Origin of the sequence: Blastomonas sp. AAP25, assembly GCF_001295965.1 — a bacterium.
Lineage (GTDB): Bacteria > Pseudomonadota > Alphaproteobacteria > Sphingomonadales > Sphingomonadaceae > Blastomonas > Blastomonas fulva.
Genome location: NZ_LJHP01000001.1, coordinates 167,648 through 282,990 on the forward strand (window position 1 = coordinate 167,648; position 115,343 = coordinate 282,990).

A 115,343-nucleotide genomic window follows, 5' to 3' on the forward strand; every position below is an offset into this window, starting at 1 on the left:
GGCAGGATCTGCCGGGCCAGATTGTTCAGTCTGTGTCGGATGAGCCGCCATCGGTTCCTGCCAAGTTTGCCAGTGCGTCGCGCACCAGTCTTTGGCCGATTGGGCGCTGCATTGCCAGCGCCATCTCGTCGATCATGTGCGCCAGCCGGCAGATGGCCGGATAGGATCGCTCGACCCTGAGCGCGGCATAAGCGGCCAGCGCATCGGGCAGCGCAAGCCCTGCCCGCGCCAGCAGTTTCTGCAGCAGCAGCGCGGTCATTTCCTCGTCGGGTGGCGGAATTTCGACCAGCAGCGATGCGCCCAGCCGCGACAGCAGGTCGGGCAGCCGGATGCCCCACTGCGCGGGCGGGAGGGACGCGGCGAACAGCACCGGCGCGCCCTGGGTCTGCGCACGGTTCCAGGCGTGGAACAGCGTCTCGTCGCTTTCGCCATCGGCATTGTCGATGAAGCAGCCGCCCGATCCTGTGACGAACGCGCGGCCGATGGTGGTCTTGCCCGATCCGGGCGGGCCGATCAGCACCGCCGCACCAAAGGGTAGCCGCGTCCAGTCGAACAGCCGGTCGATCGCCGCACGATTCGATTCGGTGACCAGAAAATCGCTGTCGCCATCCGGTCCGGCTGCCGCAAAGGGCAGTACGAACTGGCCCGTCATCGCGTGTTATCCCCCGCCGCCGGGGGCCGCAGCCGGTGCCTGGGCGCGCGAGATGCGCAGCACGCCCGCGCCCTGCTGCACCCGCCAGCCACGGGCTTCGAGCGCGCCGCGCAAGGCGTCGATATCGATGTTGGCGTTGACCTGCATCACTGAGGTGCCGCCCAGCGCCAGGCTGGCGGTATTGGCCGATTGCACGCCGGGGATACCACGCACCAGCCGCTCACCCGCCTGCACTGCAGCGACATCGGGGGTGTCGAACTGGATCGAGATGATCTGCGGCCCGCTGGTCAGTCCACCGGCTTCGAGCGGCACATCCTCGGCCAGGCTTTCGTCGAGCAGTTCCTCGACGATCTCGACCGGCTTTTCGATGATCAGCGACGAATCAGGGCGCAGTTCGCCCGAGCGCACTGCGCCGGCATAGATCCGGTCGAGCCGCTGGATCGCCTCGTCGAGCATCGCATTGAGGCCGTCGCTGTTGCGCGCGCGCAGCGTGAACGATCCCAGCAACCGGCTGTCGGGGCCAAAGCGCGCGGCAAACCGTCCGGTGATCGGTCCGCCGGGATATTGCCGCTCGATATGCGCGACCGGCACCACGACGTCCGCCGCGCCGAACTGGTCGAGTATCAGCCGCCACCAGGTACGGCTGCGGCGACCCGACTGCGCGGCGTTGACCAGCAGCGAATCCGCGCCCGATCCATGCGGACGGATATAATCGACAATGCTCTCGGAGGTGCGATAGCGCGCCCAGGCCGCCTGCCATGGCGTGCGGTTCTCGAACGTCTGCGCCGATCCGCCCGAGACGTAGATCGGAATTACCAGCATCGGTGCCGAGCGCAGCACCGATCCGCTGACGCCGAGCAGTTCCCCTGCGCGCGCGCGATCGAACAGCACGCCCAGTGTCGCGATATAGCGGCGCGGGCCGATCTGCTCATATTCCACCACGATGGCCGAGACGATTCCGTCGAGCACCGAGTCGCTGAGCTTGGGCGCCGCGCCAGAGCGGTTGGTCTGCATCCACAATTTCTGCCAGCCCTTGCGCTGCGCCTCGCGCCACGCGTTCGAGCGAGCCTCTTGCGCATTCTTGCCCGATGCGTCGACCTTTACGCCGCTGACCTCGAAATCGCCGCCGCTGGCAACCGGCGGAATGCCGCGGTCTCCCTCGATCTGGGCGTACACGATTCCCGCCAGCACCAGCAGCAGCGGGAGCAGGATTGCGGCGATCCACGCGCGCGATAGTCTCGGCGCTGGGCGGCTCAGGGTCAGGCTGTTGGTCAAGATATCCTTAGCTTCAATCAACCGTATAAAATGATGATCCCCGGCGCATTGATCGCTGGCGGTGGTTTGGCGGCCCCTTTTGGCGACAATGGCGTGGAAATCCAAGCGAGAAGTCGCTAACCGCTCAGCCCATGACTGACAAGACCGGCGCGACGCCACCTCACGACTCCTACAGCTATGCCCAGGCCGGGGTTTCGATCGCGGCGGGCAACGCCCTGGTCAAGGCGATCGGCCCGCTCGCCAAGGCGACGGCCCGCCCCGGCGCCAATGCCGAACTTGGCGGATTTGGCGGGTTCTTCGACCTCAAGGCTGCAGGGTTTCGCGATCCGCTGCTGGTTGCGGCCAACGATGGCGTGGGCACCAAGGTCAAGCTCGCCATCGACCACGACCGGCATGATGCGATCGGCATCGATCTGGTGGCGATGTGCGTCAACGATCTGATCGTCCAGGGCGCTGAACCCTTGTTCTTTCTCGATTATTTCGCAACCGGCAAGCTCGACACGGGGATTGCCGAACGCGTCGTCGCCGGGATCGCCGATGGCTGCAAGCTGGCGGGCTGCGCGCTGATCGGCGGCGAGACCGCGGAAATGCCCGGCATGTATGCTCCGGGCGATTACGATCTGGCGGGCTTCTGCGTCGGCGCAGTCGAGCGCGACGAGGTGCTCACCGGTGACAAGGTGAAGCCCGGCGACGTGCTGCTCGGCCTTGCCTCGTCGGGCGTCCATTCCAACGGCTATTCGCTGGTGCGTCGTCTGGCGGCGGACAAGGGCTGGAAGATGAACCGCCCTGCCCTGTTCGATCAGGATGTGCTGCTCATCGACGCGCTGATCGCGCCGACACGAATTTACGTCTCCTCGCTGCTGCCCGTGGTCAAATCGGGCCGCATTGCCGCGATGGCGCACATCACCGGCGGCGGACTGCTCGAAAACATTCCGCGCGTGCTGCCCGATGGCGCGCATGCGCATGTCGATGCCGATGCATGGGTTCAGCCGCGGCTGATGGCGTTCCTGCAGGCGCAGGGGCATATCGAACCCGAGGAAATGGCGCGCACTTTTAACTGCGGAATCGGCATGGTGCTGGTGGTTGACGAGAGCGACGTGGCCTCGGTCACCGCGGACCTCGAGGCAGCGGGCGAAACCGTCCACCGCATCGGCCGGATCGACGCTGGCGACAAGGGCTGCACGGTCAGCGGTTCGGTCGAGACCTGGAGCGCCAAGGCGGCGTGGAGCGCCACCCATGCGGGGTGATTCTGCCCCTCTCCCCTCCCGCAAGCGGGAGGGGCAGCGCGGCTCGCCGCGCGGGGTGGGCCTGAAATTTGCGCAAGACAGGCCCACCCCGGCCTCGCCTGCGGCTCGTCCACCCCTCCCGCTTGCGGGAGGGGAGAAGTGACGAAGGCCCGCGTCGCCATCCTGATCTCGGGCAGCGGCACCAACATGGCCGCTTTGCTCTATGCCTCGCGCGCGGCCTCGTGCCCCTATGAGGTGGTGTTGGTCGCATCGAACAATCCTGAAGCGGGCGGCCTGAAGCTCGCCGCGGCAGAAGGCGTGCCGACCTTTGCGCTGTCGCACAAGGGCATGGACCGCGAGAGCCACGACGCCGCGATGGACAATGCGATCCGCGCATCGGGCGCCGATCACGTCGCCCTCGCCGGCTATATGCGCATTCTCACGCCCGGCTTCGTGCGCGGGTGGGAGGGGCGGATGCTCAACATCCATCCTTCTCTGCTGCCCAAGTACAAGGGCCTGCACACCCACCAGCGCGCGCTCGATGCGGGCGATGTGCAAGCTGGGTGCAGCGTGCATCTGGTGACCGCAGAGCTCGACGATGGCCCTGTGCTGGGCCAGTGCGCAGTCGCGATCCAGCCCGGCGACACTGCAGACACGCTGGCGGCGCGGGTGCTGATCGCCGAGCACCAGCTTTATGCCCGCACGCTGAGCGATTATGTCAGCCGCGAGGCCGATCCCGACTGGATCGTCGCCAAGGTCGGGGAACTGGCGCTCGCATTGCCCGAGACCGACACCCGCCCTTCGCACGGCGCACCCGGCTGGCGCGTCGGCGGCGACAAGACCGGCAAGTATTTCGCCTATGTCTCGGTCCACCATCATGGCGAGGAAGCGATCGCGCTGTTGGTCAAGACCAGCGGTGCCGACGAACAGGCAGCACTCGTCGATCAGGATCCGGAGCTGTACTATCTGCCCAAATTCTACGCGCCCTCGGGCTGGATCGCGATCCGCCTCGACACCGGCCGCACCGACTGGGAGCACATCGCCGACTGGCTCGCCCGCAGCTGGCGCAGCGTCGCGCCGAAACGGCTGACGAAGATGATGGATATCGCGGCGGAGTTTTGAGAGGCGGGCCATGCGAACTCGCAGGAGACCCGGTTAGGCGGCAGGCGTTGCGCGTGCCCCGGCCCACAAACGCCCAAGCATCAGATCCAACTCCGGCGGATCGAACGGATCGAGCCCCGAACCCGGATAGAAGGTCATCTCGCCGAACCGCGGTTCGCCTGCGATCTCGTAGAAATCCACGCGGACAAAGTCGAAGCCCTGCCCCAGCGTTTCGGCGGCCTCGATCATCCGGTCCAGCGAGACGGGCGCGGCAGGGTCCGCATCGGCGGTGGGAGACGATATCCGTTGCCAGTCGCGGGTCAACACAAGCCAGCGGTGCCGGGTTTCGCGCTCCAGATGCACCTGGACGCAGGCGACCTTGCCGCCGAAGACGTAGAGCTTGTAATCGACCGGAAGCTGGCCGTCGCTGCCGATGAATGGCTCGACCAGCAAGCCGCGCGGGATCCGGCTATACAGCCATTCATCGAGCGACCGCCCGTATGATTGACGCATCCACCGCGCACTGCGGCGCCGGATCGCAGCCCAGTCGTCGTCGGCGGACCGCACGAAGGCGCGCTGGTTGCAGCCGTGGCGGGACTTGACCACGACCGGGCGCGGCCATGGCGGATTGGCGGGCAGCGTTGTGCCGTGCCACAATGTCGGGGTGATCCAGTGCGCGCCGATCCGGTCGGCGACGAACTGCTTTACGGCAACCTTGTCGGAAAACGCCGCAAGCCGTGGGTCTCGGTCAAACAGCTTGCGGTGCTGGACAAACTCGGTAAACGTCGCGGGCCGGTCAATCCGTGGCAGCCGGTGATGCCGCCACAGATAGGTCAGCGCGATCCTGAGCCGTGCGTTCAGCAGCACGGCTCAGCCTCCGCGACGTTCCTTCGCCGATCAGCCGACGATTTCTTCGGGCTTGAAGAAATACGCGATCTCGATCGCTGCGTTCTCGTCGCTGTCCGAACCGTGCACGGTGTTGGCTTCGATGCTCTCGGCCAGTTCCTTGCGGATGGTGCCGGGTTCTGCGTTGGCGGGGTTGGTGGCGCCCATGATGTCGCGGTTGCGCTGCATGGCGTCTTCGCCTTCCAGAACCTGCACGACGACGGGGCCGGAGATCATGAAGTCGACCAGTTCACCGAAGAAGGGGCGCTCGCGGTGTACGGCGTAGAAGCCTTCGGCCTGTTCGCGGGTCATGTGGATGCGCTTGGAGGCGACGACGCGCAGGCCTGCTTCTTCCAGCATCTTGGTGACCGCGCCGGTCAGGTTGCGACGGGTGGCGTCGGGCTTGATGATCGAAAAGGTCCGGGTGACGGCCATGATGAAGTGCTCCTGAAGTTTGACGATGGGCACGCGCACGCATGGCGCGATTCGACGCCGCCCCTAGACGGACCGATTGTGCGCTGCAAGAAAAACCCGCTTTTCCGCCCTGCTCGCGAGGATCTGCGGGGGTGTCAGCCCTCTCCGGCGATCAGCGTGATCGACGATCCGCTTTCGGCAGGCGCCACCTGAAGGCTGAACGAGCCGCCATCCTTGGTGCCCGAAATGGCACGCATGTCCTGCGTGGTGATCTCGCTTTCGATCTTGAAGCCCTTGGCCTCGACCGCCTTGCGATACCAGGCGACCACGGTGTCGCGGTCGGCGCTGCTTTCCATCACCACCATGCCGCCCGACTTGCCATCCGCGTTGGAGGTCATGGTCGAGACGACCTTGGCGCCGGGGTAGACCGCAAGCCCCAGCGGCAGCTTGGCGTCGGCCCCGCCGCTGTCGATGTTGACCGTCGCCGATCCGTCGGCGCTGGTGATCTTGATCTCGGACGCATCGCCATCGCCTTCGCGGGTGACCTTGACCTCATTGCCCTCGGCATCGCTGTAGACCGTCTTTTCGCCGCCACAGGCGGTGAGCGCCAGCGTTGCCGTCGCCATCATCAGGAAGTTGCGCATCATGCTGGTGTCCTTTGTCAGTCGGATTGATCCTGACGCCTGCCGGGCGTCTGTTCAACCCATTTGCCGCCGTCCTGCTTCCAATAATGCCTCTCGAGCCCGCCAAGTGTGCCCAGCGTCACCCACGCCTTGCGCGCATCGGCGATCGTTGCATCGTTGAACAGCAGGAATGTGCGCGCAAAGGCCAGCGCTTCGTCGCGCCACTGGCCATCGGCCAGCACGACGAAACCCGCGCCATTGGCGGCTTCGACCCGATCGGCGAGCAACAGCGGCTGGACCTGCGGATTGGGGGCATCAAGATCGCCATGCGCCAGAAAGCTCTCGGGCGTGTGCGTCCACAGCGCCTGGCTGAGCGAGGCGCGGTGACCTGCATCGGCCGACACGATCAGCATCCGCTCCCCCAGCGCCAGCGTCCGCGTCGCCAGCACTGGCACCACCCGCTCGGCGGGATCGCGGGTGAGGTGATAGAAATCGACCTGCATCTGATGCCCCCCTAAGCTTGTTCCGTCATTCCCGCGAACGCGGGAATCCCGCCTTTGCTCAACGTCTGCGCAGAAGCATCACCCCTGCTTACGCGGCGATGACGAGCGATCCTTCCAAACCAGCAGACATAGGCCAGCTAAGACTCAACCTTCAAAGTTATCCGCAATCCACTGATTCAAAAGGCGAACGCCATAGCCGGTTGCACCCTTGTCCCACACCGGGCCGGGCTTGTCGGCCCAGACCATGCCTGCGATATCCAGATGCGCCCATTTGACGCCGGGCTTGATGAACCGCTGCAGGAACTGCGCCGCGGTGATTGATCCGCCGCCGCGCGGGCCGACATTCTTGATGTCGGCGATCGGGCTGTCGATCAGCTTGTCATAGGCCTTGCTCAGCGGGAAGCGCCACAGCGGATCGCCCGCCGCCTTGCCCGCCGCGGTCAGCCTGTCAGCCAGGCCGTCGTCGTTGCTGAACAACCCGCCATGCTGGTCGCCCAGCGAGATGATGATCGCGCCGGTCAGCGTCGCCAGATCGACGATGTATTCCGGATCATACTGCTCCTGCGCCCAGTGCAGCGCGTCGCACAGCACCAGACGGCCCTCTGCATCGGTGTTGATCACCTCGATGGTCTGGCCGGACATGCTGGTAACCACGTCGCCGGGGCGCTGCGCGTTGCCATCGGGCATGTTCTCGACCAAGCCGCAGATGCCGATGACGTGCGCCTTGGCCTTGCGGCCTGCCAGCGCCTTCATCGTGCCAGCGACCGCGCCTGCGCCGCCCATATCCCACTTCATGTCTTCCATGCCGGCAGCAGGCTTGATCGATATGCCGCCGGTATCGAAAGTCACGCCCTTGCCGACCAGAACGACGGGCTTGGACTGCGCATCGCCGGTGCCATTCCAGCGCATCGCGATCATCCGGGGCGGCCGCACCGAACCCTGCGACACGCCGAGCAGCGCGCCCATGCCGAGCTTTTCCATCTCGTCCTGGCCCAGCACGGTGATCTCGACGCCCAGCGCCTCGAGCGGCTTGCAGCGTTCGACGAAGCTTTCGGGATAGATGATGTTGGCAGGCTCGGTGACCAGTTCGCGGGTCAGCGCGACACCTGCGGCAATCGCTGCGTGGTCGGTCCAGCCGGCCTGCAGCCCCTTGGGACCACCGATCACGGCGATCTCGCCCAGCGTCACCTTCGACTTGGCAGGAAGCTTGGTGCGGTACTGGTCGTGCGACCAGCTTCGCAGGTCCGCGCCGAACAGGAACTGTGCGGCAGCATCGCGGTTGGTGGCGATTGCGCCATGGGTCATGTCCACCGCCAGCGATTCGACGCCCGAACGCTGGTATTTGGCGACCAGCTGGCCGCCGGCTCGCTCCATGTCGGCGCGCGCGCCGGCGCCAGTGCCCACAAGCGCGACCCGCAGCGTCTTGCCGCCCTGGCTGACGAACACGTCGAACACTTCGCCCGCGCCTGCCTCGAACCGTGCCGCCCTTGCGCCATCGCGCACCACCTGGCCAGCATCGAGCGGCAGGTTCAGACTGGCAAGCTCATCCTTGGCAACCGGAAAGGCAACCACGGCATAACTATCGGCAGACGCGTCAAAAACTATCTTCATCAAGGGATCCCCGAGCGGCAGGCGGCGCTGCCTGGTTAATCGATTATGCACCATATCGCCTCTATGCCATGGCTTTGAGGCGGCAGATGGCTGCGCCCGACATATCGGTTCTGCAGCCAGACTTGCAAGCGATAGGACAGGTTCATCGTGTTTGCCAGCATTTGCCGCAGCGTTACACGGGCTGTCGAAAGCGGTTTGCAGTTGCGTCATCGCAGTGCGATAGGGCCGATTCTGGCGAGAGGCCGGTCGACGATTCTTGACCGCGAGCCCCACCGGATAGAGCGATGGATGGACGGCTTGCAGGTTAAACGGGCATATCTTCTGCTGGGATCAGCTTTGCTGACAGCCAATGCGGTGCCTGCCATGGCAGCGGATCAGCAGGTGTGCACGCGCACCAGCTATCTGCTGGGCGAGAACCTGACCTTCAACCGCAAGGACATCGTGCAATTTGCCGATGCGCAGGATGATGCCCCCGGCGTCAGCGGCGCGCAGCCCGAGGCCGAGCAGGTGATCGAGTTCACCGCCGACCGGCTGGATTATGACAGCAACGCCGACGTCGTCACCGCGACCGGCAACGTCCTGCTGGTCCGCGCCGACCAGTCACTGGTCGCCGACAGCGTCACCTGGGATCGCAAGTCGGGCGAGGTCCGCGCCAACGGCGAGGTCCAGATCACCGACCCGGAAGGCAACAAGCTCTACGGCGATTCCATCGAGCTTACCGAGACCATCCGCGACGGCGTGATCGAGAACATCCTGGTGGTGCTCGAAGCCGGTGGCCGGATGGTCGCCACCCGCGGCGTGCGCGACGATGGCGTCATCACGCTTGAGAATGCCGCCTATTCCGCCTGTCTGGTCGAAACCCCCACCGGCAAGCCCAAGAACCCGAGCTGGCAGCTGCGCGCGATCAAGGTCGTCTACAACCCCGTCGACAAGCGCGTGCGCTATCAGGGCGCGCGCCTGGAGCTGTTCGGGCTGCCGGTGATCCCGATGCCCGGCCTCAGCCACCCGGTTGGCGAAGGCAGCGGCGGCGGCCTGCTGGTTCCCGACATCCGCTTCAGCCAGGCCAATGGCGTGCAGTTGAGCGTGCCCTACTACTTCAACCTTGCGCCCAATCGCGATCTTACGGTGACCGGATCGGTCTTCACCGAGGCGCTGCCGATGGCCAACGCGACCTATCGCGCGCTGACCGATCGCGGCGCGTATCAGATCACCGGCTATGCGACCGCAGGATCGCGCATCCCGGTGGGTGCAGGCGGAATCGCAGCGGACAGCCAAGATGACTTCCGCGGCTATTTCGACGCGACGGGGCGGTTCCAGCTTAGCGAGGCGTGGAGCGTCAGCGGGTCGATCCGGGCAGTCACCGACCGCACGTTCCTGCGGCGTTATGATGTCAGCCGCGACGACCGGCTGCGCTCGACCGTCGAGGCCGAGCGGATCGGCCCCAACAGCTATTTCTCGCTCGCCGGCTGGGCGACGCAGACGCTGCGAGTCAACGACCCGCAGGGCCAGGTGCCCATCGCGCTGCCGGTGGTCGACTGGCGGCTGCGCTTGCCCGAGCAGGTTGCCGGCGGCAAGGTCGAGTTCCAGATCAACACGCTCGCCATCACCCGCACCGCCGGGCAGGACACACAGCGCGCCTTCGCTCAGGCGCGCTGGGACATGCGCCGGCTGACCGGGCTTGGACAGGAATTCACGCTGACCGCGCTGGCGCGCGGCGACGTCTATAACAGCAGCGACAACGCGCTGACCAACACGCTGATCTATCGCGGCGAATCCGGGCTGCAGGCGCGCGCCAGCGGATCGGTGGCGGCTGACATGCGCTGGCCTTTCGTCGGCGAGGCGTTTGGCGGCACCCAGGTGCTCAGCCCGCGTGTCCAGGTCGTCGCGACGCCAACGACCGGAAACCTCGAGCTCCCCAACGAGGATTCGCGCGCCGTCGAACTCGAAGACAGCAACCTGTTCGCGCTCAACCGCCTGCCCGGCTATGACCGGTTGGAAGAGGGCGTGCGGGTCGTCTATGGCGTCGAGTGGTCGCTGCAGCGCCCCGGCATGCAGCTGAACGCCGTGGTCGGGCAAAGCTATCGCTTCGATGACGAGCGCGATTTCCTCCCCGAAGGCACCGGGCTGGGCAACCGCACCTCCGATGTCGTCGGACGGTTCGACCTCAAGCTGCGCAACTTCATCCGCTACACCCACCGTTTCCGGCTGGACAAGGACAATCTGGCTGTGCGCCGCAACGAGGTCGACATCACCGTGGGTGGTCGGCAGACCTATGCCCAGATCGGCTATCTGCGCCTCAACCGCGACATCGGCCCCGAGGTCGAGGATCTTGCCGACCGCGAGGAACTGCGCGTGGCAGGCCGCGTCCGCTTGGCGCGCTACTGGTCGGTGTTCGGCGCGGCGGTGGTCGATCTCAGCAATGCCGAGGAAGACCCCCGGTTGCAGTCCGACGGATTCGAACCGATCCGTACGCGGCTGGGCGTCGCGTATGAGGATGACTGCCTGGAACTGGGCGTCACCTGGCGGCGCGACTACATCCCGGTGGGCGATGCGCAGCGCGGCGATACCTTTCTGCTGCGGGTTGCCTTGCGCAACCTTGGCTTTTAAGCCCAAAGGCGATATTCACCGCCCCGCTCATCCACGGTTAACGGAAAGATGGGCACAGGGTCGCTTTTCTCCATTCAGGAAGATATGAGCTTGCACGCATTGAACACCATCGCGATCCGTACCCGTCAGCTGGCGAAAAAGACGCTGTTGCTGTCGCTGATTGCGGGGATCTCCTTGCCCGCAATCGCCCAGACCGTCAGAGACGACGCGGCCCCGCCCGAGACCACGCTCGACGTGCCCGAAGGTCTGACGATCTTCGGCAAGCAGGACCCCAATGTCCGCCGCGCCACCGCCATCGTCAACAGCGAGATCATCACCGGGACCGATATCGACCAGCGTGTCGCGCTGATCCTGGCGGCCAATGATGCCCCCGTTTCCGAAGAGGAGCGCGCGCGGCTGCGGCTGCAGGTGCTGCGCAACCTGATCGACGAGACGCTGCAGATTCAGGAAGCTGCGGCCAACGACATCACCGTGGAAGAGGCGCAGGTCGAGCGCACTTATGCGCAGGTCGCTTCGCAGAACTTCCGCCGCGACACCACCGCTCTGGACAAGTATCTCGACAGCATCGGCTCGTCGTCGCGCTCGCTCAAGCGGCAGATCCGCGGCGAGCTTGCCTGGCAGCGGCTGCTGGGGCGCAACGTCACGCCGTTCATCAACGTGTCCGAAGAGGAAGTCAAAGAGGTCATCGAACGGCTCAAGGCGTCCAAGGGCACCGAAGAATTCCGCATCGGTGAAATCTATCTGTCGGCCAATTCGCAGAACCGTGCCGAAGTCGCCCAGAATGCCACGCGCATCGTCGAGCAGCTCCAGCAGGGCGGATCGTTCGTCGCCTATGCCCGCCAGTTCTCCGAAGCCTCGACCGCTGCGGTCGGTGGCGATCTGGGCTGGCTGCAGCTTGGCCAGCTTCCCCCGGCGCTCGCCGTGGTCGCGCGCGACATGCAGGTCGGTCAGCTCGCCGGACCGATCGAGATCCCCGGCGGCTTTTCGCTGATGTATCTTATCGACAAGCGCCAGATCCTCACCGCCAACCCGCGCGATGCGCTGCTGGGGCTCAAGCAGCTTTCGATCGCCTTTGCGCCCGGCACCACCGAGGGTGAAGCGACGCGGCGTGCATCCGAATTCGCCTCTGCAACGCGTGCGATCAAGGGCTGCGGCTCTGCCGACGAGATCGCCGCGAAGCTTGGCGCGACGGTGACCAACAACGATCAGGTTCCGGTGCGTGATCTGCCCGCGCCGCTGCAGGACACGCTGATCGCGCTGTCGATCGGCGAGGCGACCCAGCCTTTCGGATCGGTCAAGGATGGCGTGCGCGTGCTGGTGCTGTGCGGCCGTGACGATCCGCAGACCGAGGGCGGCCCCAGCGCCGAACAGCTGATGGCCAATATGGAAGAAGAAAAGGTCAACCGCCGCGCGCAGATCTATCTGCGCGATCTTCGCCGGGACGCGGTGATCGAGTACAATTGATGCTGCCTGCGGACCTTGTCCGGGCGTGAGCGGGTTGCTGGCCATATCCGCCGGTGACCCCGCCGGCATCGGCCCCGAGATCATCGGGAAAAGCTGGCAGGCGCGCGACGAACACGGGCTGGCCCCGTTCTTCGCGATCGGCGATCCGCGCGCGTTTGCAGGCGTGTGGAGCGGCCCGATCGCGGTGATCGACACGCCATCGGATGCGCCCGCGCACTTCGCCACCGCGCTGCCCGTGCTGCCGGTGATCGACAGCGGCGTTGTGGTCCCCGGCCAGCCCGATCTCGATGGTGCGCGCTGCGCATTGCAGGCGCTTGAGATGGGCGTGGGGCTGGCGCGCGCCGGCACCGCCTGTGCCATCGTCACCGGGCCGATATCCAAGATCCAGTTGCAGAAGGTCGGCTTCAACTTTCCCGGCCAGACCGAGTTCATCGCCGAAGCCTGCGGCGTGGCGCGGCAGAATGTCGCGATGCTGCTTGCAGGCCCGTCGCTGCGGGTGGTGCCCATCACCGTGCATATCGGCATCGCGCAGGTGCCTGGCGCATTGTCCATCGACCTGATCGTCAACCGCGCGCGCGCCGCCGCCAAGGGCATGGCGCGCAATTTCGGCATCGAAAGCCCACGCCTGGCGATATCGGGGCTCAACCCGCATGCAGGCGAGCAGGGCAGCATGGGAAGCGAAGAGGCCGAGATCATCATTCCCGCCATCGACCAGCTGCGCGCCGAAGGGTTCAATGTCGCAGGTCCGCTGCCCGCCGACACGATGTTCCACGCCGCCGCCCGCGCCCGCTATGATGTCGCCTTGTGCCAGTATCACGACCAGGCGCTGATCCCGGTCAAGGCACTTCACTTCGACGATGCGGTCAACATGACGCTCGGCCTGCCGATCGTGCGAACCTCGCCCGACCATGGCACCGCCTTCGACATCGCCGGCAAGGACCGCGCCAGCCCCAGCTCGATGATCGCCGCGATCCGCATGGCGAGCGCCGCCTGGCAGCACCGCAAGACATACGAAGGCTGATGCGCAATCCCGTGACGGCCCTGCCCCCCTTGCGCGACGTGATCGCGCGCCATGGCCTTGCCGCCAGCAAGGCGCTGGGCCAGAATTTCCTGCTCGACGAGCAATTGCTCGACCGGATAGCCGCAGTTCCGGGCGATCTCGATGGCCACGATGTGCTCGAAATCGGCCCCGGTCCCGGTGGCCTGACCCGCGCGCTGCTGCGCGCCGGCGCCAGGGTCACCGCGATCGAACGCGATCGCCGCTGCCTTCCCGCGCTTGCCGAACTGGCAGACGGTTTCCCCGGCCAGTTGACGGTGATCGAGGGCGACGCGCTCGAACTGCCGCTGGGCCAGGTGATGCCCGGGCCCTGCCATATCGTCTCCAACCTGCCCTACAATGTCGGCACCGCGCTGTTTGTCGGCTGGCTGGGGGGCAAGGCCTGGCCGCCTCAATGGCTCTCTCTGACGCTGATGTTCCAGCGCGAAGTTGCCGACCGCATCGTCGCTGCCACCAACGACGATGCCTATGGCCGCCTCGCCATCCTCAGCCAGTGGCGCTGCCATGCGCGGCTGGCGATGAAGGTCCACCGCAGCGCCTTCACCCCGCCGCCCAAGGTTATGTCGGCGATCGTCCACCTCACCCCCGCGCCGATGCCCGAGGGCGTCGCACCGTCGCGGCTCGAAGCGCTTACCGCAGCGGCGTTCGGCCAGCGCCGCAAGATGCTGCGCCAGAGCCTGAAGGGTCTGCCCGGCGCACTTGCGGCACTCGAAAGCGAGGGCATCGACGCCTCGCGCAGGGCCGAGACCTTGAGCGTGGAGGATTTCGTCCGCGTGGCCAGGGCGATGGACGCGGTTTAGGACGCTTAGGCTGCACGACGCCCATCGCCGCAAATCGCTGCAACCCCCTTCCCTTTCCGTGCAGGTAAGCTAGCATTCCCTCCAAACCCGCGCAGCCCGGCATCAGACCTGGGCGCGGCGGAACGGATGAGGAGCTTTGAGATGTACGATCTGATCATTCGCGGCGGCACTATCTATGATGGCCTGGGCGGCGCGCCTTTTGTCGGCGATATCGCGATCAGCGGCGATACCATTGCCGCAGTGGGATCGGTCAGCGGCCCCGCGCGCGAGGAAATCGACGCAAGCGGCCACATCGTAACCCCAGGCTTTGTCGATATCCACACCCATTATGACGGCCAGGCGACTTGGGATGACGTCATGGCGCCTTCGTCCTGGCACGGCGTCACCACCGTGGTCATGGGCAATTGCGGCGTCGGCTTTGCGCCCGCTGCGCCCGACAAACACCAGTGGCTGATCGGCCTGATGGAAGGCGTCGAGGACATTCCGGGCACAGCGCTTGCCGAAGGCATGACCTGGGATTGGGAAAGCTTCCCCGAATATCTCGATTCGCTCGAGAAGCTCCCGCGCACCATCGATATCGGCACCCATGTGCCGCATGGCGCGGTGCGCGCCTATGTGATGGGCGAGCGTGGCGCGCGCAACGAAGAGCCGACCGACGCCGATGTCGCCGCAATGTCGCGGATCGTCGAGGACGGTCTGCGCGCGGGGGCACTCGGCTTTTCGTCTTCGCGTACCGTCTTGCACAAGTCGATCGACGGCGAGCTGGTCCCCGGTACCACGGCGACTGCAAAGGAACTGATCGGCATCGGTCGCGCAATGGGCAATGTCGGCTATGGCGTGTTCGAGATGGCGTCCGACCTGGTACCCGAATGGAACGAGTTCGACTGGATGACCGCTTTGTCCAAGGAGACCGGGCTGCCGGTGACCTTCGCCATGCTGCAATCGCCGATGAAGCAGATGACATGGACCGAGCAAATGGCGGCGTGCGAGCAAGCCAACCGCACTGGCGGGAATGTCGTGGCGCAGATTTCGCTGCGCGGCACCGGGGTGGTGATGAACTGGCGCGGCACGGTGCACCCGTTCGTCCAGCGCCCCAGCTGGCGCGCGATCGCAGAACTTCCCTGGGATCAGCAGCTCGCAAAGCTCAAGGATCCCGCGTTCAAGGCGCAGTTGCTCGCCGAAGACAATCTGCCCCCGCCCTCGCTCGATATCGCGGCGCTGTTCATGCTGGTGACCGCAGGCTTTGCGCTGCAGTTCGCCATGCACGATGATTTCACCTACGAGCCAACCCGTGATGACAGCATCGCGCTGCAGGCGGACGCTGCAGGCAAGGACGCAGCGGAATTTGCCTATGATACGCTGATGGCGGATGACGGCAACGGCTTCATCTATCTGCCCATCCTCAACTACCAGGATGGCAATCTCGATTTCATCAAGGGCCTGCTCGAGCGCGACGACACCGTCGTGTCGTTGTCCGATGGCGGCGCGCATTGCGGCACCATCTGCGATGCGGCTGCCCCCACCTTCCTGCTGAGCTACTGGGCGCGCGACCGCAAGGCTGGGACGATCCCGGTGGAGCTGGCGGTCAAGCGCCAGTGCCATGACACGGCACGGCTCTATGGCCTCAACGATCGCGGAGTGCTGCGGCCCGGCTATCTCGCCGACCTCAACATCATCGATTTCGCGGCGCTGCGCCTCAGCCGCCCGTGGCTGGCGTTCGATCTGCCGGCTGGCGGCAAGCGCCTGTTGCAAAAGGCGGACGGCTATGTCGCGACGATCAAGTCGGGCGAGGTCACCTTCCGCAATGGCGAGGTCACTCAGGCACGCCCGGGCGGGCTGATCCGTGGCCCGCAGAATGTCGAGCAGCGGGTAGCAGCGGAGTAACCCGCCCAGGGCACGGCGATCAGAACGGCTTCACCGTGCCCAGGAAGCAGATTCCGGCAATGGTGATCCAGTAGACATAGGCCATCATGCGGCCATAGCCGATCTCGCGCGCCAGCGCGGCCTCCTGCGCGGGATCGGGGCCCAGCGCCAGCGCCCGGAAACGGGTGGTCCAGCGCCGCATGATCCAGCGCAGCCCCAGCCCGATGCACAAGGTAAAACCGTAGAGCGTCAGCTTGGCTGCGTACCAGCGCATCCCCTCGCTCGCCTCGAAAGGACCATTTCCCAGCAGCGAGGATATACCGGTGATGAAGATTGCAGGGATCAGCAGATAGCGGATCGCCTCGTCGGCCTTGGTGAGCCTGATACCTGTGTCGGTTTCGCGCGCGAAGAACGCCCCCCAGCACAGCCCCAGCCAGCCCGCGACGAACAGCCACATCGCGGTGAGATAGCCGCCGCCAAAGGGCTGCAGGCCATAAATATTCCCCATGTGCAGACCCAGCGGCAACAGCAGGATGATCCCCGTGCGCGCCAGGATGTCGATGCGATAGGCGGTTTCCATGTGCCTCCTGCGCTCGTCGAGCGACAGGGCGGGGTTGGTGACATTGTAGCTCGACTGAAAGACGCCCCATTCGCCCCCCAGCCAGTACACCATGGCCAGGATATGCACCCAGCGCAGCACGAGAACTTCTTCTATCACCCTATCCCCCCGATTTTTTTGATTTGCCTCCAGCCCGGCATCAGGGCCGGGTCAGTGCCTCGACCACATCCATGATCGGCGGATCGGGATGCTCCATCGCTTCGACCTCCTGCTGAAAGCCGCGCATGATCCGCGCGATATAGGCGCGCGTCGCCTCGCCGCGTTCGTGCCCGGTGGCGCGGTCGGGGGCATACGCCTCCACATCCTCGCGTCTGAGACTGCCGCCGGCCTCGAGCAGCCGCTCGACCGTATCCAGCCGCTCGCGCGTCGCGGACAGTTCGGCGGCGAGCGCCAGCGTCAGCGAATAGAGCCGGTCGACCGCGGGCTCGTCGAAAAATGCGGGGCGGCGGCCCTTGGCGCGCGCGCCTGAGCGCTCGATCCAGTCCAGTCCCTCGGTCATGCCGCCATCTCCTGCGCCCGAGCAGGCTTACACGCGCCATAGGCGTTCCAGATCGCCGCGCGGCCATAATCCTCCGACGCGCCATCGGGCGACGGCGGGAAGATCGACGGATCGACCACCGCGCGCACGCCGACGGAAAACTGCTCCGCCCGATCAAAGCCCGCCTCTTCCATCGCCTGCTCCATGTTCACGCCATGCATCGCCGACCAGAATGGCTCATTGTTGTTGAAGGCGTCCCAGTCGCGCATGAACTGTTCGAACAGCGGCATATCCGGGCCATATTGCGGCTGCTCGACATGCAGCATCAGCCCGCCGGGCTTGAGCACGCGGTACGCCTCGCGAAGGATACGCGGCAACGATGCGGCGGAAAGCTCGTGCAGGAACATCGTGGTCTGCACCCAGTCGAAATGATCGTCGGCAAAGCGCGACAGGTCCTCGCCATTGGCCTGAACGAAGCGGATGTTGCGCACTCCCAGCCCCGCCGCGCGCGCTGCGCCATAGCGCAGGCTGGGCGCGGCGGTGTCGATCGCGGTGACATCCGCATCGGGATAGCCCTGCGCGATCGGCACCGCATTGTGGCCAATGGTGCACCCAATATCGAGGATCCGCCGGGGCGACCAGCCGGGCCTGTTGGCCTTGGCCCAGGCGACCACCGCCTGCCCGCCGCCATCGTTGAGAGCGCCCAGCGCGCCGCCGGTGGTGGCGAACAGCCCGACGTCATAGTTCGCCCCGACCGTGACATCCCCGGGCCGTTCCTCGCCATGATAGCCGCCGGGCTGGCAGTGGATGTCGACGCAGGTCTGATATTCGGGCTGGACGATTCCGGAATCGAGCTCGAGCTGGCCCGAATGCTCGTTGTACTGGCGCGCCTGCGCGTCGAGCGCGTCGAGCTGGCGCAGCACCGCCTGGCGGCCGTTCATCTGCCGCATCTCCATCGAATTGCGCTTGAGCGCCGACCATGTGCGGTGAAACGGATCGCGGTTCATCCCCTCGCGGATCTCGTCGCGGTGCTGCGGATCGCGACCATGCTCCGCGCGAAAGGCGGGCAGCACGCGGGCATCATAGGCCAGCTGGTTGCCCCGCCCCAGCGTGCCGGACACATAGCGGTTGAAGTGGGTCAGGAAATTGAACCGGGCAGCCTCGTCGTGGCTGGTGCGCGGCATCATCGGGTGGCGCATCAGCGCGGTATAGGCAGGTGGAAGATCGCTGGTCATCGTGTCGGGCCTTTCCATCGGGCCGGAAGCGGCAGCGCACTCCGGACTTCGGGCTCACCAATATCGTCACGCCCCTTCCCTGCGCCGGGTGCCGGAGGAAGCGATCTGACACGATAGTTGTACGGACAACTTTGCGATCGGGATTTGATCCCGGTCAAAATTCGGCCAAGAAAATGAAGCGCTGAAACGCCTAGGCGGTGCGTCCGCTCCAGTCGCGTACTGCGGCATCCAGCACGGTCATCGGCATCGGCCCGGATGCCAGCACCAGATCATGAAAGCCGCGCACGTCAAAGGCTGTGCCTTGCGCCTTGCGGGCGGTTTCGCGCGCGGCAACGATGGCATTGGCGCCAACCTTGAAGCTGCACGCCTGGCCGGGATAGACCGCGTAGCGGGTGACCTCGCGGTCGGTCGCCTCGGGCTGCTCGCCTGCATTCTCGACCATCCATGCGACCGCCTGGGCCTTGGTCCAGCGGTGGTGGTGCAGCCCGGTATCGACAACGATCCGCGCCGCGCGGAACAGGTTGGACTGCAGATAGCCGATCCGCCCGAAGGGATCGTTCTCATACACTCCCAGTTCGTCGGCGACCTGCTGCGCATAGAGCGCCCAGCCCTCGGTATAGGCCGAAAAGCGCACGATGCGGCGGAACAGCGGCAGCGCGGGCGCATGCGCTAGCGCGCTCGCCTGATAGTGATGCCCCGGAATGCCCTCGTGATGGGTCAATGTCGGCAACCGCCAGGTGACATGCTCGCCGGGGTTCTTGAGGTTGAGCGAATAGACCCCGGGCTGGCCAGGCGCGCCTTCGGAGTAGAACGCACCCGGAGCGCCCGCCTCGATCGCCGGGGGAATGCGACGCACGACGATCGGATTGATCGTCTGGCTGTTGAACGCGCCTGGCAGCAGCGCCTTGATCGTGTCGAGTTGCTGCGTGGCGAGCGCAACCAGCGCGTCGCGCCCGGCATCATCGGCGCTGACCCGGAAGCGCGCGTCGGTATTGAGCGCGGCGATCCGCGCGATCACGCTGCCCTGTGTCAGCCCCTGCTTGCGCAACAGCCCGTCGATCTCGGCGGTGATCGCGCGGCATTGCTCCAGACCGATGCGGTGCAGTTCGCCGGGCGATATATCCACCGTGGTATTCGCTCGCACCGCTGCGGCATAATAGGCCTCGCCGTCAGGCAGCTTCCACACGCCCGCGCGATCGTCCGCCTGCGGTGCCAGCGCCTCGAGCGCGGCGATCTGGCGGCTGAGCGCGGGCTGGATCTCGTCGCGAAAGACGGCGAAGGCGCGTGCGCTCACATCGCCAAGCTGCTGCGCGCGGATCCGCTTGAGCGCAGGCGCGATCAGCGCGGAATCGCCCGGCGCGCCATCACGCAATCCCTTGATCTGCGCGATGGTGCGCACGAGAACAAAATCGGGCGGGATGACGCCGATCCCGGCATCATGGCGGATGCGCTCGCTTTCCTGATCGATCGCATGCGCAAAGGCCGACAGCCGGCTGAGCCACGCGTCCACATCACCTGCGGTCTCAATGGGGTGACGGCTGCCGATGAAGTCCGGCAACCAGTAATAGGCGCCGTTCATCTGGCTGACGACATAGGGGCTGGGCCGCAGATTGCCGTCGACATAGCCATAGCGACCAAGAAGATCAGCCAGCGTCTCATAGACATAGCGCGCGACGGCATGGTCGAGCCTGGCGCGGGGCGACAGCGCGCTCACATTGATGCTGTCCAGATTGGCAAGCGCCACCTTGATCGCCGCACGATCGGTTGCCCGCGCCGCCATCGAGCGATCGTCGAGCCGGCCGCGCAGCGCCGCATTGGCTCCGACATCGAAATTGCTGCCGGTCGCCTCCTCGGGCGATCGCCGCAGAAAGGCCTCGCTGTGTCTCTGCAACAGCGCGGCAAGCGCGCTATCCGCGCTCAGGCCCTGCGCCAACAGGGCTTCGGGCACGATGCCCGCAAGACCGCTCGCCGCGGCCATTCCCATGAAGCCCCGGCGATCGATCATTGTCCTGCTCCAAAATGCTGTTCGGTCCTGTCCTGGAATAAGCCAAGGGGACGGCCGCGACCAGAGCCGTCCCCTCGGGCGATGTCAGAACTTGTAGCCCAGGCTCGCGCCGAAGACGCGGAACGAAGGCTCGACCTGTACGCCGCTGTAGAACGCCTTTTCATAGGCATTGGCATAGAAATCCGCCTTGAACAGGTTCTCGACGAAGATCACCGCGCGGATGTTTTCGTCCTCGATGCCGAGGCGCAGGTTGACGTTGTGATAGCTGGGGCTTTCGAACGGTTCGCCCGCGACGTTCTGGTAGAGATAATAGAAGGGGTTGGAGATCATCGACGAGCGGAAATTCCATTCCGCGCGCGCAAAGGCCTCGAACCGCTCGCCGATCGGCACGGTATACTGGGTCTGCGCACCCAGCGTCCACTGGGGCGCGTTGGTGAGGTCCTCGCCCGAAATGTCGATGATCACGCCGTCGATCAGCGCATTGGGATAATCGACATATTTGGTCTTGTTGTATCCGACATTGCCGCTGAGATTCCAGTTGTCGGTCAGCCGCGCGTCGAAGCTTGCTTCGATACCATAGCTTTCCGCCGAGGCCGCGTTGGCGATGCCGCTCACCCCGCGCAGCAGCCCCGTGCCTGGATCGATGAACTGGAAGCGGATGGTCTGCTGCACGTCCTTCCAGTCCATGTAGAAGGCGGTGATGTCGACCCGCAGCCGGTTGTCGAACAGATTGAACTTCGAGCCGAATTCATAGTTCCACAGCGTTTCGGGCGTGAACTCGTTGGTCAGCGCCGCGCTGTTGGTGGTTTGCGTGCCGCCCGACTTGAACCCGCGCGAGGCGGTGGCGAAGAACATGAGGTCGGTGTTGGGCTTGTAGGTCAGCGTGAACTTGGGCGACAGGTCCTCGAAATCGGCAGCGCGGTCGTTGTTGCCGGTGACGATCGTGTTCGACCGGGTCTGCGAGACGTTGGTGACCTTTTCCCACGAATAGCGCAGGCCCGCAGTGGCGGAGAACTGTTCGGAGAAGTTGACCGTGCCCTGCGCGAAGATCGCGAAATAGCGGCTGGAGCTATTGCCGTCGGCGCCTGTCACCTCGAGCCCGCTGCAATTGCCCGCCCGAGCAGCAGGACACAGCGGGCTGGCCGCGCCGTGGAAGGTGGACTGGTCGCTGACCCCGGTGTCCTTGCCGAGCGACGTGCCGATGCTCCAGTCGAACACCTGCGTCCCCGTCGATTGCAGTCGCAGTTCGCCGCTGGTCGACTTGCGGGTGAGCACCAGGTCTTCATAGAAGAAGTCGCGGCTGCCGCCATCGACATCGCCGAAGTTGAACGAGTCGGCGACAAGATGCCCACCGACCGCCGTCAGCTCTGCAATGCCGAAATCCCACACGGCGCGCGTGCTGAAATATTCGAACTTGGTGCCGACGCTTTGCGGGCGGTTGAAGTTCACGCGGCTGTTGTTCTGCGGGAAGAAGCCGACGCCATCGGGATCGCCGATCAGCCCGGCGGTCCTGCCATAATAGACCGAAGCCCAGGTGCGGGTGACGAAGCCGGTCGGCACGCCGTTGCGCATGCCCACCTCTTCATCCGAATAATTGTACATGAAATCCCAGGTGAGATCGTCGATCGGAGTGAAGCGCAGCTGGACGCGGCCCGTATAATATTCGCTGTCGTTGCCGCCGCCGATCCGGTTGATGTTGCGGATATTGCCGTCGGACTTCTCGAACTGGCCCGATGCGCGCAACGCGAGGACACCGGGGATGATCGGCACGTTGATCACGCCCTGCGCACGCTTGGTGTCGAAGCTGCTGTACCCGACCTCGAACTCGCCCTCGAACCTGTCGACGGGCTTCTTGGTGATGACGTTGATCGCGCCGCCCACCGCGTTGCGCCCGAAATAGGTGCCCTGCGGCCCGCGCAGGATTTCGATCCGCTCCAGATCGACGATCTGCGGGTTGCTGGTGCCCGCCGCGACGTTGAACTCGTCGACATAGAAGGCGTAGCTCGACTGGCGCACATCGGCAAAGGGGTTGAGCTGGTTCGAGATGCCGCGGATCGCGAGATCCTTGCGGTCGCGCGAACCGTTGGACTGGAAGCTGACATTGGGCGTCATCGCGAAATAGTCTTCGACGCTCTGGATGTTCTGGTTCTTGATCGTCTCGGCGCTGAGCGCGGTGATCGCGATCGGCACATCCTGCAGGCTCTGCTCGCGGCGCTGCGCGGTGACGACGATGTCGTTGGCGCCCACCGATTCCTCGGCCTCCTGGGCATAAGCGGGCATGGCCGAAAGACCTGCGATCAACGCCGTTGCGGCAGCGCTGATGGTGAAACGGCGAGCGCCGCGCGTGCGATAGATGCTGTATGTCATGTCAAAAACCCCCTCTTCGCCGGCGGTGATATCCGCCGGTTCCAATGATCCAATCCTCTCCGAAGTCGCAGCTTTAAGGTGTCAGTCCGTCCAGCACTGGGCGTCGAGCGGGTCTTTGCCCGCTTCGAGCGTGTGCCGCACCAGAACGATCGAGGCGATCTTGCCGCCCTTGAGCTCTGCATGGCCTGCCGCGAGCGAGCAGCCCGTCTTGCCATCGCGCCGCGAGCGGATGACGTGATAGGTGTACACGCGGTCCTTGGCCTCGAAGACATCCTTGAACGGCACGACGATCTCGACATCGCCGCCGCCCGACTGGATCTTCTGGAAATGGGTCGCCCACTGGTCCACGCCGTTGATGACGGTGCGACCTTCGAGCACCAGAGTGGCTTCAGGCGTGAAGAACTTGGAGAAATTTTCGGGCGTATAGGCACCGGGCGTCTTGAACGCCTCGTTCCACCAGATGAACATTTTCGAGACGATATCGGTCGCGGGCTTGTCCTGCGCCACGGCGGGCGTCGCCATGCCAAAGGCGGCGACGATGGAGGCGACGAGCAGCGTTTTCTTCACATGAGGCTCCCTGTAATTTTGTTGCTTGATCGGCGACCGATTGACCGTGCCGTTACGTGAAGTGTCCGTCAGTTGAAGCGTTGTTTCAACAACATTGTAAATCCGCTTTCGTTGCGCTGGATGCAAACTAGACGCGATATCGTTGGACTGGCCGAGCCAAACTGCCTCCCACGGAGAAACAGCTGCGTCTTTCAGCGCACTGACAATCTGTTTTTATTCAGTACGTTGTTCGACAGGCCAGTCGGCTTCCCGAGCTTGCCCAGGCCGCCTCAACGCTGGCGATCATCGCGAATCACCTTGCCGCCCTTCATCACGAACCCGATGGTGCGCAGCGCGGCGATATCGGCGGTGGGGTCGGCATCAAGCGCGACGATGTCGGCATAATAGCCGGGCTTGAGAACACCGACCTCGTTGTCGACGCCCAGCATCCTTGCAGGCTCGATCGTGGCTGCACGCAGCGCCTGTGCGGGTGTCATACCGGCATCGACATAGATCTCCGCCTCGCGCACCGTCGCCGTCGTGCCTTCATTGGGCTCCCAGGGATATTGGTCCGTCCCCAGCGCGATGCTGACGCCTGCGGCAATCGCATCGCGCAGCGACTGGATATGCGCCTTGCCGACCGAATCCACTCGGTCGAGATACCAGGGCGGCGACCCGATCTTGCGGTAAAATTCCCTTGCGCCGCTCTGCGACACGACGATCGTCGGGATGAACCACACCCCCTTCTGCTTCATCTTCCTGAGCACCGGCGGGGTCAGGAAATAGCCGTGCTCGAACGCGTCGATCCCTGCATCGATCGCGACCTCGGACGCGATCGGCGAGCCGGTATGGCCGGTGACCTTGACCCCGTTGCGATGCGCGACCTCGATCGCGGTGGTCAGCTCGGCATCGGTGAAGGGGGATGCCCCGATATCGCCATGCGTGTCGGAAATGCCCCCCGATATGCCCAGCTTGATCCAGGTGGCCCCGGCCCTCACCTGCTCGCGGACCGCGCGCGAAAACTCGGCCGGGCCGTTGACCTCGGTCTTGCCATGCCCGCCGGTGGCGACGATCGAAGATCCTGCGGTGTGGATGCGCGGGCCATCGAACATGCCAGCGTCGATCGCGCGCTTGAGCGTGAAATCGACCCCCGCGTCCGATCCGGTCAGGCGGATGGTGGTGACCCCCGAGTGCAGCGACTTCTGCGCGTTGTCGAGCGAGCGCAGCACCATCGAATCGGGGGTTTCGTTGTAGATCCGCGATGCCCCCGGAAGGTTGAGCGCGAGGTGGACATGCATGTTCATCAGCCCGGGGATCAGCCAGCGGCCTTCCATCGGGATCACCCTGGCGCCGGATGGCACGCTGGTCGATGCACGCGGCCCGATCGCCTGGATGCGCTCATCCTCGATCACCACCACCGCATCGCGGATCGGCGCCTTGCCGGCGAGATCGACGACCGTGCCGCCGACCAGCGCAATCGTCTCCGCAGAGGCAGGCGAGGCAAGCGTGGCACACAAGGCGGTGAAGGCGAGCAGAGGATATTTCATGGGGCGTCCCTTGTGTGACCGGTTCAGCGCGCGATGGTTTCAGGCGCGGTGTCGTTGCGATAGATCACCCCGCCCTTCATCACGAAGTCGAGCGTGCGCAGCGCCGAGATGTCCTTGGTGGGATCGGCTGCGACCGCGACGATATCTGCATATTGGCCCGCAGTGATGCGCCCGACCGATTTGTCGACACCCAGCATCGCCGCCGGACGGATGGTTGCGGCCTGCAGCGCCTGCAGATGCGTCATGCCTGCCTTGTGGTAGAGCTCGGCCTCGGCCACCGTGGCGGTGGTGCCGCCATTGGGCTCGAACGGGAACTGATCGGTCCCCAGCGCGACATTGACCCCCATGCGGATCGCCTTTTGCAGCACCGCCCAATGGTCCTTGCCGGTCGATGCGACCCGTTCCAGATACCATTCGGGCGAACCGATCTTGCGATAGAACTGATAGGCACCGGGCTGGCTGACCACGATGGTCGGGACCAGCCATGTCCCCTGTTTCTTCATCTCGGTGAGAACCTGATCGTTGAGGTGATAGCCATGCTCGAAGCAGTTCACGCCGAACTTGAGCGCCTGCATCGCCGCCTCGGACGAACCGTTGTGCGCGGTGACCTTGACGCCGTTGCGATGCGCGACCTCGATGATCGTCGAGAGCTCTGAATCGGTCATCGGCGCGGCGGAGATATCGCCATGGGTGTCCGATATGCCGCCCGAAATCGCGATCTTGATCCAGCTGGCGCCGGCCTTGATCTGCAGCCTCGCCGCCTTGCTCAGCTCGGCGGGGCCGTCGGCCTCGAGCGAGCCATGACCGCCCGTGGGCACGATCAGTTCGCCTGCCGATTCGATCCTCGGCCCGATCGCCTGACCCTTGCCGATGGCGCGCTTGAGCATGAAGTCGAGCCCGCGGTCCTCGGCCGTCAGGCGCACCGTGGTCACTCCGGCGAGCAAAGTGCGGTGCGCATTCGCCGCCATCCGCAGGATCTGTTCGCCATCCTTCTCGTTCATCAGCTCGGCACCCTCGGCACCGGGTAGCTTCAGCCCGAAATGGACGTGCATGTTCATCAGACCCGGCACCAGCCACTTGCCGTCCATCCGCACGACCTTGGCGGACGGCGGCACGGCGATGCTCGCGGACGGGCCGACGCGCACGATCTTCTCGCCCTCGATCAGCACCACCGCATCGCGGATCGATGCACCGCTGTCGATGTCGACCACCGCGCCGCCGACCAGCGCGGTCATCACGGGCGCATCGGCCCGCGGCTGGGCTGCAACCGGAGTGGCGGCCAGCCCCAGACTTGCGGCAAAGGCAGCCAAGACATGCGGTCGATTCATTTTCGGGACCCTCCATAGGTGTGTGGCGCCAAGCCTGAGGCAATGGCTGTGGAAAACAATGCGCTAGACCGCGCAAATTCATTGCGCCAGACGCAACGTAACGACGATAAGGCTACGCCAAAGACAACGACATGCCTTGCAAATGCCCGGATTACCGCGCTTTTGGCTCTTTCACGGGGTTTTGCACCCTCCCGCCTCTCCGGCTTGCATTATTGCGCTGGTGCGACACGATCAGCAACAAGCGAAAAGCAACTCGGGGACCCGCCATGCACAGTCCGTCTTTCCAACTCTCGCGCCGGACGCTGATCAGCGCGATGGCCGCCAGCACGCTGACGCCGCTGCCCGCTATGGCGCAGGGTTCGTCCGCGTCCCAGGCGTTGCGCGCGTTGCTCGAACGCAGCGAGGCCGCCGATGCCGCGCTCAACCCGCTGCGCGCCGCGCGCACGGGCAAGAGCGCAGGCGCGTTGTTCGTCGATCCGCTGGGCGATAATTACGCCAAGGCGTTGCGCGCCAACAAAGTGGTTGCGCTGGCCGATCTCAAGGCGATCGATCGCACCGGCCTGCCCGCAGCCGATCGCATCGCATATGACGTGTTCGACTATCAGACCCGGCAGACGCTGACCCTGTTCGACAGCGGCCTGTTCGAGGTCCAGCGCATGGCGCCGCTCAACCCCTCGTTCGGGCTGCACATCGAGTTCCCCGATTTCCTCTCGAGCGGGGCCGCGCCCTTTGCGACACCTGCGGATTACGACGCGGCGCTGGTGAGGATCGATGGCTTTGTCGGGTACATGGACAGCACGATCGCCCGGCTGAAGCAGGGCCGCGCCCAGGGCTATCTGCAGCCCAAGGTGATCGTCGCCAACGTGCTGGCGCAGGTCGATGCGATGCTGAAGCTGCCGGTGGAGCAGAGCCCGTTCTGGACGGGCATCACCCGCATGCCCGACAGCATTGCAGCCGACGAGCGCAAGCGGATCAATGCGGCGTTCCGCGCGGCGGTGGAAGGCAAGGTCTACCCCGCCTATCGCGGCTGGGCGACCTATCTGCGCGACACCTATCTGCCCGATGCGCCCGAAGCGCCGGGGCTGTGGGCGATGAAGGGCGGCGATGCGCTTTATGCCTGGGATCTGGCGCGGCATACCACGACCACGCGCTCGGCCGACGACATCCACCAGCTCGGCCTTTCCGAAGTCGCGCGCATCCGTGCGGAGATGGAGGCGGTGCGCGCCAAGGTCGGCTTCGACGGCGACCTCAAGGCATTCTTCGAGCATGTCCGCACCGACCCGCGCTATTATTGCAAGACGCCGGAAGAGCTGCTCGGCCGGTTCAAGGCGATCGAGGAGCGGATCTGGCCGGCGATCCCGCGGCTGTTCCACGCAAGGCCCAAGGCGCCGTTCGAGGTCCGCCCGCTGCCCGCACTGGGCGACCAGCGCGGCACCGGCTATTACCGCGTCGGCCCGCCCGATGGCGTGTCGCCGGGGATCCTGTTCTTCAACATGTCGATGCTGGGCACCCGGCCGATCCCGACGCTCGAGACGCTGACGTTGCACGAGGGCATTCCGGGCCACCATTTCCAGCTGACGCTCGCGGCCGAGAATGCCGACCTGCCGCCGCTGCTGCGCCACGGCCAGGCGACCGCCTATACCGAAGGCTGGGGGCTGTATGCCGAATCGCTGGGGTCGGAGCTCGGCATGTTCACCGATCCGATGCAGTTGTTCGGACATCTCGACATGGAAATGCTGCGCGCGGTGCGGCTGGTGGTCGATACCGGCATCCATGCCAAGCGCTGGGGTCGGCAGCAGGCGATCGATTATATGCTCGCCAACACCTCGATGGCACCGCGCGACGTGGTGGTCGAGATCGACCGCTATATCGCCTATCCCGGCCAGGCTTGTTCGTACAAGATCGGCGAGCTGAAATTCCGCGAACTGCGCACCGCCGCCGCCAAGGCGCTTGGCCCGCGCTTCGATATCCGCGATTATCACCATCAGGTTCTCTCCACCGGCGCGCTGCCGATGGACGTGCTCGGCGCGAAGATCCGCAGCTGGATCACCGCGGGCGGCGGAAAGGCCTGAGCATGGCGCCTGCTTCCCCGGCGGTTTCACGCCGCCATCGCTGGCTGCTGCTGATTCCGTTCCTCTGGCAGATCGGCGGCATTCCGCTGGTCAACGACATCGCCTGGCGACCGTTTTCGCTGCCCTTCCCGATGGTGTGGCAAATGGCGGGGATCGTGATCACGTCGCTGGTCATCGCTTTCATCTTCTCGATCGACAGCAAGCACCCCGAGTTCGAGGGCCCGGATGATGACACCCCGGCCACGGGAGAAGCCGCATGATCCTCGCGCTGACCCTGGCGGTGGTGCTGGGCACGATGGCGGGAGCGCTGCTCTCGGCGCGGCGGCATGCCAAGGCCAAGACGCTGGCCGACTGGGCGGTGGGCGGTCGCCGCTTTGGCGTGCTGGTGTTCTGGTTCCTGAACGCGGGCGAGATCTACACGACCTTTGCGGTGCTGGGCATATCGGGCTTCGCCTGGGCGCATGGCGCGCCGGCCTATCTGGCGCTGACTTCGGTCTCGCTGTCCGCGACCATCGGCTATTGGCTGATGCCCAACATCTGGAACGCTGGCCGCAGGTTTGCCCTGGTGACCCAGGCGGATTTCTTTGCCAGCCATTACAACGCAACCTGGCTCGGCGTGGTCGTCGGCATCGCCGGGATCGCCGCGCTGGTGGTCTATGTCCAGATCCAGATCGTCGCGCTCAGCCTGATCGTGCGCCTCACTTTGGGGCCAGAGGTCTCGACCATCGCAGCAGCGTTGATCGCCGCGGTGGTGATGCTGGCCTTCGTCTATTTCGCAGGCCTGAGATCCGCTGCGTTTGCCGCCGGGGTCAAGGACGTGCTGATGGTGGTGATCGTGATTTGCCTGTGCATTACCGTTGCCTCCAAGGTCGGTGCCACCTCGATGCTCGATGTCTACCGCCTGGCGCAGGATCAGTATCCCGGGATCGGCCGATTGCCCGGATTGCAGCCCGAGGCCGGTCTCTCGACCATCTGGCTGATGACCGCCGCGCTCAATGTTGCGCTGGGCAACTGGATCTTGCCGCACCTGTTTCAATTGTGTTTTTCCGCCGGGACAGAGGCAACCATCCGGCGCAACGCGATCTGGCAACCGCTGTATTCCCTGTCCTATTTCTTCATCATCCTGCTGGGGCTGGCCGCGCTGCTTGCAGGCACCCAGCCCGAGGGCGGCGATACCAATGCGGTGCTGCTGCAGTTCGTGTCGGACCGGTACCCGCCCTGGGCGATCGGCATCTTTGCGGGCACCGCGTGCCTGCTCGCGCTGGTTCCGGGATCGGTGCTGCTGCTCACCGCGGGATCGATCTTCAGCCGCAACATCCTGCTGCCGATGATGCCAAGCCTGTCCGACCGCGCCTCGCTGCTCGCCTCGCGGCTGTCGATGATCGTGTTTGCCGCGATCGCGGTGTGGCTCACTTTGGGGGGGTCGCGATCGCTGGTCGAGATCGGACTATCGGCGTATGCCGCGATCGGCATGCTCGCGCCGGGCGTGTATTTCGCCTTCCTCTGGCCGCGCGCGCATGCCTGGGGTGTGCTGGCGGGGATCGTGGTGGGCTATGCCGCGCTGCTGTTGCCGCAGGCACAGACGCTGTGGAGTGCGCTGCTGCCCGAATGGGACCATGGGCTGGTGGCGATGGCCATCAACGCTGTGGTGACCGCAGCCGTCTGCCTCGCCTGGCCGCGACGCGCAGCGCTTGCAGCGCAGCCTGCCTGAGCCGAAATCTTGGCATCAGCTCCAGCTCTTCAGCCGCGTCTCCAGCACCCCCATCAGCCGCGCGGGCGCGCCCTCGAGCTGGCGGCCCAGCCGGTGGATCAGGCTCACCGTGCTGTGCTCGATCGCATCGTCGAGCAACGGCCGCGCAACCAGACTGCCTTCGTCGAGCTCGGCCAGCGCGGAAATTCGCGGCAGCACGGTCAGCGCGCGCCCGGCCTTGGCGATCTCGCGCATCATCTGGATCGATGTGGTGACCAACCGCGGCTCAAGCCACACCTGCGCGCGCTTTTCGGCGTGGTTCAAGGTGCTGCGGATGCGGAACCCCTGCGGCGGCAGGCACAGATCGAAGCGGCCGAGATCGGCGATGGTCAGCGCCTCCATCGCAGCCGCAGGATGATTGGGCGCGCACAGCACCATCAGCGGTTGTTCCACCGTGCTGCGCGTGCGGATCTTGGGTTCGCTCGTCGTGTGCAGAATCATGCCGATATGCGCCTCGTCGTCGAGCACCATGCGGATGATCTCGGAGCTGGCACAGCTGGTGACGGTGATCGATATCCCCGGATTGCGCCGCTGGAAGCTCTCGATCAGCGCGGTGAACGAGGGTCCGAAGAACCCCTCGCCGATCGCCAGATCAATCCGTCCGGACTTGACCTCGCGCAGTTCCTGGATGCGGTTGAGCAGCGCCTCCCGGTCGGCCATCTGGTTCTTGTGATAATCGAACGCCAGTTGCCCCGCCTCGGTCAGCCGGATCGAGCGACGGCCACGCTCGATCAGCGCGATACCCATCTCGCTTTCCAGCTGCGCGATCTGGCGGCTGATCGATGAGGTCGCGACCCCGATCTTGTCGCTCGCCAGACGCATCGAGCCGAGGTTTGCGGCCTCGTAAAAATAGTGCAGCGCATTGTCCCACATTCTCGCAGTTCCTTGGCAACCGTTGCAAATCTGGAACTCAAAATGCCATTCGTTGCGATAAACGCAACCATTTTCGTCTTTTGATGTCCTTGCTGCCAAGGCAGCTTGGCCTATCGGGGTGCTATGCTGTATGTCCGGAACAGGGGAGCCGAATTGATGAACAAAAGATCGCGCGCCAGTTGGCAGGGATATATCCCGGCGATCACCACACCGTTCGATGTGGATCGCAATCTCGATCTCTCCGCGTTGGGCACGCTGCTCGAATGGCTCCACAGTGAAGGGATGCACGGGCTCCTCATCGCCGGGACGACCGGCGAATGGCCCAGCATGTCGCCCGAGGAATGCAAGACGCTGTTCTCGGCGGCAGGCAACCAGCTCGGCGGCAAGCTGCCGCTGCTCGCCGGGTGCACCGCGTTCACCGCCGAGCGGGTGCTGGACCTCGCCGATCACGCCGCAGATAGCGGCTTTGACGGCATCGTGGTGACACCACCGCCGTATTACCGGCCGCTTCCCGACGAGATCTTCGGCTTCTATCGCGACATTTCGGCACGGAGCCGGCTGCCGATCTGCGTGTACAACTGGCCCCCGGGCACCGGCATCGACATGCCGCTCGACCTGCTCAAGCGCATCGCCGGGCTCGACAATGTCGTCGCGATCAAGCAATCCACCAGCGATCTGCGCAAGTTCCTCGACACCTTTTTCGCGCTCAAGGACGAATTGCGCATCTTCGGCCATGCGATGGACGAGCATGGTCTGGCGCTGCTCGAATCGCGCGGCGGCGACGGCACGATGGGCGCCGGCGGCGTGCTGGGGCGGATCCATGCCGATTTCTACAATCATCTTTGGGCAGGCGATATTGCCGCTGCGCGCGAATGCGGCCGCAAGGACCGGCTGATCCTCGATGCGTGGTACACGCCCGAACTGGTGGGACGGTTCGGGTCCGGGCCTGCCATCCTCAAGGCTGCGCTCAACGTCCAGGGCCTCCCCGGCGGCTATGTCCGCCCGCCGCTGCAGGACGTATCCGCGCAGGATGTCGAACGAATCCGGGAGACATTGGCCACGCTCGGGCGCATCTAGGATCGATGGAGCGGGCGGACGTAGCAATCATCGGAGGCGGGCTGGTCGGCTGTGCGACGGCCTGGCAGCTCGCGCGCAAGGGCGCCTCGGTGGTGCTGGTCGAGGCCGGTGACATCAATGCGGGCGCCTCGGGCCAGAACGCCGGGTCGCTGCATTTCCAGATTGAGCGCCGCTTTCTCGAAAACGGCGACGCCCTTGCCGAGCAGGGCGCGCAGATCGTCGCGCTCAGCCGCCACGCGGTCATCGACTGGCGGACGATCGAGCAGGAGCTTGGTGCCGATCTGCATGTCGCGATGCACGGCGGGCTGATGGTCGCCGAAACCGCCGGACAGGTCGCGCTGCTCGAGACCAAGGCCGCGCGCGAAAGCCGTGAGGGTTTGGCGGTGCGCACGCTGGATGGCGACGAGGCGCGCGCGATCGCCCCCTATCTCTCGCCCGGCATTCTGGCGGCGAACTTCTCGGCCGATGAGGGGCATGCCGATCCGCGTGCGATCACGCCCGCGCTCGCCGAAGCGATCAAGCGCGAAGGGGCCACGGTTCGCACGGGTACCCGCGTCCAGACGATCGCGCGCGAGGGCGGAAGGTTCGTCATCCGAGGCGACGGGCTTGCCCTTTCCGCCGACCAGCTGCTGGTGGCGGCAGGCGCGTGGAGCGCGGATATCTGCGCGCTGATCAACATTCACATGCCGATCTATCCGGTGGCGCTGCTGATGAACGCTACCGAGCGCGTTCCACCGATGGTGCCGCATCTGGTGCAGCATGTCGGGCGGCGGCTGTCGCTCAAGCAGACGCACGCGGGCAATCTGCTGATCGGTGGCGGCTGGCCCTCGCGGCTCGCGCAGACCAGCAACGGCGGGTTCGACCTTTCGGCCAAGGCACAGATGATCCCGGAGTCGCTGACCGGCAATCTGCTGGCGGCGCGCGACGTGGTGCCCGGCGTCACCCGGCTCAACCTGATCCGCAGCTGGACCGGGGTCACCGCGATCACATCCGACCAGCTGCCGATCGTCGGCCCGGTGCCGCGCATGCCCGGGTTGTGGGTCGCGGCAGGGGGATCGGCGTTCACGCTCGGTCTCACCTTTGCGCGGCTGATGGCCGATGCGATGATGGGGGGAGACGCAGACGAGCTGTCGCTGCTTTCTCCGGCAAGGTTCGAGCATTTGAACGGATTCATGGGATGAGCGCCGAACGGATCACGCAGGATGTCGAGCGCGGCGAGCCGATCGCGATCCTGGTCGACGGCCAGCCGGTCGCGTGCTTTGCCGGCGAGACGGTGGCGACCGCAATGCTCGCGGGCGGGCTCGATGCCTTCCGCACCGACCAGCGTGGCCGCCCGCGCGGGCTGCTGTGCAACATGGGCAGCTGCTACGAATGCCTGGTGACCGATCTCGCCACCGGTCGCCGGGTGCGCGCCTGCCTTGCGCCTGCAGCAGACGGCATGGAGGTCTCCACCCGTGGCTGACCGGATCGAATGCGATGTCGCGATAATCGGCGGAGGACCTGCGGGCCAGGCCGCTGCGCTGGCGCTCGCCGGACGCGGCCTTTCGCTTGTCGTTATCGACGAACAACCCCGGCCGGGCGGGCAGATCCTGCGCCAGCCCCCTGCCCGCTTTGCAGTGCGCGGCTGGCTTCAAGAACGCAGCTACCGGCCGCTCAAGCAGCTGCTCGAACGGTTCCAGGCGCTGGATGGCGTCCAGTGGCTGGGCGGGCATTCGGTGATCGGGCTGCAGAGCGGATCGATCATCGCCCTCGGCCCCGATGGCGCCACAACCATCGCCGCACGGCACATCCTGATCGCAGCGGGATGCCACGACCTGGCCGTGCCGCTTCCCGGCTGGACGCTGCCCGGGGTCTATGCGGCGGGCGGCATCCAGGCGTTCATCAAGGGGCAGCAATTGCTGGTGGGCAAGCGCGTCCTGCTCGCCGGAACGCATCCGCTGCAATTGATCATCGCCGCGCAGATTGTCGCTGCAGGAGGATCGGTCGCAGCCGTGCTGTTCGCGCAACCGCGCAGCGCGATGATCGCAGCTCTCGCCCGCCATCCGGCAGCAGCCCTGCGCCGCGCCCCCGATCTGCTGGCGACCGCAGGCGCGGTGAAGACGCTGGCGCGGGCGGGAACGCCGGTCCGCTACGGAACCTCGCTCGAGGCGCTGACCGGCACCGATCGCGTCTCGGGGGCGCAGACCAGCGGCGGGGCGATCGACTGCGACGCGGTCGGGCTGTGCTATGGCTTCGTGCCGCAATCTGCGTTGCCGCGCATGGCGGGCGCGCAGATGGCAGCAGCGGGTCCAGCGGGCGGCTGGGCGTGCAAGCACGACGATTTCATGCGCACATCGGTGCCGGGCCTTTTTGCGGCGGGCGAGACCACCGGCGTTGCGGGCGCCGCAGCCGCAGCTGCCGGAGGTGCGCTGGCCGGGATCGGCATCGCGCTCGATCTGGGGCTGATCTCGCGTGACGCTGCCGAAACCGCTGCACGCCAGCCGCGACGTGAACTCGCCCAGCACCGCGCCTTCGCCGCGCTGCTCGATGATGTTGCCGATCCCAGCGCCTATCTTCCCGCATCGTCGGCCGACACGATCATCTGCCGCTGCGAGGATGTCGATCAGGCTTCAATCGCCGCCCAGCTGGCTCGCTGCCAATCCGCCAACGCGATCAAGCTTGCCACCCGCTGCGGCATGGGCGTGTGCCAGGGGCGCAATTGCGAGCCCAGCCTGCTCAGGATGATCGCCGCTGCCGGGGGGCCCGCGCAGGCGGGCTTTACCGCACGCTTTCCGGCGCGCCCGGTAGCGATCGCCGACCTGTTGCCGCCGCAATGACCGGCGTTCGCGATCATTGCGTTGCTGGCAACGACTTTTCCGTATTCATTGCGTTGCAGGCTCGCACCTTGCGCCGCAATATGGGCCCTCGCAACATGGGGACACGCGCATGACACCAGCACCCGAAAAGCCTGTATTCCTCTCGGTTGACCACATCTCGTGGACCGTCCCGGATCTGGAGGCGGCGCTGGCCTTCTACCGCGACGTCATCGGCGCGGAGGAGCTGTTCCGGATGGGCCCGCTTGATGCCGCCGATATGCCGGTCGATGACCAGGGCGTCGACTGGATGGCGAGCCATGTCGGGGTGCCCGGCGCGCGGATGACGCTGGTGATGATGAAGCTCACCGACAACATGAACTTCCAACTGGTCCAATACGACAAGCCCGACGATCGCCGCACCGACCTGCCGCGCAACTGCGACCGCGGCGGCCATCATCTCGGGCTCAAGGTCGATGATGTCGACAAGGCGCTCGCCTATCTCACCGCTTATGGCTGCACTCCGCTCGAGACCATCCACATCGATGCCGGGCCGCTGGCGGGCAAGAAGAATGTCTATGTGCTCGATCCGTTCGGGCACCATCTCGAGATCGTCGACTGACACCCGCACCTAAGGAACAGCGCATGACCAACACCAAGATCAACCCCGCCGGAATGTACGACGCTGTCGGCTATGGCTTTTCGCACGCGGCGATCCATTCAGGAGGCCGCACGGTGCACCTTGCCGGACAGGTCGCCTGGGACAAGGATTGCAACGTGGTCGGCGGCGATGATCTTGCCGCGCAGACGCGTCAGGCGCTCGCAAACCTCAAGCAGGTGCTTGCCGAGGTCGGCGCGACGCCTGCGCATATCGTCCGCCTGCGCACCTATATCGTCGGGCATAGCCCCGACAAGCTGGGCCCGGTTCTGGGCGAAGTGGGCGCATTTTATGACGGCGCCATCCCCGCACCCAACACCGTCATCGGCGTTCAGGCCCTCGCCCTGCCGGACTTTCTGATCGAGATCGAGGCAACCGCGGTCATCGACTGATCGCGGTTGCCCGGAGTCAGCGCAGACCCTTGATCTCGTCGTCGAGCCCGGTCATTTCCCAGCGGATCAGCGAGATCGGGATCGATCCTGCCGCGCGGAAGCGGTCGTGGAACGACTTGATGTCGAACGCCTCGCCTTCCTGCATCGCGACATCGGCGAGCAGCTTTTCGAGCTCGACCTTGCCCATATAGTAGCCAATGCCATAGCCCGGCTGGCGCAGGTACAATTCGATATCGAACTGCGCCACGGCATCGCCGGGCTTCATCCATTTGGGCGTGCGCGCGATCAGCGATTCATTGGCCTGCTGCCAGGTCCATTCATTGGCCTGCATCCGGATTTCGGGAATGATCCGCGCCGCGCGCTTGGCGCCCAGGATATAATCGATCTCGCGCGTCTTGGGCCTGTCCTCGAGCATCCCGGCCTGCAGGATCATCTCTTCCATGTAGAAAGCCCAGCCTTCGTTGCGCAGCCCGTTGACGAAGAACAGCCGCGGCTTGCCGCGAACAGGCCGCGTGTCGCGCGCGGCCTGCAGCGAATCGAACATATGCCCGGGAAGATTGTGCGCGCGCAGCGGCAGACCGTCGCGGAACTCGGCCTGGAAGAAGAAATGGAGGTTGAGCGGCGGGTCGAACAGCCCCGGCTTGGATGGATCCCGATCGAACGGGAACTGATAGGGCCCCTCTTCGGGATCATGCTCGACATAATCGGGGATGGTGACCCAGTCGCCGTCGCGCAGCAGCTTGAGCAGATGCTCGTCCTCGGCCTTGCGCTTGGCATCGAACGCGGCGCGCGTGGTGACGGGATCGGGCATCGGAATCGCCCGGTTGCGGTGCTCCTCGATCTTGAGGAAGGTGAGCTGCCGCTGATATTCGCGCTCGCCGATGGTCTCGACCTGCTCGGGCGTGTACGGCAGCAGCAGCACGTTCTTGAGATACCAGGCATAGTTGTCCTTGCCCACGCCACCATGCGCGGGAAGCCCGGCCTCGATCGATTCGAGCCACGCCTTGAAGTCTGCGGCGGCGGCCTGGGCGCGTTTTGCGGGCTCGACCAGTTCGGGCTGCAGCTTGGCAGCAGACGTAGCCAGCTCGCCGAAGACGTTCATCTCGACCCGCTTCTGCACGATCGCCAACCGCGCGAGATCGCCGCGCGCGTCGGTAAGGCTGGCGCGTGCCTGGCGCAGCGCACCGGGCACCGCATCGAGCTTGGCCGCCAGCACCTTGGCCTTGTCGGCAGCGAGCGGAAGCTGGGGAATACCGAAAGCACCGTGCATCTTGGGCCCGAAGCCCAGATTGGTGACGCTGTAGAAGCCAGGGTCGCGCTTCCACGGCTGCATCACGCGGTGCTGGAATTCCAGGCCCCGCATCTCGGCGAGGACCACCATGTAATCGACGCGTTCGCTGACCGGCCAGCGGCTGTCGTCGATCGCCTTCAACCGCGCCTGAAAGCTGCGCAGCCCTTCATATTGCCGCGCCATTGCAGCGGGCGAGTAATCGGGCAGGCCATCGACCATCTCGGGTGCGACAAAGGCGCGGAACTCGTCGTACAGCGCCACCAGATCGGCATGGCTGGCGGACGCAGGCGCAGCTTGCGCCACGGCCGGAAGAGACCCCGCCGTCGCAACCATCGGGAGAGCCAGCAAGGCCGCCATCACACGCATCTTGAGTTTCATCATCTTTCTCCCTGTCGTGACGGCCTGATCGATCTTATCCGTTATAGCGCGTTGAAGAAACGGCTGAGCCGCTCCATCGCCTCGGTCACCCGCGCTTCGGATTCCGATCCGAAGCACACCCGCAAATGGCCCTCCCCGGCAGGACCGTAAAAGCTCCCCGCCTCGACGACGACATGCGCCTCTTTCAGGATCGCCATGGCAATGTCCTGCGAGCTGCGCCCGGTGCCGCTGATGTCGGGAAAGGCATAGATCGTGGCTTCGGGCGCGGCGCAGGTGACACCCGGCATCTGGTTGAGCGCCTGGACGACGATGTCGCGCTTGCGCCGATCGGCCTCGACCATCGCCAGCATCGCATCCTGCGGCCCTTCGACCGCGGCGCGTGCGCCCTCCTGCACGAACACGTTGACGTGGGTCACGTCGGTCATCGCAATGGTGAGGATCGCGGGCATGAGCTTTGCATCGGCGGTGACATAGCCGACGCGCCAGCCATCCATCGAATAGGCCTTGGTGAAAGCAAAGCAGGTGATCGTCCGCTCGCGCATCCCGGGCAGGCTGGCGATGCTGATGTGCTGCGCCTGATCGTAGGTGATGTATTCATAGACCTCGTCCGACAGCACCAGAAGGTCGTGCTCGATCGCCAGATCGGCCACGTTCTGCAGCTCGTCGCGGGTATAGACCCTGCCCGTGGGATTGGCGGGGTTGATCAGCACGATCATCCGCGTGCGATCGGTGATCTTCTCGGCGATCTTCTCCTTCGAGATCGCAAAGTTGTTCGCCTTGTCGAGCCCGGCGATCACCACCTTGCCGCCGGCGAGCTCGGTCTTGCCGATGTGCTGCGGGTAATACGGATCGAGCAGGATCACCTCGTCGCCCGAATCGATCGCCGCCATGAACGCCGCGAACGAGGCGTGGGTGAGGCCATTGGTGACCAGCACCTCGTCAACGCCGTAATCCAGCTTGTTGAAATCGCGCAGTTTCTTGACCAGCGCCTGGCGGAACGACAGCGTCCCGCGGAAATCGCCATAATGCACGATGCCCGCATCGAGCGCAGCCTTGGTCGCCTGCTTGATGTGATCGGGGGTATCGGCGTGCGGCCGTCCGAACTCCAGATGGATCAGGTCCACCCCCTGCGCATCGAGCTTCGAGGCCTCGTCGTACATGCCGAAGCTCTTCTTGGATCCCGACATCAGGCGTTGTGCTGGCCACTTCATATTCTGTTCTCCGGTGATTCCCATACACGTGAATAATTGTGTGATATACGATATTTCAAGCTTAAAATTTTAGGCTTGAAGCAATTTGCTGCCCGACATAGGATCATGCCCATCGAGTCTGGACTGGAAAGGGTAGCGCGATGAAGATCGGATGCGTCGGCGGAGGGCCTGCTGGGCTGTATTTCGCGATATCGATGAAGCTGCACAATCCCGATCATGTCATCGATGTGTACGAGCGCAACCGTCCGCATGACACCTTTGGCTGGGGCGTCGTCTTTTCCGACCAGACGGTCGAAAATTTGATGGCAAACGACCCGGTCAGCGGCGCGACCATCCGCGACGAGTTCACCCATTGGGACGACATCGACGTCCACATCCATGGCGAGTGTATCCGCTCCAGCGGCCATGGCTTTATCGGCATCGGCCGCAAACGCCTGCTCGCGATCCTCCAGCAGCGCGCGCGCGATCTGGGCATCGGCCTGCACTTCGAGCACGAGGCGAGCACCGACCCTGCAGACTGGGCCGAGTTCGACCTCGTCATTGCCGCCGACGGGGCCAACAGCCGCATCCGCACCGCGCATGTCGAGCACTTCGACGTCGACATCCAGGTCAAGAAGAACAAGTTCTTCTGGTTCGGCACCGCCAAGCAGTTCGACGCCTTCACCTTCGCTTTCGAGCAGACCGAAGCGGGCTGGGTCTGGGCGCATGCCTATCGCTTCGACGACCAGCTTTCGACCTTTATCGTCGAGATGGCGCCCGAGACCTGGACCGGTCTTGGCCTCGACACGATGGATCAGCCCGAGGCGATCGCGCTGTGCGAAAAGCTGTTCGCCAAGCACCTGGACGGCAACGCGCTGATGTCCAACGCCACCCATCTGCCCGGACCGCAGGCGTGGCTCAACTTCCGCCGGATCATCACCGGCCAGTGGTCGTACGACAAGTTCGTGCTGCTGGGCGATGCGGCGCACACCGCGCATTTCTCGATCGGATCGGGTACCAAGCTGGCGCTCGAGGACGCGATCAAGCTTGCCGAAGTGCTCAACCGCCCCGGACTGTCGCGCGCCGATGCGCTGGCGGAATATCAGGCCGAACGCAGCATCGAGGTGCTCAAGCTGCAGAACAGTGCGCGCAACTCGACCGAATGGTTCGAGACGCTCGACCGCTATCTGCCGTTCGCGCCGATCCAGTTCACCTATTCGCTGCTCACCCGCTCGCAGCGGGTCAGCCACGAAAATCTGCGGCTGCGCGATCAGGCCTGGCTGGAGGGCGTCGAGCGCTGGTTCCAGACGCAGGCGCCGGGCGGCCGCGACACCGGCGCGCCGCCGATGTTCGCGCCGTTCCGCTTGCGCGAACTCGAGCTTGCCAACCGCATCGTGGTCTCGCCCATGGCGATGTACAGCGCCACCGACGGCACGCCGGGCGACTTCCATTTCGTGCATTATGGCACCCGTGCGCAGGGCGGCGCGGGGCTGGTCTATACCGAGATGACCTGCGTCTCGCCTGAGGGCCGCATCACGCCGGGCTGCCCCGGAATGTACACACCCGAGCATGTCGCCGGTTGGAAGCGGATCACCGACTTCGTCCACCACAACAGCAAGGCAAAGATGTGCCTGCAACTGGGCCATTCGGGCGCCAAGGGATCGACCAAGCTCGGCTGGGAGGGAATGGACGAGCCGCTCGACAGCGGCAACTGGCCGCTGATCGCCGCATCCGACGTTCCCTGGAGCGATGCCAACCAGACCCCTCGCCCGATGACGCGTGCCGACATGGACATGGTGCACGACCAGTTCGTCGCCGCCACCCGGATGGCGATCGACGCCGGGTTCGACATGGTCGAAATGCACGCCGCGCACGGCTATCTGCTCTCCAGCTTCATCACCCCGATGCAGAATCATCGCACCGACGACTATGGCGGCAGCCTCGAGAACCGGCTGCGCTTCCCGCTCGAGGTCTTCACCGCGATGCGCGCGGCATGGCCCTCGCACAAACCGATGTCGGTTCGCATCTCGGCAACCGACTGGATGGGCGACCAGGGCGTCACCCCCGAGGAAGCGGTGCGCATCGCGCAGGCGTTCCACGAGGCAGGCGCGGACCTGATCGACGTGTCGGCAGGCCAGACCTGGGCCGACTGCCAGCCGGTCTATGGCCGCATGTTCCAGACCCCGTTTGCCGACCAGGTGCGCAACGAGGCGCGCGTCTCGACCATGGCGGTGGGTAATATCTACGAGACCGACCACGTTAATTCGATCCTCGCGGCGGGCCGTGCAGACCTTGTCGCCTTGGGCCGTCCGCACATGATCGATCCGATGTGGACCTTGCGCGCGGCGGCGCAGCATGGCTATCGCGGTGTCGCCGTTCCGCCAGCTTATCTGAGCGGCATGGGGCAGCTCGCACGCAACATGCAGCGCGCGGCGGAGCAGGAAGCGGCACTGAGAGGCTGATATGCGGCTGGAGGGACTTCACGCGGTCGTCACCGGGGGCGGCTCGGGCATCGGCGCCGCCATCGCGCAGGCGCTGGCGCGCGAAGGTGCGCAGCTGACGCTGATCGGGCGGCGGCGCGAGGCGCTGGACGCCATTGCCGCCACCCTGCCCGGCGCCTGTATCGCGCAGGCCGACGTCACCGACCGGGCTGCGGTCGATGCGGCCTTCGCATCCGCCCGCGCCGCGCATGGCCCTATCGCCATCCTCGTCAACAACGCCGGCATCGCGCCCAGCGCACCTTTCGCCAAGGTCACGGCTGAAGCCTGGCGCCAGACGATGGCGGTCAATCTCGACGCCTTGTTCCACTGCTGTCAGGCGGCGCTCCCCGACCTGCTCGCAGCTCCATCGGGCCGGATTGTCACCGTCGCATCGACCGCCGGGGTCAAGGGCTATGGCTACACCGCGCCCTATGTCGCCTCCAAGCATGGCGCGATCGGCCTGATGCGCGCGCTTGCCACCGAATTTGCGCACACCGGCCTCACCGCCAACGCGGTGTGCCCGGGCTTTACCGATACCGACATCGTCGGCGATGCCATCGCCAACATCCAGGCCAAAACCGGCCGCACCGCGGATGAGGCGCGCGCACAGCTCACCCGGTTCAATCCGCAGGGCCGGTTGATCGACCCGGCCGAGGTCGCAGAGGCGGCATTGTGGCTGTGCCTGCCCGCCAGCCGATCGGTCACGGGCCAGGCAATCATGGTCGCCGGTGGAGAAGTGATGTGACAGGCGCGAGCGCAATCCGCGAAAAGCATGACGGCGAGATGGTCGATCGCAGCAATGTCCGGCTGTGGCTGCGGCTGCTGACCTGCACCACAGTGATCGAAAAGCGGCTCAAGCGACGCTTTGCCGACCAGTACGGCATCACCCTGCCCCGTTTTGACGTGATGGCGGCGCTCGATCGCAACCCCGCCGGGATGACGATGGGACAGCTGTCGCAGGAGCTTCTGGTCTCGAACGGCAATGTCACCGGCGTCGTCCAGACGCTGGCGCGCGACAACTACATCAGCATCGCCCCCTCGCCCACCGATGGCCGCGCCTCGATCGTGCGGCTGACCCAGCTGGGCCGCGAATGCTTTTCAGGGATCGCCGAGGCGCATCACGAATGGATCGACATGATGCTTGAGGGGCTGACCCGCGACCAGCGCGCCGCGCTGTACGATCTGCTCGGCGCACTCAAGATCTCGCTGGCCGACGACAAAGGAAAGGAACAGCCATGAACCCCGAGAGCTTTTCGCCTGAGCATTTCAGCTGGCATTTCGCCGATGGCGTCGGGACGGTCACGCTGAACCGCCCCGACCGCAAGAATCCGCTGACCTTTGAAAGCTACGCCGAGCTGCGCGATACCTTCCGCGCGCTGGTCTATGCCACCGACGTCAAGGCGATCATCGTCACCGGCGCGGGCGGCAATTTCTCCTCGGGCGGCGATGTCCATGAGATCATCGGCCCGCTGACCAAGATGGCAATGCCCGAGCTGCTCGCGTTTACCCGGATGACCGGCGATCTGGTCAAGGCGATGCGCGCCTGCCCGCAGCCGATCGTCGCCGCGATCGACGGCATCTGCGTCGGTGCAGGCGCGATCATGGCGATGGCATCGGACCTGCGGCTGGCGACCCCTGCCACCAAGACCGCGTTCCTGTTCACCCGCGTCGGGCTGGCCGGGTGCGACATGGGTGCATGCGCGATCCTGCCGCGGATCATCGGCCAGGGCCGCGCATCCGACCTGCTCTACACCGGGCGGATGATGAGCGCCGAGGAAGGCGAACGCTGGGGTTTTCACAACCGCCTGGTTGCAGCCGAAGACCTGATCGGCGAGGCGACAAAGCTGGCGCGCTCGATCGCCGCCGGCCCGACCTTCGCGCACGGCATCACCAAGACCCAGCTTGGCATCGAGTGGGCGGTGTCGGTCGAAACCGCAATCGAGATGGAAGCGCAGGCCCAGGCGATCTGCATGGCGACCAACGATTTCCGCCGCGCCTTCGAGGCCTTTGCCGACAAGCGCACTCCAGAGTTCAAAGGTGATTGATGGCAGACCGCAGCTTTCTTGACTGGCCGTTCCTTGATGACAGCCATCGCAGCCTGGGCATGGAGCTCGATGCCTGGTGTGCGGCGAACCTTTCCGACGATCACCCGCACGATATCGACGCGGCGTGCCGCGATCTGGTGGCGGCGCTGGGTGCGGCAGGTTGGCTGCGCTATTGCGTCCCGGCTGCTTATGGCGGGGTGCACGAGCAGCTCGACATCCGCTCGCTGGCGCTGATCCGCGAGACGCTGGCGCGTTATTCGGGTCTGGCCGATTTCGCCTTCGCGATGCAGGGCTTGGGTTCGGGGACGATCAGCCTGCTCGGCACCGAAGACCAGAAGCGGCGCTATCTTCCCGACGTCGCTGCCGGTCGCAAGATTGCAGCCTTCGCGCTGACCGAGCCCGAATCCGGATCGGACGTCGCCTCGATGCAAACGACCGCGCGGCGTACCGCCAGCGGCTATGTGATCGACGGTGCCAAGACGTATATCTCCAACGGCGGCATCGCGGACTATTACGTGCTGTTCGCTCGCACCGGCGAGGCACCGGGTGCCAAGGGCGTATCGGCGTTCATCGTCGATGCGGATACCGCAGGACTTGCGGTGACCGAAAGGATCGAGGTCATCGCCCCGCACCCGCTCGCAACGCTGACCTTCACCAACATGGCGCTGCCCGAAACCGCGCTGCTGGGCGAATCGGGCCGGGGCTTTGCCGCTGCGATGGCAACGCTCGATATCTTCCGCACGACCGTGGGCGCAGCGGCGCTGGGCTTTGCCCGCCGCGCGCTCGAAGAGGCGACCGCGCGGGTCAAGGTGCGCAAGCTTGGCGCAGGGACTCTCGCCGACAATGCGATCACTCAGTCCAAGCTCGCCGAGATGGTGCTCGATGTCGATACATCGGCGCTATTGATCTATCGCGCAGGCTGGCTGCGCGACGTGATGGGGCAGCGCAACACGCGTGAGGCGGCGCTCGCCAAGCTGCACGCCACCGACAGCGCGCAGCAGGTGATCGACAAGGCGGTGCAGATGTTCGGCGGCATGGGCGTTACTGTCGGCGCGCCGGTCGAGGCGCTGTACCGAGAGGTTCGCGCGCTCAGGATCTATGAAGGCGCCTCCGAAGTGCAGAAGGTCGTCATCGCCCGCCAGCATCTCGCGCAAAGCGCGAACTGATGTTCCGCACCACCCTGCCGTTGCGCTTTGCGCACTGCGACCCTGCGGGCATTGCCTATTATCCGCGCTATTTCGAGCTGTGCGATGCCGCGATCGAGGACTGGACCGCAGCGGTTCTGGGCATCACCCGGCGCGAGATGCACGTCGACCGCGGGCTCGGCCTGCCGACAGTCACGCTGACGGCAGACTTCGCGGTCCCCAGCCGCCTGGGCGACATGCTCGATTTCACCGTCACCGTCACCCGTGTGGGACGCAGTTCGGTCGACCTCAATGTCGATATCGATTGCGCATGCGAGCGCCGCTTTTCGGTGCGCTACACCCAGGTGCTGACCGACCTGGCCGAGGGCACATCGCGCCCGTGGCCGCCTGAATTGCACGAACGCTTGATCGAGGAAAGCGCATGACCGCTCATCAGACCCTGTTGCCCCCCGGCTGGCCCAGGCCGCGCGGCTATGCGAACGGCGTGGCTGCCACCGGGCGGCTGGTGTTCACCGCCGGCGTGGTCGCCTTCGATGCCGACGAGCGCATCGTCGGGGACGATCTGGCCAGCCAGTTCCGTCAGGTGCTGGTCAACACCCTTGCGGTTCTCGCCGAGGCAGGGGCCGGTCCCGCGCACATCGTGCGGATGACCTGGTATGTCACCAGCCGCGACGAATATATCGCCAGCCTTCCCGCCATCGGCGCGGCCTATCGCGAGCTGATCGGCAGGAACTTTCCGGCGATGGCGGTGGTTCAGGTTGCCGGCCTGGTCGAGGCTGACGCCAGGGTCGAGATTGAAACCACCGCGGTCGTTCCCCCCGCCAGCGCGTAATCCTAAGGACAGTGTATCATGCAGAGTTTTGATTGGGCCGACCCGTTCCTGCTCGACGCGCAGCTCGACGAGGACGAGAGGATGATCCGCGATTCGGCGCAGGCCTATGCCCAGGACCGCCTCGCGCCGCGCGCGATCGATGCCTTTGCCCAGGAAACCACGGACCCTGAAATCTTCCGCGAAATGGGCGCGCTCGGCCTGCTTGGCCCGACCATTCCCGAGGTCTATGGCGGGGTCGGCGCATCCTATGTCGCGTACGGTCTTGTCGCGCGCGAGGTCGAGCGAGTCGATTCGGGCTATCGTTCGATGATGAGCGTGCAGTCGAGCCTGGTGATGTACCCGATCTATGCGTTCGGCTCGGAAGAGCAGAAGATGCGCTATCTCCCCCGGCTGGCGAGCGGCGAATATATCGGCTGCTTCGGCCTGACCGAGCCCGATGCGGGCTCCGACCCCGGCGGAATGCGCACCCGCGCTACCAAGATCGATGGCGGCTATCGCATCAGCGGCGCCAAGACCTGGATTTCCAATGCGCCGCTGGCCGATGTCTTCGTCGTGTGGGCCAAGTCGGACGCGCACAATGGCGCGATCCGCGGTTTCGTGCTCGAAAAGGGGATGGACGGCCTGTCCGCTCCCAAGATCGAGGGCAAGCTCAGCCTGCGCACCTCGATCACCGGGATGATCCTGATGGATGAGGTCGAGGTGCCTGATTCCGCGCTGCTGCCCCATGTCGAGGGTCTCAAGGGACCGTTCTCGTGCCTCAATCGCGCACGCTACGGCATCAGCTGGGGCGCGATCGGCGCGGCAGAATTCTGCTTCCACACCGCGCGGCAATATGGTCTCGACCGGCACCAGTTCGGGCGCCCGCTGGCGGCCACCCAGCTGTTCCAGAACAAGCTCGCCAACATGGAAACCGATATCGCGCTCGCGCTGCAGGCATCCTTGCGCGTGGGCCGGTTGATGGATTCAGACCAGTTCGCGCCCGAGATGATCTCGATCGTCAAACGCAACAATGTCGACAAGGCGCTGGGAATTGCGCGGATGGCGCGCGACATGCTGGGCGGCAATGGCATCAGCGGCGAATATCAGGTGATGCGCCACGCGATGAACCTGGAGACGGTAAACACCTATGAGGGCACGTACGACGTCCACGCGCTGATCCTAGGCCGCGCGATCACGGGCATTCCTGCCTTCTGATTGCGCGGGCCGGCGCGGCTATTTGACCAGCAGGATACGGCTGTTGGCGGGATAGGCCCATTCCAGCCCGCGTTCGGTCACCACGCCATTATCCTCGAGCGGGATCTTGATCTTTCGCGTCCCCCATTCGGGCACCGGGGTGTAGAGGAACAGCTCGATCGACAGGAAATTGCTGGGCTGAAGCGTATAGGTCATGCGCAGCGGGTTGAAGTCCGCCATCGATGGCCCCGAACCATGCCCGAGATCGCCGACCGAATGGCTGCCGATGACGACATCGGACACCTTGGGATCGGCAACAGGGTCATCATAGCGGCCGAGTGCCAGCCCCGGCGTCTGCGCAACCCGGCTGTTCACCGCGGCGAGCGCATCGCCCGCGGTGATCCCCGGCTTGATCACATCGAGGATCATCCGCCGGATCTCGAGCGCCTTGTCAAACGCGCGCTGCACTCCGGGTGGCGGCGCGTTCTCGCCCGCCTTCAGCACATAGGCCATGCGCTTCATGTCGGTATAGGCGGTCAGGAAGTTCACCCCCCAATCCATCGTGATGAGGTCGCCACGCTGGATCACATGATCGCCCGACACCGGGCCGCGCGGACCGGGGCCCAGAATGTAGATACTGGGAATACCGAAGCTGTTGCCCAGCCCTTCGTTGTGCAGCTGCTCCATCATCCACCAGGCGACATCGCCGGTGGTCGTCTTGCCCGGGGTGATGACCTCGCTCGACAGCGCGCGCTCGGCAATCGTGCGCGAATATTCGCCCGCGCGGGCAAAAGCCGCGATCTCGGTAGCGCTGTGGCGCGAGCGGAAATCGGAGACGAGCTTTTCGGCGGACACCAGTCGCGCCGACAGAGCGGGGCCCAGCGTCTCGCGCAGCCTTTCGTGCAGCGAATGACTCAGGCCATCGGCGGTACCGATCTCGCTGGCGATGTTGATGCCGATGCGCCTCGGGTTTCGCTGCGCAACATAGGCCTTGAGTTCGGCAGGCGATTTCCTGACATCGTACAGCGGGCACTGATCGAAAGCGGCGCCGCCAACCCCCATCGCCGCGCGTTCGATGCGCCCCTCGCCGGGGTCGGTGAAGACATAATAGCCTATATCGCCGACATAGCCGCCGCCCAGAAGCGCGGCGTTGGGGTCGTCATGCCCCTCGCGCGAGGCGACGATCCACATATCGATACCGTTCTCGCGCATCGCTTGCGGCAGGATCAGGTCGAGCTTGTCCTTGCGAATCTGGCACATCTGCTCCCAGCGCTGCCGCGCTTCCTGCGCAATGACGGGGGTGGTGCTTGCAAGAACCAAAGATGCCACCGCCAGCATCCGCAACCCGATACGATCCTTCATCCTGAACCACTCCCTTTTTCGCGCATCGCCCTGCCCTGCAGGTTGCGCAGCAGACAATCGCGCAATACATCCAACTTCACACGATTTTTGTCAATTTCATTGCGTGGAGCATGACTGCGGCGGGCCGAGAAGACCGGCACATTCCCCGCCGTCACGGCATTCTCCTACCGGCTTGCATCTGCTCCAGCCCAACCGAACCGCTTGACTGGGTGGCCCGGGACGGTAGCGGGCTCGCACACAATCAATCGCAGCATCCATCCATTTTCAATCGTTCGAAAGCGATAACTCAGTGCAAATACATATGTATTCGGCTAATTCGGCTGCCATGAACGGTGCACAGCGATGGAACCGCTTGATCAGTTGGGGCTTTTGAGAAACACATGAACGCAAGGTCGAAGACAGCATCGACACAGAAGGAAGGGGAGAACGTGGAAGATCGCGGTGACTATGACCCGAGCAGTCCGACATTCCGCCTGGAAAACTCGCCATTTTACCTGATGGCGCATGCCGATTTCAAATATCACGAAGACATGGACAAGGTGCTGCACAAGCACGGTGTTTCCAAACCGATCTATCGTGTGATGACGGTGCTGCGTGAACATCAGCCGGCGAGTATTGGAACGATTGCCGAGGCGGCGCTGACCAAGCGCTCCACGATCAGCCGGATCATCGACCGGATGATCGAGCAGGGGCTGGTCTCGACCGAATCCAATCCGGAAGACAACCGCATCACAGAGGTAACGCTGACCCCTTCGGGACAGCAGACGCTGCGCAAGCTGACGCCGATCGTCGGACGCCAGTTCTCGCGCGCGATGGTCGGGATCAGCAACCGCGATATCTCGCACCTGCTGCGCACGCTGAAGAAGATCAGCGACAACCTCAGCAAGCTGCCGATCGAATAGCCTCAGCGCTCAGCGCGGCGGCTGTTCGACCACCAGCCTGCCGTCCGCGAGCACATAGCGCACATCGCGCAGATTGCCGAGCGAGGCCAGCGGGTTGGCGCCGAGCACCAGGATGTCGGCGATCTTCCCGGACTCGATCGTCCCGAGCTTGTCGCCCATCCGCATGATCTGCGCGCCGACCCGGGTAGCCGATGCCAGCACATCGGCGTTGCTCATCCCGGCCTGGCTCAGATAATCGAGCTCGCGAAAATACGCGTCGGGATATCGGGTCTCATTCTCGAACGGGATGTCGGTGCCCACGCCGATCGGCACTCCGGCGCGGTAGGCCTGCGCCACCTTGCCCAGATGCTCCTGCTGGTCGATCACGAAGCGGCGCGAATGCGTGTGATAGAACCCGCCGGTGGGTATGCCTGCGGTCGGATAGCCCCCGGTCAGCAGGTTGTCGAAGGCACCGATCGTCGGCACGAACGCGGTGCCGTGCTTCTTCATCAGCGCAACCGCCTGATCGCTCATCGCCAGCGGATGTTCGAGCGTGTCGACCCCGGCCTCGATCGCCCAGTCGGTATACTGGCCATAGCTGTCGATTGCCACGGGGACACCCAGCGAATGGGCCTCCTCGATCGCGGCCACGATCTCCTCCCGGTCGGCAGGCGCGCCCAGCTTGACCCAATCGGCCAGCCCGCGAACCTGGCGGCGGACTGCGGTGCGCCACTCCCAGGGGCCGTTGAACCCCTTGCTCGGACCACCCATTGCGGGCTTCTGCCGTCCCGTCGCGGTCGAGGTCACTTCGTCGCCATGCCCTCCGGTGGTGGCGATGATGCTGCCGCTCCACAGCACCCGCGGCCCGCGGATGATGCCGCGATCGACTGCCTCCTTGATGCGCAGCGCGACATCGTCGACAGTCCCGACATCGCGCGCGGCGGTGATCCCGGCTCCGATCAGCTGCTCGGCCAGCGCCACGCCGCGAATCGCCGCGCCCGCAGGGCTGTCCGAATATTTGCCGAAATCGTGGCAGCGCTGCTGGGTGAAGTGGATGTGCAGGTCGATCAGGCCGGGCATGATGAAAAGCCCGGTCGCATCGATGATCCGCGCGGCCCCCACAGGCACCGAGACCGATCCGGCCGGGCCGGCAGCGATGATCCGGTCGCCTTGCGTCACCACCACCGCGTTGGGGACTGGCGCACCGCCACGCCCGTCGATCAGCGTGCCGCCGGTCATCACGACGATCGGCTCGTTGCTGCGATCCACCGGCGGGATCGGCAGGCGCCGCGCGTCATCGGTGGTCTCGGGGATCGGCGCATGCGCGGCAAGGCCGGGCGCAGGCACCACCGCCACCGACAGCATCAGGCCGAGCGCGACGCTCCGTGCCCTGCGCACGAGCCGCACCGGACGACGACGGGAAATTCTGGCCATGGCAACCTCCGAGGGAAATGTGAAAATACACATGAATTAAAGCGCGATTGGCTTGACGATACAAGCTGGATTTGCTTCCTTGCGTCATTCAGGCCGTCAGGCAGATGCTGGCGGCAGCGGGAGCCGAGGTGGAACTGGCACGACCACAGCCAAGTCTGGAAGCGGCACTGAACCAGGCGATGGGACTGGCGCGGTCGGGGCAGCTCGACCAGGCGGAAGCTGTTCTCGACCGTATCCTCACCGCGGCGCCGCGCCAGCCGGACGCGCTTCAGCTCAAGGGTATGGTGGCGCGCCAGCGCGGCGACCAGCAGGCCGCAGCCGATTGTTTTCGTCGCTCGCTTGCGGTCCAGCCAAATCAGCCGCACGTTCTCAACAATCTGGGCAACAGCCTGACCGCGCTGGGTGAGCACCCGGAAGCGGTGCGCGCCTATCAGCAGGCGATCTCGCTCAAGCCCGATTACGCCGATGCCCGGATCAACCTGGCACTGGCGCAGATAGCCTCGGATAATCCGCGTCAGGCGGTCACAACCCTCGAACCACTGGTGCGCGCGCTACCGGTGAACGCCCGCGCATGGGCGGTGCTGGGTCAGGCCTACAGCGCGCTTGATGATTACACTCACGCGATAAAGGCCTATCGCACCGCCTTGCAGCAGCACCCTGACCATGCGCCATGGCTGCACAATCTGGCAGTGGCTCTGCGGCTGGCGGGGCGCGCGCAAGAGGCGCTGCCGCTGCTGCAGACCTGCGCAGACAGGTCCCCGGGCGAAGCACGGATCCACTACAATCTGGGGCATTGCCTGCAGGATCTGGGGCGGATTGACGAGGCAGCCGCCGCCTATCGCCGCGCGCTTGCCCTCACGCCCACCGACGCAGCGGTCCATGACTCGCTCAGCCGCCTGCTGTGGCAGCAGGGCGATACGCTCGGCCACCTCTCCAGCTATCGCGAGGCGCTGGCGGCTGCTCCGGATGACCCCGCGCTGCTCGCCGGCCTTGCCAACCGGCTGACCTTGTCGGGTCGCCACGACGAGGCCGCTGCCTTGCTCGCGGGGCCTGCGGCGCGCGGCATCGGCGGGGCGGACCTGCATTATCGGCATGGCCAGGCGTGCTGGTCTGCAGGGAATGCCGACCAGGCGTTTGCGGCCTTCGACGCGGCGTTGGCGATCGATCCCGGCCATGCGCCCAGCCTGCGCGAATCCGCGCGATGCCTGATCATCGCCGACCGGCTGGCACTCGCGGCCGACCGGCTGGCGCGGCGCCTCGATGATGATCCGTTCGACCAGCAGGCGCTTGCGCTGCAGGGGCTTTCCTGGCGGCTGACTGGTGACCCAAGGGCCGCATGGCTGATCGATCCCGCGCTGATCGGCGCGATACGGCTCATCCCCCCATCGGGCGATGGCGCCGCATTCAACCGCGATCTCGACCGGGCGCTGGACGCGCTGCACACCAGCCGCCAGCATCCGCTCGAACAGACCCTGCGCGGCGGCACCCAGACCACCGACGATCTGTTCAGCCGCGATCTACCCGAACTGCTGGCGGTACGCGCGATGATCGAGGCCGCGATCGCTCGCCATGTCGCCGCGCTGCCCGACGACCCTTCGCACCCGTTCCTGGCGCGCAAGTCTGAAGCATTCAGGTTTTCCGGGTCATGGTCGGTCCGGCTGGCGAGCGGCGGCCATCACACCAACCATATCCACCCGGAAGGCTGGATCAGCGCGGTCTATTATGTCGCGGTGCCCGATGCTGTCGGCGATGGGCAAAGCGGCTGGCTGAAGTTCGGCGAGACCGGGCTGCAGCTGGGCGCGCGCGAGCAGATGCTGCACAGCATCCGCCCCGAGCCGGGGCTGCTGGTGCTGTTTCCATCCTATTTCTACCACGGAACCGTTCCGTTTGCCGATACCGCCCACCGCACCACCATCGCCTTCGATGTCGTTCCGGTGCGCTGAAGCACGCTACGAATAATACTTGCATATGCAAGTTTATAAGTTACCATCCAAGTCCGGGAACAAGGGGATCAGCATGTCACACGCCATTCTTGAGCAGCTCGCAACCGCCGTCGCTTCGGGCACCATCCGCACCGTCGACCTCACACAGACGCTGTCGCCGGATACGCCCACTTTGGTGCTTCCCCCCGAGTTCGGTCAGTGCGCCGCGTTCAGCCAGGAAGAGATCTCGCGCTATGACGAGCGCGGCGTCGCCTGGTACTGGAACAACTTTACCGTCAGCGAGCATACCGGCACGCATTTCGATGCGCCGGTGCACTGGATTACGGGCAAGGACCGCGCCAACAACGCGGTCGATACCGTGCCGCCCGCCGATTTCATCGCGCCTGCCGTGGTGATCGACATATCGCAGCAGTGCGCCGCCGACCCCGATTACCTGCTCACCGTCGCCGATATCGCGGCGTGGGAGACCGAGCATGGCCGCATTCCTCCGCGCAGCTGGATCATGCTGCGCACCGACTGGTCCAAGCGCGATGTCGATGCCTATACCAACCGCCGCGAAGATGGCGCGCACACGCCGGGGCCGTCGGCAGAAGCGGTGAAATTCCTGGTCGATGAGCGCGATGCGCATGGCCTAGGGGTCGAAACCATCGGTACCGATGCCGGCCAGGCGCATCTGCTCGAGCCTGCCTACCCTGCGCACACCTTGTTTCATGCCGCAGGACGCTATGGCCTGCAGTGCCTAGAGAACCTCGACCAGCTGCCGCCGACCGGCGCGGTGATCTTCTCCGCACCGCTCAAGATCAAGGGCGGCTCGGGCAGTCCGCTGCGCGTCCTCGCGCTCGTGGGCGAGTGACGCTGCATGGCCGAACGCTCGTTCAAGGCTGAAGTCGAACGACTCAAGATCGGCGATGGCGAAGTCTTCGAGGGCGAAGGCATCCTGGCGGTTACCAAGGCGTTGCTGCAATCGGGCGTCGCCTATGTCGGCGGCTATCAGGGCTCGCCGATCAGCCATCTGATGGATGTGTTCGCCGATGCGAGCGAGCTGATGGCGGGGCTCGGCGTGCATTTCGAAAGCTCGGCAAGCGAGGCGACAGCGGCCGCGATGCTGGCGGCTTCGGTCAACTATCCGTTGCGCGGCGCGGTCGCATGGAAATCGGTTGTGGGCACCAATGTCGCCTCCGATGCCCTCTCCAACGTCGCCTCGGGCGGGGTCACCGGCGGCGCGCTGATCATCGTGGGCGAGGATTATGGCGAGGGCTCCTCGATCATGCAGGAGCGAACGCATGCCTTCGCGATGAAGTCGCAAATGTGGCTGATCGATCCGCGACCCAGCCTGCCGGTGCTGGTCGACATGGTCGAACAGGGATTTGCGTTGTCCGAAGCCTCGAACACGCCCGTCATGCTCGAGCTGAGGGTGCGCGCGTGCCACATGACCGGCAGCTTTGTCGCGCGCGACAACCGGCGTCCGCCGCTTACGGTGGCGCAAGCAGCGCAGTCGCCCAACCGCGACACCAGCCGGATCGTGCTGCCCCCCGCCAATTTCCTGCACGAGGTCGAGAAGATCGAAAAGCGTTGGCCGGCAGGGATAAAGTATGTCCAGGACCACCGGCTCAACGAGCATTTCGGGACCGAGCAGGACGATATCGGCATCATCGTGCAGGGCGGGCTGTTCAACTCGCTCAACCGCGCGCTAGAGCTGATCGGGCTGTCTGACGCCTATGGCAACGCCAAGCTGCCGGTTTACGTGCTCAACGTCACCTATCCGCTGATCCCCGACGAGGTGCAGGCATTTTGCGCCGGCAAGCGCGCGGTGCTGATCGTCGAGGAAGGCCAGCCCGAATTCATCGAGCATGAGCTCAACACGCTGGTCCGCCGCGCGAACCTCGACACGCGGATCGCGGGCAAAGACATGCTGCCGCGCTCGGGCGAGTACACCGCCGATGTGATCAGACAGGGCGTCGCGAAGTTCCTGCGCGCGCATGCGCCGGAGCGGGCCCCGGTGGAGGTTGCCGCCGAGGCCCCCGCCCTGCCCCCGACCGCGGTTCCGCAACGCCCCGCAGGCTTTTGCACCGGCTGTCCCGAACGCCCGATCTTCTCCGCGATGAAGCTGGTGCAGAAGGATATCGGCGAACTGCACGTCTCGGCCGATATCGGCTGCCACCTGTTCTCGATCCTTCCGCCGTTCCACATCGGCAACACGACGATGGGCTATGGCCTTGGCACCGCAGGCGCTTCGGCGTTCAAGCCCGAGGGCAAGCGCGCGGTAGCGATCATGGGCGATGGCGGATTCTGGCACAATGGCCTGACATCGGGCATCGGCAATGCGGTGTTCAACCAGGACGACAACCTGACGATCATCGTCGACAACGGTTACTCCGCTGCGACCGGCGGGCAGGACATCCTCTCGTCCAAGGCCAAGACCCCGCAGCGCAGCACCAACAACCCGATCGAGAAGGCGGTGCGGGGCGTCGGCATCACCTGGGCGAAGACCCGGACGCGGACCTATGACGTCGCCGGCATGCGCGATGCGATCCGCGATGCGCTGACGTCCCCCGAAAAAGGCCCCAAGGTGCTGGTCGCGCAGTCCGAATGCCAGCTCAACCGCCAGCGCCGGATCAAGCCGCAGATCGCCAAGGCGATCAAGTCGGGCCAGCGCGTGGTGCGCGAACGCTTCGGCGTCGATCCCGACACCTGCACCGGCGATCATAGCTGCATCCGCCTGTCGGGCTGCCCCTCGCTCACCATCCGCGCCAACCCCGATCCGCTGCGCCAGGACCCGGTCGCGCATGTCGAGAACAGTTGCGTCGGCTGCGGGGTGTGCGGTGAGGTCAGCCATGCCGCGGTGCTCTGCCCGTCCTTCTACAAGGCCGAGGTGATCTCCAACCCCAACCGTGCCGATCGGATCCGCCAGCGCCTGCGTGGCTGGGTGATAGGTGCGCTGCAGCGCCGCTCGGCGCGCCAGATCGCTGCAAGGGCCTTTTGATGAGCACCTCCGGACGCATCTCGATCGCCATTCTCGGCCTTGGCGGCCAGGGCGGCGGCGTGCTCGCCGACTGGATCGTCCAGCTCGGCGCCAACAACGGATATGTGACGCAGGGCACCTCGGTCCCCGGCGTCGCGCAGCGCACGGGTGCCACGGTCTATTATGTCGAGATGATCCCCAGAGGCGGCCCGGCAACACCGCTGCTGGCGCTGATGCCGGTGCCGGGCGATGTCGACATCGTGGTCGCGTCCGAGCTGATGGAGGCCGGGCGCGCGATCCTGCGCGGGTTCGTCACCGATTCCACGGTGCTGATCGGATCGACCCACCGCGTCTACGCGATCGACGAGAAGTCCGCGATGGGCGATGGCCGGGCAAGTGGCGAGAAGATCATCCAGGCGGCGCAAACACGCGCGGGGCGCTATATTGGATTCAACATGGACGACGCTGCCGAGCGCGCGGGCAGCGTGATCAGTTCGGTGATGTTCGGCGCCTTGTGCGCCAGCAGCGCCCTGCCCTTTGCTCGCGACGCGTTCGAAGCCGCGATCGTCTCGGGCGGCAAGGCGGTGGATGCCAATCTGCGCGGTTTTGCTGCAGGCTTTGCTTCAGCATTGTGCAACCCAGAAGCCGAGATCGAGGCGCAGCATATCCCCGCTGCGTCGAGCGATGCGGGCCGCGAACTGCAGTCCCGCATCCATTCCCGGCTGCCGCATGAAGCGCATTATTTCGCAATTGAGGGTGTTCGCCGTCTGATGGACTATCAGGATACGGCGTATGCGGACCTCTATCTCACCAGGCTGGAAAGCCTGGCCGGCAACGCGGATCTGATCGCGGAGGCAGCCCGCCATCTTGCCCTGTGGATGTCGTACGAGGATACGATCCGCGTTGCCGACCTCAAGATCCGCGACACCCGTTTCGAGCGGGTGCGCGCGGACGTGAAGGCTGCGGACGATCAGATCGTCCAGCTGACCGAATACATGCACCCGCGCCTCGAAGAGGTCTGCGAGACGCTGCCCGCCGGGCTGGGCCGCGGCATCCTGGCGCGCCCCAGGCTGTCAGCGCTGCTCGGGCGGTTCTTCACCAAGGGGCGGCATGTCGAGACGACCAGCCTGCGCTGGTTCCTGACTTTGTCCATCCTTGCTTCCGGACGGCGCTGGCGGCGCAGCACGCTGCGCTACCAGACCGAACAGGCGCGTATCGACGCGTGGCTCGACCTCGTCCGGAGCGCCGAACCCGATGCCGCGCTCGAGCTGGTCAAATGCCAGCGGCTGATCAAGGGCTATGGCGACACCTTCGAGCGCGGGCTGCACAATTTCACCCAGATCGTCGAACGCCATCGCGCAGGCCGCCTCACCGCGTCCGGGATCGCCCGGCTGCGCGAGGCGGCACTGGCCGATGAAAAGGGCGATGCGCTGCAGGCCGCGCTCGCCGGCTGACGATCAGTGCGGCGATTGCTGCTGCGCAATCCAGCCGTCGACCTTCTGCTCGAGCAAAGTCATCGGCAGCTGCCCCTGCGCCAGGATCAGATCGTGAAAGGCGCGGATATCGAACCGATCGCCCAGCGCCTGCTCGGCGCGGCGGCGCAGTTCGACGATCTTGAGTTCACCCACCTTGTACGCCACTGCCCCTGCTGGCGCGCCGATATAGCGCGCAAGTTCGGTGTCGATGTTGATGTCGGCAAGCGCGGTGTTTTCCTCGAAGCACTTGCGCGCGCGGGCGTAGTCCCAGCCCATCACATGGATGCCGGTATCCACCACCATCCGGCATGCGCGCCACATCTCGGTCGAGAGGCTCCCGAAGCTCTCGTACGCATCGCGATACACCCCCATTTCGTGCCCCATCCGCTCGGCATACAGCGCCCAGCCCTCGCGAAAGGCCAGGAGGTCGCGCGCTCGGCGGAACGAAGGAAGGTCCGGATTCTCGCTGTTGAGCGCACCGTGCGTATGATGCCCCGGCGCGGCTTCGTGCAGGCTGAGCGCGGGCACTTCGTAAAGCGGGCGCTGGTCGAGATGCGAGGTGTTGACGACGAAGGTCCCGGCAAAGCCCTTGGCGAAGTCCCCGCCCCCGCCGCCGCGCGCGGTGGTATAACCCTCTTCCAGATCGCGCGGGACCGGGACGATGGTGAAGGGCTGGCGCGGCAGCACCGAGAAATAGCGCGGCAGCACGCCGTCGATCCGCTTGGAGGCCGCAGCGTATTTCTCGATCAGCCCCTCGCGGCTGGTGGCATAGAATTGCGGATCGGTGCGCAGGAAGTGCAGCCACTCGGCAAAGCTGCCCGCAAAGCCGGTCGATGCGATCACCGTGTCCATCTCGCCGCGAATGCGCTGCACTTCAGACAGGCCAAGCGCGTGGATCTGCTCGGCGGAAAGATCGGTGGTGGTGTAATAGCGCAGAAGAAAGTCGTAATAGGCCCTGCCCCCGGGCACCGCAGCAACGCCCAGATCGGCGCGCGCCTTCGAGCGATAGGTGCGGTCGATATAATCGAGCATCGCGCGCTGGGCGGGGCGGATCTCGCGCTCGATCACACTGTGTGCCTGTGCCATCGCATCGGGGTACGCCTTGAGCGGCACGAGCATCGGGTCTTCGGCCACCGGCACCGCAATCTGGTTGCGCAGCACCGCTGCCGCGACGTCGACCACCACCGCAGGATGCGTCCAGCCGGTCGCGACGCCGCGCTCGAGATTGGCGCGCTGCTGGTCGAAATAGCCGGAAATTCCGCGCATCCGCTCCACCCAGGCCACCGCCTCGGCCTCGGTGCGCAGATCGAGCGAACGCGCCAGCGAATAGGGCGTGTTGTAGAAGCCCTCGTGCGCGACAAAGGCAAAGCGCGGCTCATCGAAATCGATACCCTCGATCCGCCAGCCGATCAGCTCGCGCAGATAATCGCGGTTGAGCCGGTCTTCGCCGGTCAGTGCCGTGCGATCGAGCGCATCAAGCGCTGCGGCGATCTGCACAAGTCCTGCGCGGCGCGATGCCATCGCGGCCGGGGTCTCATCGGGCCAGCCGGTGCGCGAGCGCGACGGATCGGACCGGCCCGCCTCCATCGGATACTCGGCCGAGAAACGCTCATAGTCGGCGACGAGATCGAGAAAGGTCGGCGGCGTGGCGGCTGCGAGCAGCAATGCTGCGCCGGCCAGTGCCAGCGATCGCACCGGGCGGCCGAGATAGCCTGCAAATTGTCCTGTCATCACGCGACGCCTTTCGTTGAAGATACGGCCGGGGCGATGCTCACCCGCTGGCGGATTGAACTGCCGCGATTTTCGGCTAAACCGCGCTGATGGACGCCTTCATGTCGGGAAACCCCGGCGATTCCGCATTCCGGGTGAAAAGATACCCGTTCTATCTGCTCAACCGGCTGGTGAGCCGGTACAACAGCATCATCGACCAGCGGCTGCGCGCGATCGGCCTCGATATCCCGAGCTGGCGCGTGCTGATGATCTTGGGCGAGCGCTCGCCGCGCGGCGCGCGCGAGATTGCCGAAGCTGCAGTGATCAACCTCTCGACGATGACCCGCATCATCCAGCGCATGTCCGCCGCCGGGCTTGTGACAACCGCGGCCAGCCAGGACGATGCCCGCGTCACGCTGGTGGCGCTGGCGCCATTGGGCGAAAGCCAGCTCGCTCAGGCGCGCCAGGCGACCGCGCCGGTCTATGCCCATCTGATCGAAGGGCTCGACCCGCAGGACTTCGAAAAGCTGATCGTGCTGCTGGACAGTCTTCACGACAACCTCGAACCGCTTGCGCCCAAGGCCGGGTAGGACCGCACCGCTCAATTGGTCAGATACGCCAGCGACATCAGGAACCGCGGCAGCAGCGAGGCTCCGGCGTGGAACCGCACGGGCACGGGCGCGCGTGGCTGCACCGACAGCGCGTCGCGGTCCCCCGTCGCCAGCATCGTCGCCACTTCCGACCCGATCACGGTGTTGGTCGCAATCCCGCGTCCGTTGCAGGCCTGGATGGCGATGGCGTTGTCACCCAGATCGTAGATCTCGGGCAGGAACGAGGTGTTCACCCAGGCAAGGCCATGCCACAGGAAATCGATCTGCGGCTCGGGCATCACTTTGAAATGCTGCTTCAGCCGCCGCCGCGCCTCGCGGTAACAGGCCCGATCGCCATTGACCATGAACGACATCGGAAAAGCCGAGATCAGATGGCCCAGGCCATCAAGCCGCGCGGTGAACAGATAGGGCAACTTGTCGGTGAACGCCCCGCCCCGGGGCAGGATCGCCTGACGCTGGGCGGGATCGAGCGGCATCGACGCGAACTGGAAGACGTTCAGCGGCAGCGAGGTGCGCTGCATAGCCGGATGAAGCGCAGCGTTGCCGCCATTGGCAGCGAGCACCAGCCGCTGCGCCCGCACGGTCCCGATCGGGGTGCGGCACAGCCAGTAGCCGTCCTTGCGTTCGAGCCGCGTGACCGGGCTGTTGCCGAACAGCCGCGCACCGCTGCGCTGAGCCGCCCGCGCAAGGCCGCGCACGAACGCCAGCGGGTTGAGCCCGCCGCCCTCTTCGAAGCGCAGCGCTCCACAATAACGATCGGCGCCGAAGAGGGCACGCGCCTGCACGCCCTCGACAAAGCTGACCTTGTGTCCGCGCGTCTGCCACTGCCGCGCGTAGTCGCGCTGCTGAGCGGCCAGCGCATCGGTGTGCGAGGGCGTGTAAAAGCCATCCTGCCGCGCATCGCACTCTATTTCGTGGCGGCGGATGAGGTCGAACACGTGCTGGCCCGATCCGCCGATCATCCGCGTCAGCCGCTCGCCTGCCGCTTCCCCCAGCACCGCCTGGATGCTGTCGGGGGTATGGCGGATGTAATCGGGCGCAACGATGCCGCCGCTCTGCCCGGTTGCGCCATCGCCGAACTGTCCGGCCTCGACCAGCGCGACATCGACGCGCTTTTCCGCAAGGTGCAGCGCGGTGGTGACACCGGCAATGCCGCCGCCGATCACCAGCACGTCGACTTCATGCGCGCCCGAAAGGCTCTCGACCTTGGGTGCCGGCCCTGCATTGACCGCCCACACAGGACTGGTCAGGCCGGGCTGACGATCGCGGCGCGATATCGCTTGGTGCTGCATTACCGGTGCGCCAGCAATTCGGCAGGGGTGGCGGTGGACGCGCGGAGGAGAGGGAATCCTCCCGCAATATCCACCGAAGAAGACAAGGTCATGTTGGCGACTATCCTGTTCGCCCGAACGCGGGCGGTGAAAACTTGATGGGATCAGATGGTGGCAGGCTCGCCCTGCGCTTGTCGTCCCGTCCGCCGCGCAACCGCGACGAAAAGCATGACGACGCACAAGGCGACAGGTGTGTTCATGATCATCGGCAGCGACATCTCGTTGTTGCCGACAATCGAGACGGCGATGAAGATCGCTGTCCCCTCCTGCCGCATCAGATGTTCGATGCCGATCGCCACATTCTCGCGACGAGTGAAGCCCGCGAAGCGCACGATGGTCATTACCACCGCCACCATCACCACGTTGAGCGCGACGGTAATCCAGAACAGCGCGCCCAGATTCTGCCGCAGCACCGGCACTTGATCGTACAGGATCACGCCGAACGAACTGAACAGCACGATGGTGGCGATGTTCTTGAGATAGCGTTTGAACCAGATCGCGAAGTCGGGCTTCCACGCGCGCACCGCAAAGCCGATGGCTGCCGGCAGCACGGTGATCGAGAAGATGTCCCAGAAGAACGAGGCCAGCGGCACGTTGACGTCCGCCTCAAGCCCCATGAAGTGCAGCAGCGCGAAGTGCGCGTAGAACGGCACGACGAAGATGTAGATCATGCTGAGGATCAGCGTCATCGACATCGACAGTGCAAGGTCACCCTTGGCCATGTCGGTGAACAGGTTGGAGAGCATGCCGCCCGGCGTGGTCGCCAGCAGCACAAAGCCCACCGCCAGCGCTGCGGTAGGCGCTACGGTCAGCGCCAGCGTGATGCCGATCGCGGGCGGCACGATCAGCATCGAGCACACCCCGAAAATCAGCGCGCGCCGGTTGCGGAACACCTGGCGGAAATCTTCCGCGGTCAGCGACAGCCCCATAGAGGCCATGATCGCGATCAGCGATCCCGGCAGCAGCCAGTTGCCCAGCAACCCCATCAGATCAGCATAGGTCATGCGGTCAGGTCCTCAGGCGGTTTCGAGCGACAGCGTGCAGGCGCCGTTGCGCCGGATGGTGCGGCAATCGGCCTGCGCCTTGGCCAGATCTTCATCCAGAATGCGCGCGCAGACATTGGCCTGGATCCAGCCGAACGGCATCAGCAGGCGCCCTCCGCTGCCATAGAACAGGCCGATGTCGTAGAAGTCACCGGGCGGCAGCCCCTTGGTGCTGCCCGCTGCCAGATAGGCGAGCACGATGTCGCCGCTGTCCGGATAGGATGTCGCATTCTCGGCAGGGATCGCCGGCTGAGCCATGCCTTCAGGCAGCGTGCTGGCAGGCATCGGTACCGAAATCTCGGGCCCCGTCCATATCGCGTGGATCGCGTCGAAACCTGCCTTGCGTTCGGCAAGGTCCCACAGAAATGCTGCGGAGACGGGCGCAGCATCGTCGAGCAGACGACAGCGTGCGGAGAGCCCGGATTGCGGCTCGACCAGTTTGATGATGCGCATTTCGTCCCCTATTGTCCTGCCACCGTTGCCAGATATTCTTCCTTCTGGAGCGCGATGGGAACGTTGCCATTGAGCCAGAGATAGTCGTGGAAGCGGCGCAGATCGAAAGCCTTGCCTTCGCGCACGCGCGCTTCGGCAAGAAACTCCGCGGTCTGGATCTTGCCGATCTGATAGCTGATCGCCTGTCCCGGCGAGGCGGCGAAGAACACCGCCTCTTCGTGCGCGGTCTCGCGGTCCATCGGCACCATCGCCTGAAGATAGTCGGCCGCCTGATCGATGGTGAAGGCGCCCGTCGCAAGCTTGACGTCAACCTCGACGCGCAGCGCGCGCAGCCGGGCGAAATTGTAGATCACCTCGCGCGACTTTGGCGCATCGGCCCACAGCCCGGCTTGCAGCATCATCTCTTCGGCATAGAAGCCCGTGCCTTCATTGGCGCCGCTGTCGTAATAATGGCGGCGCAGCGGATTGGGGTGCTTCCAGCTCAAAGTCAGCTGGAAGAAGTGCCCCGGAACGCCTTCATGCACGATGATCGGCCGCGGATCGCGCGTGATCGAAAGGTTGAAATAGCCTAGGTTCGGCGAAGGCTCGGGCAGGTACACGGTGGCGTTCTGTCCGACGCGGGTCCGGTCGGTGAGATCGAAGGTGCGGCCCAGCCAGCCGATCGGCGCGAGATAGGCGGGGAACGGCAGGGCGTTGTAATGCCCCGCCCACTCCGGCACCGTCAGCAAATTCTTGTCGCGCAGGAACGTGCGCACATCGCGCTCGTCCGATGCCAGCCGCGATGTCACGGCATCGATCGAAGCCCCGATCGGCAGATCGGCAACGCCCGTATTGCGGTTGCGCTCGAGCTCTTCGAACAGCACCGAGCGCGTCCATTCCTGCCGCCCCATCAGCGCAAGCTGATCGGCGGTGTACGGGTAGAGCGCAACCTGGCTGAGGAAATACTGATAGCTCTCGGCGCCGACCGCGGTCTCAGCCGGCAACGCGCCGCGGCGGCCTTCGAGATAGCGGCCGAACACGGCAAACGCTTTGACCGACCGTTCGACTGCAGCGTTCATCCGCTTGCGCTGCGCTGCATCGGCATGCGGTTCGAGCCCGCGCGCCATCTGGCGCAGGCTGTCGGGCACGATGGCGATCTGGCCGAGCGCGGCATCGACAAAGGGTCCGCGCATGTCGTCGAGATTGGCCTGGCCTGCCGCGAGCACGGCCGGAGTATTTTCCAACAGACGGATGACCTGCTCGACCCGCGCGCTCTCGACTGGCGGTGGCGGCAGCAGCACCTCGAACACCGGGGTCAACGCCTGTGCGACATAGAAATGCGGCTGGCGACGCCATGCCGCGACGTGATCGAGCTCCCAGTTCACCCGGGCAAGCGCCGAGCCCATCAGGCGATAATCGACCTTTTCGCTGACCGTCTGCGGCGTGCCGGCCAGGCTCTTCCACCTCGCCTCGAACGCGGCGAGCGTCTTGCGCTGTTCGGCCACCGCAGCAGCCGACCAGTCGGGTGTCCATTTGGCGGGCCGAACGATGCGCGGGATGTCGTCGCTGGTCGCAGGCTGGGTTGCCGCGCGCCAGGTCCAGAAATCGGCCCCCAACTGCTGCACCTCGGCCTGGGCATGGGCACACGGCGCCGCTGCCAGCGTTGCTGCGCCCACCATCGCGAGAATGGCCCTCCTCAACATCCTATTTCCTGTTCTTGACGTTGCGGTCAAAGAACTCGGCCATCTTCTTGAAGGCAAAGCGCGCCTGGCGCAGATTGTCGCTGGCCCAGGCATGGTTGCCGCCCGGAAGGGTCACCAGTTCGAACATCTGCTCGCGGTCGATCATGCCTTCGGCAAGCGCAATCGTGTCCGAATAGAGCACCACCGGATCGCGCGTGCCATGGATGATCATCAGCGGATCCTCGATTCCCTTGGCCTGGTACAAGGCGGACTGCGCCTCGTACCGCGCGGGCATGTCGGGGCCTTCGTGCGGGCCCATGATCCACATCTGCGCAGGGTAAGCATGCCACACATTGGTCGCAGGCGCACCAGCGATGCCCGCGGCATAGACGCCGGGCTTCTTGGACAGCGACATGATCGTCATCAGCCCGCCATAGCTCGAACCCCACAGCCCGACGCGCCTGGGATCGGCATAGCCCTTCTCGACCAGAAAGCGCACGCCGCTCTCCAGATCGTTGATGTCGGTCTCACCATAGCTGTGAAGCTGGGTCTGGTTGTGATCGCGGCCCTGCCCCCAGGACCCGCGCACGTTGACGTTGAGGACGATATAGCCCTGCGCGACGAAATACTGGTCCAGCCCCCACGTCGGATGCGCACGCCTGCCGCCCCACTGGTTGCGCACCGCATCAGAATAGACCGAGCCGACAATCACCGGATATTTCCTGGCCGGGTCGTAATTGGCCGGAAGGCTCAGCCGCGCGACGAGGTTCATTCCATCGACATGGCTGGGGAACTCGACATAGCCGATATTGGCCCATGTCTGCTTGTAGAAGCCCGGCTGCGGCGACTTGGTGACCTGCGCCACCTTGGCGGGCTTTGCCGTGTCGATCAGATACAGCTCGGCCGGTGTCGCGTCGTTGCTGTACCAGTCGGCGATATGGCGGAAATCGGGCGAATAGACCGGCTCGTGCGTTCCCGCCGCCTGTCCGCTGACCTGCTGCACCGCGCCGCCTGCCACTGGCACGCGATAGATCTGGCGGTCTGAGAGATAGGATTTGTTGGCGATGAAATAGATCTGGCCGCGCGCCTGATCGACGTCGAACTCGGCGATTTCCCATTCGCCGCTTGTGATCTGGCGGGGCTTCTCGCCCGCTGCGCGCTGGTGATAGAGGTGCAGCCAGCCATCCCGATCGGTGAGGATGATCAGGCCGTCATCGCCCGGCGCCCACGCCACCTGCCAGTCGGGGCGCAGATGCTTGGGCTCGCGCAGCTGGTAGAACGTCTCGCGCGCACCCGAGGCGACGTCATAGACGTAGATCGTGTGCTCCTTGGCCTGCATGTCCGATCCGCTGACGAACATCCGCTTGCCGTCGCTGGACAGGCCGAAGCCCCAGATATGGTGCTTGGGGTCGGGCCGCTCGAACATCTGCGTCTTGCCCGATGCCAGGTCGACGAGGCCGACGCTGGCCTTGCTGGTTTCCTCGCCCGGAAAGGCGCGGATCACGCGGTTGTTCTGCAACCCGCCCTTGGCGTAATAATAGATATCGCGCTCGGGCATCGCGCTGTCGTCGGACTGCTGAAAGGCGATCGCCTTGCCGTCCGCCGACCAGTGATAGTCGTCGATATAGATCTTGGGATCGTCGTTGCCGGCGACGCGCGTTGCAGCCTTGTCGGCGGTGGCCGCGACATCACGCACCCACAGCACGCCGCCCAGCGTCACGCGGTTGCGGCTGTCGGCGGTGTTGCCCGCGATGAACGCCAGGCGGCGGCCATCGGGAGAGACGATCAGCTTGCGGATCGCCTGCTTGTCGGTTTCAACCTTGGTGATCGCGCCATCGGCGGAAACGATATGCAGCGCCCCACCCATGGTGAAAGCAACGCGGCCATTGCCCAGCGCAACCGCCTGCGCGATGCCCTTCTGTTCGGCCTCGGGCTTGCTGTCACGGCCCAGAAACGTCAGCCGGACCTTCTTTCCGGTCCTGGGCGAATAGGACCAGACATCGCGGAAGCTCGCACCTTCGTCGTTCCACAGAAACAGCACAGTGCTGCCGTCGCGCGACCAGCTATAGCCTTCGGGCGAGGTGCCGATCAGGCTCTTGGGCTGGTAGAGCTCGTCGATCGAGAGCGATGTTCCGGCGACATCCGCGCCGCCATGGATCGGAGCGTGCGGCCAGGGCCGGTCCTGTGCCATCACCAGCGACGACACGCACAGTGCGGCCACGGCAGTGGCCAACCGAAACACACCTGATCCTGTCATGAAACCAACCCCAGCCTGGCTTGTCATTCTCTGCGACCCGCTGGCCGCGGCAGCACGATGCCGCCGCGACCAGCGCGTTACCACTTAAAAGTTGGCCCTGAAGCCCATCGTGAAGCGGCGTCCGATCGCATCGAAGGTTTCCCGCTCGAACAGATAGAACGGGGGATCGCGATCCAGCAGATTGTCGACAGCCCCGAAGAAGCTGAAGCCTTCAGTCACGTCGAGATTGAAGCTGAGATCGACATAATGCACGTCGCCGGTTTCCGGACGCGCCAGCCGCGGCAGAGCCACGCCCGAGGCGATGGCACCTGCAATGCGGCCATCGGTGGTCGACTGCAGGAAGCGATGCCGCAGCGAGATCTGCAGATTGTCCAGCGCCCAGGTCAGACGCTGGGTGAAGCGCCAGGTCGGGTTGGCGGTGGTGCAGTTGCCGCCGCCGATATAGCCAGCGCAGTTGACGGGGTTAACCGCCGGGCTGCCCTGGGTGATCGCATCGATGAGATAGCTGCCTGCGAGGAAATAGTTCAGGCTGCTGTTCTCGGTGAGATTGTAGCGGTAGTCGAGACGGAAATCGACACCCGAGGTTTCCAGCTTGGCGATGTTGGCATTAAGCAGCGGCACATCAATCAGCTGGCCGTCGGGCGTGCGGTTGCGCAGCGGCTGGCAGAAGATGTTGGTCAGCGACAGGTTGGCGTTGCACGCGGTGATCACCGCCTGCAGGCCGCCGCCGAACGAGCCGATCGCCTGATCGATCTTGATGTTGTAATAGTCGATCGTCAGCTGAAGGTTGGGGATGAACGAGGGGCGGATGACAGCACCGACCGACCAGGTGTCCGACGTTTCTTCCTGCAGATTGGGATTGCCGCCGGTGACAGCACGGATCTGCTGGTTTTCCTGCTGGAACACGTTGATCACGCTTGCCGGGACACCCAGAGCGCTGACGCAGAAGTCGCGCTCTGCCGTGGTACGGCCCGCATCGGCGTTGCAGAAGTCGAGAGCCTGCGGCGCGGTGTTGGTGGCACCCGAGAACAGCTCGACCACGTTCGGCGCACGCACAGCACGCTGGTACAGGCCGCGGAACTTCAGCCCCTCGAACGGCGAGTATTCACCGCCGATCTTGTAGGAATAGACCTTGCCTGCGGTCGAGTAATCCGAGTAGCGCGCGCCGCCTTCGAAGGCGAGCAGCTCAAAGCCCGGAGTGTCTGCGAGGATCGGCACGTAGATTTCGCCGTAGACCTCGGCGACATCGAACGAACCACCGGTCGGGCTGAGGCCGGCCGAGCGCGACAGCGCCTTGCCCTGCACGTACAGCTGATCGGGATCGAACTGCGAGCTTTCCTTGCGATACTCGGCGCCGACCGAGATGCCGACATCCCCTGCGGGCAGCGAGAACAGGCTGCCGGTGATGCTGCCGCCGATCTGCTTCTGCTTGACCGTGGTGATGTTGGTGAGGTCGGTCGAGATGTAGTCGATCATCTGCTGAGTCAGCGACCCGAAGCCGAACGGATTGATGGTAACGCAGCGCGGATCGGCCACCGCGCAATCGAACGGATTGGCGGGGTTGGTGAGGAAGGAGTTGGCGAAGTTGTCGATCAGCACGCCGCCACCCTGGACGTCGGTGATCTTGTTCTCACCCTGGTTGTAGAACACTTCCCACTTCAGCTGATCGGTGAGGTTGCCCTTGAGACCCAGCACGAAGCGATAGAAATCGCGTGTCTGGTCGCTGGTGCGGTTGCCGGCATCGAGCAGACGACGGTTGATGTTGACCGGCACCAGATTGTTGCCGTCGCCATCGAGGTTAACCCGCAGGAATTCACGCAGCGAGGGATCGAGATAGGGATTGCGCAGATCGAGCTGGAAGCCGGGGATGAAGCCCGAGCTGCTCATCGGCACCGCGCCCAGAGTCGAGTTGATCTTGCTCTGGACGTAGGAGCCTTCCCAGAACGCGGTGACCGCGTCGGTCACATCGTAATGGCCAAGCACCGACGCCTGCCAGCGCTGCATCGGCATCTGCAGGTTGGTGAACGGGCGATCGTTGAAACCGTCCGACCCGCGATAGGCGCGCCAGCCCTCAGGCGCGAAGAAGATGCCTGCAGTACCGATCGCGGTACCGGCGCGGTCGCGCAGCCCGACGAGCTGCGGCGAGAAGATCGTGCCCTGCGGGGTCACGCCGTTGCCGGCCGGAACCAGCGTGGGCTGACCGTTGACGATGGCGTCGGCAAGAAACACAGTGGCATGGTCGCGCTTGGCGCCAGTGACCTGAGCGCGATCGAAATAGCTGCCATGAAAAACGATGTTGCCGCGACCGTCCGCGAAGTTTCCGCCGGCGGTGAACTCGAGGTTGTAGCGCGCCGCATCGCCTTCATCGGAAATGCCGTAGAAGCCGCCGACTTCAAAGCCTTCGAAATCGTCCTTCATCACGAAGTTGACGACACCGGCCATGGCGTCCGAACCGTACACCGCAGATGCGCCGCCGGTCACGACTTCGATCCGCGACACCAGCGACGGCGGGATCATGTTGAGGTCGACCACGCCGTCCTGCGAGGCGCCGACGACGCGGCGGCCGTTCTGCAGCACCAGCGTGCGCACGGCGCCCAGACCGCGAAGGTTGACCGTGGCTGACAGGTTGCCCGAGTTGGACTGCGCACCCGCACCGGCGACCGCCTGTGGCAGGGCGTTGAGCAGCTGCTCGGTTTCAACCGTGACGGAGAGCTTGATTTCCTCTTCGCCGATGACGTTCACCGGGCTGTTCGATTCGACATCGGGACGCGGGATACGCGAGCCTGTCACCACGATCGAGCCACCGGCTTCGTCATCTGCCTGGTCCTGCGCGAACGCAGTTCCGGTCACAACCATCGAAAGAAGAAGCGCAGATCCGCACTTCAACGCTGCACGCTGCATTCCAACCCGCCTCATAACCATCTTTGTCACTCCCTGAAATTAACGCCCACCTGCGAAGGTCGGGTAGCCGACATTGATTGCCGATCATTCCCGTGAACAGTTGCGTGATTTTGAGCATATTGTCCGGGCGCCGTCAATCATATGTCTCAAAAAATAATCGAAAACGTCACACCTGCCCTCTCCAACCCTTGCGCTCCGAGCACGCACGAGCCGGTCAATCAGCTCGGAGGTCAATCTATATCATTGGTTATCATGAGTTTTTCGGAGTTCGCGACCCATACTGGCACCGTGCAGGCTGGCACTTGACCGTCTTAAGCGACTGCGAGACAAAAGAGGCCAGCGCGGCTGGCAAACCGGACGACTGCACTCTTGACCCGGCGCCCGTCGAGGAACAGTATACTCAAAATCATGCTTTTTTTGTTTCAAATTCAGATGTGTGAATGAGTCGCAGGCGGTCGAAAGCAGGGCTGCCGCATATCGTCAAGGAGAAGAGCATTATGCGTATGGCATCCCTCGCAACGATTGCGGTCCTGCTCGCCGCCCAGCCCGGCATCGCCCGGGCCGCAGACGCCTCCGGCGCCCCCCAAGCCGCCGCTTCCATCGCCGCTTCCGCCGCCACGCCTGCCATCGCCCCGCCCGCCGGTCCGCCCCAGGGTGCGGCCGGCTATGATGCCTTCGTGACTCTGTTCGATCAGTTCAACAGCTGGAAGACGCCCAAGGCAGTCGATGGCATTGTCGATTACAGCCCGGCCACGGTCGCCAGGCGCCGCTCGGAGCTGGCAAGCTTCCAGGCCAGGCTGCCCGATTTTGCGGTCGCAAAGTGGGACCGCCACCAGCAGGTCGATTATCTTGCGGTGCGCGCGCAGATGGATTTGCAGGATTTCACGCTCAACATCACCAAGCCCTGGGCGCGCGATCCGGGGATGTACATCGACGATCTGCAGCGGCTGGCCTATGTCGATCTGCCGCTTGATACCACGGCGCGCCCGCCGTTCCAGGCGCGGCTGAAGAGCATCCCCGCCTATCTCGCGCAGGCACGGATCAACCTGGATTCGGTCGCGGCGGACTATGCAGACCTTGCCATCCACAGCCTGTCCAATGGCGATGGCGTGGGTCATGGCATGCCCTATCGTTCGGTCGAGCCCGCTGGGCTTATGGGCTGGTTTGCAGATCTGCGCGCGCGCGCGGCAACGCAGCAGCCCGATCTGCTCCCCGATATCGACGCCGCGCAGGCTGCGATCGCGGGGTTCCGCGACTGGCTGGTGACCTCGCGTCCAGGGATGACCACCGCTGCCGGGGTGGGCAAGCCCGCCTATGACTGGTTCCTGCACCACGTCCGCCTGATGCCTTACACTTCGGACGAGATCGTCACGCTGGCCGAACGCGAGCTCGAGCGCCACTGGGCGAACTATGCGACCGAACGGCACCGCAACCGCAACCTGCCCGAGCTCGAACTGCCCAAGTCTGCCGAAGAATATGAAGCACAGCTTGCCGGCACCGACGCCAAGATCCGCAAATGGCTGAAGGATGAGGAAATCATCACGATCCCCGATTACATCCCGGCGAGCTATCAGGAGGTCGGCTTCAACGCCCCATGGGTGGTGCGCCCCAACGGCCCGATGTTCTGGGAGCAGGTCCAGTTTCGCGATGTCTCACCCGATCATCTGCACGCGACGTTCCCCGGCCACCGCTTCGACGGCATGACCGGCAGGCGCGTCACGCACCCGATCCGCCGCCACATCAACGACAGTGGCCGCACCGAAGGATGGGGCTTCTATCTCGAGGAAAGCGCGGTGCAACTGGGGCTGTTCGATGACCGCCCGCGCACCCGCGAGCTGATCTACATCTTCGGCCTGTTCCGCGCCGCACGCACCATCGGCGACGTCAAGATGCAGCGCAACGAGATGACGGTGGGCCAGGCGATGGAATTCTGGAAGGAATGGACGCCCTATCTCGACGACAACGTCGCGCGGGTCGATGCGGGCATCTATATCCGACGTCCTCCCGGTTATGGCATGACCTATACCATCGGCTCGATACAGCTGCAGAAGATGCTGGTCGATCGCCGCCGCCAGCTGGGCGAGAAGTTCTCGATCAAGGACTTCCACGACTATCTGATGAACACGGGCCGCCTGCCCGTCTCGCTGCTGCATTACGACCTGACCGGAAATGACGAGGAGGTCCGCAGGCTGTGGACACATGTGCCGCTGGCCAAGGCGATGCAAACAACAGGCGGATAGACGTTTTGGGATGATTTTGCGGCATCGGGGGAACCTTGTCCGGGGGCGTTGGTAAAGCAAGGATACCAGCCCCAACATGAGGATCGATCACGGACATGGCCCCCCCTATGTCGACCGCCAGCGTCAATGGCACCGACCACCCGCTGCCGGGTGATCCCCGCCGCACCCTACTCGACTGGCTACGCGAGGACCTGGGCCTGACCGGCACAAAGAAGGGCTGCGACCATGGCCAGTGCGGCGCGTGCACGGTGATCGTCGACGGGCGCCGGATCAATTCCTGCCTCTCGCTTGCACAGCTCCACGAAGGCGACACCATCGAGACGATCGAGTCGATCGGCAGCGCCGATGCGCTTTCCACGCTGCAAAAGGCGTTCGTGACGCATGACGGGTTTCAGTGCGGCTATTGTACTCCCGGGCAGATCTGCTCCGCCAAGGCGCTGATGCAGGAACTGGCCGATGGCTGGGCGAGCGCGGTGACCGACGATGTCGCCACAGTCCCGGACATCAGCCGCGAAGAATTGCGCGAGCGCATGAGCGGCAATCTGTGCCGCTGCGGTGCCTATTCCAACATCATCGCCGCGCTTGAAGAGGTCATCGCCGATCAATCCAAGACCCCGGCAGGTGCAGCATGAGGAGCTTTACGCTGGACCATGCGGGCAGCCCCGAGGAGGCACGCGAAGCGCTGGGCGAAGGCGCCACTGCGATCGCGGGCGGCACCAACCTGATCGATCTGATGAAGCTGCAGATCCAGACGCCCGAGCGGCTGGTCTCGATCCGCCGCACAGGAATGGATACCATCTCCAGCGATGGCGACGGCATCAGCATCGGCGCGCTTGTTACCAATGCAGATTGCGCCGCCGACAGCCGGGTCCGCAAGGATTGGCCGCTGCTTGCCAAGGCGATCCTTGCGGGCGCGAGCCCGCAGCTGCGCAACCGCGCGACCACCGGCGGCAATCTGTGCCAGCGCACCCGCTGCGGCTATTTCTACGACACCAGTCAGGCGTGCAACAAGCGCGAGCCGGGCTCTGGCTGCGCCGCGCGCGAGGGCTTCAACCGCATCCATGCGGTGCTGGGCACCAGCGACGTGTGCATCGCCACCTATCCCGGCGATATGGCCGTTGCTATGCTGGCCCTGGACGCGGTTGTGCTCACCGAAGGCCCCGATGGCGCCCGTGAAATCCCAATCGCGGACTTCCACCGCATGCCGGGCGAGGATCCCTCGCGCGACAATGTGCTCCAGCACGGCGAACTGATCACCGCGGTGCGCCTGCCCGCCCCCACCGGCGGGGGGCAGCTTTATCGCAAGGTGCGCGACCGCGCCTCTTACGCCTTTGCTCTGGTATCGGTCGCGGCCGATGTGACGATGGAAGACGGCCGCATTGCACACTGCGCACTCGCTTTCGGCAGCCTGGGTACGGTCCCGTGGCGCGATCCTGCGGTCGAGCAGATGCTGGTGGGGCAAACCCCATCGCGTGCACTGTTCGATGAGGCTGCCAGGCTCCTGCTGAAGGATGCGCGCGGTTTTGGCGCAAACGATTTCAAGATTCCCCTCGCCGCGCGCGCGCTTGCCGCAACCCTTCACGAAGCAACAGGGGGCTGATCCGATGCGCCTTTTCAAGACCGACATGTACAACACCCCCGACATTCGCAACCTGCTCGACCACACCCGCCAGGGCGTGATTGGCAAGCCGCTTGATCGCCCCGAAGGTCCGCTCAAGGTCAGAGGAAGCGCGACCTATTCGGCCGAGTGGAAATTTGACAACTGCGCCGAAGGCGTACTGGTGCTTTCGACGATTGCGCAGGGGACCGTCGAGACCATCCACAAGCAGCCTGTACTCGATATGCCCGGCGTGCTCGCGGTGATGGCCGATGAAGCGATGACCCGCCGCTCGACTCAGGGCACTGCAGGCGAAGCGCCGGTGCAGGACGTGCATACGGTCGAATATTTCGCGCAGCCGATTGCGCTGGTGGTCGCGGAAAATTTCGAACAGGCGCGCGATGCCGCGCTGGCGCTCAAGGTCGATTATGCGATCAGCGACGAGCCGATTGCCCTTGATCCCGAAAGCCCCGATGCGGAGGTGGAAGACCCCGCGAACAGCGAGCCGGTCAGGGGTGGCGATCTCGATCAGGCGATGCGCGATGCCGCCTTTGCGGTCGATGTCGAATATGACACGCCCGGCCACGCCAGCGCCGCGATGGAGCCGCATGCCACCATCGCACAATGGGACGACGACCATCTGGTGCTGCACGGCAGCTATCAGATGCTGTCGTACAACGTCAAAGAGATCGCCGATTGCCTGTCGATGTCGCCCAAAAAGGTGCGGATCATCGCCCCTTATGTCGGCGGCGGTTTCGGATCGAAGCTGGGAATCACGCACGAGGCTGTCGCAGCGGCGATCGCTGCCAAGGAACTGCAACGCCCCGTTCGAGTGGTTATGACCCGCCAGCATGTCTTCCAGACGGTGATGCGGCGTTCGGAAACCAGGCAGCGCGTGCGTCTGGCAGCAGATGCCACCGGCAAGCTGATCGGCCTTGGCCATGAGGCGCTGGTCTCCAACCTGCCCGACGAGGATTTTGCCGAGCCGGTCACCCAGGCGACCGAATTTCTCTACAGCGGCGAAAACCGCCTGCTCGAGGTGAAGGTAGCCCGGATCAGCCGGATGACGGCGGGCTCGGTCCGCGCGCCGGGCGAGGCCGTGGGCATGCAGGTGCTCGAGGCAGCGATGGACGAACTGGCCGAAGCGGTCGGGATCGATCCTGTCGAACTGCGCAAGCGCAACATGCCCGACAAGGTGCCGGTCGAGGGCACGCCCTATTCCTCGCGCATGCTGGCCGAGGCGCTCGATCAGGGCGCATCCGCGTTCGGCTGGGATCAGCGTTACGCCACGCCCTGCCAACGGCGCGAAGGCGAATGGTGGATCGGCATGGGTATGGCCAGCGCTGCACGCGTCAACATGCTCGTCGATGCCGAGGCACGCGTGACGCTGAAAGCAGATGGCACCGCTTTGGTGGAAACCGACCAGACCGATATCGGTACCGGATCCTACGCCATTCTTGGCCAGATCGCAGGCGAGATGCTTGGGCTACCGATTGATCGGGTGAAGGTCATGCTGGGGGACACCAGCCTGCCTGCAGGCGCGGGATCAGGCGGCAGCTTCGGCGCGATCTCCACCGGTTCTGCCGTGATGCGCGCGTGCGAGGATATCCGCAAGCGGATCGCCAAGGCGCTGGGCTGCGACGCCGAAGATCTCGACATCAAGGATGGCGTGGCGAGCGCAGGCGATGACTCGCGCGCGCTGACCGATTTGCTCGATGGCAAGGATTTCGCGGAAACCGGTTCGATCAAGCCAGGCAAGACCGCCAAGGACTATTCGCAGGCGAGCTATGGCGCGTTCTTCGCCGAGGTCGCGGTCAACGCCTTTACCGGTGAGACGCGGGTGCGGCGGATGACCGGCGCGTTCGGCTTTGGCCGGGTGCTCAATGCCAAGACCGCGCGCTCGCAATGTCTGGGCGGAATGGTGTGGGGCATCGGCAGTGCGCTGACCGAGGAACTGGCCTTCGATCTGCGCGACGGTCATCTGGTCAATCACGACCTTGCCGAATACCACGTGCCCGCACATGCGGATGTCCCCGCGATCGAGGTGATCCTGCTGGAAGAACGCGATGCTGCGGCAAGCCCGCTCCAGGCGAAGGGTGTGGGGGAGCTTGGCATTTGCGGCGCGGCGGGGTCAATCGCCAACGCGATCTACAATGCCTGCGGGGTGCGCCTGCGCAGTTTCCCGATGACGCTCGACAAGGTCATCGAACAACTGCCCGATCCGTTCGCCAAGGTGGCCTGAGACCGATACACAGCCGGTGCGTCCGAAACGGGCACACCGGCTTTGACCGCGCTGGTCAGGCGATGTCCTCGACCTTGAGTTTGGGCTTCAGCTCGGCCGCTTCCTTCTCCGCCTTTTTACGGCGATTGAAGACGGTGCGCATGTACTTGCGATCTGCGTCGGTCAGGATCGCCTCGCTGGCGACGAACTGCTCCTGCTCTTCCTCGGCAATATGGTGCAGATATTCGTGCTTGAGCGCAGCAAAGCGCTCCATCCACTTCTTGCTGCCCATGTCGCGCGCGGTTAGGTCATCGAGCATCTTGTCGATATCCTTGTGCTCGGCCACCGCGTGGCGGGCAAATTCGGTAGTTTCGGGATTGCGCAGCACGGTGGACCACAAGGCCTGCTCTTCGGCCGCAGCGTGGGATTTCAGCTCGAGCACCAGCTCCTCGAACAGCCGCGCGCGATCATCCCCCTTGCGATCGGTCGCCTCGATCATCGCCAGCAATGCCCGGTGACGGTCATGATCCTCGATCAGCCGACCGAACACATCGGGCAGGCCGCGCAGATCGGTCTCGGGGGTCTGACCGATGCGAGCGGGAACATCGGGCGCGATCGCCTTGGCCTTGTCGATCGCCTTGGTCTTGGCCTTGGCATCGCTCGATGATCTGACCGTGGAACTCTTGGGAGACTTGGCTTTCTTGCCGGCCATGACATGGCTCCTTAGCTGGGGTGACGAACGTCGAAAGCCTGCCGCAACTGAATGCACGAAAACCCCAAGGCCGTTTGACGGGCCATGGGGTTATTGTCGCGACATACCATGCGGGCAGGCAACGCGGCCAGTTTAAGCCTCGCTGCCCTGCCCGCAAGCTGTGTTTACCAGCTGGGCTGGCCCTTGCGCGCCTGGCGCTTCTTGAGATAGCGCGATGCCAGCCAGCCGCCGGTCGCTGCCACTACCATCCCGCCCGGACCAAGCCGCCGCGCAACGGTGGCTGCGGCCAGACCGACAAGCGCGCCCTGTCCTTCGCTGATGCCGGGGGTGCGCTCGGCAATCTTCTTGCCAACCACTGCGGAAATAATCTTGCCGAACATATTGGGCCTCATCGTTGTGTGTTGTGGGGTTTCCAACGTGCACCGCGCCAAACCGTTCCCGCTCTGCATCCACCTGCCGGGTGTCACACCTCGGCTGGCAGCCAAACGCGCTGGACGGACCCCAGGGCCCCGTCCAACGGTCAATAGTTCCACTGCGCCTGGACGCGGAGCAGTTCGCCCTCAGCCTGGCCGAAGCGGCGCTCATCGGCTTCCCGGCGCGACGCCCATCCATAGGTTACCGTAAGCTCCAGCGCCGGTGTGGGCAGGAATTCGAGCCCCAGTTCGAGCTCCTCGGTTTCCAGCCGCGGCGCATTGATCGCGCCCTTGAAACCGCCGCGATAATATTGCCAGCGCGCAAACGGGTAGAACGGGCCGAGCGGCGAGCGGCGTACGCGGCCCATCGCCTGGACATAGCCGCCGCGCAGCGAACGGGTTTCGATCTGCTGCGTGGCGGGATCGAACTGCGGCCCCCTACCCCAGTTCCACTCCGCCTGCAGGCCGAAGGGCTGCGGGTACAGGATCGCATGCACGCCGATGCGGTTGTCGGCATAACTCACCGGGCTGAGCCCGCCTGTGCGCTGCTCGATCTCAATGCGATTGCGCATCATCGATCCGCCCAGTTCGAGCACCTGTCCATCGAGCCCCAGCCCGTCGAGCTCGAACGGCCATGTGGCGAGCGCCACGATCATGACATTGTCGTTGGTCTCGGTGCGGTTGAGCCCCTGGCCGTTGAAGGCGCCGAGGCCAAACGCGCCGTAATTGCCGAACAGCTTCTGCCCGTCCTCGGTCAGCCTGTCCCAGATGCGCTGGACATGCGGCGGCGTGTAATAAGCGACGACGCCAAGGTCGCGCTCGCCGGGTGCCGCGCTGTTGATCGCATCGGTGCGGTCGAGCGCCAGCCGGTTGGATGAGGACTGCATGTTCTCCCAGCCATAGGGAATCTTCGACTGGCCCAGCCTGATTCGGAAGCTCTTGTCACCGGTGGGAAAGACATCGGCATAGGCATCGCGCAGCTGCGCAAAGCCCTCGCGCCGTTCGCCCACCGACTGGTTGGATACGGCGGTCGCGAAATCGGGCTGCAGATAGAGCGACAGATAGTCGTTCACATCGCCCTGCAGGATCAGGCGAACCCGGCGCAGGCTGAAATTGCCCTCGTCGCGGATCCCGCTATCGCCGATCGACCGCAACCGCGACAGCCCGGCAGGCGCGACATCATCGCCGGAGACGATCTCGTTGATCCGCATCTGGGTATAGCCGCGCAGCATCAGCTTTTCGTACCAGCGCTTGCCGCCGCGCGAGGTCGATGCGGTCTGTACCGGCGGGCTTTGAGGTGTGCCTGCTGCCGGGGGCGCTGCCGCCGCCGTTATGGCTTGCGAGGATGGCGCCGGGTTTGAGGGCGAAGCCTGCTGCGCCAGCACCACAGGGTTCTGTGGCTGCGACGGGGCTGCAGATGCCGCCGTCTGCTGCGCCGCCTGCAATTGCGCGACCATTGCTTTCAATTCGTCAATCTGGCGCTGGAGATCGGCGATCACACCGGCCTGATCCGCCGCCGCTGGAACAGGCGCGCCTTGTGCCAGAGCGGGCGCAGCCATGGTGGCGAGCATGGTTGCAGCCAGCAATTTGGTGGAAATGCCACCTGGAACAAACAACATGAAAATGTGCCTTCGAAGGTTACCAGCCAGGCAAGCCCGGCCAGGACCGCTGCCTTTGTGTCAGTTCTGTGTCACTTATGTGACGGTTTGCGCCCCCTCTATCAGGATGCACGGGAACAACAAGCGCATTGAAGGCATGCTTGCGGCAAGACGCAGGCAGGTGCTGCAGCCGTCGCGGCTGCGCGCCCGCTCGGCTGTCACGGGCAAGGCGCTATGCGGCGTGACCCTGCCGCCCGTGCGCTTCCATCGCGCGCGATCGGCGCCAGACAAGGACCAGCCCCGATGCCCCGGCGAGCGCGCACAGCGCGTGGGCTGACCAGAAGACCAGAATCGGAAGGGTGCTGAACTGGCTGGCGAGCGCCGTGCTGACCAGACCGCCGGCAAACAACGACAGATAGAAACCCGCCATCGCCGTCGCCGCGAAGCGCTTCGGGCTCGATTGCCCGAACATCGCCATGACTGCAGGCAGGATATTGGCCAGCCCGAGACTGTTGAGCAATTGGAAGCCCAGCCCCCAGCCCAGCGGCACCCCGGTCCGACCGTGCACGCCGGCCGCCAGCACCAGGCAGGCGACACCGGCGATGGCGAACAGCGCTCCGACCATCGCCTTGGCAGCCGGGCTGACACTGCCGTGGCGGCGCTCGTGGCGGGACCAGAAGACGCCCGTCGCGCCAAGCGCGAACAGGCTGAGCAAACCATCGGCGGCGATCATCCAGCTCGCCGGAAAGCGCCAGCCGCCCAGCGACAGGATGAAACCGCTATCGGCCCATAGCAGATAGGCGTTGGCGATCTGGAAGTTGGCGACGCAGATCATCGCGATGCTGAAACCGAGGATGGCGATGGTCACTGCATCGCCCCCGCTCCCGCGAGTCCTCGCCGCTTGAGTCCCGGCATCCGGCACGTGCGCGTCGCCCATGTTGGCAAAGCGTCGCCGGTAGAGCTGCAGCCCCGCCATCATCGCCACCCCGGCGATGGCGAAACCGGCATGCCAGTGGATACGCTCGGCAGCTGTTCCGATGATCAACGGCGCCAGCAGCCCGCCCAGGTTGATCGCGACATAGAACAGCCTGAACCCCTCCACCCGGGCGCTGTCGTCCGGCGCGTAGAGCCCGCTCAACCGCACCGCCATCGGTCCCTTGAACAGGCCCGAGCCCAGCGCGATGATGCCAAGCGCAGGGATCAGCGCCGGCTCAAAGATCAGCAGGCCATGGCCCGCTGCCATCAGGCTGCCCCCGGCCAGCACGGCGCGATGCTGCCCTATCCACCGGTCGGAGATGATTGCGCCGAACACGGGTGCTATGGCGGTGAGCGAGACATACAGCCCGGTGATGACCGAGGCGAGTGCGAGACCTTGCGTTCCGGTCAGGCGGGTCAACCCGCCCAGCATCCAGATGTCGGCGACATTGCGCCCGTCGGAGAGCATCGTGGCGAGATACAGCGCCAGGATGCTCTGCAGGCCGTAAAAGGCGAAACGCTCGAGCCCCACGCTGGCGCACAGACTGACAAGGCCCGGCGGCACGGCAGCGCGATGGCTCATCCGCCGATCGTCAGGCCTGGCCCGGGCAGCCGCTCTGCCACGACTTGCGGACATTGCCGGGGGTTTCACCGAACCATTGGCGGAACGACCGGCCGAAGCTCGACATGTCGGTAAAGCCCAGCAGACGCGCGGTTTCTCCCAGCGAAATCGAGCAATCGGCGATCAGCAAAAGCGCCTTGGCGCGCCGCTCCTGCTCGACAAGGCCGTGAAAGCTCGTGCCGTGGCGCGCAAGCAGCCGCACCAGCGTGCGGCTGGAAATATCGAGCGCGATCGAGATCTGCTTGAGCCTCGGCACCCGATGATCGCGCGCCAGCATGTCGGCAATGGCCAGCCGCACCCTCGCCACCTCGTCGGGCTCTCCCATCACGGTCTGCAGCGCGGCAATCTTGGATTGTGCCACGGCCCACAATTGCGGGTCGTAATCGGGGTTGGCGGTGGTCTGCCAGGCGATCGGGAAGGACAGCGTTTCGGCATGCTCGGACGGACTGATCCGGCAGGCGAAACCTTCGAGCATCGGGCCTGCTGCCGGCATCGAACTGAGTCGGGTCTCGAGCGTCATCGCGGCAGGATCGGAACAGGCCAGCGCTTCGACCGCACGGTAGATCAGCGCCAGCGCGGTGATGGCGGAGAACTGGAAAAGCGGCCCCATCGGCCATGGCGGCGACAGGCTGATGCCGACATCGCTTTCGCGCTCTTCAAGCTCGATGGTCACGAACGGGTTCTGCGCGGCCATCGCCTTGACCACCGTGTGGAGGGCGCTGCCCAGATCGGGCGCATGCAGCAGTGTCAGCACGCCGACGGTGCCCATCACGGGTCTGGGCGCAGTCAGCACCCGTTCGACCAGCGCGAAGCAATCGGCATTGTCGATGATGTTGCCGATGATGATCAGATCGTCGGCCAGCGTGATAGTGCGCGGCAGCGGCCCCGAACCCGGCAGCGTCGTTCCGCTGCGCAGCCAGTCGGGCCAGCCCAGCCATTGGCCGAAATGCAGCGTGGTGGCAGTGGGAACCTCGATCTGCGCCTTGGCCCCCAGCATGCTGATGGCGATCTGCGCATCTTCGCGGCCCGCCTCTGCGGTTCCGACGTTTGCCGGAGCGGAAGAGTTCAGTTGCCGCCTATCAAATTCAACTGACATGTGGTGGTGCCCCGCTGCCGGGCGCCCACCCCGACAGTGTCATGCTAACCCAAATGCAATCCCAATAAAAACAAAATGCTATTTCTTGCAAAATCGACGGTGTCTTTTCGAATGGCGTCATTTGTCCAGAAGTTGGCGATGATTGACCATGGCCGATGACCGCAGCGTCGCTCAATATGATTGGCGGGGGATGGGAATCGCTGCGTGCGGCATGGGACAGCCTGCATGCAGCCAGCCAAGGGAGAGACAAAGATGGCCGCCATATGGAGAGTGACGCCTGCAGCGATTGTCGCGCTGGCCGGGCTGTGGCTGACCGGCTGCGACGCGCAGGCGCCTTCGCCTCAGCCGGAAGCACCGGACAAGGCCGAGGCTGCTGCATTTGCATGGCCCGCCAGCCTGCCGGTGTTCGGCGATGGCTTCCCCGCGGCAGGGGCGGCCTGCCGCCGCATCGGCGAATCACCTGCGACGGTCGACTTTCTCGACGACAGCGCCGCGCTGGTGGGGTGCCCGACGGCAGAGGACGCGGCCAGGCTGGGCGGCACGATCCTCAAGCAGATCGATGGCGTCACATTGGTGTCGGTTCCCAATTCCGCTCCCGGCGTGCCGGGCGATGGCGACAGCCAGGGCGATGCCAAGGTTGCAGGCACCGACTACGATGCCACCGCGCAACTGCGCTGCGCGGGTTATCGCGGCATGAAGGCGACGATGTGCGACGCCGGGGTCAAGCGCAACCAGGAGGACGGGCAGACCTTGGTGTTCATCGACTGGCCCGATGGCGTCAACAGCCGGATGCTGATCTTCGACAAGGCGGGCAAGATCCTGACGGCCAACACAAACGAGGCCGATGGCTCGTCCAAATTCGAGGTGCTGGGCAAGCGCGACGGCGACACCACCGTCGTGACCATCGGCCCCGAGCGCTATGAAGTCCCCGACGTCTTCATCAAGGGCGACTGATCCATGATCCGCTTGCCCGCCACGAGGACCACCGCATGGATTTCATGAGGCTGCTCAAATCGCTGGAGGAGCTACTCTACGAGGTCATGGTGATGCTGGTGTTCTTCCCGCGCACCTTGTGGCTGACGATACGGCATCCCCAGCGGATGATGGACTATGCCGATACCGAACTTGGCGATGTGCAGTCCGAACAGTACAAGGATACGTTGAGCCCGCCGCTGTTCCTGATGATGTGCCTGCTGGTCAGCCATCTGTTCGAAAGAGCCGCGCCTGCCCAGGCGAGCAACGTCCTGCCGACCTTTCTCAGCGATACGCAGAATCTGCTGATCTTCCGGGTGTTCATCTTCAGCCTGTTTCCGTTGATCATGGCGCTGCGCCTGCTGCAGAAGCTCAGGATCGAGCTCGACCGCGATACGCTCAAGCCGATATTCTACAGCCAGTGCTTTGTCACCGCACCTGTCGCGATGAGCTTCGGCATCGGCCGATCGGTGAGCCATGCCAGCTTCCCCGGTGCGGTGGCAGCCGCATGGGTGATCTTCATCCTGATGCTCGGCTGGTATCTCGCGCAGCAGACCCTGTGGTTCCGCACCAAGCTGCAGACCAGCCTGGCCCGCGGTTTCGGCCATGCGCTAGGCGCCGCGCTGGTCGCCCAGTTCCTCATCATCCTCACCGCGGTTGCCGTGGTGCTGGCAGGACAATCGGAGTGACCGCATGACATCCCCCCGCACCCGCCTTGCGCTCGCGCTGCTGACCGTTGCGATCTGGGCCACGATCACGCTGGGATCGACGATGGTGGTGCAGTCGTCGACCATTTCGCTGCAGGAGCTGATCACCCGGGGTCTTGCCTGGGGCGTGGCCGGTGCAGCCCTGTTTCTCATGCTGGTTGCATGGCTGGCGCGCTGGCACGATCTGGGCTTCCGCAAGCCCCAGCCGATGGCATCGCTCAAGCTGTTGTGGTTGCCCGCGCTGTACCTGCTCGCGCTCGGAGCCACCGCGGCTCTGACCGGCAGGCTGGGCATCACCGCGATCATCATGGTCGCGATCAACACGGCGATGGTCGGTTTCAGCGAGGAGCTCGCCTTTCGCGGCATCCTGTGGGGCGCCGTGCGCAAGGCGCTGCCCTTCTGGCCGGGGTTTCTGCTGGTGTCAGCGGCGTTCGGATCGGTGCACATCTTCAACGCCTTCATCACCGGAGAGCTCGCAGGTGCCAGCGTCCAGGCGCTCAACGCGTTCATGAGCGGCTGCGCCTATCTCGCCATCCGCATCCGAACCCGATCGATCATCCCGATCATGATCATCCACGCAACATGGGACTTCGTCGTCTTCCTCACCGGCAGCGGCGCGGACAGCGCGCCTGCCTCACCCGATGCGTGGACCAGCCAGCTGCTGTTCGGTGTCATGCTGACCGGCCCGCTGTTCCTTTATGGCCTTTGGCTGGTGCGCAACGAGCAGGTCAGAGCCGGTTGGCGCGACGACAGCTTCACCCATCCCACTTCGCAGCAAGGAGAACAGCCATGAACTTTTCGCGTCACATTTCCATCGCCGCGCTGGCGGTGTCGGCCACCGCATTGCCGATTGCAGCGATCGCGCAGGCGCCGATGCCCAAGCCCGAACGCGTCCAGTTCGCCAAGGGCGCATCGTCCAAGGCGATCAAGGGAACGATCAAGGGCGATCAGTCGCGCCTGTTCGTGGTCAATCTACGCGCCGGGCAGAAGGTCAGCGTCAAGCTAGTGACCAGCAACGCGTCGAACTATTTCAACGTCACCGCGCCCGGCGCGCAACAGGCGATGTTCATTGGATCAAGCGCAGGAACCAGCTTTCAGGACACCGTGCCTTCCAGCGGCGATTACACGATCGACCTTTACCTGATGCGCAACGCTGCACGGCGCAACGAGACCGCCAATTTCACCATCACCATCGGCGCAACCGGCTGATCCGGCAGGCCCGCTTTACCACCGGTTGGCGCGAAATGCCCAGCCGGTGGCAACAAATGTCCAATGGCGATGCCCGGGCAATGTGTCAGACTTGTCTCACAAGAACGCTGACGGCGCGGGTGAGGAGATTCAATCATGATCCAGCAATTCAAAATCCTTGGGACCACCGCGCTAGCGGCAGCGATGGTCCTGTCTCCGATAGCGGCAAGTGCTCAGGCGCCCGGATCGGTCCGCGATCTGGTCGGCGCGCGTGCAGCCGGCGGCGAGGACCAGCTGGAGTATCGCGGCTTCAGCCGCATTTCAGGTCATGTCGAGGACGACAGCAAGATCAACTATTGGTGGAACGGCAACACCAAGGAGTGCGTCAAGGTCGTCACCTACAACGGCAACTTCCAGTCGCTCAACAAGACCACCAATGCAGATTGCAACCAGAAGGGCGGCAATGGAGACAAGACCGCGGCGATTGCCGTGGGCGCGGTCGCGCTGCTGGGGATTGCGGCGCTGGCCAGCAAGTCGCACCACCGGGGCGACCGCGAATATGACGAGCGCGGCACTGCCGAGTTCGAGCGTGGCCATCGCGACGGCCTCTACAACCAGCCCTATCACAACTATTCGCGCAGCGACGCCTATTCGAGCGGCTTTGAATCGGGTGTGCGCGAGCGCAGCAGCCAGACGGGCTATCGCGGCGGCAACAGCTATGGCGGCGGATACAGCGCCTTTGCCGAGTTCAACGACCTGCAGGGTCAGGCGCGCAACTATGCCACCGGCCAGCTGACGAGCCGCGGCTTCATGCAGATCGACAACAAGAAGACCGATACCGGTCGCTACATGACCTATTGGCGTGCGGCCTCGCGCCAATGCCTGATCCTCAATTCGCAGAACGGCTATGTCGTGTCGATCGAAAGCGTATCGGCGCGCACCTGTCGCGATTGAACGGTGCGACACGCGTGTTTTCGGGGAGTTTGTTTCAGGGAGGGGTGACCAACATGACCATGGCAAAATGGGTTCTGGCAGGAGCAGTGGCCGCAAGCCTTGCGCTGCCGACAACCGCCACAGCGCGCGATCATCATCGCCATCGTGACCGGGACCGGGCAACGGGCGCCGCCATCGGGCTCGCCATTGTCGGCATCGCCGCAGCAGCCTCCAGCGGGCGGCGAAACCGCGACAGCAACCGCAGCTATTACGACCGCGATTCCTATCGCGGCGGATGGGGCGAGACCTACAACGCCGCGAAGAACGTCGTGTGCTATCGCAGCCAGCGGCAATGCTATCGCAAGGGCTATTATTCGGCCGAATGGACCAGCCGCGAGTTCGGCTATGATCCCTATAATCGGGGGTATTGAACGATGAAGATGCAGCGCATTCTCGGCGGATCGATCTCCATCGCCGCCATCGCCCTGGTTGCAGGATGCTCCGAAGGCCCGGCACCCCAGGCGCAGGCCGCCTCCACCGACCATGACACGCTGGTCCATATGGATCTGACGGTTGCCAAGGCATACAATTCGGCGATGGAAAAGGCCGGGCTCGACGAGGGGCAGCGCAACGTGGTCCAGGCCATGGCGCACCAGCAGGCTGTGGCCGTCACCTGCGCGGGGTTCAAGGTGAACACCAAGCGGTTCGAAGACGAGATGAACGTCATCTATTATGACGACAAGGGCAAGATGCTCGAGGTCGATTCCGAGGCGCTGCACCTGCGCGAACGCCAGGTGATGATGGGCTTCGGCATGATGTTCGGTGCGCAGCTGGCGATCGCGGCCAGCGATGAACAGGCGTTTTGTGAACATGCCGATGTAGAGCGCAATGCGGGCGATGCCAAGCACCTGATCCTGGAGCCGCGCAAGACCGGCTGACAGGAGTGCGGTACGCATCTTCGGGACAGGTGCGGGACGTTTTTAGCAAGAGGGGGCGTTATGAGGGAGCTTTCGGCCGAAGTCTTCGGTACATTCTGGCTGGTGTTCGGAGGGTGCGGCTCTGCCGTGCTGGCAGCGGCCTTTCCTGAACTGGGCATCGGCTTTGCCGGCGTCTCGCTCGCGTTCGGCCTCACGGTGCTGACCATGGCCTATGCGGTGGGCGGCATATCGGGCGGGCACTTCAACCCTGCCGTGTCGCTGGGGCTGGCAATTGCCAACCGCTTTGCCTGGAAAAACCTGATCCCCTACTGGATCGCACAGCTGGTGGGAGCGATCCTCGCTGCTGCGGCACTCTATGCCATCGCCACGGGCAAGCCGGGGTTCGAACCGGGTGGCTTTGCCTCCAACGGCTTTGGCGCGCTGTCGCCGGGGGGATACGGACTGCAGGCCGCGTTGCTGATCGAGGTCATCCTCACCGCTGGGTTCCTTATCGTTATCCTGGGATCGACCTCCAAAGCCGCACCCGCGGGCTTCGCGCCCATCGCGATCGGCCTGGCGCTGACGCTGATCCACCTGATCTCGATCCCGGTGACCAATACATCGGTCAACCCGGCACGATCGACCGGCGCCGCGCTGTTTGCGCAGACCGGCGCGCTGCCGCAACTGTGGCTGTTCTGGCTGGCCCCGCTGCTGGGTGCGGCGATCGGCGCGCTGATCTGGAAGTTCGTGCTGATGCCCGGCGAAGGCGTCGAGGCGATCGGCGGCGAGGACAAGGCTACGGCCTAGCTCGCCACCCATCGGCGAGCGCGCAAAACCATCGCAAAAACCGCTTCATCCGTCAGACTGCCACTGGAACCCCTGTCATGACCGATAGCTCCGGCACCACTCCGCTTTGGCTGCGCATCGCGCAACTTGCGCCGATCCGGCTCGCCGTGCTCGGCCTGCTGCTTCTGGGGTGCCTTGCCTTCAGCAACACCTTTCTGGAGCAGAACAAGGCCGTGCCGCTCCAGGCGATCATGGCGGTCGCAGGGATGGTTGCGCTGGCGATGTGGATCTATGTCGGCTTTGCCCGCTATGTCGAACAGCGCGAGCCCGCCGATCTGGCGCTCGGCCCGATGCCCCGTGAGCTTGGCCTCGGGCTGGTGCTCGGTACCGCGCTATACACCTGCAGCGTACTGATCCTGATGGCGATCGGAGTGATGCGGATCGAAGGCGTCAACCCGCCCGCGTTCATGCTCCCCGCCATCGCCATGGCGCTCAGTTCGGGTTTTCTCGAGGAACTGCTGTTCCGGGGAGCGCTGTTCCGCATCGTCGAGCAATGGCTGGGCAGCTGGATCTCGGTATTCGTATCGTCCGTGGTGTTCGGCGTGGTGCATCTGATGAACCCGGCGGCCACGATCACCGGCGCGATCTTCATCAGCGTCGAGGCCGGGGTGCTGCTCGCCGCTGCCTATATGCTGACGCGGCGGCTGTGGCTGGGCATCGGCTTTCATATCTCGTGGAACTACACCCAGTCTGCCGTCTTCTCCGGAGTGGTCTCAGGCAGCGTCGCCGATCCGGGGTTGTTCAAGACGGTGATGACCGGTCCGGATCTGCTCACCGGTGGAAGTTTTGGCCTGGAAGCCTCGCTGATCGCATGCCTGTTGTGCACCACCGCCGGAACCATTCTGGTGATGAGGGCGGTGCGCCGCGGGCAGGTTATGCAGCCCTTCTGGAGCCGTACCCAGCCGGAAATCGCGACCTCTGCCGAGCGGTCGTTGATCGAGCAGCCACCCGCCTGACGGCACTTCCCCCGAACAAAGCGGCTCGGACGGAGACTCAAGGTTCACTGCCGCTGATGCGAAATGGTGCGCCCGACAGGATTCGAACCTGTGGCCCCCAGATTAGGAATCTGATGCTCTATCCTGCTGAGCTACGGGCGCGCCGATGGGGTGTTTAGCCAGCGATGCAGGTCAGCGCAATTGCGTTTGCTGATCGGCGTGCACCCGGCGGCCTCAATTCTGCGCCTCGGGCGGGACAACCGGGAACGGCAGCGCAGCAACCGCGACGCCTTCCTCGATCAATGCGGCCGCCTCTTCGGGAGCGGCCTGGCCGTGAATCGGAGCGTGATCCTCCTCGCCATAATGCATCGCGCGCGCGCGATCGGCAAAATCGCCGCCCACCCAGGTCGACTGGCTCAGCGCCCGGGCCTGTGCCTGGGCGAGCGCCTGCAGCACCGCACGCATCTTGGCCGCATCCACCGGCGGGGCAGCGTTGCTGACTGCGACCGGCGCGGGCGATGACGGCACTCCGTCTGCGGTGTCGACCCTGGCGGGCGCAGAGACCAGTTGCTGGTTACCCTTGGCGTTGAGCCGCGGCGCCATCACCGCCTTGGCAACATCGGTCGATCCGCAAAAGGCGCAGGCGACGAGCCCGCGCGTTCGCTGGTCCTCATAGGCCTGGCTCGAGGCGAACCAGACCTCGAACACGTGGTCGTTGGTGCATTTCAAGTCGAAGACGATCATGCGACGATCGCCTCCCCCACAGGCCGGCGGTTGGCGATCACGGGCACCCGGCCACGCACTTCGGCGATCCGCTCGAGCGGGAGGTCGACGAACGCCAGGCCCGGCGCCTCGCCCATGTCGAGCAGGACATCGCCCCAGGGATCGACCACCAGGCTGTGGCCGTACGTGCTGCGCCCATCGCCATGGGTGCCCGTCTGCGCCGCTGCGACCACAAAGCAGGCGCTTTCAATCGCCCGTGCGCGCAGCAGTACATGCCAGTGCGCTTCTCCCGTGGGTACGGTGAATGCGGCGGGCACTGCGACAATGTCTGCCCCTGCCCGGCTGAGCGCCGCATAGACCGCGGGAAAGCGGATGTCATAGCAGATCGACAGGCCCAGCACCGCCTCTGGCAATTGCACCGCAACCGCCCGCTCGCCGCCTGCATAGACCGAGGATTCCCGCCAGCTCTCGCCCGAGGCCAGATCGACATCGAACAGATGGATCTTGTCGTAGCGCGCGGCGATGTTGCCATTCGGCGCGATAACGAAGGCACGATTGCGCCACTTGTCGGCGTCGGCTTCACCCCGCACCGCAAGCGAACCCAGATGCACCCAGATCCCGGCGATGGCAGCGGCGGCTCGGACCATGCCAAGCACGTAATCCTCCTCCTCGGGCCGGATATTGTCCGCTGCGCGGGCGCGGTTGCGATCGAGCATGTTCGACATTTCGGGCGTGAACAGGATTTCGGCACCGCCCGCCTTTGCCTGCGCCACAGCCTCGGTAAGCACGGCAACATTGTCGAGCGGATCGAAGCCCGCGTTCATCTGGAGTACGGCGATTTTCATGTGCGCGTCAAAGGCCCAGCAGCGGATCGAGCTTTCCGGCACGGTCGAGCGCGGCAAGATCATCGGACCCGCCGATATGGTTGCCATCAATGAAGATCTGCGGGACGGTCATCCGGCCGCCTGCCCGGCGGATCATTTCCGCCCGCGGTTCGCCGCCCATCGAGATCTCGACTTCCTCGAACTCGACGCCCTTGGCGCCCAGCAGCGATTTGGCCCGGTAGCAATAGGGGCAGGTGAACTTGGTGTAGATTTCGATCTTGGCCATGTTTCCATCCTTGGCTCCATATTTGGGGCAATTTCGCACAAATGCAACAGTTGTGGCGCGCAAGCGTCGCTGCCGTCACGGCGTATCCGCCTCGTCGCCCTCGCGCAGCACGCGCGCCCAGCAGAAGATGGTCACGCGCGCCGCCCCTGCCTTTTTGAGCAGGCGAACACAGGCATTGGCGGTGGCGCCGGTGGTGTAGACATCGTCGATCAGCAGCACGTGCCTGCCTGCGATGCGGTCACGCCGGGTGGCGGGGATGTCGAACACCCCGCGAACTGCCACCGCGCGCTGCTGCCGGGTCATGCCCTTGAGCGGCGGAGTGGCGCGGGTGCGGCGGAGCACGTCGGTTTCGATCTTCAGGCTGCGCTTGGCCGCCAGCGCACGCGCGATCAGGATTGACTGGTTGAAGCCACGCCGCCACAGCCGCCAGCGGTGCAGCGGTACGGGCACCAGCACCACATCGCTGCCATCGGCAGGCAGATGCCGCTCCAGATGCTTTGCCACCAGCCGGGCCAGCCCGATCTTGCCGCCATGTTTGAGCCGCAGCACGATCGAGCGCGACAGATCGTCGTACAGCACCGCCGCCTTGATGCCATCATGCAGCGGCGGGTGCGCAAGACATTCGGCGCACACCAGATCATCGTCGCGGCCTTGCGCAAAGGGCTTGCCGCACGAGGTGCAGGCAGGCGCGCTGATGAAGCGCAACGCGTTCCAGCAATCGCCGCAGAACTGCAGGTCGTCCTCCACCAGCACCCCGCAGCCGGGGCAGCGCGGCGGCAGCACCAGATCGACCAGAGGTTTGAGGACAGAGACGGCAAGGCTCATCCCCCCTTGTCGCGCAGGCCATGCCCCGGCACAAGGCCGCGATGAGCGACGATACAGCCCCCCGCATCCTGTTTTCCTACCCCCGACGGCGGCTGGCGATGGCGCGTGGGTTGCAGCTGGCGGCGCGTCATGGCGGTGCGTTCCTCGCCGAGCATATGGCCGACGAGATCGTCGAGCGGCTGGGCTGGGTCAACCGCACCTTTGCCGATGCACTGGTGATCGGCCACGCGCCCGCGATGCTGCTGGCGGCGCTCGACGCGCGCGGGGTGAAGGTGACGCTTGCCGGACCGATCGGCCCGCATGTGATGTGCGACGAAGATGCCCTGCCCTTTGAGCCCGCGTCGTTCGATCTGGTGATCGCGATCGGCACGCTCGACAGCGTCAACGATCTTCCCGGCGCACTGATCCAGATCAACCGAAGCCTGCGCCCCGACGGGTTGATGATGGCCGCGCTGATCGGCGCAGGTTCGGTGCCGCGGCTCAAGTCGGCGATGCTTGCGGCAGATGAGGCGACCGGGCGCGGGGTCGCGGCGCATATCCATCCGCAGATCGATGTCCGCGCGGCGGGCGATCTGCTCCAGCGCGCGCGCTTTGCGATGCCAGTGGCGGACAGCGACACGCTGATCGTGCGCTACTCCGCGCTGCCCGCTTTGGTGCGCGACCTGCGGTGTCATGGCTGGACCAATGTGCTGGCGACAGGCGCGCCGCCGGTCAGCAGGACGGGCCTGATCGCCGCGCTGCAGGCCTTCGCCGAGGCGGCAGAGCCCGACGGCAAGACTCCGGAGCGGTTCGAGATCGTGTATCTGAGCGGCTGGGCCCCCTCGCCAGACCAGCCCAAGCCTGCGCGCCGGGGCAGCGCGACGACCTCGCTTGCGGGCGTGCTGGACAAATCGGCCAGGCGCTAAGCGGTTTGCAGCATCGCGGCGCTGGTGCTAAAACAGTACCACAAGGAGTTATCGACATGATCCAGCATCACCGCTGAGGCGGCATGACCACTGCGTGGTGGCTCAGGCACAAATACTGGCCCATCACTTCCACGATCATATCGGAAACATACATGCAAAAACTGACAGGCAAATTGTGCGTCATCACCGGCGCGGCACGGGGCATTGGTGCGGCTATCGCACGGAGATTTCAGCAGGAAGGCGCCTCGGTCGTCGTCACCGACATCGATGAGCAGGCCGGGGCTGCGCTCGCCTCTGACATCGGCGCTAGGTTCATCAGGCTCGACGTCGCCAGCGAAGCCGACTGGGCCGCGCTTCAGAAAGAGGTCCCGGCGGCGGATGTCGTGGTCAACAACGCCGGGATTACAGGCTTCGAGCATGGGCCGGTGCCGCACGATCCCGAACATGCCACCCTCGAAGACTGGCGCGCGGTGCACCGCGTCAACCTCGACGGCACGTTCCTGGGGTGCCGCTATGCCATCGCCGCGATGAAGGGCAAGGGCACCGGATCGATCATCAACATCTCGTCGCGCTCGGGGCTGGTGGGCATTCCGCTTGCCGCCGCCTATGCCTCGTCCAAGGCCGCGATCCGCAACCACAGCAAGAGCGTCGCGCTGTATTGCGCGCAGCAGGGCTGGCAGATCCGCTGCAATTCGATCCACCCCGCCGCCATCCTCACCCCGATGTGGGAGACGATGCTGGGGGACGGCCCCGACCGCGCCGAGCGAATGGCCGCGATGGTTGCCGATACGCCGTTGAAGCGTTTCGGCACCGTGGAGGAGGTCGCCGCGATCGCCGCGATGCTGGCCGCCGATGACTCCGCTTATGTCACCGGCAGCGAGTTCAACATCGATGGCGGACTGCTGGCAGGGTCGGCGGCATCGCCCGGATAGCCGCCGATCGCGCCGCCCTCACACCGTGGGCAGCACATAGTCCTTGAACTGGTCGCGCAGCGCGGTCTTGAGCAGTTTGCCGGTGGCGCTGTGCGGCAGTTCTTCGACGAAGACGATATCGTCGGGCAGCCACCATTTGGCGACGTGCTGCGCCAGATGGTCCTGGATCGCCTGCTTGCTGGGGCTGGTTCCGGGCTTGGGGACGACCAGCAGCAGCGGACGCTCGTCCCATTTGGGGTGCGGCATGCCGATCGCGGCGGCCTCGGCAACATCCGGCATGCCCACGGCCGCGTTTTCCAAATCTACCGAGCTGATCCATTCGCCGCCCGACTTGATCACGTCCTTGGCGCGGTCGGTGATCTGCATGACGCCATCGGGGTGGATGACCGAGACGTCGCCGGTGTCGAACCAGCCGTCCTCGGTCAGCGCGTCGCTTTCCGCCTTGAAATAGCGCTTGATGATCCACGGACCCTTGATCTGCAGCCGTCCGCTGGACTTGCCATCGCGGGGGAGGATGTTGCCGTCCTCGTCCACCACGCGCAGTTCGACACCGAAGGGCACCCGGCCCTGCTTGGTGACGAGGTCGAGCTGCGCCTCGAAATCGAGATCGTCCCAATCAGGGGATGGCGCGCCCATCGTGCCGATCGGCGAGGTTTCCGTCATTCCCCAGGCGTGGTTCATCCGCGCGCCCATCTTCATGATCCGCTCGCACATCGCGCGCGGTGCGGCCGAGCCGCCGATGGTGACGACCTGCAGATATTCGGGCATCTTGCCGGTGCTGTCGATATGCTGGAACATCGCCAGCCATACGGTCGGCACGCCTGCGGAATGGGTGACCTTCTCGGAGTTCATCAGGTCACACAGGATCGCAGGATCGTTGACCGCCGAGAACACGAACTTGATCCCCGCAGCCGCGCCCGCAAAGGGCAGGCCCCAGGCAGCGGCGTGGAACATCGGCACCACCGGCAGCGCCACCGACTGCGGCGAGAGCGAGAATACCGCCGGCTGCATTTCGGCGAGCGCGTGGATCACCGTCGAGCGGTGCTCGTACAGCACGCCCTTGGGGTTGCCCGTGGTTCCCGAGGTATAGCACAGCATGCACGGCTCGCGCTCCGAGCCTTCATGCCAGCGATAGTCCGCATCGCCGCTGTCGAGCAGCGCCTCGAAGCCTTGAGCGGAGGATCCGGCGGGCGGGTCGAAGCAGACATAATGCTCGATCGTGGTCCAGCGGTCCTTCATCTTGTCGACGATCGGCTGGAACGCCGCGTCATAGCACAGCACCTTGTCCTCGGCGTGGTTGGCGATGTACTCGAGCTGCTCCTCGAACAGCCGCGGGTTGATGGTGTGGATCACGCCGCCCATCCCGATCGCGCCATACCAGGCAACCAGATGGCGGCTGTGGTTCATTGCCAGCGTGGCGACGCGGTCGCCGGGCTGCAGGCCCAGCGCGACCAGCGCGCTCGCCAGCCGGCGCGCATCGCGGGCGATGCCTGCCCAGTGGGTGCGGGTCTGCTTGCCATCGGCCCAATGGCTGACAATTTCACGCTTGCCGCTTTCGCGCTCGGCATGGTCGAGCAGCCGCATCACGCGAAGCTCATAATCCTGCATTCCGCCAACAATCATCCGACTCTCCTGACCCATGGCCCCCTTGCGGGGCGCAATTGTATTGCGATCAGAAAGCCCGAAGCGGAGCCCAAGTCAACTCACGAGGCGCAGGTCGGGGCGCTGGGTGGCAAAGGATTCGACATCGCGCACCGCAATCCCGTCGAGCGCGCGCAGCGCCTCGATCGTCTCGGCATCCAGCCGGAAGCGATTGCCGAGCTTGACCGGCATCACCCGACCCTGCCCCATGATCAGCCGGGCGTGGAGTTCGTCCTGGCCGCCGCCGGGTTCGCCCACCAATTGCGAGAGCTGCCCCAGCGCCTCGGGTCGCAGCACGTCGATGCTCGCGCGGTGGCGGAAGGTCACCTTGATCTCGTCGAGCGGACGTGCGCGGCGGATGGTGGCGCGCGGCGCCTGGTCCTCGCTCGACCGGTCGAACTCGAGCTCGATCAGCAGACAGGCGGACTGGCTCGCCCATTCGGGCATGGCTGCGACGATGTCGTCATCGAAAGAGCTTGCCGAAAACTGCCCGCTTTCATCCGACAGGTCGACCATGACAAAGGCGTTGCCACGCTTGCTCTGGCGCCGGTTGCAGCCTTCTACCAGCGCGGCGACCTTGGCGGTCTTGCGCTCGCCGACGCGGACATCCATCGTCTCGACGACCTGCTGATAGGGCCGTGCGCCCTGCGATCGCGCGGTCGCGGCGAATTCGGTCACCGGGTGCGCGGAGAAGAAGAAGCCGAACGCATCGCGCTCCGCGGTCATCCGCTCGCCCATCGCCCAGGGTTTGGATGCGGGCAACCGCAGCGACTGGCCGGGCTGCTGGACATCGCCGAACAGACCGCCCTGCCCGCTGGTGCGCTGGCGATGCGCGTCCGCCGCAACCGCCAGCACCATGTCTGCGCCGCCATGCACCGAAGCGCGTTCGATCTCGAAACCGTCAAAGGCGCCTGCTGCGGCCAGGCTTTCGATCTGGCGCTTGTTGAGCTGGCCCGGATCGACCCGGTCGGCAAAGTCGCCCAGCGACGCGAACGGACCGCTCGCGATGCGCGTCGCGACCACGCCCTCCATCGCCTTTTCGCCGACGTTCTTGAGGCCCGCGAGCGCATAGCGCACCGCCAGCCCCTCGGGCGTTTCCTCGACCGAGAACTCGGCCTCGCTGGCGTTGATGCACGGCGGCAGGCAGGCAACGCCCATCCGCCGCATGTCATCGACGAAGATGTTGAGCTTTTCGCTCTGGTGCATGTCGAAACACATCGATGCCGCGAAGAACTCGTGCGGGTAATGCGCCTTCAACCACGCGGTTTGGTACGCGAGCAACGCATAGGCTGCCGCATGGCTCTTGTTGAAGCCATAGCCTGCGAACTTGTCGATCAAGTCGAACAGCTCGTTGGCCTTCTTGGTGTCGATATTGTTGCGGCCTGCGCCCTCGACGAAGCGACCACGCTGCTGGTCCATCTCCGCCTTGATCTTCTTGCCCATCGCGCGGCGCAAAAGGTCGGCATCGCCGAGCGAATAGCCCGCGAGCACCTGGGCTGCCTGCATCACCTGTTCCTGATAGACGATAATGCCATAGGTTTCCTTGAGGATGTCCTCAAGCAAGGGGTGCGGATAGGTGATCGTCTCGCGCCCGTTCTTGCGCGCACCGAAGCTGGGGATATTGTCCATCGGACCCGGGCGATAGAGCGAGACCAGCGCGATGATGTCGCCGAACGCGGTCGGCTTTACCTGCGCCAGCGTGCGGCGCATGCCCTCGGATTCCAGCTGGAACACGCCGACGGTATCGCCGCGCTTGAGCAGTTCGTACACGCCCGCATCGTCCCAGGGCAGCGTGCTCAGATCGACCTTGATGCCGCGTTTTTCCAGCATCTCGGTCGCCTTGTGCAGCACCGACAGCGTCTTGAGGCCCAGGAAGTCGAACTTCACAAGGCCAGCGGTCTCGACATACTTCATGTCGAACTGGGTGACCGGCATGTCCGATCGCGGGTCGCGATACAGCGGCACCAGTTGCGCCAGCGGACGGTCGCCGATGACGACGCCGGCGGCGTGGGTAGAGCTGTGCCGTGGCAGGCCCTCGAGCTGCATCGCAAGGTCGAACAGCCGTTTGACCTCTGCATCGTCGCGATACTGATGGCGCAGCTCCTCGACGCCTGCCAGCGCGCGATCCAGCTTCCAAGGATCGGTCGGGTGGTTGGGTACCAATTTGCACAGCCCGTCGATGCGGCCATAGCCCATCTGCAGCACACGGCCCGTATCGCGCAGCACCGCGCGCGCCTTCAATTTTCCGAAGGTGATGATCTGCGCCACGTGGTCGCGGCCGTATTTGGCCTGGACATAGCGGATCACCTCGCCACGACGGGTTTCGCAGAAGTCGATATCGAAGTCGGGCATGGAAACGCGTTCGGGGTTCAAAAAACGCTCGAACAGCAGCCCCAGCCGGATCGGGTCAAGATCGGTGATGGTCAGCGCCCAGGCGACGACCGAGCCCGCGCCCGATCCACGTCCCGGGCCCACCGGGATGTTGTGATCCTTGGCCCATTTGATGAAGTCGGCAACGATCAGGAAGTAGCCCGGGAAACCCATGCCGACGATGACGTTGACCTCGAACTCCAGCCGTTCGAAATACGCCTTGCGCTCTTCCTCGCTCTGGTCGGTATAGGTCGACAGCCGCATCTCCAGCCCGGCGAACGCATCCGCTCGCAGCTGCGCCGCCTCTCCCTCGAGATCGCCTGCAAGGCTGGGCAGGATCGGCTTGCGCTTGGGCGGCGCAAAGGCGCAGCGCTGCGCGACGACCAAAGTGTTGACCAAAGCCTCGGGCAGATCGCTGAACAGCTCGCGCATCATCGGCGCGGACTTGATCCACGCCTCGGGCGAGCTGCGTTCACGGTTGGCCGCGCCGACATATTCGCCCCGCGCAATGCACAGCATCGCGTCATGCGCGGCGTGGAAGCCGGGGTCCGAATAACAGGCGGGGTTGGTGGCGACGAGCGGCAGGCCGCGCGCGTAAGCAAGGTCAAGCAAGGCGGTTTCCGCCAGCGTCTCGATCTCCTCGCCGCGGCGGCACAGTTCGACATACAGCCGGTCGCCAAACAGCGTCTGCAGCCGCTCGCAATAGGCCTCGGCGGCATCGGTCTGCCCGGCGGCGAGCAGCCGCACCAGCGCGCCCTCGCCCGCGCCAGTCAGCGCGATCACGCCCTCGGTGCGGCCTTCGAGCCGTTCGAACGGAACGTGCGCGGGAAGCTCGAGCGGGCGGTCGAGATGCGCGTGCGACACCAGATCGCACAGATTGTCGTATCCGGTCGCGTTCTGCGCGTAGAGCGCCAGCCAGTCGAGCACCGGCGCAGAGCCTGTAACATCGGGGCGGGCAACGCACAGCAGGGTCCCGATGATCGGCTGGATGCCGCTTTCCATGCAGCCATCGGCAAACGGCATGCCCGCATACAACCCGTTGCGGTCGGCCAGAGCGATCGCGGGAAAGCCGCGCGCGTGTGCGGTCTTGGCGATCGCCTTGGGCTCGATCGCGCCTTCGAGCATGGTGTATGCCGAGAAGACGCGAAGCGGGACGAAGGGTTCATAAGCCATGGTTGGACGCTACCTTCAGGCCCGTGATTCGGGAACGGGTGGCGCTCACTCGCCGGTGGATAAATCCTGCGCCGCGATCTTGCGCCGCACGTCGCGGACGGTAGACCAGATGCCGTAAAGGATCAGCGCGCCGAGGAAGAACCATACCCATAGCGGGATATCCTTGCCGACGATCGCCAGATAGACATAGGCCGAGACGAAGCACGCGCCGGCGCACATCACCGGCAGCAGCGTCGGCTTGCCCGCGCGCGCATTGCGCACCAGCCAGGCGATGCTGGCGAGGAACAGCGGAATCGCGCCGACATAGATCGACGCGAAGATCCACGGATTGACGCCATATTGCGCCCCCAGTTCGTTCGCCCAGGTGCTGATGGCTTCGATCATCTCGTTACTTCCCTCGTCACTAGCTCGTCACCCCCCGAACGCGGGGATCCCGCTTCAGCGGACCGGTCTCACAATAGCGGGATTCCCGCTTTCGCGGGAATGACGAAAAAGCATAGCAGGAAATTCGCCTTTGAAGCGTTTCCGGTTACAGCAGCTTCTCGATATCCGCCTTCAGCTGCTCGGGCTTGATCATCGAGCCATAACGCGCGACGACGTTGCCCTTGCGGTCGATCAGGAACTTGGTGAAGTTCCACTTGATCGCCCGGCTGCCCATGAGGCCTGCCTGCTGGCTCTTGAGATACTTCCACAACGGATCGGCTTCTTCTCCGTTCACGGCGATCTTGGCCGAGAGCGGGAAGGTGACGTCATAGGTCAGCGAGCAAAAGTTCTTGATCTCTTCGGCGTCGCCGGGTTCCTGCGCGCCGAACTGGTTGCACGGATAGCCCAGCACCTCGAACCCGCGATCGCCAAGATCGCGGTGCAGCGCCTCCAGACCTTCGTATTGCGGCGTGAAGCCGCATTTCGATGCGGTGTTCACGATCAGCAGCACCTTGCCGGCATAGTCGGACAGCGGCCTGGTGCTGCCATCGGGCAGCGGCATATTGTATTCAAAAACGGTCATGCGATCCTTCCATCGTGCAGGCGGACAACCCGGTCCATGCGCGTGGCCAGTCTTTCGTTATGGGTGGCCACCAAAGCCGCGCTGCCTTCTTCCCTTACAAGATGGAGGAACTCCGCGAACACTATGTCGGCGGTCGCCTCGTCCAGATTTCCGGTCGGTTCGTCGGCCAGAACCACCTTCGGGCGGTTGGCCAGTGCCCGGGCAACGGCAACCCGTTGCTGTTCGCCGCCCGAAAGCTGGCTGGGGCGATGGTCCAGCCGTTGCCCCAGACCCAGCCGCGAGAGCAGCTGGTCGGCACGCTCTGCAGCCTCGTCGCGGGTCTTGCCCATGATCAGCTGCGGCAGCACGACGTTCTCGCGCGCGGTGAAATCGGGCAGCAGATGGTGGAACTGGTAGATGAACCCCAACGCGGTCTTGCGCAGCAGCGTGCGGCCGTTGCTCGACAGGTTCGCAGCCTCTTCGCCCGCGATGCGGATCGAACCGGTAAAGCCCCCTTCGAGCAGACCGACCGCCTGCAGCATGGTCGACTTGCCCGAGCCCGAAGGCCCCAAGAGCCCGACGATCTCGCCCGGCTGCACCGCCAGGTCGATGCCCTTGAGCACGTCGATGGTGACCCCGCCTTGCGCAAAGCTGCGGCGGACGTCGGTGAGATGGATGACCGCATCACTCATAACGCAGCACCTGCACAGGATCGGTTCCCGAAGCCTTGAGCGCCGGGTAGAGCGTGGCGAGGAAGCTGAAGATCATCGCCATCGCGGTGATGCCCAGCACCTCCATCGGATCGGTGCGGCTGGGCAGCTCGGTAAGGAAGCGGATCGACGGGTCCCACAGCTCCTGCCCGGTGACAAGCTGCACGAACATCACGATGCTCTGGCGGAAATAGAGGAAGACAAAGCCCAGCCCCAATCCGGCCAGCGTGCCCAGCGATCCGATGATCAGCCCGACGGTGATGAAGATCTTGAGCAGCGACTTTCGGCTCGCCCCCATGGTGCGCAGGATCGCGATGTCGCGGGTCTTGGCGCGAACCAGCATGATCAGCGACGACAATATGTTGAACACGGCCACCAGGATGATGATCGACAGCACGATGAACATCGCCACCCGCTCGACCGCGAGCGCCTCGAACAAGGAGGCATTGATCGTGCGCCAGTCGGAGATGATCGCCTGTCCGCGCAAACGCTCCGCCAGAGGAGCGAGAATCTGACTGACCTCGTCGGCATCGCGGGTAGTGACCTCGATCATCCCCACCTGATCGCCCAGCAGCAGCAACAGCTGCGCATCGCGCATCGGCATGATCACGAACGCCTTATCGTAATCATACACGCCGATCTCGACGATCGCGGCGACCTCGTAGAGAATTTCGCGCGGGACCGTGCCGAACGGTGTCGAGCGGCCCGCCGGGTTGATGATGGTGATGCTGTCGCCGATGCGCACACCCAGATTTTGCGCCAGCCGCGATCCGATCGCGACCTTCGATGCGCCCGCCTTGAGCGCGCTCACCGAGCCCAATATGGTCTTGTCCTTGAGCGCGGCGATGTCCGGCGCATCGGTGCCGCGCACCAGGATCGCCTCGACCCGGCCTTCGTAGTTGACCAGCAGCGGCTGCTCGATCAGCGGCGACGCCGCCACGACGCCATCCATCTTGCGGGTTTCGGCGAGGATCTCCTGCCAGTTCTTCAGCCGTCCGCCATAGCCCTGCACCACCGCATGGCCGTTGAGCCCCACGATCTTGTCGAGCAGTTCGGCGCGAAAGCCGTTCATCACGCTCATCACGATGATAAGCGCCGCGACGCCCAGCATGACGGCGATAAGGCTGATCCCGGCAACCAGGAAAATGAACGCTTCTCCGCGCCCTGGCAGCAGATAGCGTTTGGCGATCGTCCATTCGAATGTGGACAGCATAGACGTGAACCGGACCTTTCGGATGGCTGGCATGACCGGGTCGGATGCCGTTGCGACAGGGCTATGGCTCTAGCCAGCCCATTGGGAACTGACAATGCCGGATGATCCGCATGCCTGTTGCACAATGAACACAGAATGGACCAAAAATGGAAGCAAGCCGCGAATAACCCTAGCGTCGGCCGCCGCATTACGGAATCATGACAACGCGGATCAAGCGGCTACGGCCATGGGTTCGGGGATAGTTTCCGTCGTTTTGGGGAAAGCGGCGGTTACCAGGGTCCAAACGTTGCGATCATGGCGAAACCGCCATCTGCGCGCGACACAATGGATCTGATAAAGAGCGTCCGGGTCTTGGGGGCCGGACGCTCTTTTTTCGTCTGCAGCCCGCGTACCGCGCCTGCCCTGTCGGCGGATCGACCGACAAAAAATCCATCTTGAAACCGCCTCGCGATATCCTAAATTTGCGATGTGAGCCACGCCAACAGGGTGGCTCACTGTTACCGAAGCGCCTCAGACATGGGCTTCAAAACTATGAAATCGCTTATATAAAGGATTTTGAAGATGAACCGTTTCGACTTTACCCCTTATCGCCGCACGACCGTTGGCTTCGACCGGCTGTTCGACTTGCTGGAAAATCAGGCGCGGGCCGCGCAGGGCGATAATTACCCGCCGTTCAACATCGAGCGCAACAGCGACGACGCCTATCGCGTCACCATTGCGGTCGCCGGATTCAAGGCTGACGAGATCGACATCACCGCGCAGCAGAACCTGCTGGTGGTATCGGGTCGCAAGGCTGCGGAGACCGAATCGCGCGGCAACTTCCTCCACATGGGCATCGCCAACCGCAACTTCGAACGCCGTTTCGAGCTGGCCGATTTTGTCCGGGTCAGCGATGCGGGTCTCGAAGACGGCCTGCTGACCATCGATCTGGTCCGCGAAGTGCCCGAGGCGATGAAGCCCAAGAAGATCACGATCAGCAGCGGCACGCCCAAGCTGTCCGTGGTTGAGGGCGCCAGCCAGGAAGACGGAGACAGCAAGGCGGCGTGACGCCGCAACGTTTCCGGTTAAAAGGGTAGACTGCAACGGGGTGGGTCGGCAACGGCCCACCCTTTTTGCATGCCATTTCTTCTCCCCTACCGCTTGCGGGAGGGGTGGCCGCAGGCCGGGGTGGGCCTGTTCAGTTCTTCGAAATTTTTCAGGCCCACCTCGGTTCAGCAAGCTGAACCTGCCCCTCCGGCACGCGGTAGGGGAGAGGGAATCCCCCCCAAACAGAAGAGGGCGAGCCCTTTCGGGCCCGCCCTCCGCGCCCGCTCAGGACGCTGTTTTTCCCGGAGGCGGGATTGGCCGGGTCGCATTTACCGCACCCATCCCCGGAAAAAATCGGTATCTGGTCACCCCGCGCCACTGGGACGCGGGGTTTTCTCCGGGGCCGGGTTCGGCCGGGTCGCATGGACCTTGCCCAACCCCGGAAAACTCAAAAACTCTCTGCAAGCAGGACGGTCACGCGGCTTCGGATATCTCCAGCAACGTCTCGCGATCCACGATCTTCACCCTGCCCTGCTCCAGCTCAATCAACCCGGCGTCGGACCAGGCGGACAGCTGACGATTAATCTGTTCTCGTGACAAACCCGCGAACGTCCCCAATTCGCTCTGGCTCAGGTCCAGCTTGAGTTTGCCCTCATTGGCTCCCGACACCATCAGTCGCAGCAGATAGCGCGCCAGCCTGGGTCCGGAGGTGAACGCCCGGTCCGCTTCGATCACGTCGTTCGCCTGTCGCAGCCGCTTGGCCATCACCCGCAGCATCCGCCGCGGCATCGCGACATGGCGTTCGGCGATTTCCTCGAAGGCCGGGCGCGAGAGCGACAAGGCGGTCAGTTCGGTCAGCGCCTCGATCGACGCGGTTCTCGGCCCACCATCCAGAAATGCGATCTCGCCGATCACATAGCCCGGTTCTGCATAATCCAGCACAATCTCGTGCCCGTTGCTTGCGACCATGCTGACCCGGGCAAATCCGGTCAGGATGATCAGCAGATTGTCGCCATCATCCCCTTGGCCCATGATCTCCTGGCCTTTGCGATAGCGCACGAAGTGGCCACGCAGGATGATGTCGGAAAGCTCGTCGGTTTCGCAATCGGCAAACAGGCTGTGGCTGGCCAGCAGTTCGGCGAGCTCGTTGGCGTGCATGTTTGGCTATACCCCTTCCTTTCTGTCCGCGATCAGAACCGTCGAGCAACTTTGCTTCAACCAGCCCTTGCCGCTGACAGATTTCGTTTCCCACGAATCGCATTACGCCGCTGTGCGCTAACGCACAACACTGTCAAATAGAGTAAAAACTAGATTTAGCGGTGTGGTAAATTGGGGCAAAACGCCGTCGGCACGGGGTGGACCGCGCCCCGAGCCCATTCACGATGCCAAGCACACTGACGATGGTCGAGACGAGCCGGAAGCGCCGCCGCGCGCGGCCCGGAGTTCAGACGAGGCGACTTTGCGCCACGGCCGCTTCGATGAAGCTGGCGAACAGCGGATGCGGATCGAAGGGCTTGCTCTTGAGCTCGGGGTGATACTGCACCCCTACGAACCAGCTGTGGTCGGGCCGCTCGACGATCTCGGGCAGCACGCCATCGGGCGACATGCCAGAAAACACCAGACCACCCTTTTCGAGACGGTCATGATAGGCGGTGTTGACCTCGTAGCGGTGCCGGTGGCGCTCACTGATCATGTCGCTGCCATAGATGCCCCGCACCCGGCTGTTGCCCGAAAGCCTGGCCGGAAACGCGCCCAGCCGCATCGTGCCGCCAAGGTCGCCCTCGGCACTGCGCTTCTGCAGACCCGATTCGCCCATCCATTCGGTGATCAGGCCGACAATCGGTTCGTCGGTCGAGCCGAACTCGGTGGTGGATGCAGCGGCAATTCCCGACGTGTTGCGCGCCGCCTCGATGCACGCCATTTGCATGCCCAGGCAAATGCCGAAGAACGGCACGTCACGTTCGCGCGCAAAGCGGACCGAGGATATCTTGCCCTCGCTGCCGCGCTCGCCAAAGCCGCCAGGCACCAGGATGCCGTGCATCGGCTCGAGCACGGCTGCGAGCTCATCATCGGGCAGCTTTTCGAACAGCTCGGCATCGAGCCATTTGACGTGGACCTTCACCCGGTTGGCAAGGCCGCCATGAACCAGCGCCTCGTGCAGCGACTTGTACGCATCCTGCAGGCCGACATATTTGCCGACCACGCCGATCGTCACCTCGCCTTCGGGATGCTCGTGGCGTTCCATGATGTCGGTCCAGCGCGACAGATCGGGCTCGGGTGCGTCATGGATGCCGAATGCACGTAGCACCTCGTCGTCGAGGCCCTCGGCGTGATACTGGGTGGGCACCGCATAGATGCTCTTGGCGTCCAGCGCGGGGATCACCGCTTCCTTGCGGACGTTGCAGAACAAGGCGATCTTGGCGCGGTCCGAATCGGGTAGCGGCTTTTCGCAGCGGCACAGCAGGATATCGGGCTGGATGCCCAGCGAGGTCAGTTCGCGCACGCTGTGCTGGGTCGGCTTGGTCTTCAACTCGCCCGCAGCCGCGATATACGGCACCAGCGTCACGTGAACGAAGATGCTGTTCTCGCGGCCAATGTCGTTGCGCAGCTGGCGGATCGCCTCGATGAAGGGCAGGCTTTCGATATCGCCGACGGTGCCGCCGATCTCGCACAATACGAAATCGAGATCCTCGGTTTCGGCCTGCGCGAACTCCTTGATCGCATCGGTGACGTGCGGGATGACCTGCACGGTGGCACCCAGATAGTCGCCGCGGCGCTCGCGCTGGATGATCGTCTGGTAGATCCGTCCCGAGGTCACGTTGTCCGACTGGCGCGCCGAAACGCCGGTGAAGCGCTCGTAATGGCCAAGGTCGAGATCAGTCTCCGCGCCGTCATCGGTGACGTAAACCTCGCCGTGCTGATACGGCGACATCGTGCCCGGATCGACGTTGAGATACGGATCGAACTTGCGGATGCGCACGCGGTATCCGCGTGCCTGGAGGAGAGCGCCAAGGCTGGCGGCCATGAGGCCCTTGCCAAGCGATGAAACCACGCCGCCGGTGATGAAAATGAAACGCGCCATGGGAGCAACCCGTTAGCCGTTCACGCGCAAGGCTGACAAGCGCGCGAATCCGCATGAAAAACAAAAAACTGTGCACATGCCGCCGATATGCGGCGAGCAGATCAGTTGGCGGGGGCCTCGCCTGCAGGGGCAGGAGCGGTCTGGGCCGGCGCAGGGGCTGCAGGAGCGGCCTCGGCGGGCGCGGAATTCTGCGCGCCTGCGGCCGACAGCGGGTCGCTGCTGGCCGGCATTCCGGGGGCTGCCTGGCCGGGGGTGACCGGGCCGGGCGCTGCCAGCGGATCGGCCAAAGGTGCCGCTGCGCCGCGCTGCAGCGAGGTATCGATATCGCCGGTCGAGTGCATGTTGGCCGCCATCACCGCCAGCACGATGCTGAGCACCACGAACAAGGTCGCAAGGATCGCGGTCATCCGGGTGAGCAGATCGCCCGCGCCGCGCGCAGACATCAGGCCGTTGGGACTTCCGCCCACGCCCAGCGCGCCGCCTTCGGAACGCTGCATCAGGATGACACCCACCATCGCGGCCGCAATCAGCGTCTGCACGATGGTGATGAACAGGAAAATCGACGACATGAACGGTCAGACCCAGATAAAAGGAAAACTATTGGCGCGCACATAGCGACTAGACCTCGCCAGCGCAACCAGCGCTGGCCAAGGACTGTTGCGGGGCGCCGGCACGACCGGCGCGACGCATCGCATCAGCGCGGGGCAGCCTGGATGATCGGCAGGAAGGTCTCCGCCTTGAGGCTGGCCCCGCCGACCAGCGCACCGCCGACATCGGGGATCGCCAGAATTTCTTCTGCATTGCCGGGGTTGACCGATCCGCCATACAGGATGCGGACGCCTGCGCCCGCAGCGCCCAGCCTGTCGGTCAACGTCGCACGCAGCGCGGCGTGCATCGCGGCGATATCGTCCGCCACCGGGACCCGGCCCGTGCCGATCGCCCAGACCGGCTCATAGGCGACCGAAAGCCAATCGCCCGAGGTCGATGCGGGCAAGGATGCCGCCAGCTGGCCGGTGACGATGGCGATCGCATTGCCGGAATCGCGTTCCTCCAGAGTCTCGCCGACACACAGGATCGCCCCCATGCCCGCCTCATACAGGGCGCCCGCCTTGGCAGCGACATCGGCATCGCTCTCGCCCTGGTCGGCGCGGCGCTCGGAATGGCCGACGATCGAAAAGCTCGCGCCCGCCTCCTTGATCATCGTTGCCGACAAGCACCCGGTGTGCGCCCCCGACGCCTTGGCGTGGCAATCCTGCGCGCCGATGCCGATGCCACCAGCAGCTTGCGCAAACGCCGCGATCAGCGTTGCTGGCGGGCAGATGCCGACATCGACCGCGCTATCGCTGCCAGCCGCGTCGGCAATCGCCTTCAAAATCGCGATATCGGCCTGCGTGCCGTTCATCTTCCAGTTGCCGACGATATAGGATTTGTGCTGCGTCACGCTGAGCTGTCCCCCGATGTGCCATTTGCCATTTATGGGCGGCGGCTAGCAAATCGTACGGGGCTTGACCAGTGGCGGATGCGGCGCGCCAGGCGAAGGGTTGAAGCCTGCGACAAAGCCCCCTAAAGCTCGCGCGCGTTTTCACGAGGTGCGGCCATCCGGCAGCGCCACTCATTGCGGGCTTCTCGATGATCAGCTTCTTCCGTTCCTTCTTCCAGTCCAAGATCGGCCTGGCGATCAGCTTCATCTTTCTGGCGCTGATCGCGGTGGCGTTTGCCGCGTCCGATGTCACCGGCGGGGCGACCTTTGGCGGGGTCAGCAGCGAAAGCGTTGCAGAGATCGACGGCGACGGCATCGGCACGGCGGAGTTCTCCTCGACCGTGAGCAACGCCTTCAACCAGTTCCGCCAGCAGAACCCCCAGCTCGACATGGCGGCGTTCGAGGCGCAGGGCGGCATCGATCGCATCCTGGAACAGATGGTCGGCAGCTATGCCGCATCGGCATTCGGCCAGAGCATCGGGCTGGGCGCCAGCAAGCGACTGGTGGACAGCGAAATCGCCGGAATCCAGGCATTCAAGGGCGCAGATGGCCGCTTCGACGAGACGCTGTTCCGCAATGCGCTGGCCCAGCAGGGGCTGACCGAGGCACGGGTTCGCCTCGATATCGAACGCGGCTTGCTGAGCGATCAGCTGATGATCCCCGCGACCTTCGGCTCCAAAATGGCGTCGCAGATGGCGCTGCCTTATGCCGGACTGATCCTGGAGGGCCGTGAAGGCAACATCGCCTTTGTCCCGTCTGCCGCCTTCGCGCCCAAGACGGCGCCCAGCGAAGCGCAGTTGCAGAGCTTCTTCTCGCGCAATGGCGCGCGCTACCGCATTCCAGAGCGCCGCGTGCTGCGCTATGCCACCTTCATCACCGATCGTTTCCGCGACCAGGTGAAGGTCACCGATGCGGAAATCGCCGCGCTTTACAAGACGCGCTCGGCAGAATTCGCCGCGACCGAAAAGCGCGACCTTGAACAGTTGATCGTCCCCACCGAAGCCGCCGCCAAAGCGATTGCCGCCAAGATCAACGGCGGCGCCAGCATGGCGGCCGCTGCCAAGGATGCGGGCCTTGCGCCGGTCGACCTTGGCCTGCGATCGAAGGAAGAGCTGACCCGCGATGCATCGCCTGCGGTCGCCAATGCCGTGTTCGCCGCCGCATCGGGCAAGGTCGCGACGCCTGCCAAATCGGCGCTGGGCTGGCACGTGGTCCGCATCGACAGCATCTCGGCGATTGCCGGACGCAGCCTGGCACAGGTCCGCGCCACGCTGGAAAACGAGATTGCGCAGGACAAACTGCGCCAGACGGTTGCGGATTTCACCGCCAATCTGGAAGACCGCATCGCCGATGGCGCCTCGCTTGCAGACATCGCCAAAGACGAGAAGCTGACCCTGGAAGTGAGCCCCGAGCTGCTTGCCAACGGCCAGTCGCCCAGCCGCCCGGACTTTGCCCCGATCGGCGCCTATCAGGCCATGCTGCCGGTGGCGTTCGGACTTGAAGAGGACGCCGGCCCCCAGCTGGTTGAGGTCCAGCAGGGCAAGGAATTCGCGATCTTCGAGGTTCAGGAAATCAAGCGCGCCGCGCCGCCGCCGCTGGCCAGCATCCGCGAGCGCGTCGCACGCGACTGGGCCCTTGCGCAGGGCCTTTCGTCGGCCAAGAAACTCGCCGACAGCATCGCCAAGTCGTCGCGCACCAGCGCCGATCTTGCAAAGGCGGTGACCGGTGCCAAGGTGCCGTTGCCCGGGATCGAGCAGATTGCCACCAACCGCCAGACGATCATGCAGCAGGAGGGCCGCGTGCCGCCGCCGGTGGCCCTGCTGTTCAGCATGGCTGAAGGCACCACCAAGGTGCTCGAGGGACCCAACCGCACTGGATGGTTCATCGTGCATCTGAGCAAGATCAACCGTGGCGATGCCAGCAAGGTGCCTGAGCTGCTGCAGGCCACCCGCACCCAGCTGGGTCAGGTCGTCGCCGACGAATATGGCCAGCAGCTGATGGCCGCGATGAAGGCCACGACCAATGTGAAGCGCAATCCGGCGGCGATCAAGCGCGTCAAGGACCAGCTCACCGGCCGCACCCGAGAGAATTGATGGTTGGCACGGCAAGCCACAATGTCGAACCCGCCACGCAGGCGCTGGCCTCTGGCCGATCGGCGCTGATCTGGCGGCGGCGTATCGCCGATACCGAAACCCCGGTGTCGGCAGCGCTCAAGCTGATCGAGCCCGAACGCGGCGATTTCCTGCTCGAATCGGTCGAGGGCGGCGAGACGCGCGCAAGGCACAGCTTTGTTGGCATCGCACCCGATCTGGTGTTCCGCGCCTCGGGCGAAAGCGCCGAGATCAACCCCGCCTGGGCCACCGACCGGACGGCGTTCGCGCCCTGCGCTGAAGGATCTCTGCAGGCGCTGCGCACGCTGGCCGGACGATGCCGGATGGACGTGCCTCCCGAGCTGCCGCGCGCGCTGGCGTTTCTGGTGGGCTATTTCGGCTATGAAACTATCGGGCTGGTCGAGACATTGCCGCGCGCGCCGCAGTCCGCGCTTGCGCTGCCCGACATGCTGTTCGTGCGCCCCACGGTGCTGCTGATCTTCGACCGGCTGAAGGACGAACTGTTCCTGATCGCACCGGTCTGGGCCGAAGGCGATGTCGATCCCGCACGCCTGATCGCGGCTGCCGAAGACCGGCTCGATGCTGCCGAGCGCGCGCTGCAGGCGGCGCTGCCTGCGCCCTCGCGCGACCCCGCAGCTGACCCGCAGGCGCTTGTCCCCTCCCCGGTGCTGGCACCGGGTGCCTATGGCGAGATGGTGCTCAAGGCCAAGGATTACATCGAGGCGGGCGACGTCTTCCAGGTGGTGCTCGCGCAGCGCTTTACAGCGCCGTTCACGCTTCCGCCGATCGAGCTCTACCGCGCGCTGCGCCGGGTGAACCCCTCGCCCTTCCTCTATTTCCTCGACCTTCCCGGGCTCGCACTGATCGGGTCGAGCCCCGAAATCCTGGTCCGGGTGCGCGATGGCGAGGTCACCATCCGTCCGATCGCCGGTACCCGCCCGCGCGGCAAGACGCCTGCCGAAGACATCGAGAACCGCACCAGCCTGCTCGCCGACCCCAAGGAGCTCGCCGAGCACCAGATGCTGCTCGATCTCGGGCGCAACGATGTGGGGCGGGTCGCCAAAGCGGGCACGGTGCGGGTCACCGACAGCTTCACGGTCGAGCAGTACAGCCATGTGATGCACATCGTCAGCAACGTGGTAGGCGAACTGGTGGACAACCGCGATGCCATCGATGCGCTGTTCGCAGGGTTCCCGGCAGGCACGGTCAGCGGCGCGCCCAAGGTGCGCGCGTGCGAGATCATTGCCTCATTGGAGCCCGAGACGCGCGGCGCATATGCGGGCGGCGTCGGCTATTTCGCCCCCGATGGCTCGGTCGACAGCTGCATCGTGCTGCGCACCGCGATTGTCCGCGATGGCACGATGCATGTCCAGGCGGGCGCAGGCATCGTCGCCGACAGCGTTCCCGAATATGAACAGCGCGAATGCGAAGCCAAGGCCGGCGCCCTGTTCGCCGCCGCGCGCGAAGCCCTGCGGCTGGCCAGCGAAGCAGGATACGGCCAATGATCCTTGTCATCGATAACTACGACAGCTTCACCTACAACCTGGTCCATTACCTGATGGAGCTGGGTGCCGACGTGCGCGTCGAGCGCAACGATGCGCTTACTGCGCGCGAGGCGATTGCGACCAACGCGCAGGCGTTCCTGATCTCGCCCGGCCCCTGCACCCCCAACGAGGCGGGGATCTCGCTCGATCTGGTCGCGGCGTGTGCAGATGCCGGAAAGCCGCTGCTCGGTGTGTGCCTGGGCCACCAGGCGATCGGCCAGCATTTCGGCGGTGAGGTGATCCGCGGCGGGCTGATGCACGGCAAGACCTCGCCGGTGGTGCACGATGACAGCGGGATGTTCAAAGGCCTGCCCTCGCCCTTCCAGGCGACGCGCTATCACTCCTTGGTGGTGCCCGAAGCCAGCCTGCCACCCGAGCTGCACGTCAATGCGCGGGTCGCGGTGGAGGACGGCACGACGCCGCATGTCATGGGCTTTGCCCACGCGACCCTTCCGATCCATGGCGTCCAGTTCCACCCGGAGAGCATCGCGACGCAGTTCGGCCACCGGATGCTTGCCAATTTCATGACGATCGCCGGGCTGGATGTCCGCCCGATGCGCGCGGAGCTGCTCGCATGACCCGCCTGCCCGACACCATCCATCCGCTGAGCCGCGACGCCGCTGCCGAGGCCTTCACCGCGATCCTCGACGGGACGGTCGATGACGAGGCGATCGCGCAGTTTCTGATCGCATTGTCCGAGCGCGGCGAGACCGCGATCGAGATCGCCGCCGCTGCGCAGGCACTGCGCGACCGGATGATCCCCATCGCCGCGCCTGCAGGTGCGGTCGACGTCTGCGGCACCGGCGGCGATGGCCACCACAGCCTCAACGTCTCGACCGCCGTCTCGCTGGTCGTCGCCGCCTGCGACGTGCCCGTCGCCAAGCACGGCAATCGCGCCGCCTCGTCCAAGGCGGGCGCCGCCGATACGCTCGAGGCTTTGGGGATGGACATGGCAGCCGCAGGAGCAACGGCTGAGCAATCGTTGGCCGAGATCGGCATCTGCTTCCTGTTCGCGGTCAACCACCACCCCGCAATGCGGCGCATCCAGCCGATCCGACAGAAGATCGGCAAGCGCACGATCTTCAACCTGATGGGACCGCTCGCCAACCCGGCTCGCGTCAGGCGCCAGCTGATCGGCATCGCGCGCCCCGGCTATGTGCACGTCTATGCCGAAGCGCTCGAGATGCTGGGCACCGAACATTCGCTGATCGTATCGGGCGACGAAGGGCTCGACGAGCTGTCGCTGGCTGGCGGCAACGAGGTCGCCGATATCGGCGCGGACGGCGTGATCATGAAGCGCTGGCAGGCGAGCGACGCCGAACTGCCGGTGCACCCGATCGAGGCGATCCGCGGCGGTGATGCGGCGTTCAACGCTGCGGCGCTGCGCCGCCTGCTGCAGGGCGAAACCGGAGCCTACCGCGATGCGGTGCTGTTCAACGCAGCCGCCGCGCTGCTGATCGCGGGCGAGGTCGACACGCTGGCCGACGGCGCCGAAGAGGCGGCTGAAGCGATCGACAAGGGGCTGGCCAACGCCCTGCTCGACTGCTGGATTGATTTTACGAAAGCCGCGGCATGAACAAGCTGGAAGAAATCTGCTCGGTCAAGCGAATCGAGGTCGAACGCCGCAAGGGCCTTGCCTCGCTGGCCGAGATGGAGCGCCGCGCGGCCGACGCGACAGCGCCGCGTGGCTTTGCCAGGGCACTGGTGGAAAAGTCGCAAGACGGTTTCGGCCTGATCGCCGAGATCAAGCGTGCCAGCCCATCCAAGGGCCTGATCCGCGCCGATTTCGACCCGGCAGCGCATGCCGCGGCCTATCAGGCGGGCGGCGCTGCCTGCCTGTCGGTGCTCACCGATGTGCCGTATTTCGAAGGGCATGACGATTTCCTGCTCGCCGCGCGTGCCGCCTGCGACCTGCCCTGCCTGCGCAAGGACTTCATGGTCGATGTCTGGCAGGTCGCCGAAAGCCGCGCGCTGGGCGCTGATGCGGTGCTGATCATCGTTGCCGCATTGGACGACGCGACGATGGCGGATATCGAGACCGCCGCGCTCGACCTTGGCATGGACGTGCTGGTCGAGGTGCACGACGAGAACGAGCTGGAACGCGCCCTCAGGCTGCGCTCGCCGCTCATCGGGGTCAACAACCGCGACCTGCGCAGCTTCGAGACCGATATCGCCAACACCGAGCGGCTGGTGAAGCTGATCCCCGAAGGTTACATCCCCGTATCGGAAAGCGGCATCTACACGCACGAGGATTGCGTGCGGCTGAGCCAGCATGGCGTGCGCAGCTTTCTGGTCGGGGAATCGCTGATGCGGCAGGACGATATCACCCGCGCAACGCGGCTGCTGCTCACCGGATCGGCGGACTGATGGCCGACCTCACCCATCTCGACGCCAGCGGAGCGGCGCACATGGTGGACGTCTCCGCCAAGGCCGACACCGTGCGCGAGGCGGTGGCCGAAGGCATCATCAGCATGGCGCCCGAGGTGATCGCCGCGATCCGCGCGGGCGACATCAAGAAGGGCGACGTGCTGGGCACCGCGCGCATCGCTGGCATCATGGCGGCCAAGCAGACCAGCAGCCTGATTCCGCTGTGCCACCCGCTGCCGATCAGCAGCGTGTCGGTAGAGTTCGAATATACGGGCGCCGGCGTCCGCGTGGAAACCCGCGTGCGCACTTCGGGCAAGACCGGGGTGGAGATGGAGGCGTTGACTGCCGCCGGCATCGCGCTGCTCACCATCTACGACATGGCCAAGGCGCTGGACAAGGGCATGGTTATCGGCCCCGTCCGTCTGCTCGCCAAGAGCGGCGGCAAATCGGGCGACTGGATCGCGCCCTGATGGCGGGCGGCCTGATCGCGCTGGCCGAGGCACAGAAGCGGCTGCTCGCGCTCGCCACCACAAAGCCTGCCAACTCGGTCGGATTGCTCGAGGCGAACGGCCATATCCTCGCCGAACCACTGGTTGCCTGGCGCAGCCAGCCGGCAGCCGACCTGTCCGCGATGGATGGCTATGCCGTGCGCGCCGTCGACCTGCCCGGCCCATGGACGGTCATCGGCGAAAGCGCCGCCGGGCGGCCTTTCGATGGCGCGATGGGCGCAGGCGAAGCGATACGCATCTCCACCGGCGCGATCGTCCCTGCCGATGCCGATGCGGTGGTGGTGCAGGAAGACACTGGCATCGATGGCGCCACGCTGATCCTGACCGGCGACGGACCCGCGCGACCCGGTGCACACATTCGCCGCGCGGGGCATGATTTTGCCGAAGGTGCGCTGCTCGCTGCGGCGGGCCCGCGGGTAGACGCTCGGCTGATCGCGCTGGCTGCGATGGCTGGGCACGGCACGCTCAGCGTTCACGCGCCGGTGCGTGTGACGATCCTGAGCACCGGCGACGAGCTGGTCGCGCCCGGCACTCCGCTGCCCAGCCCCGCGCACATCCCGGCCAGCAACGGCATCATGCTCTCGGCCATGCTGCAGGGGCTTCCGGTGGACATCACCATGCCGCCGCTGCTGCCCGACCGGCTCGATATCATCGCAGCGGCGCTCGCCGACCACCGCGACGCCGATATCATCGTCACCACCGGCGGCGCCTCGGTAGGCGACCACGACCTCATCCAGCCCGCACTGCTCCAGAGCGGCGGAACGCTCGATTTCTGGCGGATCGCGATGCGCCCGGGCAAGCCGGTGATGGTCGGGCGGATGGGCGATGCCATCGTGCTGGGCCTGCCGGGCAATCCGGTGTCGTCCTATGTCACCGCGCTGCTGCTGCTGCTTCCGCTGGTCAGGACCTTCGCCGGATATCAGCACGTTCTGCCTGATATCTCGCAAGCCAGGGCCGGCACCACCTTCCCCGCAAATGGCACCCGCCAGGACTTCATGCGCGCGCAGATCGATGGCGGGCGGCTGTTCCCGGTATCGAGCCAGGACAGCGGCGCGCTGTCCTCCTTGCATGCCGCCGATGCGCTGGTCGTTCGCGCCGTGCACCAGCCTGAAGCCGCGCCCGGCGACCTGCTCGACTATATTGCGCTTCGCTCCGGGGCGTAACACAAGGTCTTGACCTGACCGGCTTTGTTTCGTAATTGTTCCGTATTCGTTCGGCCGCCGACCCACCGGCGCAGAAAGGAACATTCAGCATGCTGACCCGCAAACAACACGATCTGATCCGCTTCATCCAGGTACGGCTGGAGGAAGACGGCATTTCCCCCTCGTTCGAGGAGATGAAGGAAGCGCTGGATCTCAAGTCGAAGTCGGGTGTCCACCGGCTGGTCAGTGCGCTGGAGGAACGCGGTTTCATCCGCCGTCTGCCCAACCGTGCGCGCGCGCTCGAAATCCTCAAGCTGCCCGAAGCGAGCGTCAAGCCGCGCGCCAAGGAACTGGCCGCGGCCGCCGCTGCCAAGACCGATGCGGCCAAGAGCAACATCGTCAGCATGGATGCGGTGCGCAAGGCGCAGCCGCCGGTCGCTGCCAACAACAATGTGCTGGAAATTCCTCTGCATGGCCGGATCGCTGCGGGCGCACCGATCGAAGCATTCGAGGGCACCGAAATCCTTCCCGTGCCCGCCGCGCTGCTGGGCAGCGGCGAGCATTATGCGCTCGAGGTGTCGGGCGATTCGATGATCGAGGCAGGGATTCTCGATGGCGATTTCGCGCTGATCCTGCGCACGGAATCGGCGCGCGATGGCGAGATCGTGGTGGCGCTGGTCCGCGGCGAAGAAGCAACGCTCAAATATCTGCGCCGCGAAAACGGCCGCATCCGGCTCGATCCGGCCAATGCCTCCTATGATCCGCAATATTATGCGCCGCACGAAGTGCAGGTGCAGGGCAAGCTTGCAGGCCTGCTTCGCCGCTATCACTGACCAGCCTCGCCGATCCGATGCCGCATGGCACGGATCGGCGGGATGCCGGCCTCGCTGAGCACTGCACGGCACCCGCGCCACCTTGGAGGTTGACCGGGCCAGCACCGGGCTGTCCCGTTTTCGCTACAGTCCCAGGTGCAAGAAATCGCTTTTCATTTGGAAGACGGCTGTTCAAGCTGCCCGAGTCTGCGATCGAGAACCGGGGGGCCCCTATGATCAAAGCTGCAGTGGCACTGGCGAGCGGTATCGGTCTGTTTCTGGGGGCACCAGCCCATGCCGCACCCGATCGCACGAGGCTGGACGCCCTGATCACGCAGTTCGAGGCCGCCGATGCCAACAGCGATGTCGAGGGTTATCGCAAGATCGCCGACCAGACCCTCGCCGAGGCACGGCGGCTCTATCCTGCCGGCCATCCCGAGATCGCCGCACGCGCGCTGTACGTCGCCCAGGCGCTGGCTGCTTCGGGCGAGATGGATCCGGCCAAAGCCGAGGTCGACAGGATCATCCCCGTGCTTGCGGGCGCGCAGGGATACAAGGCGGACTGGCGCAATGCGCTCAGCCTGCGCGCCTATATCCTCAACTTCAAGGGCGATCATGCCGGTGCGCTGGCGATCAACGAACAGCTCGCCGCCGAATATGCCAGCGATCCGTCAAGCCAGGGCATTCGCGACCATGCCGTAACGCTGTCGAACCTGGCAGCGTCGTATCTCGAACATGGCCGTCTCGATGACGCGCTCGCGCGCAACGCCGAGGCGATCCGCATTGGCCTCGCGCTGGATCCCGTCCCGCAGGACGTCGCCATCTGGAGCGCCAACCGGGTCGTCTATTTCTATTCCGCCGGGCGCACCGAAGACGCCATCGTCACCGCGCAGGAAGGCATCGCGCAAGCAGGCGGCGCCCTCGGCACCGATCACCCGGCGATGGCCAACCTCTACGCCAATCTCGGCGCGATCCTCATGCGGATCAACCGTCCGCACGATGCCATGGCGCCGATTCGGCAGGCCTATGAACTGATCGAAAAGGCCAATGGCGGCCCCAACCAGAACAGTGCGACGATGCGGACGCAGTTCGCCCAGGCGCTGGTGCGGGCCGGGCAGCACAAGGATGCCCTCGCCTTTCTCGATTATGCCACGCCGATCATCGATGCCCAATTGGGCGCGCAGAGCGACCGGTCGCTGGTGGCCCGCGATACGCGGCTGGTTGCGCTGATCGCGCTCGGCCAGGGTGCGCAGGCCGAAGCGCTGGCCAGGGAGCTGCTGGCGGTGCGCGATGCGCGGCTGCCCGATGGCCACAGGGACCGCGCCAATACGCGCGATAATCTCGCCAAGGCCGCCTTCGCGATCGAGAATTGGGCAACCGCGCGCGATGCAGCCGCGCAGGCCGTGGACTTGCGCAGCAAGGCGCTCTCCCCCGACCATCCAGATCTCCTGCTGTCTCGGGCATTTCTGCTGCGCGTGGAGGACCGCGGCGACTTGCGCCCGGCAACCGAGCTCGTCGCCGAGGCGCGCCAGGTTTTCGAGGCGCTGGCCTTGAACGCGCAGCTTGCCCGCGGGTCCGCCCAGGCAGAACGCCAGCGGCCCGCTTATGGCTGGCTGGCGGAGGTGTTCGCGCGGCGCGGTGCGGCAGACGATGCTTTCCGCGCCCAGCAATGGGCGGCGCGCACCGCGCTCGACGACACGCTGGCGATCGCGGCGAGCGAGCTCTCCGCCAAGGCAGACCCCCAGCTTGCCAGCCTGCTGGTGCGGCGCCGCGAACTGGTGGCGGCGCGCCAGGGGCTGGAGGCACGGATCGATGCCAATGGCGCGCGCCCAGATCCGAAGTTTGATCTGGCGGGCGTTTCGAACGATCTGGCCGGAAACCGCAGCGAGATCGCTGCACTCGATGCCGGACTGACCCCCGAGCAGCGCAACAGCCTGATGTTTGCCCCCGCAAGCGTGAAGGACATTCAGGCGACCGGCGCGCGGGGCGACGTCAGCATCATGATCACCGATATCGGCGACAGCTGGCTGGTGACCGCGCTGGATGCCGGACGCGTGCTGCAGACCCTAGTCGGCGCCGATGCTCCGGTGGACGCGCTCGTCGCGCAGCTGCGCGCCGTGGCTGATCCGACGGGCGATGGCGTGCTCGACCGGGCCGCATCGTCGCAGCTGTTTGCAGCGCTTTTCCCGGGCGAAACCGCAGCGCTGGTGCGCTCGGCGCGTCAGCTTTACGTGACCGCCAACGGCTCGCTGGGGTCCCTCCCCTTCGGTTTGCTGTCGGCCGATCGCGCCGGCCGTGGGTTGCTCATGGAGAAATCGACCATAGTGCGGCGG

General features: G+C 64.9%; 103 protein-coding genes and 1 tRNA gene (2 of these 104 running past the window's edge). 55 read left to right on the plus strand and 49 right to left on the minus strand.

What is annotated here, in order from left to right; genetic code table 11:
- The 3 genes in view from IP68_RS00855 to IP68_RS00865 are tightly spaced (at most 6 nt apart) and all read right to left on the minus strand, a layout consistent with a single transcriptional unit that may run on beyond the window.
- Positions 1-51: the 5' portion of an RNA degradosome polyphosphate kinase gene (locus tag IP68_RS00855; protein ID WP_054133063.1), read on the minus strand. It extends 2,118 nt beyond the left edge of the window; only the first 51 of its 2,169 coding nucleotides appear in the window; its start codon is at positions 49-51; its stop codon lies beyond the left edge, outside the window.
- Entirely contained in the window at positions 26-652 is a 627-nt protein-coding gene (locus IP68_RS00860; protein ID WP_054133064.1) for a DnaA ATPase domain-containing protein, read from the minus strand. The genes IP68_RS00855 and IP68_RS00860 overlap by 26 nt, the downstream gene beginning before the upstream one ends.
- A 6-nt stretch (positions 653-658) precedes the next feature.
- Complete coding sequence (locus tag IP68_RS00865; protein ID WP_150126202.1) at positions 659-1,927, minus strand: heavy-metal-associated domain-containing protein; 1,269 nt, start codon at positions 1,925-1,927, stop codon at positions 659-661.
- 131 nt (positions 1,928-2,058) lie between these two features.
- On the opposite strand from IP68_RS00865, the gene purM reads away from it, so the two are divergent.
- Together purM and purN are read left to right on the plus strand one after the other, a co-directional pair.
- Entirely contained in the window at positions 2,059-3,174 is a 1,116-nt protein-coding gene (gene purM / locus IP68_RS00870) for a phosphoribosylformylglycinamidine cyclo-ligase (protein WP_054133066.1), read from the plus strand.
- Positions 3,175-3,312: 138 nt separating this feature from the next.
- Positions 3,313-4,275 (plus strand): phosphoribosylglycinamide formyltransferase, encoded by a 963-nt coding sequence (gene purN, locus IP68_RS00875; RefSeq protein WP_054133067.1) that lies wholly within the window; start codon positions 3,313-3,315, stop codon positions 4,273-4,275.
- A gap of 33 nt (positions 4,276-4,308) precedes the next feature.
- Here the strand turns inward: purN and IP68_RS00880 are convergent, their stop codons facing one another.
- From IP68_RS00880 to IP68_RS00900, 5 genes are all read right to left on the minus strand, one after another.
- Entirely contained in the window at positions 4,309-5,121 is an 813-nt protein-coding gene (locus tag IP68_RS00880) for an ATP-grasp fold amidoligase family protein (protein WP_231683592.1), read from the minus strand.
- 30 nt (positions 5,122-5,151) lie between these two features.
- Positions 5,152-5,574, minus strand: coding sequence for a nucleoside-diphosphate kinase (ndk, locus tag IP68_RS00885; protein WP_017671330.1), 423 nt, complete (start codon positions 5,572-5,574; stop codon positions 5,152-5,154).
- 134 nt (positions 5,575-5,708) lie between these two features.
- Positions 5,709-6,200, minus strand: coding sequence for a hypothetical protein (locus IP68_RS00890; RefSeq protein ID WP_054133068.1), 492 nt, complete (start codon positions 6,198-6,200; stop codon positions 5,709-5,711).
- A 14-nt stretch (positions 6,201-6,214) separates the two neighbouring features.
- Complete coding sequence (locus IP68_RS00895; protein WP_054133069.1) at positions 6,215-6,679, minus strand: DNA polymerase III subunit chi; 465 nt, start codon at positions 6,677-6,679, stop codon at positions 6,215-6,217.
- 144 nt (positions 6,680-6,823) lie between these two features.
- Complete coding sequence (locus IP68_RS00900) at positions 6,824-8,290, minus strand: leucyl aminopeptidase (protein ID WP_054133070.1); 1,467 nt, start codon at positions 8,288-8,290, stop codon at positions 6,824-6,826.
- Positions 8,291-8,653: 363 nt separating this feature from the next.
- On the opposite strand from IP68_RS00900, the gene IP68_RS00905 reads away from it, so the two are divergent.
- The 5 genes from IP68_RS00905 (at position 8,654) to IP68_RS00925 (ending at position 16,102) form a co-directional block, all read left to right on the plus strand.
- Positions 8,654-10,897, plus strand: a complete 2,244-nt coding sequence (locus tag IP68_RS00905; RefSeq protein WP_231683594.1) for an LPS-assembly protein LptD — start codon at positions 8,654-8,656, stop codon at positions 10,895-10,897.
- A gap of 84 nt (positions 10,898-10,981) precedes the next feature.
- Entirely contained in the window at positions 10,982-12,361 is a 1,380-nt protein-coding gene (locus tag IP68_RS00910; protein ID WP_082382033.1) for a peptidylprolyl isomerase, read from the plus strand.
- 25 nt (positions 12,362-12,386) lie between these two features.
- On the plus strand, positions 12,387-13,382 hold the full coding sequence (pdxA, locus tag IP68_RS00915) for a 4-hydroxythreonine-4-phosphate dehydrogenase PdxA (RefSeq protein ID WP_054133071.1): 996 nt from the start codon (positions 12,387-12,389) through the stop codon (positions 13,380-13,382).
- 11 nt (positions 13,383-13,393) lie between these two features.
- Positions 13,394-14,218 (plus strand): 16S rRNA (adenine(1518)-N(6)/adenine(1519)-N(6))-dimethyltransferase RsmA, encoded by an 825-nt coding sequence (gene rsmA, locus IP68_RS00920; protein WP_156317897.1) that lies wholly within the window; start codon positions 13,394-13,396, stop codon positions 14,216-14,218.
- 141 nt (positions 14,219-14,359) lie between these two features.
- Positions 14,360-16,102 carry an amidohydrolase family protein gene (locus tag IP68_RS00925; RefSeq protein ID WP_054133073.1) on the plus strand — a complete coding sequence of 581 codons (1,743 nt, stop codon included), beginning with the start codon at positions 14,360-14,362 and terminating at the stop codon, positions 16,100-16,102.
- A gap of 19 nt (positions 16,103-16,121) precedes the next feature.
- Here the strand turns inward: IP68_RS00925 and IP68_RS00930 are convergent, their stop codons facing one another.
- The 8 genes from IP68_RS00930 to IP68_RS00965 form a co-directional block, all read right to left on the minus strand.
- Positions 16,122-16,799, minus strand: coding sequence for a hypothetical protein (locus IP68_RS00930; protein ID WP_197275681.1), 678 nt, complete (start codon positions 16,797-16,799; stop codon positions 16,122-16,124).
- A 40-nt stretch (positions 16,800-16,839) separates the two neighbouring features.
- Complete coding sequence (locus IP68_RS00935) at positions 16,840-17,199, minus strand: hypothetical protein (protein ID WP_054133074.1); 360 nt, start codon at positions 17,197-17,199, stop codon at positions 16,840-16,842.
- Complete coding sequence (locus IP68_RS00940) at positions 17,196-18,413, minus strand: class I SAM-dependent methyltransferase (RefSeq protein ID WP_082382052.1); 1,218 nt, start codon at positions 18,411-18,413, stop codon at positions 17,196-17,198. The genes IP68_RS00935 and IP68_RS00940 overlap by 4 nt, the downstream gene beginning before the upstream one ends.
- Positions 18,414-18,603: 190 nt before the next feature.
- Positions 18,604-20,418 (minus strand): DUF885 family protein, encoded by a 1,815-nt coding sequence (locus IP68_RS00945; protein ID WP_054133076.1) that lies wholly within the window; start codon positions 20,416-20,418, stop codon positions 18,604-18,606.
- 84 nt (positions 20,419-20,502) lie between these two features.
- The gene (locus tag IP68_RS00950; protein ID WP_156317885.1) at positions 20,503-22,785 is read right to left on the minus strand and encodes a TonB-dependent receptor; all 2,283 of its coding nucleotides are present in this window, start codon (positions 22,783-22,785) and stop codon (positions 20,503-20,505) included.
- 81 nt (positions 22,786-22,866) lie between these two features.
- Positions 22,867-23,352, minus strand: coding sequence for a hypothetical protein (locus IP68_RS00955; RefSeq protein WP_231683597.1), 486 nt, complete (start codon positions 23,350-23,352; stop codon positions 22,867-22,869).
- 269 nt (positions 23,353-23,621) lie between these two features.
- Positions 23,622-24,878 carry an amidohydrolase family protein gene (locus IP68_RS00960; RefSeq protein ID WP_054133078.1) on the minus strand — a complete coding sequence of 419 codons (1,257 nt, stop codon included), beginning with the start codon at positions 24,876-24,878 and terminating at the stop codon, positions 23,622-23,624.
- 23 nt (positions 24,879-24,901) lie between these two features.
- Entirely contained in the window at positions 24,902-26,206 is a 1,305-nt protein-coding gene (locus IP68_RS00965; RefSeq protein WP_054133079.1) for an amidohydrolase family protein, read from the minus strand.
- 266 nt (positions 26,207-26,472) lie between these two features.
- On the opposite strand from IP68_RS00965, the gene IP68_RS00970 reads away from it, so the two are divergent.
- Genes IP68_RS00970 through IP68_RS00980 form a run of 3 tightly spaced genes read left to right on the plus strand, consistent with a single transcriptional unit; the run spans position 26,473 to position 29,989 of the window.
- Positions 26,473-28,278, plus strand: coding sequence for a DUF885 family protein (locus IP68_RS00970; protein WP_054133080.1), 1,806 nt, complete (start codon positions 26,473-26,475; stop codon positions 28,276-28,278).
- A gap of 2 nt (positions 28,279-28,280) precedes the next feature.
- Positions 28,281-28,538 carry a DUF3311 domain-containing protein gene (locus tag IP68_RS00975; RefSeq protein WP_054133081.1) on the plus strand — a complete coding sequence of 86 codons (258 nt, stop codon included), beginning with the start codon at positions 28,281-28,283 and terminating at the stop codon, positions 28,536-28,538.
- On the plus strand, positions 28,535-29,989 hold the full coding sequence (locus tag IP68_RS00980) for a sodium:solute symporter (protein WP_054133082.1): 1,455 nt from the start codon (positions 28,535-28,537) through the stop codon (positions 29,987-29,989). The genes IP68_RS00975 and IP68_RS00980 overlap by 4 nt, the downstream gene beginning before the upstream one ends.
- 15 nt (positions 29,990-30,004) lie before the next feature.
- Here the strand turns inward: IP68_RS00980 and IP68_RS00985 are convergent, their stop codons facing one another.
- Positions 30,005-30,901, minus strand: a complete 897-nt coding sequence (locus IP68_RS00985; RefSeq protein ID WP_054133083.1) for a LysR family transcriptional regulator — start codon at positions 30,899-30,901, stop codon at positions 30,005-30,007.
- 156 nt (positions 30,902-31,057) lie between these two features.
- Between IP68_RS00985 and IP68_RS00990 the strand changes: the two genes are divergently transcribed.
- The 6 genes from IP68_RS00990 to IP68_RS01015 all read left to right on the plus strand — a co-directional run bounded on the left by IP68_RS00990 (position 31,058) and on the right by IP68_RS01015 (position 35,820).
- Positions 31,058-31,978, plus strand: coding sequence for a dihydrodipicolinate synthase family protein (locus tag IP68_RS00990; protein WP_054133242.1), 921 nt, complete (start codon positions 31,058-31,060; stop codon positions 31,976-31,978).
- Between the two features lie 5 nt (positions 31,979-31,983).
- Positions 31,984-33,159, plus strand: coding sequence for an FAD-binding oxidoreductase (locus IP68_RS00995; RefSeq protein WP_054133084.1), 1,176 nt, complete (start codon positions 31,984-31,986; stop codon positions 33,157-33,159).
- Positions 33,156-33,440 (plus strand): (2Fe-2S)-binding protein, encoded by a 285-nt coding sequence (locus tag IP68_RS01000; RefSeq protein ID WP_054133085.1) that lies wholly within the window; start codon positions 33,156-33,158, stop codon positions 33,438-33,440. The genes IP68_RS00995 and IP68_RS01000 overlap by 4 nt, the downstream gene beginning before the upstream one ends.
- Positions 33,433-34,794 carry an NAD(P)/FAD-dependent oxidoreductase gene (locus tag IP68_RS01005; protein WP_054133086.1) on the plus strand — a complete coding sequence of 454 codons (1,362 nt, stop codon included), beginning with the start codon at positions 33,433-33,435 and terminating at the stop codon, positions 34,792-34,794. Before IP68_RS01000 ends, IP68_RS01005 begins: the two co-directional genes overlap by 8 nt.
- A gap of 109 nt (positions 34,795-34,903) precedes the next feature.
- Positions 34,904-35,392, plus strand: a complete 489-nt coding sequence (locus tag IP68_RS01010; protein WP_054133087.1) for a VOC family protein — start codon at positions 34,904-34,906, stop codon at positions 35,390-35,392.
- Between the two features lie 23 nt (positions 35,393-35,415).
- A complete protein-coding gene (locus IP68_RS01015) occupies positions 35,416-35,820 on the plus strand; it encodes a RidA family protein (RefSeq protein WP_054133088.1) in 405 nt (134 codons plus the stop codon).
- 16 nt (positions 35,821-35,836) lie between these two features.
- Here IP68_RS01015 and IP68_RS01020 read toward each other — a convergent pair whose 3' ends face one another.
- Both IP68_RS01020 and IP68_RS01025 read right to left on the minus strand, forming a co-directional pair.
- Complete coding sequence (locus IP68_RS01020; protein WP_197275682.1) at positions 35,837-37,489, minus strand: DUF885 family protein; 1,653 nt, start codon at positions 37,487-37,489, stop codon at positions 35,837-35,839.
- A 41-nt stretch (positions 37,490-37,530) separates the two neighbouring features.
- Entirely contained in the window at positions 37,531-38,700 is a 1,170-nt protein-coding gene (locus tag IP68_RS01025) for a pyridoxal phosphate-dependent aminotransferase (RefSeq protein WP_054133090.1), read from the minus strand.
- A gap of 140 nt (positions 38,701-38,840) precedes the next feature.
- On the opposite strand from IP68_RS01025, the gene IP68_RS01030 reads away from it, so the two are divergent.
- Genes IP68_RS01030 through IP68_RS01065 form a run of 8 tightly spaced genes read left to right on the plus strand, consistent with a single transcriptional unit; the run spans position 38,841 to position 46,375 of the window.
- A complete protein-coding gene (locus tag IP68_RS01030) occupies positions 38,841-41,141 on the plus strand; it encodes a bifunctional salicylyl-CoA 5-hydroxylase/oxidoreductase (RefSeq protein ID WP_054133091.1) in 2,301 nt (766 codons plus the stop codon).
- A gap of 1 nt (position 41,142) precedes the next feature.
- A complete protein-coding gene (locus tag IP68_RS01035; RefSeq protein ID WP_054133092.1) occupies positions 41,143-41,904 on the plus strand; it encodes an SDR family NAD(P)-dependent oxidoreductase in 762 nt (253 codons plus the stop codon).
- Positions 41,901-42,398, plus strand: a complete 498-nt coding sequence (locus IP68_RS01040; protein ID WP_231683600.1) for a MarR family winged helix-turn-helix transcriptional regulator — start codon at positions 41,901-41,903, stop codon at positions 42,396-42,398. Before IP68_RS01035 ends, IP68_RS01040 begins: the two co-directional genes overlap by 4 nt.
- Positions 42,395-43,204: an enoyl-CoA hydratase family protein gene (locus tag IP68_RS01045; RefSeq protein WP_054133093.1), complete on the plus strand. Its 810-nt coding sequence runs from the start codon at positions 42,395-42,397 to the stop codon at positions 43,202-43,204. The genes IP68_RS01040 and IP68_RS01045 overlap by 4 nt, the downstream gene beginning before the upstream one ends.
- Entirely contained in the window at positions 43,204-44,370 is a 1,167-nt protein-coding gene (locus IP68_RS01050; RefSeq protein ID WP_054133094.1) for an acyl-CoA dehydrogenase family protein, read from the plus strand. The genes IP68_RS01045 and IP68_RS01050 overlap by 1 nt, the downstream gene beginning before the upstream one ends.
- Entirely contained in the window at positions 44,370-44,774 is a 405-nt protein-coding gene (locus IP68_RS01055) for a thioesterase family protein (RefSeq protein WP_054133095.1), read from the plus strand. The genes IP68_RS01050 and IP68_RS01055 overlap by 1 nt, the downstream gene beginning before the upstream one ends.
- Positions 44,771-45,181: a RidA family protein gene (locus IP68_RS01060; protein WP_054133096.1), complete on the plus strand. Its 411-nt coding sequence runs from the start codon at positions 44,771-44,773 to the stop codon at positions 45,179-45,181. Before IP68_RS01055 ends, IP68_RS01060 begins: the two co-directional genes overlap by 4 nt.
- An 18-nt stretch (positions 45,182-45,199) precedes the next feature.
- On the plus strand, positions 45,200-46,375 hold the full coding sequence (locus tag IP68_RS01065; protein ID WP_054133097.1) for an acyl-CoA dehydrogenase: 1,176 nt from the start codon (positions 45,200-45,202) through the stop codon (positions 46,373-46,375).
- 18 nt (positions 46,376-46,393) lie between these two features.
- On the opposite strand, the gene IP68_RS01070 is transcribed toward IP68_RS01065, so the two are convergent.
- Both IP68_RS01070 and IP68_RS20025 read right to left on the minus strand, forming a co-directional pair.
- Complete coding sequence (locus IP68_RS01070) at positions 46,394-47,716, minus strand: M24 family metallopeptidase (RefSeq protein ID WP_197275683.1); 1,323 nt, start codon at positions 47,714-47,716, stop codon at positions 46,394-46,396.
- Entirely contained in the window at positions 47,713-47,871 is a 159-nt protein-coding gene (locus IP68_RS20025) for a hypothetical protein (RefSeq protein WP_156317886.1), read from the minus strand. Before IP68_RS20025 ends, IP68_RS01070 begins: the two co-directional genes overlap by 4 nt.
- A 273-nt stretch (positions 47,872-48,144) precedes the next feature.
- On the opposite strand from IP68_RS20025, the gene IP68_RS01075 reads away from it, so the two are divergent.
- Positions 48,145-48,618 (plus strand): MarR family winged helix-turn-helix transcriptional regulator, encoded by a 474-nt coding sequence (locus IP68_RS01075; RefSeq protein ID WP_162892589.1) that lies wholly within the window; start codon positions 48,145-48,147, stop codon positions 48,616-48,618.
- 9 nt (positions 48,619-48,627) lie between these two features.
- On the opposite strand, the gene IP68_RS01080 is transcribed toward IP68_RS01075, so the two are convergent.
- Positions 48,628-50,031 carry an amidohydrolase family protein gene (locus IP68_RS01080; protein ID WP_197275684.1) on the minus strand — a complete coding sequence of 468 codons (1,404 nt, stop codon included), beginning with the start codon at positions 50,029-50,031 and terminating at the stop codon, positions 48,628-48,630.
- Positions 50,032-50,135: 104 nt separating this feature from the next.
- On the opposite strand from IP68_RS01080, the gene IP68_RS01085 reads away from it, so the two are divergent.
- The 4 genes from IP68_RS01085 (at position 50,136) to IP68_RS01100 (ending at position 56,390) form a co-directional block, all read left to right on the plus strand.
- Entirely contained in the window at positions 50,136-51,974 is a 1,839-nt protein-coding gene (locus IP68_RS01085) for a tetratricopeptide repeat protein (RefSeq protein ID WP_054133100.1), read from the plus strand.
- 73 nt (positions 51,975-52,047) lie between these two features.
- Positions 52,048-52,827: a cyclase family protein gene (locus tag IP68_RS01090; RefSeq protein ID WP_054133101.1), complete on the plus strand. Its 780-nt coding sequence runs from the start codon at positions 52,048-52,050 to the stop codon at positions 52,825-52,827.
- A gap of 6 nt (positions 52,828-52,833) precedes the next feature.
- The gene (locus tag IP68_RS01095; protein WP_054133102.1) at positions 52,834-54,957 is read left to right on the plus strand and encodes an indolepyruvate ferredoxin oxidoreductase subunit alpha; all 2,124 of its coding nucleotides are present in this window, start codon (positions 52,834-52,836) and stop codon (positions 54,955-54,957) included.
- On the plus strand, positions 54,957-56,390 hold the full coding sequence (locus tag IP68_RS01100) for an indolepyruvate oxidoreductase subunit beta family protein (protein WP_054133103.1): 1,434 nt from the start codon (positions 54,957-54,959) through the stop codon (positions 56,388-56,390). The genes IP68_RS01095 and IP68_RS01100 overlap by 1 nt, the downstream gene beginning before the upstream one ends.
- Positions 56,391-56,393: 3 nt before the next feature.
- Here IP68_RS01100 and IP68_RS01105 read toward each other — a convergent pair whose 3' ends face one another.
- Complete coding sequence (locus IP68_RS01105) at positions 56,394-58,142, minus strand: DUF885 family protein (protein WP_054133104.1); 1,749 nt, start codon at positions 58,140-58,142, stop codon at positions 56,394-56,396.
- Positions 58,143-58,243: 101 nt separating this feature from the next.
- On the opposite strand from IP68_RS01105, the gene IP68_RS01110 reads away from it, so the two are divergent.
- Complete coding sequence (locus tag IP68_RS01110) at positions 58,244-58,711, plus strand: MarR family winged helix-turn-helix transcriptional regulator (protein ID WP_231683601.1); 468 nt, start codon at positions 58,244-58,246, stop codon at positions 58,709-58,711.
- Positions 58,712-58,722: 11 nt separating this feature from the next.
- On the opposite strand, the gene IP68_RS01115 is transcribed toward IP68_RS01110, so the two are convergent.
- The 6 genes from IP68_RS01115 to IP68_RS01140 form a co-directional block, all read right to left on the minus strand.
- Positions 58,723-60,024 (minus strand): FAD-binding oxidoreductase, encoded by a 1,302-nt coding sequence (locus IP68_RS01115; RefSeq protein WP_054133106.1) that lies wholly within the window; start codon positions 60,022-60,024, stop codon positions 58,723-58,725.
- 143 nt (positions 60,025-60,167) lie between these two features.
- On the minus strand, positions 60,168-61,067 hold the full coding sequence (locus tag IP68_RS01120; protein WP_054133107.1) for a bile acid:sodium symporter family protein: 900 nt from the start codon (positions 61,065-61,067) through the stop codon (positions 60,168-60,170).
- Between the two features lie 12 nt (positions 61,068-61,079).
- Positions 61,080-61,559, minus strand: coding sequence for a DUF3830 family protein (locus IP68_RS01125; protein WP_054133108.1), 480 nt, complete (start codon positions 61,557-61,559; stop codon positions 61,080-61,082).
- An 8-nt stretch (positions 61,560-61,567) separates the two neighbouring features.
- Entirely contained in the window at positions 61,568-63,238 is a 1,671-nt protein-coding gene (locus IP68_RS01130; RefSeq protein WP_197275685.1) for a DUF885 family protein, read from the minus strand.
- A gap of 4 nt (positions 63,239-63,242) precedes the next feature.
- Complete coding sequence (locus IP68_RS01135; protein WP_197275686.1) at positions 63,243-65,477, minus strand: prolyl oligopeptidase family serine peptidase; 2,235 nt, start codon at positions 65,475-65,477, stop codon at positions 63,243-63,245.
- A gap of 84 nt (positions 65,478-65,561) precedes the next feature.
- A complete protein-coding gene (locus tag IP68_RS01140; protein ID WP_197275687.1) occupies positions 65,562-68,333 on the minus strand; it encodes a TonB-dependent siderophore receptor in 2,772 nt (923 codons plus the stop codon).
- 542 nt (positions 68,334-68,875) lie between these two features.
- Between IP68_RS01140 and IP68_RS01145 the strand changes: the two genes are divergently transcribed.
- The 4 genes from IP68_RS01145 to IP68_RS01160 all read left to right on the plus strand — a co-directional run bounded on the left by IP68_RS01145 (position 68,876) and on the right by IP68_RS01160 (position 74,457).
- On the plus strand, positions 68,876-70,618 hold the full coding sequence (locus tag IP68_RS01145) for a DUF885 family protein (protein WP_156317887.1): 1,743 nt from the start codon (positions 68,876-68,878) through the stop codon (positions 70,616-70,618).
- Between the two features lie 95 nt (positions 70,619-70,713).
- Positions 70,714-71,250 (plus strand): 2Fe-2S iron-sulfur cluster-binding protein, encoded by a 537-nt coding sequence (locus IP68_RS01150; protein WP_197275688.1) that lies wholly within the window; start codon positions 70,714-70,716, stop codon positions 71,248-71,250.
- A complete protein-coding gene (locus IP68_RS01155) occupies positions 71,247-72,218 on the plus strand; it encodes a xanthine dehydrogenase family protein subunit M (RefSeq protein WP_054133114.1) in 972 nt (323 codons plus the stop codon). Before IP68_RS01150 ends, IP68_RS01155 begins: the two co-directional genes overlap by 4 nt.
- Positions 72,219-72,222: 4 nt before the next feature.
- Entirely contained in the window at positions 72,223-74,457 is a 2,235-nt protein-coding gene (locus IP68_RS01160; RefSeq protein WP_054133115.1) for a xanthine dehydrogenase family protein molybdopterin-binding subunit, read from the plus strand.
- 55 nt (positions 74,458-74,512) lie between these two features.
- On the opposite strand, the gene IP68_RS01165 is transcribed toward IP68_RS01160, so the two are convergent.
- From IP68_RS01165 to IP68_RS01185, 5 genes are all read right to left on the minus strand, one after another.
- Positions 74,513-75,148, minus strand: a complete 636-nt coding sequence (locus IP68_RS01165) for a hemerythrin domain-containing protein (protein WP_082382039.1) — start codon at positions 75,146-75,148, stop codon at positions 74,513-74,515.
- A 164-nt stretch (positions 75,149-75,312) separates the two neighbouring features.
- A complete protein-coding gene (locus IP68_RS01170) occupies positions 75,313-75,528 on the minus strand; it encodes a hypothetical protein (protein ID WP_054133116.1) in 216 nt (71 codons plus the stop codon).
- Between the two features lie 140 nt (positions 75,529-75,668).
- Entirely contained in the window at positions 75,669-77,180 is a 1,512-nt protein-coding gene (locus tag IP68_RS01175) for a porin (RefSeq protein ID WP_054133117.1), read from the minus strand.
- Between the two features lie 211 nt (positions 77,181-77,391).
- Positions 77,392-78,717: a hypothetical protein gene (locus tag IP68_RS01180; protein ID WP_054133118.1), complete on the minus strand. Its 1,326-nt coding sequence runs from the start codon at positions 78,715-78,717 to the stop codon at positions 77,392-77,394.
- A gap of 10 nt (positions 78,718-78,727) precedes the next feature.
- Positions 78,728-79,852, minus strand: a complete 1,125-nt coding sequence (locus tag IP68_RS01185; protein ID WP_054133119.1) for an AraC family transcriptional regulator — start codon at positions 79,850-79,852, stop codon at positions 78,728-78,730.
- 252 nt (positions 79,853-80,104) lie between these two features.
- On the opposite strand from IP68_RS01185, the gene IP68_RS01190 reads away from it, so the two are divergent.
- The 9 genes from IP68_RS01190 (at position 80,105) to IP68_RS01230 (ending at position 86,371) form a co-directional block, all read left to right on the plus strand.
- Positions 80,105-80,806, plus strand: coding sequence for a hypothetical protein (locus IP68_RS01190; RefSeq protein ID WP_156317888.1), 702 nt, complete (start codon positions 80,105-80,107; stop codon positions 80,804-80,806).
- 35 nt (positions 80,807-80,841) lie between these two features.
- Entirely contained in the window at positions 80,842-81,513 is a 672-nt protein-coding gene (locus tag IP68_RS01195; protein ID WP_054133121.1) for a hypothetical protein, read from the plus strand.
- A 4-nt stretch (positions 81,514-81,517) separates the two neighbouring features.
- A complete protein-coding gene (locus tag IP68_RS01200; RefSeq protein WP_054133122.1) occupies positions 81,518-82,324 on the plus strand; it encodes a CPBP family intramembrane glutamic endopeptidase in 807 nt (268 codons plus the stop codon).
- Positions 82,321-82,740: a hypothetical protein gene (locus IP68_RS01205; protein ID WP_054133123.1), complete on the plus strand. Its 420-nt coding sequence runs from the start codon at positions 82,321-82,323 to the stop codon at positions 82,738-82,740. The genes IP68_RS01200 and IP68_RS01205 overlap by 4 nt, the downstream gene beginning before the upstream one ends.
- Positions 82,741-82,875: 135 nt before the next feature.
- Complete coding sequence (locus tag IP68_RS01210; RefSeq protein WP_054133124.1) at positions 82,876-83,673, plus strand: hypothetical protein; 798 nt, start codon at positions 82,876-82,878, stop codon at positions 83,671-83,673.
- Between the two features lie 53 nt (positions 83,674-83,726).
- Positions 83,727-84,083 carry a hypothetical protein gene (locus tag IP68_RS01215; RefSeq protein ID WP_156317889.1) on the plus strand — a complete coding sequence of 119 codons (357 nt, stop codon included), beginning with the start codon at positions 83,727-83,729 and terminating at the stop codon, positions 84,081-84,083.
- 3 nt (positions 84,084-84,086) lie between these two features.
- Entirely contained in the window at positions 84,087-84,590 is a 504-nt protein-coding gene (locus IP68_RS01220; protein WP_054133126.1) for a hypothetical protein, read from the plus strand.
- 60 nt (positions 84,591-84,650) lie between these two features.
- Positions 84,651-85,376: an aquaporin Z gene (aqpZ, locus tag IP68_RS01225; protein ID WP_054133127.1), complete on the plus strand. Its 726-nt coding sequence runs from the start codon at positions 84,651-84,653 to the stop codon at positions 85,374-85,376.
- A gap of 77 nt (positions 85,377-85,453) precedes the next feature.
- Positions 85,454-86,371: a CPBP family intramembrane glutamic endopeptidase gene (locus tag IP68_RS01230; RefSeq protein WP_054133128.1), complete on the plus strand. Its 918-nt coding sequence runs from the start codon at positions 85,454-85,456 to the stop codon at positions 86,369-86,371.
- 64 nt (positions 86,372-86,435) lie between these two features.
- Here IP68_RS01230 and IP68_RS01235 read toward each other — a convergent pair.
- The 5 genes from IP68_RS01235 to IP68_RS01255 form a co-directional block, all read right to left on the minus strand.
- Positions 86,436-86,512 (minus strand) — tRNA-Arg (locus tag IP68_RS01235).
- 72 nt (positions 86,513-86,584) lie between these two features.
- The gene (locus tag IP68_RS01240; RefSeq protein ID WP_054133129.1) at positions 86,585-87,094 is read right to left on the minus strand and encodes a DUF1178 family protein; all 510 of its coding nucleotides are present in this window, start codon (positions 87,092-87,094) and stop codon (positions 86,585-86,587) included.
- Entirely contained in the window at positions 87,091-87,918 is an 828-nt protein-coding gene (locus IP68_RS01245; RefSeq protein ID WP_054133130.1) for a carbon-nitrogen hydrolase family protein, read from the minus strand. Before IP68_RS01245 ends, IP68_RS01240 begins: the two co-directional genes overlap by 4 nt.
- Positions 87,919-87,925: 7 nt before the next feature.
- The gene (gene grxC, locus IP68_RS01250) at positions 87,926-88,183 is read right to left on the minus strand and encodes a glutaredoxin 3 (protein WP_054133131.1); all 258 of its coding nucleotides are present in this window, start codon (positions 88,181-88,183) and stop codon (positions 87,926-87,928) included.
- 75 nt (positions 88,184-88,258) lie between these two features.
- Entirely contained in the window at positions 88,259-89,008 is a 750-nt protein-coding gene (locus IP68_RS01255) for a ComF family protein (protein ID WP_054133132.1), read from the minus strand.
- Positions 89,009-89,049: 41 nt separating this feature from the next.
- On the opposite strand from IP68_RS01255, the gene IP68_RS01260 reads away from it, so the two are divergent.
- Together IP68_RS01260 and IP68_RS01265 are read left to right on the plus strand one after the other, a co-directional pair.
- Positions 89,050-89,913: a class I SAM-dependent methyltransferase gene (locus IP68_RS01260; protein ID WP_054133246.1), complete on the plus strand. Its 864-nt coding sequence runs from the start codon at positions 89,050-89,052 to the stop codon at positions 89,911-89,913.
- A gap of 152 nt (positions 89,914-90,065) precedes the next feature.
- Complete coding sequence (locus IP68_RS01265) at positions 90,066-90,845, plus strand: SDR family oxidoreductase (RefSeq protein ID WP_054133133.1); 780 nt, start codon at positions 90,066-90,068, stop codon at positions 90,843-90,845.
- 18 nt (positions 90,846-90,863) lie between these two features.
- Here the strand turns inward: IP68_RS01265 and IP68_RS01270 are convergent, their stop codons facing one another.
- The 6 genes from IP68_RS01270 to IP68_RS01295 form a co-directional block, all read right to left on the minus strand.
- Positions 90,864-92,468 carry a long-chain fatty acid--CoA ligase gene (locus IP68_RS01270; RefSeq protein ID WP_231683602.1) on the minus strand — a complete coding sequence of 535 codons (1,605 nt, stop codon included), beginning with the start codon at positions 92,466-92,468 and terminating at the stop codon, positions 90,864-90,866.
- 75 nt (positions 92,469-92,543) lie between these two features.
- A complete protein-coding gene (gene dnaE, locus IP68_RS01275) occupies positions 92,544-96,029 on the minus strand; it encodes a DNA polymerase III subunit alpha (RefSeq protein ID WP_054133135.1) in 3,486 nt (1,161 codons plus the stop codon).
- 45 nt (positions 96,030-96,074) lie between these two features.
- Complete coding sequence (locus IP68_RS01280) at positions 96,075-96,413, minus strand: hypothetical protein (protein WP_040370991.1); 339 nt, start codon at positions 96,411-96,413, stop codon at positions 96,075-96,077.
- A gap of 145 nt (positions 96,414-96,558) precedes the next feature.
- Entirely contained in the window at positions 96,559-97,035 is a 477-nt protein-coding gene (locus IP68_RS01285; protein WP_054133136.1) for a glutathione peroxidase, read from the minus strand.
- Entirely contained in the window at positions 97,032-97,706 is a 675-nt protein-coding gene (locus tag IP68_RS01290; protein ID WP_054133137.1) for an ABC transporter ATP-binding protein, read from the minus strand. Before IP68_RS01290 ends, IP68_RS01285 begins: the two co-directional genes overlap by 4 nt.
- A complete protein-coding gene (locus IP68_RS01295; RefSeq protein WP_054133138.1) occupies positions 97,699-98,937 on the minus strand; it encodes a lipoprotein-releasing ABC transporter permease subunit in 1,239 nt (412 codons plus the stop codon). The genes IP68_RS01290 and IP68_RS01295 overlap by 8 nt, the downstream gene beginning before the upstream one ends.
- 561 nt (positions 98,938-99,498) lie before the next feature.
- Here IP68_RS01295 and IP68_RS01300 point away from each other — a divergent pair.
- Positions 99,499-99,984, plus strand: a complete 486-nt coding sequence (locus IP68_RS01300; protein ID WP_054133139.1) for an Hsp20 family protein — start codon at positions 99,499-99,501, stop codon at positions 99,982-99,984.
- A 453-nt stretch (positions 99,985-100,437) separates the two neighbouring features.
- On the opposite strand, the gene IP68_RS01305 is transcribed toward IP68_RS01300, so the two are convergent.
- The 4 genes from IP68_RS01305 to tpiA all read right to left on the minus strand — a co-directional run bounded on the left by IP68_RS01305 (position 100,438) and on the right by tpiA (position 104,486).
- Complete coding sequence (locus tag IP68_RS01305) at positions 100,438-101,121, minus strand: Crp/Fnr family transcriptional regulator (RefSeq protein ID WP_054133140.1); 684 nt, start codon at positions 101,119-101,121, stop codon at positions 100,438-100,440.
- A gap of 286 nt (positions 101,122-101,407) precedes the next feature.
- Positions 101,408-103,045: a CTP synthase gene (locus IP68_RS01310; protein ID WP_054133141.1), complete on the minus strand. Its 1,638-nt coding sequence runs from the start codon at positions 103,043-103,045 to the stop codon at positions 101,408-101,410.
- 101 nt (positions 103,046-103,146) lie between these two features.
- Positions 103,147-103,614: a preprotein translocase subunit SecG gene (gene secG, locus IP68_RS01315; RefSeq protein ID WP_054133142.1), complete on the minus strand. Its 468-nt coding sequence runs from the start codon at positions 103,612-103,614 to the stop codon at positions 103,147-103,149.
- Between the two features lie 125 nt (positions 103,615-103,739).
- On the minus strand, positions 103,740-104,486 hold the full coding sequence (gene tpiA / locus IP68_RS01320) for a triose-phosphate isomerase (RefSeq protein ID WP_082382041.1): 747 nt from the start codon (positions 104,484-104,486) through the stop codon (positions 103,740-103,742).
- 188 nt (positions 104,487-104,674) lie between these two features.
- Between tpiA and IP68_RS01325 the strand changes: the two genes are divergently transcribed.
- The 9 genes from IP68_RS01325 to IP68_RS01365 form a co-directional block, all read left to right on the plus strand.
- Positions 104,675-106,618, plus strand: a complete 1,944-nt coding sequence (locus IP68_RS01325; RefSeq protein WP_054133143.1) for a peptidylprolyl isomerase — start codon at positions 104,675-104,677, stop codon at positions 106,616-106,618.
- The gene (locus IP68_RS01330) at positions 106,618-108,141 is read left to right on the plus strand and encodes an anthranilate synthase component I family protein (RefSeq protein ID WP_054133144.1); all 1,524 of its coding nucleotides are present in this window, start codon (positions 106,618-106,620) and stop codon (positions 108,139-108,141) included. The genes IP68_RS01325 and IP68_RS01330 overlap by 1 nt, the downstream gene beginning before the upstream one ends.
- Positions 108,138-108,758: an aminodeoxychorismate/anthranilate synthase component II gene (locus tag IP68_RS01335; protein ID WP_054133145.1), complete on the plus strand. Its 621-nt coding sequence runs from the start codon at positions 108,138-108,140 to the stop codon at positions 108,756-108,758. The genes IP68_RS01330 and IP68_RS01335 overlap by 4 nt, the downstream gene beginning before the upstream one ends.
- Positions 108,755-109,756: an anthranilate phosphoribosyltransferase gene (gene trpD, locus IP68_RS01340; RefSeq protein WP_054133146.1), complete on the plus strand. Its 1,002-nt coding sequence runs from the start codon at positions 108,755-108,757 to the stop codon at positions 109,754-109,756. Before IP68_RS01335 ends, trpD begins: the two co-directional genes overlap by 4 nt.
- Complete coding sequence (gene trpC / locus IP68_RS01345; RefSeq protein ID WP_054133147.1) at positions 109,753-110,547, plus strand: indole-3-glycerol phosphate synthase TrpC; 795 nt, start codon at positions 109,753-109,755, stop codon at positions 110,545-110,547. The genes trpD and trpC overlap by 4 nt, the downstream gene beginning before the upstream one ends.
- Positions 110,547-111,017, plus strand: a complete 471-nt coding sequence (gene moaC, locus IP68_RS01350) for a cyclic pyranopterin monophosphate synthase MoaC (RefSeq protein WP_054133148.1) — start codon at positions 110,547-110,549, stop codon at positions 111,015-111,017. Before trpC ends, moaC begins: the two co-directional genes overlap by 1 nt.
- Entirely contained in the window at positions 111,017-112,219 is a 1,203-nt protein-coding gene (locus IP68_RS01355; protein ID WP_054133149.1) for a molybdopterin molybdotransferase MoeA, read from the plus strand. The genes moaC and IP68_RS01355 overlap by 1 nt, the downstream gene beginning before the upstream one ends.
- 89 nt (positions 112,220-112,308) lie before the next feature.
- Positions 112,309-113,031 carry a transcriptional repressor LexA gene (lexA, locus tag IP68_RS01360; protein WP_054133150.1) on the plus strand — a complete coding sequence of 241 codons (723 nt, stop codon included), beginning with the start codon at positions 112,309-112,311 and terminating at the stop codon, positions 113,029-113,031.
- A 212-nt stretch (positions 113,032-113,243) separates the two neighbouring features.
- Positions 113,244-115,343 carry the 5' portion of a CHAT domain-containing protein gene (locus tag IP68_RS01365; protein ID WP_054133151.1) on the plus strand. The gene runs 717 nt beyond the window's last position, so only the first 2,100 of its 2,817 coding nucleotides appear in the window; it begins with the start codon at positions 113,244-113,246; the stop codon falls past the right edge of the window.

What these genes read in the sequence shown, in the direction of transcription:
- trpC (WP_054133147.1), top strand. Translation starts at nt 109,753, where the DNA reads ATGAACAAGCTGGAAGAAATCTGCTCGGTCAAGCGAATCGAGGTCGAA.
- IP68_RS00900 (WP_054133070.1), bottom strand. Translation starts at nt 8,290, where the DNA reads ATGAAGATAGTTTTTGACGCGTCTGCCGATAGTTATGCCGTGGTTGCC.
- IP68_RS01145 (WP_156317887.1), top strand. Translation starts at nt 68,876, where the DNA reads ATGCGTATGGCATCCCTCGCAACGATTGCGGTCCTGCTCGCCGCCCAG.
- IP68_RS01300 (WP_054133139.1), top strand. Translation starts at nt 99,499, where the DNA reads ATGAACCGTTTCGACTTTACCCCTTATCGCCGCACGACCGTTGGCTTC.
- IP68_RS00925 (WP_054133073.1), top strand. Translation starts at nt 14,360, where the DNA reads ATGTACGATCTGATCATTCGCGGCGGCACTATCTATGATGGCCTGGGC.
- IP68_RS00995 (WP_054133084.1), top strand. Translation starts at nt 31,984, where the DNA reads ATGGAGCGGGCGGACGTAGCAATCATCGGAGGCGGGCTGGTCGGCTGT.
- IP68_RS01100 (WP_054133103.1), top strand. Translation starts at nt 54,957, where the DNA reads ATGAGCACCTCCGGACGCATCTCGATCGCCATTCTCGGCCTTGGCGGC.
- IP68_RS01045 (WP_054133093.1), top strand. Translation starts at nt 42,395, where the DNA reads ATGAACCCCGAGAGCTTTTCGCCTGAGCATTTCAGCTGGCATTTCGCC.
- IP68_RS01175 (WP_054133117.1), bottom strand. Translation starts at nt 77,180, where the DNA reads ATGTTGTTTGTTCCAGGTGGCATTTCCACCAAATTGCTGGCTGCAACC.
- IP68_RS01215 (WP_156317889.1), top strand. Translation starts at nt 83,727, where the DNA reads ATGACCATGGCAAAATGGGTTCTGGCAGGAGCAGTGGCCGCAAGCCTT.
- IP68_RS01070 (WP_197275683.1), bottom strand. Translation starts at nt 47,716, where the DNA reads ATGAAGGATCGTATCGGGTTGCGGATGCTGGCGGTGGCATCTTTGGTT.
- IP68_RS01035 (WP_054133092.1), top strand. Translation starts at nt 41,143, where the DNA reads ATGCGGCTGGAGGGACTTCACGCGGTCGTCACCGGGGGCGGCTCGGGC.
- IP68_RS00970 (WP_054133080.1), top strand. Translation starts at nt 26,473, where the DNA reads ATGCACAGTCCGTCTTTCCAACTCTCGCGCCGGACGCTGATCAGCGCG.
- IP68_RS01160 (WP_054133115.1), top strand. Translation starts at nt 72,223, where the DNA reads ATGCGCCTTTTCAAGACCGACATGTACAACACCCCCGACATTCGCAAC.
- IP68_RS01125 (WP_054133108.1), bottom strand. Translation starts at nt 61,559, where the DNA reads ATGCGCATCATCAAACTGGTCGAGCCGCAATCCGGGCTCTCCGCACGC.
- IP68_RS01105 (WP_054133104.1), bottom strand. Translation starts at nt 58,142, where the DNA reads ATGACAGGACAATTTGCAGGCTATCTCGGCCGCCCGGTGCGATCGCTG.
- IP68_RS01025 (WP_054133090.1), bottom strand. Translation starts at nt 38,700, where the DNA reads ATGAAGTGGCCAGCACAACGCCTGATGTCGGGATCCAAGAAGAGCTTC.
- IP68_RS01050 (WP_054133094.1), top strand. Translation starts at nt 43,204, where the DNA reads ATGGCAGACCGCAGCTTTCTTGACTGGCCGTTCCTTGATGACAGCCAT.
- ndk (WP_017671330.1), bottom strand. Translation starts at nt 5,574, where the DNA reads ATGGCCGTCACCCGGACCTTTTCGATCATCAAGCCCGACGCCACCCGT.
- IP68_RS01265 (WP_054133133.1), top strand. Translation starts at nt 90,066, where the DNA reads ATGCAAAAACTGACAGGCAAATTGTGCGTCATCACCGGCGCGGCACGG.
- IP68_RS01310 (WP_054133141.1), bottom strand. Translation starts at nt 103,045, where the DNA reads ATGGCGCGTTTCATTTTCATCACCGGCGGCGTGGTTTCATCGCTTGGC.
- IP68_RS00980 (WP_054133082.1), top strand. Translation starts at nt 28,535, where the DNA reads ATGATCCTCGCGCTGACCCTGGCGGTGGTGCTGGGCACGATGGCGGGA.
- IP68_RS01110 (WP_231683601.1), top strand. Translation starts at nt 58,244, where the DNA reads ATGTCGGGAAACCCCGGCGATTCCGCATTCCGGGTGAAAAGATACCCG.
- IP68_RS01080 (WP_197275684.1), bottom strand. Translation starts at nt 50,031, where the DNA reads ATGGCCAGAATTTCCCGTCGTCGTCCGGTGCGGCTCGTGCGCAGGGCA.
- IP68_RS01155 (WP_054133114.1), top strand. Translation starts at nt 71,247, where the DNA reads ATGAGGAGCTTTACGCTGGACCATGCGGGCAGCCCCGAGGAGGCACGC.
- aqpZ (WP_054133127.1), top strand. Translation starts at nt 84,651, where the DNA reads ATGAGGGAGCTTTCGGCCGAAGTCTTCGGTACATTCTGGCTGGTGTTC.
- IP68_RS01000 (WP_054133085.1), top strand. Translation starts at nt 33,156, where the DNA reads ATGAGCGCCGAACGGATCACGCAGGATGTCGAGCGCGGCGAGCCGATC.
- IP68_RS00965 (WP_054133079.1), bottom strand. Translation starts at nt 26,206, where the DNA reads ATGAATCGACCGCATGTCTTGGCTGCCTTTGCCGCAAGTCTGGGGCTG.
- IP68_RS00910 (WP_082382033.1), top strand. Translation starts at nt 10,982, where the DNA reads ATGAGCTTGCACGCATTGAACACCATCGCGATCCGTACCCGTCAGCTG.
- IP68_RS01115 (WP_054133106.1), bottom strand. Translation starts at nt 60,024, where the DNA reads ATGCAGCACCAAGCGATATCGCGCCGCGATCGTCAGCCCGGCCTGACC.
- IP68_RS01270 (WP_231683602.1), bottom strand. Translation starts at nt 92,468, where the DNA reads ATGATTGTTGGCGGAATGCAGGATTATGAGCTTCGCGTGATGCGGCTG.
- IP68_RS01065 (WP_054133097.1), top strand. Translation starts at nt 45,200, where the DNA reads ATGCAGAGTTTTGATTGGGCCGACCCGTTCCTGCTCGACGCGCAGCTC.
- IP68_RS01295 (WP_054133138.1), bottom strand. Translation starts at nt 98,937, where the DNA reads ATGCTGTCCACATTCGAATGGACGATCGCCAAACGCTATCTGCTGCCA.
- IP68_RS01260 (WP_054133246.1), top strand. Translation starts at nt 89,050, where the DNA reads ATGAGCGACGATACAGCCCCCCGCATCCTGTTTTCCTACCCCCGACGG.
- purM (WP_054133066.1), top strand. Translation starts at nt 2,059, where the DNA reads ATGACTGACAAGACCGGCGCGACGCCACCTCACGACTCCTACAGCTAT.
- IP68_RS01060 (WP_054133096.1), top strand. Translation starts at nt 44,771, where the DNA reads ATGACCGCTCATCAGACCCTGTTGCCCCCCGGCTGGCCCAGGCCGCGC.
- IP68_RS01285 (WP_054133136.1), bottom strand. Translation starts at nt 97,035, where the DNA reads ATGACCGTTTTTGAATACAATATGCCGCTGCCCGATGGCAGCACCAGG.
- IP68_RS01190 (WP_156317888.1), top strand. Translation starts at nt 80,105, where the DNA reads ATGGCCGCCATATGGAGAGTGACGCCTGCAGCGATTGTCGCGCTGGCC.
- dnaE (WP_054133135.1), bottom strand. Translation starts at nt 96,029, where the DNA reads ATGGCTTATGAACCCTTCGTCCCGCTTCGCGTCTTCTCGGCATACACC.
- IP68_RS01205 (WP_054133123.1), top strand. Translation starts at nt 82,321, where the DNA reads ATGAACTTTTCGCGTCACATTTCCATCGCCGCGCTGGCGGTGTCGGCC.
- IP68_RS01090 (WP_054133101.1), top strand. Translation starts at nt 52,048, where the DNA reads ATGTCACACGCCATTCTTGAGCAGCTCGCAACCGCCGTCGCTTCGGGC.
- IP68_RS01200 (WP_054133122.1), top strand. Translation starts at nt 81,518, where the DNA reads ATGACATCCCCCCGCACCCGCCTTGCGCTCGCGCTGCTGACCGTTGCG.
- IP68_RS01165 (WP_082382039.1), bottom strand. Translation starts at nt 75,148, where the DNA reads ATGGCCGGCAAGAAAGCCAAGTCTCCCAAGAGTTCCACGGTCAGATCA.
- IP68_RS01330 (WP_054133144.1), top strand. Translation starts at nt 106,618, where the DNA reads ATGGTTGGCACGGCAAGCCACAATGTCGAACCCGCCACGCAGGCGCTG.
- IP68_RS01335 (WP_054133145.1), top strand. Translation starts at nt 108,138, where the DNA reads ATGATCCTTGTCATCGATAACTACGACAGCTTCACCTACAACCTGGTC.
- IP68_RS01210 (WP_054133124.1), top strand. Translation starts at nt 82,876, where the DNA reads ATGATCCAGCAATTCAAAATCCTTGGGACCACCGCGCTAGCGGCAGCG.
- moaC (WP_054133148.1), top strand. Translation starts at nt 110,547, where the DNA reads ATGGCCGACCTCACCCATCTCGACGCCAGCGGAGCGGCGCACATGGTG.
- IP68_RS01355 (WP_054133149.1), top strand. Translation starts at nt 111,017, where the DNA reads ATGGCGGGCGGCCTGATCGCGCTGGCCGAGGCACAGAAGCGGCTGCTC.
- IP68_RS01095 (WP_054133102.1), top strand. Translation starts at nt 52,834, where the DNA reads ATGGCCGAACGCTCGTTCAAGGCTGAAGTCGAACGACTCAAGATCGGC.
- secG (WP_054133142.1), bottom strand. Translation starts at nt 103,614, where the DNA reads ATGTCGTCGATTTTCCTGTTCATCACCATCGTGCAGACGCTGATTGCG.
- IP68_RS01185 (WP_054133119.1), bottom strand. Translation starts at nt 79,852, where the DNA reads ATGTCAGTTGAATTTGATAGGCGGCAACTGAACTCTTCCGCTCCGGCA.
- IP68_RS01230 (WP_054133128.1), top strand. Translation starts at nt 85,454, where the DNA reads ATGACCGATAGCTCCGGCACCACTCCGCTTTGGCTGCGCATCGCGCAA.
- IP68_RS01120 (WP_054133107.1), bottom strand. Translation starts at nt 61,067, where the DNA reads ATGACCTATGCTGATCTGATGGGGTTGCTGGGCAACTGGCTGCTGCCG.
- trpD (WP_054133146.1), top strand. Translation starts at nt 108,755, where the DNA reads ATGACCCGCCTGCCCGACACCATCCATCCGCTGAGCCGCGACGCCGCT.
- IP68_RS01020 (WP_197275682.1), bottom strand. Translation starts at nt 37,489, where the DNA reads ATGAAACTCAAGATGCGTGTGATGGCGGCCTTGCTGGCTCTCCCGATG.
- IP68_RS00960 (WP_054133078.1), bottom strand. Translation starts at nt 24,878, where the DNA reads ATGAAATATCCTCTGCTCGCCTTCACCGCCTTGTGTGCCACGCTTGCC.
- IP68_RS00905 (WP_231683594.1), top strand. Translation starts at nt 8,654, where the DNA reads ATGGCAGCGGATCAGCAGGTGTGCACGCGCACCAGCTATCTGCTGGGC.
- IP68_RS01030 (WP_054133091.1), top strand. Translation starts at nt 38,841, where the DNA reads ATGAAGATCGGATGCGTCGGCGGAGGGCCTGCTGGGCTGTATTTCGCG.
- IP68_RS01085 (WP_054133100.1), top strand. Translation starts at nt 50,136, where the DNA reads ATGCTGGCGGCAGCGGGAGCCGAGGTGGAACTGGCACGACCACAGCCA.
- IP68_RS00990 (WP_054133242.1), top strand. Translation starts at nt 31,058, where the DNA reads ATGAACAAAAGATCGCGCGCCAGTTGGCAGGGATATATCCCGGCGATC.
- IP68_RS00895 (WP_054133069.1), bottom strand. Translation starts at nt 6,679, where the DNA reads ATGCAGGTCGATTTCTATCACCTCACCCGCGATCCCGCCGAGCGGGTG.
- IP68_RS00985 (WP_054133083.1), bottom strand. Translation starts at nt 30,901, where the DNA reads ATGTGGGACAATGCGCTGCACTATTTTTACGAGGCCGCAAACCTCGGC.
- IP68_RS01280 (WP_040370991.1), bottom strand. Translation starts at nt 96,413, where the DNA reads ATGATCGAAGCCATCAGCACCTGGGCGAACGAACTGGGGGCGCAATAT.
- IP68_RS01305 (WP_054133140.1), bottom strand. Translation starts at nt 101,121, where the DNA reads ATGCACGCCAACGAGCTCGCCGAACTGCTGGCCAGCCACAGCCTGTTT.
- IP68_RS00935 (WP_054133074.1), bottom strand. Translation starts at nt 17,199, where the DNA reads ATGACCGAGGGACTGGACTGGATCGAGCGCTCAGGCGCGCGCGCCAAG.
- IP68_RS01240 (WP_054133129.1), bottom strand. Translation starts at nt 87,094, where the DNA reads ATGATCGTCTTCGACTTGAAATGCACCAACGACCACGTGTTCGAGGTC.
- IP68_RS01180 (WP_054133118.1), bottom strand. Translation starts at nt 78,717, where the DNA reads ATGAGCCATCGCGCTGCCGTGCCGCCGGGCCTTGTCAGTCTGTGCGCC.
- IP68_RS00950 (WP_156317885.1), bottom strand. Translation starts at nt 22,785, where the DNA reads ATGACATACAGCATCTATCGCACGCGCGGCGCTCGCCGTTTCACCATC.
- IP68_RS01170 (WP_054133116.1), bottom strand. Translation starts at nt 75,528, where the DNA reads ATGTTCGGCAAGATTATTTCCGCAGTGGTTGGCAAGAAGATTGCCGAG.
- IP68_RS01055 (WP_054133095.1), top strand. Translation starts at nt 44,370, where the DNA reads ATGTTCCGCACCACCCTGCCGTTGCGCTTTGCGCACTGCGACCCTGCG.
- grxC (WP_054133131.1), bottom strand. Translation starts at nt 88,183, where the DNA reads ATGGCCAAGATCGAAATCTACACCAAGTTCACCTGCCCCTATTGCTAC.
- IP68_RS01245 (WP_054133130.1), bottom strand. Translation starts at nt 87,918, where the DNA reads ATGAAAATCGCCGTACTCCAGATGAACGCGGGCTTCGATCCGCTCGAC.
- IP68_RS01220 (WP_054133126.1), top strand. Translation starts at nt 84,087, where the DNA reads ATGAAGATGCAGCGCATTCTCGGCGGATCGATCTCCATCGCCGCCATC.
- IP68_RS01010 (WP_054133087.1), top strand. Translation starts at nt 34,904, where the DNA reads ATGACACCAGCACCCGAAAAGCCTGTATTCCTCTCGGTTGACCACATC.
- IP68_RS01195 (WP_054133121.1), top strand. Translation starts at nt 80,842, where the DNA reads ATGGATTTCATGAGGCTGCTCAAATCGCTGGAGGAGCTACTCTACGAG.
- IP68_RS01140 (WP_197275687.1), bottom strand. Translation starts at nt 68,333, where the DNA reads ATGGTTGTGACCGGAACTGCGTTCGCGCAGGACCAGGCAGATGACGAA.
- IP68_RS00945 (WP_054133076.1), bottom strand. Translation starts at nt 20,418, where the DNA reads ATGATCGATCGCCGGGGCTTCATGGGAATGGCCGCGGCGAGCGGTCTT.
- IP68_RS00975 (WP_054133081.1), top strand. Translation starts at nt 28,281, where the DNA reads ATGGCGCCTGCTTCCCCGGCGGTTTCACGCCGCCATCGCTGGCTGCTG.
- IP68_RS01015 (WP_054133088.1), top strand. Translation starts at nt 35,416, where the DNA reads ATGACCAACACCAAGATCAACCCCGCCGGAATGTACGACGCTGTCGGC.
- IP68_RS00890 (WP_054133068.1), bottom strand. Translation starts at nt 6,200, where the DNA reads ATGATGCGCAACTTCCTGATGATGGCGACGGCAACGCTGGCGCTCACC.
- IP68_RS01255 (WP_054133132.1), bottom strand. Translation starts at nt 89,008, where the DNA reads ATGAGCCTTGCCGTCTCTGTCCTCAAACCTCTGGTCGATCTGGTGCTG.
- IP68_RS01135 (WP_197275686.1), bottom strand. Translation starts at nt 65,477, where the DNA reads ATGACAGGATCAGGTGTGTTTCGGTTGGCCACTGCCGTGGCCGCACTG.
- IP68_RS00860 (WP_054133064.1), bottom strand. Translation starts at nt 652, where the DNA reads ATGACGGGCCAGTTCGTACTGCCCTTTGCGGCAGCCGGACCGGATGGC.
- IP68_RS01325 (WP_054133143.1), top strand. Translation starts at nt 104,675, where the DNA reads ATGATCAGCTTCTTCCGTTCCTTCTTCCAGTCCAAGATCGGCCTGGCG.
- IP68_RS01150 (WP_197275688.1), top strand. Translation starts at nt 70,714, where the DNA reads ATGGCCCCCCCTATGTCGACCGCCAGCGTCAATGGCACCGACCACCCG.
- IP68_RS00940 (WP_082382052.1), bottom strand. Translation starts at nt 18,413, where the DNA reads ATGACCAGCGATCTTCCACCTGCCTATACCGCGCTGATGCGCCACCCG.
- lexA (WP_054133150.1), top strand. Translation starts at nt 112,309, where the DNA reads ATGCTGACCCGCAAACAACACGATCTGATCCGCTTCATCCAGGTACGG.
- IP68_RS01290 (WP_054133137.1), bottom strand. Translation starts at nt 97,706, where the DNA reads ATGAGTGATGCGGTCATCCATCTCACCGACGTCCGCCGCAGCTTTGCG.